This window comes from Streptomyces sp. NPDC036984, from assembly GCF_055607665.1.
Window position 1 is genome coordinate 283,240 of the sequence record NZ_JBVJRL010000006.1, and the last position, 85,397, is coordinate 368,636.

The following is an 85,397-nucleotide window of genomic DNA, read 5'->3' on the forward strand; positions in this document are numbered from 1 at the left end:
CCTGGCCACGACCCCGCGCGGCACGCATGTCGCGCAGACCGCGCTGGCCCGGCTCCGGCACGAGCTGGGCATTCCCACACTGACGGCGGCGCACCGCCTGGACCGGCTCACCGCCGGCCTGGTGCTGTTCACCGTGCGTCCCGAGGAGCGCGGCGCCTACCAGACGCTGTTCCGGGACCGGCAGGTGCACAAGGAGTACGAGGCGATCGCGCCGTACGACCCCGCGCTCACCCTGCCCCGCATGGTACGGAGCAGGATCGTGAAGGAACGCGGAGTGCTCGCCGCCCGGGAGGTGGCGGGCGAGCCGAACGCCGAGACCCACGTGGAGCTTGCCGAGCACCGGGCCGGGCTCGGCCGCTACCGGCTCGTCCCGGCGACCGGGCAGACCCATCAGCTGCGGGTGCACCTGACCGCGCTGGGCGTGCCCATCCTCGGTGATCCGCTGTACCCCGAGGTGACCGGCCCGGTGCCGGCCGGTGACTTCCGGCGCCCGCTCCAGCTGCTCGCACGCGGGCTGGAGTTCACCGATCCGGTCACCGGGGCGCGGCACGCGTTCGTCAGCGGGCGCCGGCTGGGGGCCTGGACCTCCTACGGCGACTGGGCCGGGGACCGCGAGGGCCGCCGGCCCGCGGTCACGCGCCCCGCCACCAGCGCACCAGCCGCCGCCACAGTCCCCGCGGCCGGGCCGCCGGCTCCAGGGCCGGAGGGATCGCCTCCGGCGTGAGGAGGGGGCCGAAGTCCGAACGCTGCCGTTCGACGACGGCCGGGGCCCGGTCGCTGCTCAGGGTGCCGACCTGCCAGTTGGAGCGCTGCGGCGGAACGGGCATGGCCCGCGGCGCCAGGTCGACGTCCTGCTGCGGCTTCGGTTCGAAGCGCACCGGCAGGGCCACCAGGTGCCGGGAGGCGATGGACGACCGCCAGCGCAGCTCCTCCTCGGCGCAGTCGAGCTGGATGTCGGACAGCCGGGTCAGCAGCGCGTCGACACCGACGTCGGCGATGGCGCGGCCGATGTCCTGGCCGGGGCACTCGTGCGGGCCGCCGCCGAAGGCGAGGTGCGAGCGGTTGCCCTGCATGCTCGCGGACAGGTCGGGCCGCACCCGCGGGTCGACGTTGCCCGGGGCGGGCGCGAAGAGCAGCCCGTCGCCCTTGCGGATGCGCCGGCCGCCCAGCTCGGTGTCCTGCTTGGCGTAGTACCCGAGGACCGTGCTGAACGGCGGCTCGTCCCACAGGGACTGCTCGATCGCCTCCGGCACGGTCATCTGGCCGCCGTTGAGCTGGGCGCGGAAGCCCGGCTCGGTGAGGACCATGCGCAACGCGTTGGCGAGGAGGTTCGCGGTGGCCTCGTAGGCCGCGAAGAGGACGAGCCGCAGGTGTTCGCGGACCTCGTCGTCGGAGAGCCCGGCCGGGTGGGTGATCAGGTGGCTGGTGAAGTCGTCGTCGGGCCGGGCGCGCCGCCGGGTGGTGAGCCGGCTGAGGGCGTCCATGACGTAGGCGTGGCTCTGGATGGCGGTCTCGGTGCCCTTGAGGGCGTCCCGGGCGGCATGCACCATCCGGTCGTTGTACTCCTCGGGCATGCCGAGGATCTCGCACAGCACGGCCATCGGCAGGTGCTCGGCGAACTGGGAGACCAGGTCGGCCCGGCCCCGCTCGCAGAAGCCGTTGACCAGGAGCTGGGTGTGCCGGCCGATGTGGCGGCGGACGCTGCGGTGGTCGATGGTGGCCATGGCCGCGGTGACCGCCTCGCGCAGCCGCTCGTGCTCGTCGCCCTCGGCGTGCGAGCAGATGGGCTGCCAGGCGATGTGCGGCATGAGGGGGTGGTCGGGCTTGACCGTGCCCTCCCGCAGCGGGGTCCAGATCCGGCTGTCCCGGGTGTACTGCGAGGGGCTGCGCACCAACTGGAGGTTCTCGGCGTGCCCGAGCACCACCCACATCGGTACGTCGTCGTGGAGCAGCACCGGGGCCACGGGGCCGTGCTGCTCGCGCAGGCGCTCGTAAAGGCTGCCGAGATCCTCGGCGTCGGGGCCGTAGAGCCGATGCACTCCCCCGGGGCCGAGGCCGTGCGCCGGGCAGCCCGGCGGCGGGCCGGCGGTGGGGTCTGTGCCGGTCAGGGATGGGGATTCAGACGTCACGGTGTCGCTCCGGAACGGATGGTGGGGGGCGGTCGGCGGCAGGTCAGGTGAGGGCGCCGGAGAGGGCGATGGCGTGCAGGAAGCGCACGAGGGTCATCAGCACCTCCTTGCTGGAGGCCCGGCGGCGCACGTCGCACTCGATGATCGGGATCTCCGGGCCCAGGTCCAGGGCGGTGCGCAGTTCCTCGACCGGGTAACGCGGGGCGTCCGGGAAGGAGTTGACGGCGACGACGAAGGGCACGCCACGCTCCTCCAGCCGGCCCATGACGTCGAAGCTGACTTCCAGGCGCCGGGTGTCGACCAGCACGACCGCGCCGAGGGCGCCTTCGAACAGGCCGTTCCACAGGAACCAGAAGCGCTCCTGGCCGGGGGTGCCGAAGAGGTAGAGCACCAGCTTGTCGGTGATGCTGATGCGGCCGAAGTCCATGGCCACGGTGGTGGCCGTCTTCGACTCGGAGCCGTAGTTGTCGTCCACGCCGATGCCGGCCTGGGTCATGGTCTCCTCGGTGGTCAGCGGCCTGATCTCGCTGACCGAACCGACCATGGTGGTCTTGCCGACACCGAACCCGCCCACGATCACGATCTTCGCCGCGGCCTGGGCCGTGTGCGGCAGATGGTCCTCGGTGCGTGGGCCGGGAATCGTGTCAGAGCTTTTGAAGTCCATGCATCACCGCTTCGAGGAGTGATCGGTCGGGAACCGCCTGGCGGACGATCGGGGCGCGGGCCTGCACCACTCCGGCTGCGATCAGTTCGGTGATCAGTACGGTCATCGCGCTGAACGGCAGCTGGACATAGGCCGAGAGCTCGGCAACGGACAACGGGGCGATGCAGAGCCGGAGCACGGCCGCCTCCTCCGGTGAGGCGGTCGGCGAGGGCGCGGAACGCGCCACGATCAAGGTCACCAGGTCGAGTTCGGCGCGGGCGCCGTCGGCGGTTCCCGCGATGGTGTACAGCCGTTCGGGGTTCTTGGGCTTCTGCTCACCGCCCACCGGTTTCGGGGGCGGCGGGGGCGGGGGCGGAAGGTGCTGCGACCGGCGCCGTCTGCGCGGTGGAGGTGTCATACGGTCTGCCCGTTCCGCCGCGGCGGACTGGTGAGATGGGCGCCGATCCGGACGACGAGGTCACGCATCATCCCGCTCATACGGCCCGGTTCGCAGGTGACGTCGGCGAGTACGGCGAGGTAGGCGTTGGGGCCGGCGTTCATGAGGTAGAAGTAGCCGCCCTCGATCTCGAAGACCACGAGCCTCATGTCGCCGGCACCCGGCAGCTCCTGGATGATGGCCCCGGCCAGGCTCTGCACGCCCGCGCAGGCGGCGGCCACCCGGTCGGCGGCGTCGGGGTCGCCGCCGTAGCGGGCGATGCGCAGTCCGTCGGCGGAGAGGACCACGATCATCTCGATGCCCGGCACGCCGTCGTTCAGCTGCTTGAGCATCCAGTCCAGGTTCGCTCGCTGCTGGATCACTTGAGGTCCCCCTCGTCGTCGGCCTCGATGGCGCCCTCGGCGGGGTCGGCCGAATCTTTGAGCAGATGCAGGTACTTGGTCGGGTGGATCGTGAAGTCGGTCAGTTCCGGCCCGGTGGCGTCCGGGGGCATGCCCTCCCGCAGGCCCTTCCAGAAGGCTTCGATTCCCGCACCGATCGGCCGGTCCATGAGCTTCTTGCGCTCCGGGTCGATCTCGGGCTCGGGTTCCGGCTCCGCCCGGGTCTGGGACCAGATGGTCGGTCTGCCCTCGCGCTCGGCGCGCTCGATGGCGGCCTGTTCGGCGATCCGCTGGCTGAGCGGGGTCTTCACCCGGCTGCGGCGCTGCGGCAGACCGCCCGCGGTCCACTCGGTGACCTCCGGGACGTCGTCCTCCAGGGAGATCCCGGCGGGGATCTTGGGGCTGGTGGGGCGACGCTTCTTGGGCGGGCGCTTCGGGCCCTCCACGGCGCCGAGTTCGGGCTTCGGGATGCCCGTGGCGCCGATGCCGTGCGCGGCGCCGACGCCGGGCTCGGTGGTCGTCATCACGCGCGGCACGACGAGGATCGCGCGGACACCGCCGTAGGCGGAGGAGCGCAGCGAGACCTCCATGTCGAACTGCTTGCACAGCCGGCCGACGACGGCGAGACCGAGGCGCGGGTTCTCGCCGAGATTGTGCGCGTCGTCGAAGTTCTTGGCGTCCTCGATCGCCTGCTCGATACGGGCGCGGGACTCCTCGCTGAGGCTGACGCCCGCGTCCTCGATCTCGATGGCGATGCCGGTCTGCACCTCGGAGGCGGTGACGTGCACCTTGGTCGTCGGCGGCGAGTAGCGGGTGGCGTTGTCGAGGAGCTCGGCGGCGGCGTGGATGATCGGCTCGACCGCGGTGCCCTTGATGTTGATGGTGACGATGGAGGCGAGGTTGATCCGGCGGTACTCCAGGATCCGGGACATCGCGCCGCGCAGCACGCTGTAGAGGGAGACCGGCAGGGGCCACTGACGGCCGGGGCGGCCGCCGCCGAGGACGGAGATGGTGTCGGCGAGGCGGCCGATCAGGGAGGTGCCGTGGTCGAGCCGGAGCAGGTCGTCGAAGACCTCGGGGTTGCGGCCGTGGTCCTCCTCCATCTCCCGGAGTTCCTTGGCCTGCTGGTGGACGATGGCCTGGACGCGGCGGGCGATGCTCACATAGGAGCGCTCGGTGGCGTCGCGCATCGAGATCTCGTGGTCGGCACCGCGCAGCGCCGTACGCACCAGGTCGCGGTAGCCCTCGGGCAGGCGGCGCAGTTCGGGGTCGGCGTCGTAGACGTTGCTCACGACGTCCCGCAGCACCTCGCCGCGGCGCAGCCGGTGGAAGCCGGTGGGCAGAACGTCGTGGATGATGCGGTCCAGCACCGCGTGGTGCGCCGCCATCCGACGCTCCAGTTGCGCGGCGTAACGGGCGTGTTCGGCCTGCGCCTCGCGGAGCAGGCGGCCGCGGCGGGCGGCCTCCCCGGCCGTGCCGAGGACCAGCAGCACGGCCAGCGCTCCGCACACGCCGACGGCGAGCCGCGCCGTGGGCGGTACCAGGGCGACGGCGGCCCCGGCCGCCGCGGCCATCACTATGGCCGGCGGCAACAGCACGCGCGCATAGGGACGTTCACGGCCACGGGGGGGCTTCTGAACACTCACCATGGATGCCTTCTGAGACGAATCGGCTGGGTGTCGGGAGAGCTTTCAGGGGGAAGATTCATGGAACTAACGGAATCTGCTTCATATGTGGGAACAGGCGCACGAATCACCTCAACCGGGTGCGCCGCGGGCGAGCTTAGTCCGACCGGATCATCGCCGTGTCATATTCGGCAACCCCCTGAAATCACCCCTGCGACAGGAGTACGCTCGGCTCCTTTTGCACACTGCGCCTTCAATCGAACACGTTCGGTAACGGCGGACAGGCGTGCGAAAGTCACTCACCGTGAAGAGTGAAAAAGGAACCGGGGCCACACCTCGCCGGCCCCGGCCGCCGTTCCCTACGCCGTGACCGCCTTCAACGGCCGCAGGGCCCGGACCGCCTGGCGAAGACGGTCCGGGCCCTTGCGACATGGCCGGCCACAGCCGGCCTCACGGGGCGCGGGGAAGCCGGATCGACCCGCACCCGCCCACCCGGCGGGTCAGCCCACCGACGAGTAGGCGACCACACCCCGCAGCAACTGGTCCACGGCCTTCCGCGCGGCCTTCGCCACGGTGGAACCCTCCGCGGGAGCCGCCGCGGAGATCTGCCCGAGCACATCGATGACCTGCTTGCACCACCGCACGAAGTCACCGGCGGGCATGTCCGCCTCGCGCAGCACCTCGTCGAGCGCGTTGCCCGACGCCCACATGTACGCGGCCCAGGCGAAGCCGAGATCCGGCTCCCGCTGGCCGACACCCTCGGTCTGGCTGATCCGGAAGTCCTCCTCCAGAGCGTCGAGCCGGCCCCAGATCCGGACCATCTCACCGAGCGCGGCCTTGGCCTTGCCGGAGGGCAGCTTCGGCGCCATCGCGTCGTCGCCGACCCGCGCCTCGTACACCAACGCCGAGACACACGCGGCGAGTTCGGCAGCGGACAGCCCCTCCCAGACCCGCTCACGCAGACACTCGCTGGCCAGCAGGTCCAGCTCGCCGTACAGCCGCGCGAGCCGCTTGCCGTGCTCGGTGACCTCGTCACCGCGCAGATAGTCCAGCTCGGTCAGCAGGGCCACGATCCGGTCGAAGGTCCGCGCGATCGTGTTCGTACGGCCCTCGATGCGCCGCTCCAACTGCGAGGTGTCACGCAGCAGCCGGTGGTAGCGCTCGGCCCACCGGGCGTGGTCCTCGCGGTCGTTGCACCCATGGCAGGGGTGCGCCCGGATGGCGGTCCGCAGCCGGGCGATCTCGCGGTCGTCGGCGGCCTGGGACCGCTTCTTGCGCGCCCGCTCCGGCGGGATGTGCCCGGCCTTGGTGCGCAGCGCGGAGGCGAGGTCCCGGCGGGACTGCGGCGAGCGCGGGTTGAAGCTCTTGGGGATCCGCATCCGGTCCAGCGGCTCGACCGGCACCGGGAAGTCCATCGACGCCAGCCGCTTGACCTGGCGCTCCGCGGTCAGCACCAGCGGGCGCGGGCCGTCGTAGTGGTCGAACCCGCGGTGGCCGTTGGAGCGCCCGGCGGGCAGACCGGGGTCGAGGACCAGGGCCAGCCCCGCGTACTTGCCCGTGGGGACGTGGATGACGTCGCCCGGCTTCAGCCTCTCCAGGGCGACGGCGGCCTCGGCGCGGCGCTCGGCGGCGCCCTGCCGGGCCAGCTCCGTCTCCCGGTCCTTCAGCTCACGGCGCAGCCGCGCGTACTCCTCGAAGTCACCGAGGTGGCAGGTCATCGAGGCCTTGTAGCCGGCCAGCCCCTCCTCGTTGCGCTGCACCTGCCGGGAGATCCCGACGACCGACTTGTCGGCCTGGAACTGCGCGAAGGAGGTCTCCAGCAGCTCACGCGAGCGGTGCCGGCCGAACTGCTCGACCAGGTTCACCGCCATGTTGTACGACGGCTTGAAGCTGGAGCGCAGCGGATACGTGCGCGTGCCCGCGAGACCGGCGAGGTGCTCGGGGCTCATACCGCGCTGCCACAGCACGACCGCGTGGCCCTCGACGTCGATGCCCCGGCGGCCCGCGCGGCCGGTCAGCTGGGTGTACTCGCCGGGTGTGATGTCGGCGTGCTGTTCGCCGTTCCACTTGACGAGCTTCTCCAGCACCACCGAGCGGGCGGGCATGTTGATGCCCAGTGCGAGGGTCTCGGTGGCGAACACGGCCTTGACCAGGCCGCGCAGGAACAGCTCCTCCACGACCTCCTTGAAGGTCGGCAGCATGCCCGCGTGGTGGGCGGCGATGCCGCGCTCCAGGCCCTCCAGCCACTCGTAGTAGCCGAGGACGTGCAGGTCCTCGGGCGCGATGTGGGCGGTGCGCTCCTCGACCAGGGCACGGACCTTTTCCCGCGCCTCCTCGTCGTTGAGCCTGAGGCCCGCGTACAGGCACTGCTGGACGGCGGCCTCGCACGCGGCGCGGCTGAAGATGAAGGTGATCGCGGGCAGCAGGCCCTCGGAGTCCAGCCGCTCGATGACCTCGGGACGGCCCGGGGTCCACACGCGCGAGCGCTGTCTGCGCTCCCGCTCCCGGTCGGCCTCGCGCATCGCCCGGCCGCGCCGGCGGTCCTGGTACGACGGCCGGGTGGCCTCCATGCGGGCCAGCCGGACCAGGTCGGGGTTGACGGCCTTCCTGTGGCCCTCGCCCTCCTCGAACAGGTCGTACATCCGGCGCCCGGCGAGGACGTGCTGGAACAGCGGCACGGGCCGGTGCTCGGAGACGATCACCTCGGTGTCGCCGCGGACGGTGTCCAGCCAGTCACCGAACTCCTCCGCGTTGGACACGGTCGCGGAGAGCGAGACCAGGGTCACCGACTCGGGCAGGTGAATGATCACCTCCTCCCAGACGGCGCCGCGGAAGCGGTCGGAGAGGTAGTGCACCTCGTCCATGACCACATAGCCGAGGCCGAGGAGGGTCTGCGAGCCGGCGTAGAGCATGTTCCGCAGCACCTCGGTGGTCATCACGACCACCGGGGCGTCGGAGTTCACGCTGTTGTCGCCGGTGAGCAGGCCCACCTTCGCTATGCCGTAGCGGCGGCACAGGTCGGCGTACTTCTGGTTCGACAGCGCCTTGATGGGTGTCGTGTAGAAGCACTTCTTGCCCTGCGCGAGGGCGAGGTGGACGGCGAACTCGCCCACGATCGTCTTGCCCGAGCCGGTGGGGGCGGCCACCAGCACACCCTTCCCCGTTTCGAGCGCCTGGCAGGCCTCGATCTGGAAGGGGTCGAGGCCGAAGTCGTACATCTCGCGGAAGGAGGCGAGCGCGGTGGCCTGCTCGGCTGCCCGCCTGCGGGCTGCCGCGTACCGCTCGGCCGGTGAGAGATCCTCTGTCATCGTACTTTCGAGCGTACCGGGCGCCACTGACAACGCGACGATCATTATCCGGATCGTGGGGCCTGCCCGAGGGCGCAACGGCACAGGCGCGACGGCAGAGACAGGGAAGCGGGCCAAGGGCGGCGGAACGACGGATGCCCCCGTCCTCAGGGAGCGGGGGCATCGCGCGGCGGCCGGGTAGCCGGATCAGGTCACGTCGTCGTAGCCGTTGACCCGGTCCGTGCTCACCTGCTCGGGCAGCGCCCGGCTGGCCGGGACCGGCTCCACATCGCCGATGTCATCGGGCGTGAGGTCCAGCTCGGAGGCCTCGTCGTCGGCGGGGCCCGCGGCCTCGCGGCGGTGCCGGCGCTTGTCGTTGAGGAGCGAGAAGCCGGTCGCGGCGAAGTACAGCACCCAGATCGGCCCGGCGAGGGCCAGCATGGACAGCGGGTCGGTGCTCGGCGTGGCCACGGCCGCGAAGACCGTGATGCCCAGGATCATCCCGCGCCACCAGCCCAGCATGCGCCTGCCGGTCAGCACCCCGGTGAGATTCAGCATGATCAGCAGCAGCGGCAGCTCGAAGGAGAGGCCGAAGACGATCACCATGCGGGTGACCAGCTGGAGCAGGTCGTCGAGCGGCAGGAAGTTCCTGATGGACCCGTTCGGGGTGAAGTCGAGCAGCACCTTCGCGGTGGTGGGCAGCACCGCGTACGCGAAGTAAGCACCCGCGAAGAACAGGGGGGCACCCGTGAAGACGAAGGCGTAGGCGTACTTCTTCTCGTGCCGGTGCAGACCCGGCGCGACGAACGCCCACAGCTGGAAGAGCCAGAGCGGAGACGCGATCACCACGCCGGCCATCAGCGAGACCTGGAGGGCCAGCGTGAACGGGGCGAGGAGACCGTTGATCGTGATCTCCGCGCACTGGTGCTTGCCGCTGGCCTTCGCCAGCTCTTCGAACGTCTCCGGGCAACCGATCGAGTCGAGGATGGGCCTCGTCAGGAAGTTGATGATGTCGTTGTAGAAGAAGGCGGCGACGACCGTCACGACGACGATGGCCAGCAACGCCTTCGCGAGCCGGTTGCGGAGCTCACGAAGATGATCCGCAAGGGGCATCCGCCCCTCGGGATCCTTCTCCTTCTTGCGGGCAGGCTTGAGCAACCCACGTCCTCATCTCGTGCGGTGGGCCGGGGCTTTCCGGCCCTGCGTCAGCGCTGGGTGGTGTCCGTCGGCTCGTTGACCGGCCGCGAGCTGGTCACATCACCGGGGGCCGCCTGGATGGTGCGCTGGGCCGGAGGCTGCTCGTTGGAGCCGGGCGCCTGGGCGGAGGCGTTGCTCTCCTCCTTCATCGCCTTGGCCTCGCTCTTGAGGATGCGCGCGGACTTACCCAGCGAGCGAGCCATGTCGGGAAGCTTCTTAGCGCCGAAGAGCAGCAGAATAATGACGAGAATCAGAGTGATCTCGAGCGGGCCAAGCCTTCCGAACATAAGTCTTTACCTTCTCACCGAGGCGGCTGGGTGGGGTGCTGTCCGACCAGTCGGACATGCGTCCGATGGTCGTGCTGGCAGCGATCGTAACGCCGAGGGGTGAACGTGAGGCAATCCCCGTGCGTACTCCCGGTCCACGGTGCGGGCCTCGTTCTCCGCACCGCGACCAGCAGCGTACCTTCCAGGACCGACTCGGTGACAGGGCGAAGTGGCCCAAAACGCATCGGCCCCGGCACTCACAGCGTTTCCTTACCCGGGCTTACACAGAGTCCACGGCCCGGGCCGCGCTCACGGCCGCCCGCTCCAGATCCTCGGCGGCCCTGTTGATACGGCGGGCGGACTCCGCGACCTGCTGCCCGAGGCGCCGCGCCTCCAAGAACACCCGGACGGCGAGCACCCCCAGGACGGCGAGACCCAGGAAACCCACGGCTACCGCGAACATCGGCCAGAACATGACGTCGAGCCTAGACCGTCCGCCGGCACCGACCGCAGCCGGCCGCACCCCGGCACGCGGCCGGCTACCCCGTGAAGTGCGGCCCGAGGGTCCTGACGCCGGCTACACCGTGGAGTGCAGCCGCAGGGTCCTGACCCCGCCTCCGCTGAGCAGTTCGACGATCCGCTCGCCGGCGGGCTTGCGGACCGCGGCGCCGCAGTCGGGGCAGGTGAAGGAGTAGAACGTCGTCCGGCTGGTGGCGCCGATGGCAAGGCGCAGCGCGCTCGCGGCGAGCTCGAAGCGGCCCCGGCAGTCCGGGCAGCCCGCCCGGAACACCACCGGGACCACTCTCCGCATCCCGGCGAAGGCGGTCGCCACCGACATCTCGCCCGCAACCGACTCCGGAGACTCGCTCACAGCCCTCGCTCCTTCTTCTGGTCGTTCGCCAAGCGCGCCGCTGGAAGGGCCACGGTCTGCCGTCCGGCGCCTGCCGCGCCGTCGCGGCCGGTCGCGCCCCCGCGGCAGAGCCGCACAGGGGACACAGCCCCGCGCCCCTTCGGGGCGCCTCACTGCCCGGAGCTTGCCTGCCTCGCCGTGTCGTACGCCGCCAGTGCCTCCGCCGCCGCCCGGCGGGCGCTCTCGGCCAGCTCCGGCGGCGAGACGATCCGGCCGTCGCGGCCGAGCCGCAGCGCCAGCCGGCGCAGGGAGGCCGGATCGGGGGTGCGCAGAGTGATACGCAGCCCGCCGTCGGGAAGCTCATCGGCGCTGTCGTGCGGGTAGTACTCGGCGACCCAGCGGCCGCCGGGGCCGACCTCCACCACGACCTCCGGGTCCTCGGCGGCCGGCTGCACCAGTGCCTCGGAGAGGTCGCGCAGCTCTATCTCGGGCGGAGCCGCGGGCGCGTCCAGGACTTTGATCTCGGCGACCCGGTCGAGCCGGAAGGTGCGCCGGGCCTCGGAGCGGCGGCACCAGGCCTCCACGTAGGTGTGGCCGACGCTGACCAGCCGGATCGGGTCGATCTCGCGCTCGGTGACCTCGTCGCGGGCCGGGGAGTAGTAGCGGATCCACAGCCGGCGGCGCTCGGAGATCGCCCGGTCGACGTCGGCGAAGACACCGCCCTCGGACTCGAAGGTCACCGACAGCCGGGAGCTGGCACCGGCGGCCTCGCCGGCCGCGGCCTCCACCTTGGCGGTGGCCCGCAGCAGCGCCTGGCGGTCGCTCTCCCGCAGGCCGGGCAGGGTGGCGACGGCTCGGGCGGCGACCAGCAGGGCGGTGGCCTCGTCGGCGGCGAGCCGGAGCGGTTCGGCCGCCTCCTCGCCGAGCGCGGCCGGGTTGTGCCACCAGATCCGCTCGCCGTCCGTGTCGATGTCCAGCAGGTCGCCGCCGCGGAAGCTGGTACCGCACATGGGCAGCAGATCGAGGTCGGCGACCAGCTCGTCCTCGGTGATGCCGAAGGCGCGCGCGACATCGGCGATCCGGGCGCCGGGGCGCTCCCTCAGGTAGGTCACCAGGGAGAGCATCCGCCGGGTCTGGTCGATCGCGTTGACGGTCCTGGCCGGTTTGCCTGCCACAGTCCTGCTCCCCCTCAGCCCTTGGCCACGGCACGCAGCCGGTCCACCACGTCGGCCCGCAGCTCGGCCGGTTCCAGGACCACCACGTCCGGCCCGAACTCCACCAGCCAGGCGTCCAGGCCGTGCCCGTACGGAATCTCCAACTCGTCCCAGCCGTCGCCGAGTTCCCGGACCCTGGTGGCCTTCGCCCGAAGGGGGTAACCGGAGCCGGAGCGCAGCCGGATCAGCGCCGTGCCGTCGGCGATCTCGCCGGCCCAGCCGGCGACGGTCTCACGCACGGTGACGACGTCCGGCACGGGCGCGGTGAACCCCGTGCCGCGCGAGCGGACCCTGCCGGTGATCCGGGAGAGCCGGAAGACACGCTCGGCCCCCCGGTCGCGGTCGAAGCCGGCCAGGTACCAGTGGCCGCGCCAGCACTCCAGCGCCCACGGCTCGACATGCCGGGGCTCGGGGCGGGCGGCGGATGCCTTGCGGTAGTCGAAGACGACCGGGCGGCGGTCGCGGCAGGCCAGCATCAGCGGCTCGAAGGCGGCCTCGTGCACCGGGATGCGCGGCTCCAGGGCGCTGTGCGCCTCGTAGGGGTCGACGTCCTCGGGCAGCCCCGCGGCGCGCAGCTTCTGGAGGGCCCCGCTGGCGGCGCCGGCCAGGCGGGCCTGCTGCCAGACTTTGGCGGCCAGACCGAGGGCGGCGGCCTCCTCGGCGTCCAGCGTGATGGGGGGCAGGCGGTTGCTGTCGCGGCGGGCGAGGTAGCCGACCTCGCCGTCGAGGTTCTCGACGGTGGCGATGACCAGGCCCAGCTCGCGCAGGTCGTCCTTGTCCCGTTCGAACATCCGGTTGAAGGAGTCCTCGCTGCCCGCCACGCCCCTCTCCGACCTGGCGGCCTCGCGGTACGCCTCGATGGAATCGCGCAGCTCGCGCTTGCTGAGCGGCCGGCGTGTGCCGAGCAGACACAGCGCGAGGTTCATCAGCCGCTCGGCCTTGGCAATGGCCATCGACGCCCTTCGCCTTCCCTATTGTGCTTCCGACCGATGACCGTACCGCTCCGCGGGGCGGTGACAAAAGCCGAGGGCCCATGCCCGAGCAGGCATGGGCCCCAGGTGATCGGATCCGGTCGGATCCGGCCGGCCGATCAGGCGTTCATCAGACGCCGAGCAGGTCGACCACGAAGATGAGGGTCTCGCCGGGCTTGATCGCCGGAGTCGGGCTCTGGTTGCCGTAGGCGAGGTGGGCGGGGATGGTCAGCTGGCGACGGCCGCCGACCTTCATGCCCTGCACGCCGAGGTCCCAGCCCTTGATGACCCGGCCGCCGCCCAGCGGGAAGCGGAACGGGGTGCCACGGTTCCAGCTGGCGTCGAACTCCTCGCCGGTGCTGAATGCGACGCCGACGTAGTGGACGGTGACGTTCTGGCCCGCCTGCGCGACCGGCCCGTCCCCCTCCCAGATGTCCTTGATCTCGAGGTCCGCCGGGGGCTCGCCGCCCGGGAAGTCGATCTCGGGCTTCTCGATGCTCACGTCAAAAGCTCCTGCTTGTGTACGACACGAAACGCGGACAGTCTTTCATCTCCGCAGCTCTCCCGCCCGCCTCGGGCGTCCCGGGCGCTACATCGCCGCGAGGATGTCCACCGTGAACACGAGAGTGGAGCCCTTCTTGATGACCCCGCCGCTCGGCGGGTTGTCCCCGTAGCCCAGCTCCGGCGGGACCACGATCAGAACCCGGCTGCCGACCTTTTTGCCGGTCAGGCCCTGCGCGAGGCCCTTGACCGCCTGCTGCATCTGCTCCAGCGCGAACTGGCTCAGCCGGCCCGAGCCGTACGTCCGCTGAAAGGTCTTGCCGCCCTCCCAGACCAGGCCCTGGAACTGGCACAGCACCGTCTGGTCGGCCTTCAGCTCGGGCCCGTCGCCCTCCAGGACGTACTCCGACACGAGCTTCTTCGGCGGATCCGTCTTGGGGACGGTCACCTTCGGCACCTGGCCGTCGGTGTTGACGGCCACCTTCGGCAGCGCGGCACCGCTCTGCGGGACCGGCTTGCCCTTGGCGGAGCTCTTGGAGTTGAAGGATTCGATCAGGTCGATGACGAACACCAGGGTGTCGGTGCCCTTGATGCCCGCCTGCGCATTGCCCTCCTTGCCGTAGCCCAGCTCCGGCGGGACGGCGATCTCGACGCGGCTGCCGGTCTTCTTGCCCGCCAGGGCGTACCGCCAGCCGTCGATGATGCTGCCCCGGGCGAGCTGCATGACCAGCGGGCGGTGGCGGTCGTAGGAGTTGTCGAAGACCTTCGCGGTGCTCCAGATCTGGCCCAGATAGTTCGCCTGGATGAAGTCGTTCTCCGCGATCGTGCGGCCGCCACCCGCGATCACCGTCTTGACGGCGAGGTTCTTCGACGGCTCGCCCGAGCCCTTGGCGACGGTCGGCTTCTCACCGAACTTCGTGCCCCCCGTGATCGCCGGCAGCGGCCCGTCCACGATCTTGGGCGGGGGCGCGGAGGACGCCGACGGCGAGGCACCCTTCCTGCTTGCGTCGGACTTGTCGTCACCGCAGCCGGCGAGCGTGACCAGTCCTGCGGGAACGGCGGCGAGGAGAAGTGAGCGTCGGCGCACGGAAGAGCCTCGTAATCGGTCGATCTTGCGGATGGCGTGCGCGCAACTCTACGACGCGAGAAGGGCGCCGTACGGGAAACGTACGACGCCCGTGTGGCGTTCCGGCATTTCGGTACCCGAACGCTTGACTTCCGCGCTTTTCGCTACATTCCGGCGATCAGCTTCTCCACCCGGTCGTCCACCGAACGGAACGGGTCCTTGCACAAGACGGTGCGCTGGGCCTGGTCGTTGAGCTTGAGGTGCACCCAGTCGACCGTGAAGTCCCTGCGCTGCTCCTGCGCCCGGCGGATGAAGTCGCCGCGCAGCCGGGCCCGAGTGGTCTGCGGCGGAACCGACTTGCCCTCGAAGATCTTCAAGTCGTTGCAGACCCGGGTGGCTTGGCCCTTCTTCTCCAGCAGGTAGTACAGCCCACGACGGCGGTGGATGTCGTGGTAGGCGAGGTCTATCTGGGCGACCCGCGGGTGCGACATCGTCATGTTGTGCTTGGCCCGGTACCGCTCGATGAGCTTGTACTTCATGACCCAGTCGATCTCGGTCTCGATGCGGTCGAGTTCCTCGTTCTCGATCGCCTCGAGTGTGCGGCCCCACAGCTCCAGCACCTGGGCGACGATGCCGGTGTTGATGCCCCGGCGCTCGCAGAAGTCCAGGGCCTTGTCGAAGTACTCGCGCTGCACCTCCAGCGCGGAGGCCTCCCGGCCGCTGGCCAGGCGCACCTTGCGCCGGCCGGTGATGTCGTGACTGACCTCGCGGATCGCCCGGATCGGGTTCTCCAGAGTGAGGTCGCGCATCACTGTGCCGGCCTCGATCATGCGCAGCACCAGATCGGTGGCACCGACCTTGAGCAGCATCGTCGTCTCCGACATGTTGGAGTCGCCGACGATGACATGCAGCCTGCGGTAGCGCTCGGCGTCCGCATGGGGTTCGTCGCGGGTGTTGATGATGGGCCGGGAGCGCGTCGTCGCCGAGGAGACGCCCTCCCAGATGTGCTCCGCGCGCTGGCTGACGCAGTAGACGGCACCGCGCGGCGTCTGGAGCACCTTGCCGGCGCCGCACAGCAGCTGCCGGGTGACCAGGAACGGAATGAGGATGTCCGCGAGCCGGGAGAACTCCCCGTGCCGGGCCACGAGGTAGTTCTCGTGGCAGCCGTAGGAGTTGCCCGCCGAGTCGGTGTTGTTCTTGAAGAGGTAGACGTCGCCTGCGATTCCCTCCTCGTGCAGGCGTCGTTCCGCGTCCACCAGGAGTCCTTCGAGAATGCGCTCGCCGGCCTTGTCGTGGGTGACCAGTTCGATCACGTTGTCACATTCGGGGGTCGCGTATTCCGGATGTGAGCCCACGTCGAGGTAGAGCCGGGCGCCGTTTCGCAGAAAGACATTGCTGCTGCGGCCCCATGACACGACACGGCGGAAGAGGTACCGCGCCACCTCGTCAGGAGACAGGCGCCGCTGTCCCCTGAACGTGCACGTGACGCCGTACTCGTTCTCCAGCCCGAAAATGCGGCGGTCCATGAGGGAACATTACGCCCGATCCCCCGAGCTGAAACGGGGTTCGGCAGCACGATTTGGATCATTTTCCGATGAAGCCGCAACGACCCCGCCCCGCGCGGGAGCTGCGAGGACCCGTCCGGTGGCCAGCAGGACCAGCAACGACACGGCTCCGGCCACCCCCGGCAGGGCAAAGCCCCACAGGGTTCCACCGGCCTGGACCACCGGCCCCGCCAGGCCCGTTCCGACCGAGGCACCCACCGTGAACGTCGTCACAAGCCAGGAGAAAGCCTCGGTGACCGTCCCGCTCGGCGCGTGCCGGTCCACGATGATGAACGCGCAGGCGATGCAGGGCGCCAGAAACACGCCGGAGACCACACTGAGCAGCACCATGGCGACCGCGCCCGGCACCAGCATCAGGGGCAGATAACACACCGCCAGAAGGGCCACCAGCACCGTCAGTCGCCGCTCGGGCGCACCGGCCCACCGGCGGGCGCCGTAGACGGTACCGCCGACGAGCGCACCGAGACCGAGCCCGGCCATCAGCCAGCCGTAGACCGCGTCACCCCCGTGACCGTCGGCGTACGAGACCGACGCGACCGTGATGGAGCCCAGCGCGATACCGATGAACAGGAAGGCGGCCAGCAGGGCGAGCAGGCCCGGCGAGCGCAGCGCGCCCAGCCAGTGGGCCTCACGCGGCGCGGAGCGCCACGCGCGCGAGGGCGGCGAGAGCACCACGCAGAGCGCGCCGAGCACGCCCAGGAGGTTCAGCACCAGCAGGGCCGCGCGCTCGTCCCACAGGGACACGCACAGGGTCACCAGCAGCGGCCCGACGGTGAACATGATCTCCTGCGCGACCGCGTCCATGGCATAGGCGATGTGCACCTGTTCCTCGCGGCGCAGCACGGACGGCCACAGGGCGCGCAGGCCGCCCTCCAGGGGCGGGGTGAACAGACCGGCCGCCGCGACGGCCGCGTAGGCGAGCGGCAGCGGGTCGGTGCCGGCGAAGGCGAAGACGGTCATCGACAGGGCCGCCAGGACGGCCGCGGGCAGCTGGATGCGCGGCTGGCCGTACAGATCCACGAGCCGGCCCAGCACCGGCTGACCCACGGCGTTGGCCACGCCGTACACGGCGGCGAGAGCGCCCGCGAGGCTGTAGGTGCCGCCCTGGGCGCGCACGAAGAGCACGAGGGCGATGGCGGCGGTGGCGTTGGGCAGCCGGCCCACCAGCGTGCCCGTGAGCAGCCGGAGCGCATACCTCGCCTTCAGGATCTCCAGGTAACCCGTGGCCATGTCCTGCCCTCCCGGGGGCTCACCGGGGCGCCGCGACGGCCCGAAGTGTTACGTATAACGTCTCCATCCATACGTACCATGTGCGCTGTTCACACGTCCAGACGGACAACCGGCAGAAGAGGAGCAGGCCCACCGTGGCACGCAGCAGCACGCGCCCGACCAGCCGGGACGTCGCCCAGGCGGCCGGGGTCTCCCAAGCCGCCGTCTCCCTCGTCCTGGGCGACAAATGGCGCGGCCGAGTGTCCGAGACCACCGCCGAACGCGTCCGGGAAGCCGCACGCGACCTCGGCTACCGCCCCAACCTCGCCGCCCGCCACCTACGCCTCGGCCGCACCCGCACCGTTCTGCTCGTCGTACCCGCCCTGACCACGGAATTCTTCGCCGGCGTCTACACCGGCGCCGCACGCGTGGCCGCCGAACACGGCTTCGGCGTCGTGCTCTACCCCTCCCCCGAAGGCATCGGCCCCGCCCGCGACCCCTTCGCCTCCGCACAAGCCGCCCTCGACGGCGTCATCGCCTCCTCCATGGCCGCCGACGCCCTCACCGCGATCCGCGGCGACCAACTCCCCCTCGTCATGCTCGACAGCGACCCCGCAGGCAGCCTCGGCGCCGCGACCGTGAACCTGGACATCCCCGACGCCGTCCGCCAGGTCACCGAACACCTGCTGGACCTCGGCCACCGCCGCGTCCTCCACCTCGCCGCGGACGTACCGTCCTGGACCTTCGAAATCCGCGGACGGGAACTGGCGGCACGCATGGCCGCCGTACCGGGCACCGAGATCCACACCGCACGAGCCCCGATCTCCATCGACGGAGCACTGGCCGCCACCGAGACCGCGTTCACCACACCCGGACCCCGGCCCACCGCGGTGATCTGCGACGACGACAAGCTCGCCGCCGGCGCCTACAAGGCGCTGCGCCGACTCGGCCTGCGCATCCCCGACGACGTCTCCGTCACCGGCCTCGACGACCTCGCCCTGGCCACCGCCATCGACCCGGAACTGACAACGGTACGACTGGACGCCGAGCTCTTCGGAGAGCGCGGCATGGGAGCCCTGCTGGCCGTTCTGGAGGGCCGGGAGCCGGAGAGCGGGGACATCCCCGTGGAACTCGTCGTCCGGGGCTCCACGGCGCCACCGGGCACGCCCGGATAGCCCGGTGCCCCGACCGGAGATCCGGCCGGGGCACCGCAGGGCGGCGACGGATCACTCCTCCTCGGAGCTCTCCGCTTCCGTGCTCGCGCCGCCCGCCTCCAGCAAACGGGCCAGCTGGCGGCCGACGATGCGCTTGAACTTCCGCTTCTGCGGGCGCGTACGGTCCAGCACGGCCACCTCCAGGCGCTCTGCGGGGATCGCCCGCTCACTGCCGTTGGTGTCCCGGGACAGGGCCTGCACGGCCAGCTTCAGAGCCTCCGCGAGGCTCATGCCGTCCTGGTGACGCTGGTCCAGGAAGCTGCTGATCTGCTCGGCGTTACCGCCCACCGCCACCGAGCCGTGCTCGTCCACGATCGAACCGTCATGCGGCAGCCGATAGATCTGATCGCCCTCAGGCGTCTCCCCGACCTCGGCGACCACCAGCTCCACCTCGTACGGCTTCTCGGCCGCCGAGGAGAAGATCGTGCCCAGCGTCTGGGCATAGACGTTGGCGAGACCACGAGCGGTCACATCGTCACGGTCGTAGGTGTACCCGCGCAGGTCCGCGTAGCGCACACCACCGATGCGGAGGTTCTCGTACTCGTTGTACTTGCCGGCCGCGGCAAAACCGATCCGGTCGTAGATCTCGCTGAACTTGTGCAGCGCACGGGACGGGTTCTCGCCGACGAAGACGATGCCGTCGGCGTACTGAAGCACGACCAGGCTGCGGCCACGGGCGATGCCCTTCCGGGCGTACTCCGCCCGGTCGGCCATGGCCTGCTGGGGTGAGACATAGAACGGCGTCGACACCGGTTATCCGTCCCTTTCTGTCATGGTCACTGGATCACCTTGCTGAAGAACCGGGCGCGCTCAGAGCAGCGCGGCCTTCGGACCGTCCGGCTCCTCCAGCCGCCTCTGGAGCACCGCGCGGGAGAGCTCCGACGCCTCCTCATCGGTGAGCCGGCGGAAACCGTCCTCGGTGATCACGGTGATGATCGGGTAGATCCGGCGGGCGACATCGGGACCACCGGTCGCCGAGTCGTCGTCAGCCGCGTCGTACAGGGCCTGCACCACCAGCGTGGCGGCCTGCTCCTCGGACAGGTCGTCCCGGAACAGCTTCTTCATCGCACCCCGCGCGAAGATCGAGCCGGAGCCCGTCGCCGCGAAGTTGTGCTCCTCGGAACGGCCGCCCGTGACGTCGTAGGAGAAGATGCGCCCCTTCTCACGGTCCACGTCGTACCCCGCGAAGAGGGGCACCACCGCCAGACCCTGCATGGCCATGCCCAGGTTGGAACGGATCATGGTCGACAGCCGGTTCGCCTTGCCCTCCAGCGACAGCTGAGCACCCTCGACCTTCTCGAAGTGCTCCAGCTCCAGCTGGAAGAGCTTGACCATCTCCACGGCCAGACCGGCGGTACCGGCAATACCCACCGCCGAGTACTCGTCCGCCGGGAACACCTTCTCGATGTCCCGCTGAGCGATCACATTGCCCATGGTCGCCCTGCGGTCACCGGCGAGCACCACGCCCCCGGGGAACGTCACGGCGACGATCGTCGTCCCGTGCGGCGCCTCGATCACGCCCTGCGTGGGCGGCAGCTGCCGGTTGCCGGGCAACAGCTCGGGCTGGTGCTCGGCGAGGAAGTCCATGAACGAAGAGGATCCTGGCGTCAGGAAGGCAGCTGGTAGACGCCCGGTGCTACGAGTGTTGGCTTCCACGCGTTTCCTTCCACGTATGCAGCAGCCCGCCTTATGACCTCGGGCTGATCCTTGAACTGCCCCAGTGCAGCGTTGCAGCTGAAGCACAGTACGCCTCGGACCCTACCCGTCTCATGGCAGTGATCCACATGTGCGGGCACGGCGGTCAGGCACACACAGCAGACGCCCCCTTGGGAGGCGATCAAGTCGTCACGCTCGGCTTCGGTGATTCCGTATTGACGCTTCAGGTGGCCTGCCCGCCCCTTGGCCGCACGGCAGGCCTTACAGCTCGTGGAGAGGCCGTCGGAAGCCGTCGCGTTGCGATGCCACTCACTGTGCGGCTTGATCTCACCGCAGCTCCGGCAAAGCTTGTGCCCGTCGGGCGTCTCCACTCGCGGACGGACGTTTTTGCCCCTGGCCAGCTGCCGGGCCTGGTGGTACGCAGCCCAGCACGTCCGACAATAGGCCTGCAGTCCGTCGCGGGCCGCTCTGTTACCGGCGAAGGCCGCTCGCGGTTTGACCTGCTTGCACCGCGAGCAGCGCTTCGACCCCTCCTCGTCGCTCACTCACACCCCCGAGCCCCCGAACCTTAGATTCGAAGGCGAAAGCCGCCTACTGGCCACCCTTCTGAACGAATGAGCGCACGAAATCCTCGGCATTTTCCTCGAGGACATCGTCGATCTCATCCAGCACGGAGTCCACGTCGTCCGACAGCTTCTCGTGTCGTTCCTTGAGCTCCTCCGAGGCCTGCGCGTCCTGCGCCTGCTCCTCGACCTCCTCGGTGGACCGGGTGGCCTTCTGCTGTCCGCCGCCGGTGTCCTTGGTTGCCATAACCCTCACCCCGCTCAGTTCGCCTGCCGATCGGTGATGATCAGACCCTATAGTCCGGGTCCGACATCGGCCCCGCAGTTTCCTCAACGTGCGGGGGCCACCTCGATGATTCCCGGGCGGTGGGGTTTCCACCCTGGCCGCCCGGGGCGGTACGAGCACCCGCTGGTCGCTCTCAGCTGCCGGACAGGACCCTGACCAGGTCTTCCGCGGTGCGGCAGCGGTCCAGCAGCTCCTTGACGTGATTTCGCGTTCCGCGTAGCGGTTCCAGGGTTGGAACGCGCTGGAGGGAGTCGCGGCCGGGGAGGTCGAAGATGACAGAGTCCCAGGAGGCGGCCGCGACGTCGTCCGCGTACTGCTCCAGGCAGCGGCCGCGGAAGTAGGCGCGTGTGTCCTCCGGCGGCTTCGTGCGGGCCTGCTCGACCTCGGACTCGTCCAGCAGCCGCTTGATGCGTCCGCGGGCCGCCAGGCGGTTGTACAGGCCCTTCTCGGCGCGCACGTCGGCGTACTGGAGGTCGACCAGGTGGAGCCGGGCGGCGTCCCAGTCGAGGCCGTCGCGGCGGCGGTAGCCCTCCATCAGCTCTCGCTTGGCGACCCAGTCCAGTTCGCCGGCCAGACTCATGGGGTCGTTCTCCAGCCGGGTGAGGGTGTCCTCCCAGCGGCTGAGGACGTCCTTGGTCTGGTCGTCGGCGTCGGCGCCGAAGCGTTCCTCGACGTACTTGCGGGCCAGTTCGAAGTACTCCATCTGGAGCTGGACCGCGGTGAGTGTGCGTCCGCTGCGGAGGGTGATCAGGCGCTTGAGGGACGGGTCGTGGGAGACCTGGTGCAGGGTGCGGACGGGCTGGTCGACGGCGAGGTCCACGGCGATGAAGCCGTCCTCGATCATGGACAGGACCAGGGCGGTCGTGCCCAGCTTGAGGTAGGTGGAGATCTCCGAGAGGTTGGCGTCGCCGACGATCACATGCAGCCGGCGGTACTTCTCGGCGTCGGCGTGCGGCTCGTCGCGGGTGTTGATGATCGGGCGCTTCAGCGTGGTCTCCAGGCCGACCTCGACCTCGAAGTAGTCGGCGCGCTGGCTGATCTGGAAGCCGTGCTCGTGCCCGTCCTGGCCGATGCCGACGCGGCCCGCTCCGGCGAAGACCTGCCGGGAGACGAAGAAGGGCGTGAGGTGGCGCACGATGTCCGAGAAGGGGGTCTCCCGCTTCATCAGGTAGTTCTCGTGCGTGCCGTAGGAGGCGCCCTTGTTGTCGGTGTTGTTCTTGTAGAGGTGGATGGGCTGGGCTCCCGGCAGCTGCGCGGCCCGTTCGGCGGCCTCGGCCATGATCCGCTCGCCGGCCTTGTCCCAGAGGACGGCGTCGCGGGGGTTGGTGACCTCGGGGGCGCTGTATTCGGGGTGGGCGTGGTCGACGTACAGGCGCGCGCCGTTGGTGAGGATCACGTTGGCCAGGCCGATGTCCTCGTCGGTGAGCTGGCTGGCGTCGGCGGCCTCTCGGGCGAGGTCGAAGCCTCGCGCGTCCCGCAGCGGGTTCTCCTCCTCGAAGTCCCAGCGGGCCCGGCGGGCCCGGTGCATCGCCGCCGCGTAGGCGTTGACGATCTGGGACGAGGTGAGCATGGCATTGGCGTTGGGGTGGCCGGGGACGGAGATCCCGTACTCCGTCTCGATGCCCATTACTCGCCGTACGGTCATGCGGCCCTCCTTGCCCGGCGGCGCCCTCGGTCGTGGGCGCCGCTCAAGTACCGCTGGCGCTCCGGTGCGTGTGCGGTGCCCGTCCCCGCACTGCGCGACTCGGCGGTAGGAAAGAGCCTAGAACGCCTTTGCGCTGGTGGGGAGATCATTTGCGTCATTGGCTGCTCCGGTCGTGGCCCGGAAAACAGTCGGCTGCGGGTACCCGTCGAGGGCACCCGCAGCCGCCCTGCTGTTACAGGTACTGACCGGTGTTCGCCACCGTGTCGATGGAGCGTCCGGTGTCCGCGCCCTGCTTTCCGGTGATGAGCGTACGGATGTAGACGATCCGCTCGCCCTTCTTTCCGGAGATCCGGGCCCAGTCGTCCGGGTTGGTGGTGTTGGGCAGGTCCTCGTTCTCCTTGAACTCGTCCACGCAGGCTTGGAGCAGGTGGGAGACGCGGAGGCCCTTTTGGCTCTTTTCCAGGAAGTCCTTGATCGCCATCTTCTTGGCGCGGCCCACGATGTTTTCGATCATGGCGCCGGAGTTGAAGTCCTTGAAATAGAGGACTTCCTTGTCACCGTTGGCGTAGGTGACCTCCAGGAAGCGGTTCTCCTCGGATTCGGTGTACATGTGCTCGACCGCCGTCTGGATCATGCTCTGGACGGTGGTGGCCTTGTCGCCGCCGTGTTCGCCGAGGTCGTCGGCGTGCAGCGGGAGGCGCTCGGTGAGGTACTTGCCGAAGATGTCCTTCGCCGCCTCGGCGTCCGGACGCTCGATCTTGATCTTCACGTCGAGTCGGCCGGGGCGCAGGATGGCGGGGTCGATCATGTCCTCGCGGTTGGAGGCGCCGATCACGACCACGTTCTGCAGGCCCTCGACGCCGTCGATCTCGGCGAGCAGCTGCGGGACGATGGTGTTCTCCACGTCCGAGCTGACGCCGGAGCCGCGGGTGCGGAAGAGGGACTCCATCTCGTCGAAGAAGACGATCACGGGGGTGCCCTCGCTGGCCTTCTCACGTGCACGCTGGAAGACCAGGCGGATCTGCCGCTCGGTCTCGCCGACGTACTTGTTGAGCAGCTCGGGGCCCTTGATGTTCAGGAAGAAGCTCTTGCCTGCGGCCTGGCCGGTGACCTCGGCGACCTTCTTGGCCAGCGAGTTCGCGACGGCCTTGGCGATGAGCGTCTTGCCACAGCCGGGGGGGCCGTAGAGCAGGACGCCCTTGGGCGGGCGCAGCTCGTGCTCTTTGAACAGGTCCGGGTAGAGGTACGGCAGCTCGACCGCGTCGCGGATCGCCTCGATCTGGTTGCCGAGTCCGCCGATCTGCTCGTAGCCGATGTCGGGGACCTCTTCGAGGACGAGCTCCTCGACCTCGCTCTTGGGTACGACCTCGTAGACGTAGCCGGAGCGGGGTTCGAGCAGGAGGGCGTCGCCGGCGCGGATGGTGACGTCCAGCAGCGGCTCGGCGAGCCGTACCACCCGTTCTTCGTCGGTGTGCCCGAGGACGAGGGCGCGCTCGCCGTCCTCGAGGATCTCCTTGAGGGTGACGATGTCGCCGACGCGCTCGAACTCCAAGGCCTCGACCACGTTGAGCGCCTCGTTGAGCATGACTTCCTGGCCGCGCCTGAGGTCGTCCAGCTCGACGCTGGGGCTCACGTTCACGCGGAGCTTGCGGCCGCCGGTGAAGATGTCGGCGGTGCCGTCCTCGTTCGCCTGCAGGAAGACACCGAAGCCGGCCGGCGGCTGAGCGAGCCGGTCGACCTCTTCCTTGAGGGCCACGATCTGGTCGCGGGCCTCGCGGAGGGTGTTGGCCAGTCGTTCGTTCTGGGCGGACACGCCGGCCAGGTTGGTCTGAAGCTCGACGATCCGCTCTTCGAGAATCCTCGTGTGCCGCGGAGAGTCGGCGAGCTTGCGGCGCAGGACGGCGATCTCCTGCTCAAGGTAGGCGATCTGCCCGGCCGGGTCGTCGGACCCGCGTCCCGGGCGGATGCCGCGGTTCATGTCGTCGTCGTGGGCTGCCACGGTCCTCACCTCCTCCAAGGGGAGCTGGACGCTTCCAGACCCTACCTGGGTGGGTGTCGATTGAAACCCCTAGATCACAATGACTGTCAAGGTGTGTCGTCGGTCACCCGGTGCGCACTCCCTCGCACGGAGGGGATACCCACTCAACGTGATGGGAAAGCAGGTTGTTCCTTGCATGGCGTGGTCAAAACCCGCCAGGAGTGGCCGGAGTTGTCCGCTGCGTGCCGGCCGGGCCGGTAGGTGGGCAGCACTCAGGGCGCTCGTGCGTTCATCACGCAGAGCGACGGTTCAGGCAGTCGGTGTCACCGCTGTGGTGGCTTGAAGTGGTCGTCCCGGCCGCCGGGGTGCCCCTCTCCCGGTCCGGCGCTGGTACCCGAGCGGGCCGGGGTGGAAACCCGGCGGCGGTCGAACCGGGCGGGGAACGGGGCGGAGGTAGGGTCGAGGGTGTTCAACAGCCGCTGGAGCGGACCCGGCTGGCCTTCGTGGCGTCGGGCCGTCCGGCGAACCGACGGCAGGAGAGATGACCGTGCAGCAGGAGGCCCCGGGCGGCGAGGCGCTGGAGGTCTGGATCGACCAGGACCTGTGTACCGGCGACGGGATCTGCGCTCAGTACGCCCCGGAGGTGTTCGAGCTGGACATCGACGGGCTGGCCTATGTGAAGGGCGCGGACGACGAGCTGCTCCAGGCTCCGGGGGCGACGACGCCGGTGCCGCTGCCGCTGCTGGCGGACGTGGTGGACTCGGCGAAGGAGTGTCCTGGCGAGTGCATCCACGTGCGCCGGGTTTCGGACAGGGTCGAGGTGTACGGGCCGGACGCGGAGTGAGCCCGGTTCAGACGCTGTGGGTTCCGGCCGGTGTGGAGCGCAGGAAGGCGTTGCCGTTCCACTGCCAGGTGGCCGGGGTCTTCACGTCGGGGCAGCAACTGGGCACGGAGTCCGAGGAGTAGCCGAGGAGCGTGGCGGAGACGGCACGGGCGCGGAGGGCGACCTCGGTGACGGTGAGCCGTTCCTTGGGTTCGACGAGGGTGGCGACCACGCGCGGCCGCGCCCCGTCGGCGGAGCGGGTGAGGACGTAGACCCCGTCGGGCGGGGTGCCCATGGGGGCGTCGCAGTGGACCACGGCGACTGTTTCCGGCCTGCCGTCGCCGTCGAGGTCTCCGGTGGCCTTTTTGACGACGACGGCTTTCACCGGTCCGCACTGCAGCGGGAACTGCACGCCGGCCGTGCTCGGCGGCGCGGCGGCGGCGGGCTTGGCCGCCGTGGCGTCGGCGGGCTGGGCGGCCGTGGCCGATGCGGGCTGGACGACGGAGGAGAGGGCCACGACCCCGGCGACGGCCGTGGCGGTGGCGACCCAGTGGATGGGCCGGGTCTGGGTGTGGGCGAGCTCCGGAACGGCGGATTGCTGCACGAGGAGTGTCTCCTGTGAGGGCTGTGCCGGTGGGGGTGGCCTGCATGGTGCCACACGTCACAGTGCGGGGGAACGGCGGGGGCCGGGATTCCCGCAGGCGGCGTGCCCGCGCGGGGGTCGTCGTACGGGGCACGGGGGCTGTGTGAGTCCTGGTGCCGTGTCAACGAAGGGGCGCCGTGACCGAGTTCCCGTCGGATGGGCGGGAACTCGGGCACGGCGCCCTCGTGTTGCACGCGCGCGTGGCCGGTCAGCGGCCGGCGCCGCCGTCGGCGTTCGGTCCGGCGTAGTCCTCGCCGTAGGCGCCCTTGGCGGGGCGGCGGCGGCGCATGGGCGGCTCGACGCCGTCCGCGAGGCGGCGGGCGGTGAGCAGGAAGCCGGTGTGGCCGATCATCCGGTGGTCCGGGCGGACGGCCAGGCCCTCGATGTGCCAGTTGCGGATCATGGTTTCCCAGGCGGTCGGCTCGTTGAAGCAGCCGATCTCCCGGATGGACTCCACGGTCCGGGCGAGCTGGGTGGTGGTGGCCACGTAGCAGCACAGGATGCCGCCGGGGACGAGCGCCTTGGAGACGGCCTCCAGGCATTCCCAGGGGGCGAGCATGTCGAGGATGACGCGGTCGACGTCGGAGTCGGACAGGTTGTCCTGGAGGTCGCCGACGGTGAGCTGCCAGGCGGGGTGCGGGCCGCCGAAGTAGCGTTCCACGTTCTGCTGGGCGATCTCGGCGAAGTCCTCGCGGCGCTCGTAGGAGTGCAGCATGCCCTGGTCGCCGATGGCCCGCAGCAGGAAGCTGCTGAGCGAGCCGGAGCCGACGCCGGCCTCGACGACGCGGGCGCCGGGGAAGATGTCGGCGAAGGCGAGGATCTGCCCCGCGTCCTTCGGGTAGACGACGGCTGCCCCGCGGGGCATGGACAGGACGTAGTCGGGGAGCAGGGGGCGCAGCGCGAGGTAGGCCACGTTGCCGGTGGTCCGGACAACGCTGCCCTCGGGAGCGCCGATCAGTTCGTCGTGCGGGAAGGAACCCTTGTGGGTGTGGAAGTTCTTTCCGGCTTCGAGCGTGAACGTGTAGTGGCGGCCCTTGGGGTCGGTCAGCTGTACCTGGTCCCCGACCTTGAAGGGCCCGCGTCTGCGGGCGGCACCGGTCGGTTCGGACATGTGACCAGCGTACCGGTTCCCTGCGGGGGGCTTGGCCAGCGGAGGGGGTGGGGGCCGATCGTGGGTGCGGAAGCGGCGGGCGGGGTGGTGGAGCGTGTGGTTCCGCGCGCCCTGGCGGGCGGCGCGGTTCCGGGGGTTGTCAGGCCGGCCGGGCCATCGCCCGGACGAAGGCCCGCTCCACGTCCGCCGCGGACAGCACGCCGTAGATCTCGCCGGTCTCCTCGACCACCAGGTACTCGGTGGCCGGGGTGGCGCGCAGGGCGTCCAGGAGGTCTTCCCCGGCCAGTTCGGCGGAGACCCGCATGCCGTCGGTCAGTTCCTGGGCGAGGCCGCTGACGGCCACCCAGGGTCGGCGGTGTTCCGGTACGCCGACGATGGCGGCCTCGCGGACGAGTGAGAGGGGGTTGCCGTCGGCGTCGACCACGACCAGGGCGCGGGCCCCGGCGGCGTTGGCGCGGCGCAGGGCCTCGGAGAGCGGGGTGTCGTTCTCGACCGGTACGGCCCGACGGGTGAGGGTACGGGCGCGCAGTTCGGGGAGGTGTTCGCGGAGCCGGGCCATGCGCAGGCTGTTGCCGGCGCCGGTCCAGATGATCGCGGCGAGGATGGCGGCGAGGAGGGCGTCGGTGACGGTGTCCATGCCGCCGGCGTCCTCACCGCCGCCGCCGAGAGCGCCGGACTGGTTGAGCAGCGGCAGGCCGATCAGGACCGAGACGGCGAGTGCCCGGCCGACCCAGGCGGCGGCGACGGTGCCGGTCATCGGTTTGCCGCTGATCTTCCAGACGACGGCGCGGAGCATGCGGCCGCCGTCGAGGGGCAGGCCGGGCAGCAGGTTGAAGATCGCGACGATGAGGTTGGAGACCATGAGCCCGGCGAGGAGTACGCCGGGGACCGTGCCGGGTTCGACCGGTTTCATGGCGAGGTAGAACAGGCCGGCCAGCGCGAGCGAGAGCAGCGGTCCGACGAAGGCGAGCACGAACTCCCGGCCCGGGGTCTCGGCCTCCTTCTCGATCTCGGAGACACCGCCGAAGAACTGGAGCTGGATACGGCGGACGGGGAGCTTGAAGCGGATCGCGGCGATCGTGTGGGCCAGCTCGTGGACCAGGACGGAGGCGTAGAAGGCGACCGCGAAGAAGAGGGAGACCAGGTAGCGGGCGGCGCCCAGCTCGGGCAGCACGCGGTCGAGCTGGCCGCCGAAGACCCAGGTGATCAGCGCGGCGACGAGGAACCAGCTCGGCGCGACGTACACGGGCACGCCGAAGGGGCGGCCCATGAGGATCCCGCCGCCGGGTTCCTTGGGCCGCGGCTCGGGCGGCGCGCCCTTGGCGATTCCGGAGTGCGCGAGCGTGCGGTGCTCCGGCTCGGGGGCGTGCCCGGGGGTGGTAGCGGGGTCTTGCCGGTCGGGGACGTGCGGAGCGGGGGTGCGGGGTGCGCTGTCGGTGCCGTGCCCGCCGGACGGGTCGGCCTCGGCACCGGACGGGTCGGTCTTGGCGCCGGACGGGTCGGTCTTGGCGCCGGACGGGTCGGTCTTGGCGCCGGACGGGTCGGTCTTGGCGCCGGACGGGTCGGTCTTGGCGGGTGCCTCGTCCTGGGCCGGGTTCTGCGGTGCGGCGGTCTTGTCGGGTGCCGGACGTTCGGGATCGGGCCCGGGGTGGTCGGTGGGTCCGGTCGCCGGGGCCGTTGGGTCCGCGGAGTGCTCGGCCGGCTCGTCGTTGCCGGACCGCGGCTGTCCGCTCCCGCCGCTCACGTCCACGGTGTCCCCTCGTTCGAAGCGTCTTCCGCACCTGCCGGACGGAAGGGTCTCTGGTCGATGGTATGCGGCCGTGGTGGCACGTTCCGCCCCGGCACCCTTTGTGTTTGCCCCGAGGTCGCGCGGTCGACGCGGCCGGCGAGTGGGTCACTGTCAGTGGTGGGCCGTAAGGTCTGTGGACATGGACAGCAGTATCGAGGAGGAGGCGGCCCTGCCGGGCGGCGCCGAGCAGACTCGACCGGCCGCCCCGCCGCAGCCGACGACGCCCCCGCCGGCCGAGGCGTCCCCGCCGGCCCCCTCGACGGCCCCGGACGCAGCCGCCGCGGCCGGGGCGGCCGGGGCGAGCGCAGTCGGGGAAGCGGGTGCCGGTGAGCGGGGGGCGATGGCGCCCACCTCGCTGTCTCCCTCTCGGGCCAATGACTTCATGCAGTGCCCGTTGCTGTACCGATTCCGGGTGATCGACCGGCTGCCGGAGAAGCCGAGCGCGGCGGCGACGCGCGGGACGCTGGTGCACGCCGTGCTGGAGCGGCTGTTCGACGCGCCCGCCGGGGAGCGGACCGCGCCGCGGGCCAAGGCGCTGATCCCGGGGCAGTGGGACCGGCTCAGGGAGAGCAGGCCCGAGGTGACCGAGCTGTTCGCCGATGATCCGGAGGGGGAGCGGCTGGCCGGGTGGCTCGCCGAGGCGGAGCGGCTGGTGGAGCGCTGGTTCACGCTGGAGGACCCGACCCGGCTGGAGCCGGCCGAGCGGGAGCTGTTCGTCGAGGCCGAGCTGGAGTCGGGGCTGCGGCTGCGCGGGATCATCGACCGGGTGGACGTGGCGCCGACCGGCGAGGTGCGGATCGTCGACTACAAGACCGGCAAGGCGCCCCGCCCCGAGTACGCCGAGGGCGCGCTGTTCCAGATGAAGTTCTACGCCCTCGTCGTGTGGCGGCTGAAGGGCGTCATCCCGCGCCGGCTGCAGCTGGTCTATCTCGGCAGCGGTGACGTGCTGACGTACGACCCGGTCCGCGCCGACCTCGAGCGGGTGGAGCGCAGGCTGCACGCGCTGTGGGAGGCCATCAGGCAGGCCACGGAGAGCGGGGACTGGCGGCCGCGGCCGACCAAGCTGTGCGGCTGGTGCGACCACCAGGCGCACTGCCCGGAGTTCGGCGGCACTCCCCCGCCGTATCCGCTGCCGGTCAGGGCGACGGAGTCCGGGACCGGGTGAAGCGGAGATCGGGCGCAGGGCAGAATGGGGCCGGACTAGCGAAGGAGTGTCAGGTGGCCATCCGTGTCCTACTGGTCGACGACCAGCCGCTGTTGCGTACCGGTTTCCGGATGATTCTGGAGGCCGAGCAGGACATCGCGGTCGTCGGCGAGGCCGGTGACGGCCTGCAGGCCCTGGATCAGGTGCGAGCGCTTCAGCCGGATGTCGTGCTGATGGACATCCGGATGCCGCGGATGGACGGTGTGGAGGCCACCCGGCAGATCACCGGGCCCGGGCGGGACGGTCCGGCGAAGGTGCTGGTGCTGACCACGTTCGACCTGGACGAGTACGTGGTGGAGGCGCTGCGCGCCGGGGCGAGCGGCTTTCTGCTCAAGGACGCGCCCGCCAACGAACTGGTGCAGGCGATCCGGGTGGTGGCGGCCGGCGAGGCCTTGCTCGCGCCGAGCATCACGCGGCGGCTGCTGGACAAGTACGCCACTCATCTGCCGTCGGGCGAGGAGCCGGTGCCGGACACCCTGCACACCCTCACCGACCGTGAGGTGGAGGTGCTGAAGCTGGTGGCGCGCGGGCTGTCCAACGCCGAGATCGCGGCGGACCTGTTCGTCAGTGAGACGACGGTGAAGACACATGTGGGGCATGTGCTCACCAAGCTGGGCCTCAGGGACCGGGTGCAGGCCGCCGTGTACGCGTACGAGAGCGGTCTGGTGCGCCCCGGCGCGCAGTAAGACCGCGCGGTACACCGCATGGCAGGCCGCGTGGTGGGCCGCGCGGGAGACGCAGGGCGGCGCGGGCCGTACGACGGCGAAGGGCGCCCCTCACCACACGGGAGGGGCGCCCTTCGGCACGACCGGCGTCAGCCCTTGCTGAGTTCCCAGAACCGGAACACGGTGGAGGCGTCCAGGCAGTACTCCAGGCCGTACACGCCGTCACGGACGACCGCGTACTGCTTGGCCTGCCAGACCGGCAGGACGGGCAGTTCGTCGGCGACGATGTTCTGGAGCTTGCCGAACTCCTTGTCGGTCGCCGAACGGTCGCTCTGCGCTGCGGTGGCGGGGATGAGGGACCCGGTGATGGCGCGGTTGTTGTAGTTGTTGTCCAGCACGTTGCCCTTGCCGAAGAAGGGGGCGGTGAAGTTGTCGGCGTCCGGGTAGTCCGGCACCCAGCCCTTCACGTACACGCCGTACTTGCCCTGGGCGATGTCCTTCTCGTACTGGTCGAAGGCGACGGACTTGACGTCGGCGTCGAACAGGCCGCTGGCGTTGAGCTGGCCGGCGATGGCCTTCAGCTCCTCGTCGGTGGCGGGGCCGTAGCGGGACGGCGTGGACCACAGGGTGAGCTTGACCTTGCCGCTGATGCCGTCGGCGTGCAGGGCGGCGGCGGCCTTGGCCCGGGAGGGGCGGGCGCCGTAGGTGTCGAAGAACGCGGTGTTGTGACCCGCGACGCCCGCCGGGATGATCGAGTACAGCGGGGTGGCGGTGCCCTGGTACACGTCCTTGATCAGGGCGTCGCGGTCGATGAGGTAGGCCATGGCCTTGCGGACGCCGAGCTTGCCGGCCACCGGGTCCTTCACGTTGAAGACCAGGTGCTGGACCTCGGCGCTGCTGCCCTCGATGACGTCGACGCCCTCTTTGTCGGCCTGCTGGTCGAGGCCGGCGATGTCGGCGGCGGTCAGGCCTCGGTAGGCGATGTCGATGTCGCCGTCGAGGAGGGAGTGCTTCAGGGCGGTGCGGTCGCCGTGGAAGAACTTCAGGGTGACGCCCGAGTTCCTGGCCTTGGCGGCGCCCTGGTAGTTGCCGTTGACGGAGAAGACCGCCTGGTCCTTGTCGATGGAGTCCAGCTTGTAGGGGCCGGATCCGACGGCCTGGTGGTCGGTGCGCAGGCCGTCCGCGTCGTACTGGCGGTGGTCCACGATGGAGCCGGCGCCGGAGGCGATCTTGCTGGGGAAGGTGGCGTCGGGCACCTTCAGATGGAAGACGGCCGTCTTCGCGTCCGGTGTCTCGACCTTGTCGAGCATCGGGAACATGATCGCGGGACCGGCGGGGTCGTCGATCCGCAGCATGCGGTCGAAGGAGAACTTCACGTCCTCGGAGGTGAGGTCGTCACCGTTGCTGAACTTCAGGCCGTCCTTCAGCTCGCACTTGTAGACCATGGCCCGGGTGTCGGTGAAGGCACAGTCCTTCGCCAGGTCGGGCTGGGGTTCGGTCGCGCCCTTGGGAAAGCTGAGCAGCGACTGGAAGACGTTGTTGAACAACAGCCAGGAGCCGGGGTCATATCCGGATGCCGGGTCCGTGGCGAGGACGTCGTCGGACATCCCCATCACCACGGAGGAGCCGGTACCCCCGGAATCACCGGTCTCCGAGCCGCAGCCGGTCAACAGGCCGGAGGCCAGCCCCGCCACGATGGGCAGGACTGGCCACTGGTTGCGCATGTTCACTTGAAATGTGCCTTGTCGTCGGGTCGTCAGCCCGGGGCCGCCGTCCCTGGCCCCGGGCCCCGGGGCCGCCGTGCTTGGCCCCGGGTGCAGAGAGCCGTCAGCCGCTCACACCGCGGCCGAGCTCCCACAGCTGAAGCGTCGAGGAGGAGTTGAGGGCGTAGGCCACGCCCGTGATGTCGTCCCGTGCGGCGGCATACTGCTTGCCCTGCCACAGCGGCAGGACCGGGACGTCCTCGGCGACGGTGTCCTGGATCTCGGTAAGGCTCTTGGACGCGCCGAGCCGGTCCGCCTCGCGGCGGGACTGCGGGATCAGCGTGCGCTGGATGGTGCTGTTGGAGTAGGGCGAGCCGAGGAAGTTGTCCTTGTCGAGGAAGGGCGCGAGGAAGTTGTCGGCGTCCGGGAAGTCCGGGAACCAGCCCATGCCGTAGACGTCGTACTGGCCCTTGCGCTCGGCGGGCCGGAAGGTCGCCCAGGGGTGGCCCTCGATGGAGGCGTCGAACAGGCCGCTGTCGTTGAGCTGCTTCCGGAGGACCTCGAACTCCTGCCGGGTGGCCGAGCCGTAGTGGTCGGTCGTGTAGTGCAGGGTCAGCTTCACCGGGGTGGTGATGCCGGCCTTGGACAGCAGTTCCTTGGCCTTGGCGGCGCTGGGGTTGCCGTACTTGTTGAAGAACGAGTTGGAGTGGCCGGTGACGGTGGCCGGGACCAGCGAGTACAGCGGCTCGGCCTGGGTGCCGTAGACCTTGGAGACCAGCTCGCCGCGGTTGATCAGCTGGGCCATGGCCTGGCGTACGGCCTTGGACTTGACGCTGGACGCGGTGGTGTTGAAGGCGAGGTAGCGGATTTCCAGGCCCGGCATGTCGACCAGGTCGACCTTCTCGTCGCTGCTGCCGTCCAGCTTCTGGATCAGCGCGGGCGACATGGTGCGGGTCATCACGTCGATGTCGCCCTTGTCGATCGCGGCGCCCATGGCGTCGGCGTCGGCGAAGGCGCGCAGCTCGACGGTGCTGTTGTTCACCTTCACGGCGCCCTCGTAGGAGGGGTTCTTGCTGAAGGTGGCGCTGACGATGGCGTCGTCCTCGACGTCGGCCTTGAAGGTGTACGGGCCGGAGCCGTCGATCTCGAAGCCGTCGCGGAGCTTGCCCTTCTCGTAGTCCTCGGGGTTGATGATGCCCGCGACCGGGGTGGACAGCTTGTACGGGAAGGTGGCGTCGGCCGTCTTCAGGTGGAAGATGACCTCGCGGTCGCCCTGCGTCTCGATGGTGTCGATGGTGTTGAGCAGGGCGGAGACACCGCTGTCGGCGTCGATGCGCAGCGCGCGCTCGATGGAGTACTTGACGGCCTCGGCGGTCACCGGGTCGCCGCTCGCGAACTTCAGGCCCTCGCGCAGCTTGCAGGCGTAGCGCTCGCTGCCGCTGTCGGTGAAGGAGCAGCTCTCGGCGGCGTCCGGGACAGGGTCTCCCTCGCCCTTGGGCTGCGCCATCAGGGTCTGTACGGACTGGCGCAGGATGTTCCAGGTGCCGACGTCGTAGGCGTAGGCCGGGTCGAGGGGCGCCGGGGCGTCCTTCGTGGCGGTGAACCGGTCCGTGGTGCCGACGACGATGGCGTCGCCGCTCTTGCTCCCGCTGTCGGATCCGCCGCACGCGGCGAGAACCGGGGTGAGCAGGCCGGCCACCGCCGGCAGCACCAAAGTCTTGCGGTTCATGCGGGAGTTTCTCCAGGGCTGTTCGGGTCCGTGTATCCGGCATGCATGGGTGGTGCGGCGGATCACGGGGGTACTCGGCGATGTTCTCGCGACGAGATTAGTCCTCGCCCGCAGCGGGGTTCACAGCCGCGTGAGTTGACCCCCCATCACGCAGTGGAACCGGTCGCGGACGCACCGAAAACCCGACAGCGGCAGGATTAGTGCAGCATCCCACCAATCGGGACACAAGGTTCCACCGAACCGCCCGGAACGGGGCCCACCAGCACACTTGGGCAACGTTGTCGAGCCCCGTCGGCGTGGGGAACGTCACACTCCCAACTGTGCGGCCGGTCAGCAGTATTCGGCCGGGCGGCCTGCCCGGAATTCCACGCCGGTGTACTTCCCCGGAAATATGTCCAGCACGGCCAATGGACTTAAGCACTCCCCCCGGCTCTTCGAGCCGGGGATACCGCGCGTGACCGGCTAGCGCATTTCCGTCATCAGGCCCTGAAGAAATGCCAGGTCGACCTCTTCCAGAGAGGAGACGACGGTGCGCCCCGCGGCCGGGCCGATGGGTGCGACGGAGGGGACGGCGACCACCCGGCAGCCCGCGGCCTCGGCGGCTGCCACGCCGGTCGCGGTGTCCTCGACCACGGCACATCTGGCCGGATCCGCGCCGAGCCCCGCGGCGGCGAGCAGATACGGGTCCGGGAAGGGCTTGGTGCGGGAGACCTCGTCGCCGGCGATGGAGAGGGCGAAGTGGTGCGGGCCCAGCACGGACAGCACACGGTCGATGATGCGCCGGTGGGAGGCGGAGACCAGGGCGGTCGGGATCTCGTACCGGGAGAGCTCGGCGAGCAGCCGGGCGGCGCCCGGCATCAGCGGCAGGGCGCGTCCGATGCGGTCCTCGAACCCCTCGTTGAGCAGGATCGTGAGCTCGGCGAGGGTGATGTCGGCGCCGGTGGCCTCGATCAGGAATCCTGCGCTGCGGGTCATGGGGCCACCCACCACGACATGGCGCCAGGTCTCGTCCAGGGTGTGCCCGAGGGAGGCGAAGACCTCCACCTCGACGTCCCACCAGAAACCCTCGGTGTCCACCAGGGTGCCGTCCATGTCGAGGAGCACCGCTTGCAGGGCGGAGCCTTCGGCCGTACGGGTTCCTAGCGCGGGGACCGTGCTGGTCATCCGGGCGCACCTCCTTGAGGGACGACCAGGCCGGTTCCCCGGTGGGGGAACCGGCCTGTAATGGACCGACCAGTGTACGACTTATCCGATCAGCGTGCTGGGTGAGACACGCGTCACCGTGCGTTGAAGTACTTGGCCTCGGGGTGGTGGATCACGATCGCGTCCGTGGACTGCTCGGGGTGCAGCTGGAACTCCTCGGAGAGGTGGACGCCGATCCGCTCCGGCTTGAGGAGTTCGGCGATCTTGGCGCGGTCCTCCAGGTCGGGGCAGGCGCCGTAGCCGAGGGAGAAGCGGGCGCCGCGGTACTTCAGGGCGAACATGTCCTCGATGCCGGCCGGGTCCTCGCCGGCGAAGCCGAGTTCGGCGCGCACCCGGGCGTGCCAGTACTCGGCGAGCGCCTCGGCCAACTGCACGGACAGGCCGTGCAGTTCGAGGTAGTCGCGGTAGGCGTTGGCCTCGAAGAGCTTGGCGGTCTCCTCGCCGATGCGCGAGCCGACGGTGACGACCTGGAGGCCGACCACGTCCGTCTCGCCCGACTCCTCGGGGCGGAAGAAGTCGGCGAGGCACAGGCGCCGGCCGCGGCGCTGGCGCGGGAAGGTGAAGCGGGTGCGCTCGTTGCCCTGCTCGTCCAGGATGATCAGGTCGTCGTCCTTGGACACGCAGGGGAAGTAGCCGTAGACGACGGCGGCCTCGAGGAGGTTCTCGGTCTGGAGCCGGTCGAGCAGGCCGCGCAGCCGGGGCCGGCCCTCGGTCTCGGCCAGTTCCTCGTACGTCGGTCCCTCGCCGGTGCGGGCCTGCTTCAGCCCCCACTGGCCCTTGAACAGCGCGCCCTCGTCCAGCCAGCTCGCGTACTCCTTGAGCTGGATGCCCTTGACGACCCGGGTGTCCCAGAACGGCGGGGTGGGCACGGGGTTGTCGGTGGCGACGTCGGAGCGGACGTGGCCCTCCTGCGGGCGCTCCTCCACCTCGACGGCGGCGGCCGCGCGGACCCGGCGCTGCCTCAGCTCGGGCAGCTTGGCGCCGGGCACGCCCCGCTTGACGCCGATCAGGGCGTCCATCAGGCGCAGGCCCTCGAAGGCGTCGCGGGCGTAGCGGACTTCGCCCTCGTAGATCTCGTGCAGGTCCTGCTCGACATAGGCCCGGGTGAGGGCGGCGCCGCCGAGGATGACCGGGAAGCGGCCGGCGAGGCCGCGCTGGTTCAGCTCCTCCAGGTTCTCCTTCATGATCACCGTGGACTTGACCAGGAGCCCGGACATGCCGATCACGTCGGCCCGGTGTTCCTCGGCCGCCTCCAGGATCGCGGAGACCGGCTGCTTGATGCCCAGGTTGACGACGTTGTAGCCGTTGTTGGACAGGATGATGTCGACCAGGTTCTTGCCGATGTCGTGCACGTCGCCGCGCACGGTGGCGAGCACGATGGTGCCCTTGCCCTCGGCGTCCGACTTCTCCATGTGCGGCTCGAGGTGGGCGACGGCGGCCTTCATGACCTCGGCGGACTGGAGGACGAACGGCAGCTGCATCTGGCCGGAGCCGAACAGCTCGCCGACGACCTTCATGCCGTCCAGGAGGGTCTCGTTGACGATGTCGAGGGCGGGCCGGTCCTGAAGGGCGGTGTCCAGGTCCTGCTCCAGGCCGTTGCGCTCGCCGTCGATGATGCGGCGCTTGAGCCGCTCCTCCAGCGGCAGCGCGGCCAGCTCCTCGGCCTTGCCGGCCTTCAGGGACTTCGCCGTGGCGCCCTCGAAGAGCTGCATGAGCTTCTGGAGGGGGTCGTAGCCCTCGGCGCGGCGGTCGTAGATCAGGTCGAGAGCGGTCTGGACCTCTTCCTCGCTGAAGCGGGCGATCGGCAGGATCTTGGAGGCGTGCACGATCGCCGAGTCCAGGCCCGCCTTGACGCACTCGTCGAGGAAGACGGAGTTCAAAAGGATGCGGGCGGCCGGGTTGAGGCCGAAGGAGATGTTCGACAGGCCCAGCGTGGTCTGCACGGCCGGGTGCCGCTTCTTCAGCTCGCGGATCGCCTCGATGGTGGCGATGCCGTCCTTGCGGGACTCCTCCTGACCGGTACAGATGGTGAAGGTCAGGGCGTCGATGAGGATGTCCTCCTCTCGGATGCCCCAGTTCCCGGTCAGGTCCGCGATCAGCCGTTCGGCGATCTCGACCTTCTTCTCCGGGGTGCGGGCCTGGCCCTCCTCGTCGATGGTGAGCGCGATCAGCGCGGCGCCGTGCTCGCCCGCCAGCTTGGTGACCTGGACGAAGCGGGAGTCGGGGCCGTCGCCGTCCTCGTAGTTCACGGAGTTGATCACCGCGCGGCCGCCGAGCTTCTCCAGGCCCGCCCGCAGGACGTCGACCTCGGTGGAGTCCAGGACGATCGGCAGGGTGGAGGCGGTGGCGAAGCGGCCGGCGAGTTCCTCCATGTCGGCGACGCCGTCGCGGCCGACGTAGTCCACGCACAGGTCGAGCATGTGCGCGCCCTCGCGGATCTGCTCGCGCGCCATCTCCACGCAGTCGTCCCAGCGGCCGGCCAGCATGGCCTCGCGGAACTTCTTGGAGCCGTTGGCGTTGGTGCGCTCGCCGATGGCGAGGTAGGAGGTGTCCTGCCGGAACGGCACCGACTGGTACAGGGAGGCGGCGCCCGGCTCGGGGCGCGGGTCGCGGGCGGGCGGGGTGAGGCCCTGGACGCGCTCCACGACCTGGCGCAGGTGTTCGGGTGTGGTGCCGCAGCAGCCGCCGACGAGCGAGAGGCCGTACTCGCGGACGAAGGTCTCCTGGGCGTCGGCCAGCTCCGGCGCGCCCAGCGGGTAGTGGGCGCCGTCCCTGCCGAGGACCGGCAGGCCCGCGTTGGGCATGCAGGACAGCGGGATGCGGGCGGTGCGGGCGAGGTAGCGCAGGTGCTCGCTCATCTCGGCCGGGCCGGTGGCGCAGTTCAGGCCGATCATGTCGATGCCGAGGGGTTCCAGCGCGGTGAGGGCCGCGCCGATCTCGGAGCCGAGCAGCATGGTGCCGGTGGTCTCGACGGTGACGGAGACGATCACCGGCAGGTCCAGGCCGAGGGCGTCCAGGCCGCGCCGGGCGCCGAGGACGGCCGCCTTGGTCTGGAGCAGGTCCTGGGTGGTCTCCACCAGCAGGGCGTCGGCGCCGCCGGCGACCAGGCCCTCGGCGTTGCGCTGGTAGGCGTCGCGCAGGGTGGTGTAGGGGGCGTGGCCGAGGGTGGGCAGCTTGGTGCCGGGGCCCATGGAGCCGAGCACCCAGCGGGGCCGGCCGTCCTTGGCGGTGAACGCGTCGGCGGTCTCCCGGGCCACCCGGGCGCCGGCCTCGGACAGCTCGTGTACGCGCTCGGGGATGTCGTACTCGCCGAGCGCGGAGTGGTTGGCCCCGAAGGTGTTGGTCTCGACGCAGTCGACGCCCACGGCGAAGTACGCCTCGTGGACGGAGCGGACGATGTCGGGGCGGGTGACGTTGAGGATCTCGTTGCAGCCCTCGAGCTGCTGGAAGTCCTCGAGAGTGGGCTCCTGCGCCTGGAGCATCGTGCCCATGGCTCCGTCGGCGACCACCACCCGGGTGGCGAGCGCCTCGCGGAGCGCGGACACGCGGGTCCGGCTGTCGGCGGAAGGGGACGTCGGCGACGAGGCCATGTAGGGACTCCCTGTGATGCGACGGCTGTCGGCTATGCGGTTTCCCGGGCAGACGGGATGCCGCACGGCGCCAGAGTAACCGGGAGTGGGCTTGGATGGGCAGCGGCGTCCACGAGACGGACGCGTGTGGCCCTGATGCCACGCGCAGGTCACGTGTGATGTAACAGGTGCCGTCCGACCATTAGCGGGAGGTCGGCATGGACCGGTAGTGTTCGACATTGCCGAACGGTGTGGTTGTCGCGCCGCGGGCAGTCGAAGGGGACGGAGGCAGGACGGCGATGGCACGGAACATCCAGTCGCTCGAACGGGCGGCGGCGATGCTGCGGCTGCTCGCGGGCGGCGAGCGGCGGCTCGGCCTCTCGGACATCGCCTCGTCACTGGGTCTCGCCAAGGGCACCGCCCACGGCATCCTGCGCACCCTCCAGCAGGAGGGGTTCGTGGAGCAGGACGAGGCCTCCGGCCGCTATCAGCTGGGCGCGGAGCTGCTGCGCCTGGGCACGACCTACCTCGACGTGCACGAGTTGCGCGCGCGGGCGCTGGTGTGGACCGACGACCTGGCGCGCTCCAGCGGGGAGAGCGTGTACCTGGGTGTCCTGCACCAGCAGGGCGTGCTGATCGTGCACCACGTCTTCCGGCCGGACGACAGCCGGCAGGTGCTGGAGATCGGGGCCATGCAGCCACTGCACTCCACGGCGCTGGGCAAGGTGCTGTCCGCCTACGACCCGGTGGCGCACAGCGAGGCGCTGGACACCGACCGGAAGGCGTTCACGGATCGCACGGTGTGCGAGGCGGGCGACTTCGAGCATCTCCTGGACATCACGCGCGCGCGTGGGTATGCAGCCGACGTGGAGGAGACCTGGGAGGGCGTGGCGTCGATCGCCGCCCCCATCCACGACCGGCGCCGGATGCCCGTGGGCGCGGTCGGCATCGCCGGTGCCGTGGAGCGGCTGCGCCGGGACGGGGAGCTGCGCCCCGAGCTGATCGCGGCGGTGCGCGACTGCGCCCGAGCGGTCTCCCGGGACCTGGGCGCCGGGCGGTTCTGACAGACCCGGGCTCCAGCGCGGAACGACCGGGACGCCAGGCGGCGTTCCGGCCCTCGGCCTACCCTGAAATGGACAAATTAGGCTAGATCGTACGTCCGTGTACGAAGGTCGATAACCCGCAGCGATCAATAACGATCCTGTTTTCGATAACAGAACTCTTGACGCACGCGTAACGCCGAACAAGACTCCCGTCCATCGGTCGGCATTGTCGAACACCTACCGGCAATACGCGCTAGAGTGTGACAACGCCAAGGGCCGGCATCGCTCTCACCCCCGAGGGCGCCTGAATCCCGGCGGGACCCGGGGTTCGGCCCCTGGACGAAGGACAAAGGAGTCGCGGGTGTCCAGCTCCGACATCTTCATCGGCGAGACCATCGGTACCGCCATACTCATCCTGCTCGGCGGCGGCGTCTGCGCCGCGGTCACACTGAAGGCCTCCAAGGCCCGTAACGCCGGCTGGCTCGCCATCGCCTTCGGGTGGGGCTTCGCCGTCATGACGGCCGTGTACATCTCCGGACCGCTGTCCGGTGCCCACCTCAACCCGGCCGTCACCGTCGCCCTGGCCATCAAGGACAGCGACTGGAGCAACGTTCCGACCTACTTCGCCGGCCAGCTGCTCGGCGCGATGATCGGCGCGGCGCTCGTGTGGGTCACCTACTACGGCCAGTTCCAGGCGCACCTGACCGACAAGGAGATCGTCGGCGGTCCGGGCGCGCAGGCCACCTCGGCCAAGGCGGTCGAAGCCCAGGAGAAGGGCGCCGGCCCGGTCCTCGGCGTCTTCTCCACCGGTCCGGAGATCCGGAACGTGGTGCAGAACCTCACCACGGAGATCATCGGCACCATCGTGCTGATCCTCGCGGTCCTCACCCAGGGCCTGAACGACAAGGGCAACGGTCTCGGCATCCTCGGCGGCCTGATCACGGCGTTCGTGGTCGTGTCGATCGGTCTGTCGCTCGGCGGCCCGACGGGCTACGCGATCAACCCGGCCCGCGACCTGGGCCCGCGCATCGTGCACGCCCTGCTGCCGCTGCCCAACAAGGGCGGTTCCGACTGGAGCTACGCCTGGATCCCGGTGGTCGGTCCGCTGATCGGCGCCGCCATCGCGGCAGGCATATACAACGTCGCTTTCGCTTAGACATCACTTCGAAGCACGCGCCGTACGTACAGCCCCATCACCACGGATCTTTTCAGGAGCACACAGTGACCGACGCCCACACCGCAGGCCCCTTCATCGCGGCGATCGACCAGGGCACGACCTCCTCGCGCTGCATCGTCTTCGACCGGGACGGCCGTATCGTCTCCGTCGACCAGAAGGAGCACGAGCAGATCTTCCCGAAGCCGGGCTGGGTCGAGCACAACGCCAACGAGATCTGGACCAACGTCCAGGAAGTCGTCGCCGGAGCCATCCAGAAGGCGGGCATCACCCGCGACGACATCAAGGCCATCGGCATCACCAACCAGCGCGAGACCACCGTGCTGTGGGACAAGAACACCGGTGAGCCCGTCCACAACGCCATCGTCTGGCAGGACACCCGCACCGACGCCCTCTGCCGGGAGCTGGGCCGCAATGTCGGCCAGGACCGCTTCCGCCGCGAGACCGGCCTGCCGCTGGCCGCCTACTTCGCCGGGCCCAAGGCCCGCTGGCTGCTCGACAACGTCGAGGGCCTCAAGGAGCGGGCCGAGGCGGGCGACATCCTCTTCGGCACCATGGACAGCTGGGTCATCTGGAACCTGACCGGCGGTGTCAACGGCGGCCGCCACGTCACCGACGTCACCAACGCCTCCCGCACCCTTCTCATGAACCTGCACACCATGCAGTGGGACGAGAAGATCGCCGAGTCCATCGGCGTCCCGCTGGCCATGCTGCCCGAGATCCGCCCCTCCGCCGAGGTCTACGGCGAGGTCACCGGCGGCAAGCTGGGCGACCTGCTGGGCGGCATCCCGGTCGCCTCGGCGCTCGGCGACCAGCAGGCGGCCCTGTTCGGCCAGACCTGCTTCTCCGAGGGCGAGACCAAGTCCACCTACGGCACCGGCACCTTCATGGTGATGAACACCGGTGACAAGATCATCAACTCCTACGCCGGTCTGCTGACCACGGTCGGTTACAAGATCGGCGACCAGCCGACGGTCTACGCCCTCGAGGGCTCGATCGCGGTCACGGGCTCCCTGGTGCAGTGGATGCGCGACCAGATGGGCCTGATCTCCACCGCGGCCGAGATCGAGACGCTCGCGCTCTCGGTCGAGGACAACGGCGGCGCCTACTTCGTACCGGCCTTCTCCGGTCTGTTCGCCCCGCACTGGCGCTCCGACGCCCGCGGTGTGATCGCCGGCCTGACCCGGTACGTCACCAAGGCGCACCTCGCCCGCGCGGTCCTGGAGGCGACCGCCTGGCAGACCCGTGAGATCGCCGACGCCATGGTCAAGGACTCCGGTGACGAGCTGGTGGCCCTGAAGGTCGACGGCGGCATGACCTCCAACAACCTGCTGATGCAGACCCTCGCCGACGTTCTGGACGCACCGGTGGTGCGCCCGATGGTCGCCGAGACCACCTGCCTCGGCGCCGCCTACGCCGCCGGCCTGGCCGTCGGCTTCTGGTCCAGCACCGACGAGCTGCGCGCCAACTGGCGCCGGGCCGCCGAGTGGACCCCCCAGATGGACGCGGACACCCGCGACCGTGAGTACAAGAACTGGCTCAAGGCCGTCGAACGGACCATGGGCTGGATCGAGGACGAGAGCTGATCGGCTCAAGACAGTTCAGACAGCTCTGACGAGGAGTAAGTACCCGACATGACCAGTCAGTCCACCCTGAGTTCCGTGCCTGCCCTGGGGACGCACCCGGCCTCCGGCTCCAACCCGAGCCGAGCCGAGACCAGGGAGCAGCTCTCCAAGGCGTCGTACGACCTTCTGGTGATCGGCGGCGGCATCCTGGGCATCTCCACCGCCTGGCACGCCGCGCAGTCCGGGCTCAGGGTGGCGCTGGTCGACGCCGGCGACTTCGCCGGCGCCACTTCCTCCGCCTCCTCCAAGCTGCTCCACGGCGGTCTGCGCTACCTGCAGACCGGCGCGGTCAAGCTGGTGGCGGAGAACCACTTCGAGCGCCGTGCGGTCTCCCGCCAGGTGGCCCCCCACCTGGCGAACCCGCTCACCTTCTACCTCCCCGTGTACAAGGGCGGGCCGCACGGCGCGGCGAAGCTCGGCGCGGGCGTCTTCGCCTACTCCGCGCTCTCCGCGTTCGGTGACGGCGTGGGCCACCTGCTCTCACCCGCCAAGGCGGCGCAGGACGTGCCCGAGCTGCGCACCGAAAACCTCAAGGCCGTGGCCGTGTACGGCGACGACCAGATGAACGACGCGCGCATGGCGCTGATGACGGTCCGCGCGGCCGTCGAGGCCGGCGCGGTCGTCCTCAACCACGCCGAGGTCACCGGGCTGCGCTTCACCAACGGCCGGGTGACGGGTGCCGATCTGAAGGACCGCACGTCCGGCGACGAGTTCGGCGTCAACGCCCGTCTCGTACTGAACGCGACCGGCCCCTGGGTCGACCACCTGCGCAGGATGGAGGACGCGGGCGCGGCGCCGTCCATCCGGCTGTCCAAGGGCGCGCACCTGGTCCTCAAGCGCACCTCCCCCTGGAAGGCCGCGCTCGCGACCCCGATCGACAAGTACCGCATCACCTTCGCCCTCCCCTGGGAGGACATGCTGCTGCTCGGCACCACCGACGAGGAGTTCGAGGGCGACCCGGCGGACGTGTCCGTCAACGAGAAGGACATAGCCCAGATCCTGGACGAGGCCGCGTTCTCCGTCCGGGACCAGCAGCTCCAGCGTGACCTGATCACGTACGCCTTCGCCGGCCTGCGCGTGCTGCCGGGTGGCCCCGGTGACACGGCCAAGGCCAAGCGCGAGACCGTGGTGACCGAGGGCAAGGGCGGCATGCTGTCCGTCGCGGGCGGCAAGTGGACGACGTTCCGCCACATCGGCCGTACGATCATGAAGAAGCTGGAGGCGCTGCCGGGCCACCCGCTCGGCGACGACTTCGAGCCGATCTCCTCGCTGCCGAAGAAGCTGCCGCTGCCCGGCGTCGCCAACCCGCGCGCGGTCGCGCACCGCCTGCTGGTCGACAACCCGGCTCCCGGCCCGCGCATGGCCGCCGACACCGCCAAGCACCTGGCCACGCACTACGGGTCCCTGGCGTTCGACATCGCCCGGCTCGCCAACGAGAACCCGGAGCTGGCCGAGCGCGTCCACCCCGACGCCCCGGAGATCTGGGCGCAGGTCGTCTGGGCCCGGGACCACGAGTGGGCCGAGACCCAGGACGACGTGCTGCGCCGCCGGACCACGCTGACCATCCGCGGCCTGGCCACGGACGAGGTCCGCGCGAAGGTCCAGGACCTGCTGGACAAGAAGTAGGACCGGGCGGCGGCCGGCCACCGCCCTGACCGGGCCGGCCGCCGCCGACGCTCCGGACCCCGCCGCACCGGGTCCGGACCACGGAAAGGGGCGGCTCCACGCCGATGGAGCCGCCCCTTTCTCCTCCCCGGTGCGACAACCGGACCTCGCCGCCGCCCGCCGGGCCGGCGAACGGCGCCCACGGCATCCCGCCGTACGACGAGCCGGCCAACTGCCTGTGACCGCGCATAATGAGGCCGGAGACATCCGATGTCTGGGGCAGGAGGCCGGTCGATGGCAGTCACCGACGAGGCGATCGAGAAGATCAAGGGCATGATCGTCTCCGGTGCGCTGGGCCCGGGCGACCGGCTGCCGAAGGAGAGCGAGCTGGCCGCCGAGCTGGGCCTGTCCCGCAACTCCCTGCGGGAGGCGGTCCGCGCCCTGTCGCTGATCCGGATCCTCGACGTACGGCAGGGTGACGGCACCTACGTCACCAGCCTCGATCCGCAGCTGCTGCTGGAGGCGGTGAGCTTCGTCGTGGACTTCCACCGCGACGACACGGTGCTGGAGTTCCTTGCGGTGCGCCGGATCCTGGAGCCGGCCGCGACCGCGCTGGCCGCCTCGCGCATCGGCGAGGAGCAACTGGAGGCGCTGGGCGCGCAGTTGGACGCCCTGGGCGCGAACCCGTCGGTGGAGCAGCTGGTCGCGGCCGACCTGGAGTTCCACCGGAGCATCGTGCGGAGCGCCGGGAACTCGGTGCTCTGCTCGTTGCTTGACGGGTTGTCAGGGCCCACCACCCGGGCCCGGATCTGGCGCGGCCTCACCCAGGAGGACGCCGTCGGCCGCACGCTGCGCGAGCACCGGGCGATCCTGGCCGCGCTGCGCGACCGGGACGCGGAGGCGGCCCGCTCCTGGGCGACCGTGCACATCGCGAGCGTGGAGCAGTGGCTGCGGTCCGCTCGGTGAGTTCGGCCGTGAGCGCCTCGGGGAGTGAGACCGCCGGGGTGTTCCCCGGTGACGAACGGGGCAGTGATCCGTTCACTCCCCCGTGCAAGGGGGCTGCGGGCGCCCCCGCCGGACGCCGTAAGGTTGGTGGGTCAAGCGAGGGCACGTCGGAAGGAGGCACTGGGTGATCGAGCTGGAGGGGGTTCCCGAGCTGATCGACCCAGTCATGGTGGCCGCGTTCGAGGGCTGGAACGATGCCGGCGACGCCGCCTCCACGGCGGTCGCGCATCTGGAACGCGAGTGGAAGGGCGAGGTGTTCGCGGCGCTGGACGCCGAGGACTACTACGACTTCCAGGTGAACCGCCCCACGGTGTTCATGGACGGCGGTGTGCGAAAGATCACCTGGCCGACGACAAGGTTGTCGGTGGTGCGGGTCGGCGGCGAGAAGCCGCGCGACCTGGTGCTGGTCCGCGGGATCGAGCCGTCCATGCGCTGGCGGTCGTTCTGCAACGAACTGCTCGGTTTCGCGCACGAGCTGGGCGTGGAGCTGGTGGTCATCCTGGGCGCCCTGCTCGGTGACACCCCGCACACGCGTCCGGTGCCGGTCAGCGGGGTCACGTCCGACCCGGACCTGGCCCGCCGGATGGACCTGGAGGAGACCAAGTACGAGGGCCCGACGGGCATCGTCGGCGTCCTGCAGGAGGCGTGCACGCACGCGGGCGTCCCGGCGGTGTCGCTGTGGGCGGCCGTACCGCACTACGTCTCCCAGCCGCCCAACCCCAAGGCCACGCTGGCACTGTTGAACCGTCTGGAGGACCTGCTGGACCTGCGCATCCCGCAGGGCGAGCTGCCCGAGGACGCGCGCGCCTGGCAGGTGGGCGTGGACCAGCTGGCCGCCGAGGACAGCGAGGTCGCCGAGTACGTCCAGACGCTGGAGGAGGCCCGGGACACCGCCGAGTTGCCGGAGGCGTCCGGCGAGGCGATCGCCCGCGAGTTCGAGCGGTACCTGCGGCGCCGGGACGTGGGCCCTCCGGGCGGGAAGCCGCGGCCGCCTGCCTCCGGCGGCGGGGCCAAGGAGGACGACGAGGACGGTTCGGAGGACTGAGCCTGCGGACGTCCGCGGGTGTGCAGAAGGGGCGGTCCCCGTGTGGGAAGCGCCCCTTCTGCGTGTTCCGTCGCGTTGCGGTGTGCCACGACAGGCGTCGGGCGACTGCCGCGGCGTCGCGGCTTGTCACGCCGTTCCCCGCGCCCCTTTCGGGGCGCTCACGCTCAGGGTGTTTACAGGGCCACGCCCAGCAGGGCGTCCACCGCCCTGGTCACCAGGCCCGGAGCTGCCGTGTCCGTGCCGCCCTGCTCTTCCTGTCGGGCCGCCCAGCGGTCCACCGCGGCGAGCGCGGCGGGCGCGTCCAGGTCGTTGGCCAGGGCCTCGCGGATCTCCTCCACCAGTGCGTCGGCGGACGGGCCGTCGGGCCGGGAGACGGCCGCGCGCCAGCGGTCGAGGCGGGCGACGGCGTCCTGGAGGACCTGGTCGGTCCACTCCCAGTCGGCGCGGTAGTGGTGGGACAGCAGGGAGAGGCGGATGGCGGCGGGGTCGACGCCGTCGCGGCGCAGCCGCGAGACGAAGACCAGGTTGCCCTTGGACTTGGACATCTTCTCGCCGTTCAGGGCGACCATGCCGGCGTGCACGTACGCCTTGGCCATCGGGAAGTCGCCGGTGAGCACCTGGGCGTGCGAGGCGCCCATCTCGTGGTGCGGGAAGGCGAGGTCGGAGCCGCCGCCCTGGACGTCGAAGCCCATGCCGAAGTGGTCGAGGGCGATGGCCACGCACTCGATGTGCCAGCCGGGCCGGCCCCGGCCGAGGGAGCCGCCGTCCCAGCTGGGCTCGCCGGGCCGGGCCGCCATCCAGAGCATCGGGTCGAGCGGGTTCTTCTTGCCCGGGCGGTCCGGGTCGCCGCCGCGCTCGGCGGACAGCAGCCGCATGGCGGCGGCGTCCAGGTTCGAGACCTTGCCGAAGTGCGGGTCGGACTCGACGGAGAAGTAGATGTCGCCCTCCAGCTCGTAGGCCGCGCCGAGTTCGCGCAGCCGCTCCACGAGCGGGACGATGCCGGGTATCGCCTCGACGGCGCCTATGTAGTGCTTCGGCGGGAGCATCCGCAGGGCGGTCATGTCCTCGCGGAAGAGGGCCGTCTCCTTCTCGGCGAGGGCGACCCAGTCGACGCCGTCCCGGTCCGCGCGCTGGAGCAGCGGATCGTCGACGTCGGTGACGTTCTGGACGTAGTGGACCTGCCGCTTGGTGTCGAGCCACACGCGCTGAACGAGGTCGAACGCGTTGTAGGTCGCCGCGTGACCCATGTGGGTCGCGTCGTACGGCGTGATGCCGCAGACGTAGATGCGGGCGACGGGACCGGGGTCGAGGGTGACCAGACCACCGGTCGCGGTGTCGTGGATCCTCAGGTCGCGGCCCTGACCAGGCAGGGCGGGGACCTCGGAAGCGGGCCAGGCATGCATGTACATGAGCCTAACCGGCGTCGAGCTGCGTATACGAACGGGACCGGGCCGGATGGCCGGTTCTGCGTTCTTGTACCTCGGCGCCGGATGTGCTTACACGGGTGGCCAGGGGATGGCGGGCCACTCTCCGTTCGGCTCCGGATGCAGGCCCGAGGTGAGCAGCGCGTCGACACGCGCGCGTGTGGCGTCGGCCTCGGCCGCGGTGATCAGTGCGGCCAGCCGCCCGCCCAGCTCCCCGTCCAGGGCGTCCCGCAGCCCCTTGAGGACGTCGACGGCCTCCGCGGTCAGGGGTTCCCCGGCCCAGCCCCACAGCAGTGTGCGCAGCTTGTTCTCGACGTTGAAGGTGACGCCGTGGTCGATGCCGTAGAGCCGGCCGTCGGCGGTGGGCAGCAGGTGGCCGCCCTTGCGGTCGGCGTTGTTGATCACGGCGTCCAGGACGGCGAGCCGGCGCAGCCGCTCGTCGTCGGCGTGCACGAGCAGCGCGGTGCGGCCCTCGCCCATGTCGGCGAAGCCGATGGCCTTCCAGCCCGGCTCGGGCTCCTCGCCGTCGACCAGGGCGAGCAGCTCGGCCTCGGCGTGGACGTCGATCCAGAGCTGGCACATGCCCTCGCCGTACGGTCCGTCGCGCAGCACGGTCGGCGGGACGAGTCCCCAGCCGGTGGCCTCGGAGACCGCGTAGGCGGCCACCTCACGGCCCGCGAGGGTGCCGTCGGGGAAGTCCCACAGGGGGCGCTCGCCGGCCACCGGCTTGTATATGCAGGAGGCTTCCCGGCCGTCGAGGGCGACCGAGCAGAACAGTGCCGCGTTGGACGCCTCGCGGATCCGGCCGCGCACGGTCAGCTCACCCCGCGCGAGCAGCTCGGCGGGGTTCGGATCGGCCGTCACGCTCCGCGGCGGTATCCGTTCTGGCGCGGACATACGTGTCCTTCCGGATCGAGCGGGAGGCTGCACAGCGGGCACGGCGGCCGCCCGGCGTTGACGACGTCGAGGGCACGCTTGGCGAAGGCCCGGGCCTGCGCGCCGGTCAGCCGGACCCGCAGCATGGGGGGTCCGTTCTCCTCGTCCTGGAGCAGTCGCTCCTCGGCCTCGGCGAGGTCCTCCTCGGTGTCGGCGTCCAGCTCCACCAGCGCCTGCGCCTCGACGATCATGCACTGTTCCTCGCCGTCCCAGGCCAGTGCCATGGTGCCGACGCGGAACTCCTCCTCGATGGGGGTGTCCAGCGGGGCGGTGTCGGAGATCTCGGTGGGCGCCATGGCGGGGACGGCGGCGCTGCCGCCACTACGGCGTACGACCTCGTCCAGCAGCTCGTCCATGCGCTCGGCGAGCGCGGCGACCTGGGTCTTCTCCAGGACCACGCTGGTCACTCGGGAGCCGGCGGTGGCCTGGAGGAAGAACGTACGGCGCCCGGGCAGTCCGACCGTGCCGGCCACGAAGCGGTCCGGCTGGTCGTAGAGGAACACCTGACGGGACACGTCCTGTCTCCATTGATTCGAGGGTTTCAGCGGTGCGGGCCATGCGGATGGGCGACTGTGGTGGATCGCTTCACCCTACTGCGGCCGACGATCACGGTGCGCCCGCACCTCCCCCGACCGGTGCGTCGCCCTCGCCGGGTTCCTCACGCGGGGCGAGCGAAGCGAAATCCCCGGTGTCGCCGAGGCGGACCAGGAACGGCCTCAGGCGGGTGTAGCGGATCGCGGTGATGGAACACGGCTCCACGGAGATCCGCTGGAAGAGGTCGAGATGCAGACCGAGGGCGTCGGCGACGAGCGACTTGATGATGTCGCCGTGGGAGCACATGAGGTAGACGGCGTCGGAGCCGTGATCGCGCTCCACGCGCGCGTTCCACTCGCGGACGGCCTCGGCGGCGCGGGTCTGCATGGCCCGCATGGACTCGCCGCCGGGGAAGGCGGCGGCGGACGGGTGGGCCTGCACCACCTCCATGAGAGGCTCGTCCTTCAGCTCGGCGAGCTTGCGGCCGGACCAGTCGCCGTAGTGGCACTCCCCGATCCGCTCGTCGGTGTGGGCGCGCAGCCCGGGGCGGGACTCCAGCAGCGGCCGTACGGTCTCCTGGCAGCGCTCCAGCGGGCTGGTGACCACCTCGGAGATCGGCAGGCCGGCGAGCCTTCCGGGCAGTGCGGCGGCCTGCGCGGCGCCGCGCTCGTCCAGGGTGACGCCGGGGGTCCATCCGGCGAGCACGCCGGAGGTGTTGGCGGTGGAACGTCCGTGCCTTACGAGGATCAGCGTGGGCATGCGGACAGGGTAGGCGCATCGGGAAGTGCGCTGAGGGACGGACGAAGGGAGAGTGCGCTCCGTGATCGTCGACTGCGCCGTCTACCGGCACGGGCACCGTACCGAGGGGCCGGAGGACCTGTCCGACGCGCTCGCCGAGGCGAGGGCGGTGGGCGGCTTCGTGTGGATCGGGCTGCACGAGCCGTCCGAGCGGGAGTTCGGCCTGGTCACGCACGAGTTCGGGCTGCACCCGCTGGCCGTGGAGGACGCGCTCAAGGCGCATCAGCGGCCCAAGCTGGAGGTGTACGACGACTCGCTGTTCATGGTGCTGAAACCGGTCGTGTACGAGCCCGAGAGCGATGCCGTCTCGGCCGGCGAGGTGATGGTCTTCATCGGGGACGGTTTCGTGGTGACCGTCCGCCACGGCGAGGGCTCGCCGCTGGCCGCCGTGCGGCGCCGCCTGGAGGACGAGCCGGAGATGCTCGACAAGGGCCCCACCGCCGTGCTGTACGCGATCGCCGACGCCACCGTCGACCACTATCTGGAGGTGGCGACGGAGCTCCAGACCGATCTGGACGAGCTGGAGGCGGAGGTGTTCCAGCCGGAGATCGGCGGTTCCCGCAACACCGCGTCGCGGATCTACACCTTCAAGCGGCAGATCCTGGAGTTCCGGCGGGCCACCGGGCCGCTGGCGCTGCCACTGAACCGGCTCGCCGGCAGCGGCGCGCTCGGCCCGGAGGTGCCCTTCGTGCACGACAAGGCGCGGCCGTTCTTCCGGGACGTGGGCGACCACCTGATGCGCGTGAACGAGTCCGTGGAGGCTCTGGACCGGTTGGTGTCGGACATCCTCTCGGCCCACCTGGCGCAGATGAGCGTGCGGCAGAACGACGACATGCGGAAGATCTCCGCCTGGGCGGCGATGGCGGCGGTCCCCACGATGATCGCGGGGGTCTACGGCATGAACTTCGACCACATGCCCGAGCTGCACTGGGTGTGGTCCTACCCGGCGGTGATCCTGTTGATGGTCGCGCTGGTGGCGCTGCTGTACGGGCTGTTCAAGCGGCGCGGCTGGCTGTGAGGACGGCTCAGGCGTACTCGGGGGCGGGCGCCGCGGGGTCGCCGAGGGGGTTGCGGCGGGCGGGCATGGTGAGGGTGACCATGCGGTGCCAGCCGGCGAGGCGTTCGTAGGCGTACGCGGCGTGGATGCCGGCCGTGAGCAGCGCGGACTTGGCCTTCGGCCAGCCGAGGATACGGCTCATGCGGGCCATGACGGCGAGGCTGACGTCCCGGTGGACGGCGATCTCGGCGAGCGCGCACTCACGCAGGGTGCGCTGGATCAGCCGGCCGTGGCCGGCGGCGGCGAAGCGCAGCAGTTCCTCGTGGGTGTAGGCGAGGTGGTTGTCCTCGTCGTCCGAGATCATGCGGATGGCCTTGCCGACCTCGGGGTGCTCGGCGAAGTGCGTGCGGAGCATCGTCATCTGCTCGGCGGCGCGCTGTTCGGTGACCCGGCTGTGCGCGAGGTAGACGATGATGTCCCGCACGGTGAGCGGTTCGTCCCGGCGGAGCTTGTCGTGGGCGAGGCCGATGCCGCGCCGTTCCAGGAGCATCGTGTAGTCGGTCTCGGGCGGGACGGGGACGGGGGTGAGGCCGCGCTTGCTCAGCAGGGCGTGGAAGAGGCGCCCGTGCTTGTCCTCGTCGGCGCCGTGCCGGGTGATCTTCGGGGCGAGGGCGCGCTCGCTTCGCGGTACCAGTGCGGCGATCCGGCCGTTCTCCCAGCCGCCCTGGGACTCCCCGCTGGCGGCTATGGAGCAGAAGAGCCGGAAGGAGTCGTCGGTGTCGAGGATCTCCTGGAACAGACGCTTGGCCGAAAGCATCGCAGACACCTCTCCCCGCTCCGCACGTTTCCGTAAAGAACGAGTCAAATACGGACAGAGGGGAGCCGCAACAGGGGTGCGGTCCGGCTCGGCCGAACGAAGGACGTCGGGCGTCGTGAAAGAAGGGCCGCGGGGGTCGTAACCGCGCGGCGCCGGGCGCGTTGTTCCCCGTGACGGCCGTGGCGGGGAAGACCCCCGAGCCCCCACCACGGCCGCTGACTTCCCTTACGCGAGCCCGGCGCGCTCCAGGGCCTCGCTGCCGGCCCGCAGGGAGGCGATCCGCTCCTCCAGCGTGAAGCCGGCCGGGGCCAGGCTGAGGGTGGTGACCCCGGCGGCGGCGTAGGCCTTCATCCGGTCGGCGATGCGGTCGACCGAGCCCAGCAGCGTGGTCTTGTCGATGAGGTCGTGCGGGATCGCGGCCGCGGCGCCCTGCTTGTCCCCGGACAGGTACTTCTGCTGGATGTCGGCGGCCTCCTTCTCGTATCCCATGCGCTGCGCGAGCTTGTTGTAGAAGTTCTGCTTGGCGCTGCCCATGCCGCCGACGTAGAGCGCGGTGTACGGCCGGAAGGTGTCCGCGAGCCGGGGCACGTCCTTGTCGTCACCGACCGCGAGCGGCACGGTCGGGCACACGTCGAAGCCGTCGAGCGTCAGGCCCGCCTTCTCCCGGCCGGCGCGCAGGTACGAGATCGTGGTCTCCTCCAGGTGCTCGGCGGAGGGGAAGATCAGCAGCGCGCCGTCGGCGATCTCGCCGGTCTGCTCCAGGTTCTTCGGGCCGATCGCGGCGATGTAGAGCGGGATGTGCTCGCGCTGCGGATGCACGGTCAGCTTGATCGGCTTGCCGGGTCCACCGGGCAGCGGCAGCGTCCAGTGCTCACCCTCGTACGTCAGCCGCTCCCGGCTCATCGCCCTGCGGACGATCTCCACGTACTCGCGGGTGCGGGCCAGCGGCTTGTCGAACCTGACGCCGTACCAGCCCTCGGAGACCTGCGGGCCGGAGACGCCGAGGCCGAGCCGGAACCGGCCGCCGGACAGCGAGTCGAGCGTGGCCGCGGTCATCGCGGTCATCGCGGGCTGCCGGGCCGGGATCTGGAAGATGGCCGAACCGACGTCGATGCGCTCGGTCTGCGCGGCGACCCAGCTGAGCACCGTGGCCGCGTCGGAGCCGTACGCCTCGGCGGCCCAGCACACCGCGTAGCCCAGCCGGTCGGCCTCCTGCGCCACGGCCAGGTTGTCGCCGTCCATTCCGGCACCCCAGTAGCCGAGGTTGAGTCCGAGCTTCATGGCCGATTCCCCTTACCCATGAGTAACGTCCCTGTGGCGCAGACCTTAGCGCGGAGGCGCGCGCCGGGGGCAGGGCGTGGCCCGGGATGGGGGGCGGATCACGCGTGCCGCGCAGGGCCGGTCGAGTTGTCCACAGGCAACCCACCGCACCGGTTCTGGCCAGTAATCTCGCGGGCATGGAGCAGAGGCATCTCGGCCGTACCGGCCTGCGTGTGTCCCGCATCGGACTCGGCACCCTCACCTGGGGCCGGGACACCGACGAGCACGACGCCGCGGACATGCTGAAGGCGTTCTGGGAGGCCGGCGGCACCCTCGTCGACACGGCGGACGTGTACGGCGACGGCCAGGCGGAGTATCTGCTCGGGCGGCTCATGGACGGCCTGGTGGCGCGCCGGGACCTGGTCATCTCGACCAAGGCGGGCAGCGTCCCGGACCCCGACCGCCGCTTCGACGGCTCCCGCGGCCATCTGCTCGCCGCGCTCGACGCCTCCCTGGCCCGCCTGGGCACGGAGTACGTCGACGTGTGGCACGTCCACGCCTTCGACCCCGGCACCCCGCTGGAGGAGACGCTCCAGGCCCTCGACCTCGCGGTGAGCAGCGGCCGCGCCCGGTACGCCGGGGTGTCCAACTTCTGCGGCTGGCAGCTGGCCAAGGCGGCCACCTGGCAGCTCGCGGCGCCGGGCACCCGCACCCGGCTGGCCAGCACGCAGATGGAGTACTCGCTGCTCCAGCGGGGCGTGGAGCGCGAGGTGCTGCCTGCCGCGCTCGATCTCGGCGTGGGTCTGCTGCCCTCTTCCCCGCTCGGCCGGGGCGTACTGACCGGCAAGTACCGGCACGCCACTCCCCCGGACTCGCGCGGCGCCTCCGAGCACCTCGCGCCGTTCGTCGAGCCGTACCTGGACGACACGGCGACCCGGATCGTGGACGCGGTGACGACGGCCGCCGACGGGCTCGCGGTCACCCCGCTCCAGGTGGCCCTCGCCTGGGTCCGGGACCGGCCCGGAGTGGCCGCCCCGATCGTCGGCGCGCGCAACGCGCAGCAGCTCACGGCGGCGTTGTCAGTGGAGGCCCTTAGTCTTCCTGACGAGATCTGCCGGGCGCTGGACGATGTGTCGGCGCCCGTGCACCGCTACCCCGATCACGACTGGAGCACGCTGTGAGCACGCAGCCGGAGACCACGGAGGACGCCGGGCCGGGGGCGCCGGACACCCGTGAGACCCCGGACCAAGGCACCGACGGGGGCGTCGCGGCCGAGGGCCTGGAGAAGACGGAAGGCCCGGAGAAGACCGAGGGCATGGAGGAGGGCCCGGAGGCCGCCGAGGGCCCGGAGGCCGCCGAGGGCCCGGAGAAGGCCTGCGGCACCGAGCAGGCCGACGACGTCGAGCACCCCGGCGGGGCGGAGGCCGGGGACGCCGGGGACGCCGGGGACGCCGGGGACGCCGGGGAGGGTACGGACGGCGCTGAGGGTGCAGTCGACGAGGACGGTGCAGCCGGCGCGGACGGTGCAGCCGGCGCGGACGGTGCAGCCGGCGCGGAGGGCACCGGCGACGCGGACGGTGGCACGGCCGGGCCGGCCGAGATGTCCGAGGTGGAGGCCGAGCTGGCCGCACAGCGGCTCGAGCGGGAGCGGATCGAGCGGCGCAAGGCCGAGAAGAGCGGCCCGATCGCCAGCGGCGCCAAGCTCAGCGGCAAGGCGGCCGACCTGCTCGCGGCGGTCCGGGCCGTGGAGAGCGGCGAGAAGCCGGTGGCCGCGGTGTTCGCCGAGCCCGCACCGGCACCGCGCCGCCCCGCCCCGGAGCCGGTGCGCAGGCCCGAGCCCGCCCCGGCCGCGCCCAGCGCCCCCGCACCGCAGGCCGTCGACGCCGTGCGCCGCGTGCTGGCCGAGGGCGGCGCGCCCGACACCCTGGCCCCCCAGGTCACCGCGGTCCTCGGCGAGAACGCCGGCACCGCGCTCCGCGAGGACCCCTGGCAGCTGCTGCGGGTCGGCGGCGTACGGCCGGAGCAGGCCGACGGCTTCGCGCGGGCGCTGCTCGGCGCCGGCTGCGGACCGGACGACGAGCGGCGGGGCCGCGCGGTGACCGGCTGGCTGCTGGAGCAGGCCGCCGTCGCCGGGCACACCGCGCTGGAACTGTCCGCGCTCACCGCGGCGCTGGGCCGGCAGGGCGTGCCGGACCCGGACGCGGCGGTGCAGGACACGCTCGCCGAGGGTGCGGCGCTGGTCTTCCAGGACGCCCTGGAGGAGCCCGGCGCCGCCGCGCCCCAGGACACCGACGAGGAGCAGGAACGGCCGGTCCGGGTCCTCGTCGGCCTGGAGCGGTACGCGCTGGCCGAGGAGAGCCTCGCCGACGGCCTGGCCCGGCTGGTCAACTCCCCGGCCGAGGAGGACGCGCAGCGCTGGGAGGCGGTCGCGGCCGGAATGTCCGGCGGTGCGGCCGAGCTGGCCCGCGCGGTCGCCGGGCACGGCCTGGTGCTGCACACCGGCGCGGAGGCGGCCCGCGCCGAACCGGCCGCGCTGCTCGGTGCCGCCCGCACCGCCGGCCTGCGGGCCTTCGCCGCCTGCCACACGCCGGACGGGAGCCGGCGCCTGGCCGCGCTGCCGGGCGGGGAGCCCGGGGAGCGGGGCGTGGGCACGGTCGCCGGTCTGCTGTCCGGTGCCGAGGGCCCGGGCCGGGACGCGGACGGCGCCCTGGAACTCGACCTGCTGATCGTGCTGGACGCCCCCCAGCTCGACGTGGAGAGCGCCGCGATGCTGGTGGAGTCGCTGCCGGACGGCGCCCGGCTGGTGCTCAGCGGAGACCCGGCAGTGCTGGGGCCGGCCGGCCCCGGCCGGGTCTTCGCCGACCTGCTCGCGGCCCGGGTCTGCCCGGTGACCGCCTCCCGCGTCGCGGACCCGGGCCCGATCGGCGAGCTGGTCTCCGGCGTCGGAGTCGGCGAGCTGAACCAGGTTGCGGCTCCCGGCAAGGAGATCGTGATCGTGCCGGTGCGGGACGCGGGCGAGGCCGTGCACCGGACGGTGCAGCTGGTCGCGGACTCGGTGCCGCGGGCGATCGGCGTCCCGCCCGACCAGACCGTGGTGATCACCCCGGGCCACGGCGGCGCCGCGGGCACCCGCGCCCTCAACTCCGCGCTGAAGGAGCGCCTGAACCCCGGCCCCGGCCGGTTCGGCGGCTTCGACCCCGGCGACCGGGTCGCCTACTCCCCCGCGCCGGGCCGCACGGTGCCGGGCGTGGTGGTGAAGGCCGACGCCGAGGGACTGCACCTGACGTGCGCGGGCACCCCCGTCGTCGTACCGCGGGAGCGGGTGGAGAGCTGCGTCCGGCACGGCTGGGCGCTGACCGCGCACCAGGCGGTGGGCGCCCGCTGGCCGGCGGCGGTCGTGGTCCTGCCCGGCGACGCCGCGCAGGCCCTCAGCCGCCCCTGGGTGTACACGGCGTTCGGCCGGGCGGAACGGCACCTGTCCGTGGTGCACGGTGTGGAGCAGGCCCTGCCGAGGGCGGTCGCGGAGGTCCCGGCCAAGCCCCGCACGACCCGCTTGCAGACGTTGCTGCGCACGCAGGAAGCCTGACTCTTTCCGCCGCGTCTGCGGTGGGCCGTCTTCCCTTTCCGCCGCAACGGAGATCAGCCACGCCGGCGGATTCCGGCGGTGCCGTACCGGCCTCAGGCCCTACGGCACCGCCGCCCCGCTCCCGTCTCCGCTCACTTCTCGGCGTCGAGCGGCTCCAAGTCCTCGTCGTCGTCCTCGACGAACTCGAGATCCTCCTCGTCCCCGTCCTCAGCGTCGGAGACGTCGTCGTCGAACAGCGCGCTCACGTCGAACCGGCACACCACCCCCTGCGGATCGACGTGCTCGAACGGCGCCTCCAGCCACTCCCCGGCCTCGGGCGGCTCCTCCGCCGCGGTGACCCACAGCGTGGAATCGCCCTCCTCCAGGCCGAACTCCTTGTGCCGGGAGGCGATCTCGTCCGGTTCGAACTCGCCGAAGAGGATGCCCAGTGCTCCGGGGACGGTCCCGGCGGCATCGTCGTCGTCCGCGCCGTCGTCGTACTCCGCCGCCTCGACGCGATGGGCCTGCGCCAGCAGTCGCTGGGGTTCGGCCACGGTGTAGTCGCGGCGGATCAGCACGCTGATCGCGTTCGGTTCCTCGGGACCCGCGTACGGCGGCAGCGTCTCCTCCGCAGCGGGGATCTCGAAGGGCGTGACCTCGTCGAAACGGTCGTAGAGCAGCTCGTCGTACGCCTCGGCGGCAGCGGCCAGCTGGTTGAACGCCTCGGAGACGGCCGGGTCGTCCTCCCCGGACCGGCGTTCGACCGCGGCCAGATGACGGTCGAGCGCGGTCTTGACGGCCTCGGCGGCGGCGCGTACCTCGGCAGCGGTGGGCTGCGCAGCATCAGACATAGTGCAGACGCTATCCGTACCGGGCACCAGCCCGCACAATAGATGCGATGCCGGAATACGAATTTGTCGACGTGTACGTACCTCGCGGGGTCTCCCGCAAGGAGGCGACGCGTCTGCTGACGGACCATGCCGAGTACGGACACTGGGAGTTGGACCGACTGAGCCTGCTGCGCGACGGCAGCCGCAAGGTGCGGTTGCGCCGGCGGATCATCCGCCAAGTGCGAGCCACGTGGTGACGCAGGACGACCAACGGAGCGGGCCCCGCCGGCATGGCAGGGCCCGCCCCGTTTTCCGGGCGGTACGGCGGTCGTACCCGCCGGTGTCAGGCCGCGGCCCGCGCCTTGCGGTAGAGCGCCGCGCCGGCGAGCAGCGCGCCCGCGGCGGCCGGCAGGGCGATGCCGAGCGGCATCTCACTTCCCGTGTGCGCGAGCTGGGCGGAGCGGTCCGCCTGCGCCCTGACCCGGGACGCGCCGTGGTCCCCCGCGTGACCCGTGTGACCGGGGTGGCCGGGGTTGCCAGGGTGGCCAGGCGTCCCCGGATGCCCCGGGTGGCCGGGCTGCCCCGGGTGTCCGGGGTGGCCCGGGTGTCCGGGGTGGCCGGGCTTTCCGGGCGGGTTGCCGGGCTCGCCGCCCGGCGGCCGGCTGTCGTGCCCGCCGCCGTTGGCACAGTCGTTGCCTGTGGTGGCGTTGCCGGCCCCGACGACATCGACGCTGTTGCCGCAGACGTTCACCGGGACGTCGACCGGCACCTGCACGGTGTTGCCGGAGCCGACGCCCGGCGAGCCGCCGGTGCTGCCGCCCGCGTGCGAGCCGCCGGAGCCGCTGTGGCCGCCCCCCGAAGTTCCGTCGTGATTGGCGCATTTGTTGCCCACCGACGGGTTGAGGAGCCCGACGACGTTCACGGTGTTGCCGCAGACGTTCACCGGCGCGTGCACCGGCACCTGCACGGTGTTGCCGGAGCCGACGCCCGGCGAGCCGCCGGTGCTGCCGCCCGCGTGCGAGCCGCCGGAGCCGCTGTGGCCGCCCCCCGAAGTTCCGTCGTGATTGGCGCATTTGTTGCCCACCGACGGGTTGAGGAGCCCGACGACGTTCACGGTGTTGCCGCAGACGTTCACCGGCGCGTGCACCGGCACCTGCACGGTGTTGCCGGACAGTACGCCGGGTGAGCCGGCGGCGGTGCCGGCCGCGCCCGCGTCGGCGTGTGCGTAGCCGCTCGCGGCGGCGATCACGCCGGTCGCGGCGGCCATGGTCATCAGGCCCTTGCGGGTGCCCTGTCGCATGCTGATTTCCCCCTGCCTTCCATGCTTCGTTTCTCGAAAGGCCGGTCGGCCCGGGAACACATGGCGCTCGCTCCGAGGCCGGCCGGCTCACACAAGACGCCCCCTCAGGGAGCCGGTGTCACTAGTTGAAGCAGGCGTTGCCGAAGGCGGGGTTCAGGAGCCCGATCACGTCGACCGTGTTGCCACAGGCGTTCACCGGAACATGCACGGGCACCTGGACGACGTTGCCGGAAGCGACACCCGGGGAGTTCACGGCGGCACCCTGGGCGCCGGCGTCGGCAACGGCGAGGCCCGCGCCCGCGAGAAGCAGTCCACCGGTGGCAGCCGCAGCAGCGACGATCTTCTTGATCATTTTTCCTCCTAGTTGGCAATGCGGCCCCCAGGTGCGGGATCGCATCACCTGTAACGAGGAGGGAGTAATGGAGCTACGAGCTTATGGTCGGATTCACCCTTCTCAGTCGATCTCGTACGACCGACCGATTACCTGAGGACAGGGTCTTATGACGCGTCGATGAATCGGTCAAGCACCCGCACACCGAACTGCAGCCCGTCCACCGGCACCCGCTCGTCCACGCCGTGGAACATGCCGGCGAAGTCCAGCTCCGGCGGCAGCTTCAGCGGGGCGAAGCCGAAGCCGCGGATGCCGAGGTCGTCGAAGGACTTGGCGTCGGTGCCGCCGGAGAGCATGTACGGGATCGCCTTGGCGGTCGGGTCCTCGGCGAGCAGCGCGGCCTGCATGGCCTCCACCAGGGCGCCGTCGAAGCTGGTCTCCAGCGCCTTGTCGGAGTGGACGTCCTCGCGGCGGACCCTCGGGCCGAGGAGCCGGTCGAGGTCGGCGAGGAACTCCTCCTCGTGGCCGGGCAGGAACCGTCCGTCGAGGTGCGCGGTGGCCTCGCCCGGGATGACGTTGACCTTGTAGCCGGCGTTCAGCTGGGTGGGGTTGGCGGTGTTGCTCAGGGTCGCGCCGATCAGCTTGGCGATGCCGCCGAGCTTGGCGAGGGTGGACTCCATGTCCTCCGGGTCCAGCTCGGTGCCGAGCGCGTCGCCCAGTTCGTCGAGGAAGGCCCGGGTGGTCTTGGTGACCCGCACCGGGAACGTGTGCCGGCCCACCCGGGCGACGGCCTCGGACAGCTCGGTGATGGCGTTGTCGCGGTGGATCATCGAGCCGTGCCCGGCGGTCCCGGCCACGGTCAGCTTCATCCAGTGCATGCCCTTCTCGGCCGTCTGGATCAGGTAGAGCCGCCGCTGCTCGTTCACCGTGAAGGAGAAGCCGCCGACCTCGCTGATCGCCTCGGTGACGCCCTCGAACAGCTCGGGGTGGTTGTCGACCAGGTAGCGGGCGCCGTACGTGCCGCCCGCCTCCTCGTCGGCGAGGAAGGCGACCACGATGTCGCGCGGGGGGCGGCGCCCGCTGCGCAGCCGGTCGCGGACGACCGCGAGGGTCATCGCGTCCATGTCCTTCATGTCGACGGCCCCGCGCCCCCACACGCACCCGTCGGTGACCTCGCCGGAGAACGGGTGGTGGGTCCAGTCGACGGCGTTGGCCGGTACGACGTCCAGGTGGCCGTGGATCAGCAGGGCGGGCCGGGACGGGTCCTCGCCCTCGATACGGGCCACCGTGGAGGCGCGGCCCGGGTGCGACTCGTAGATCTTCGGCTCCAGCCCGACCTCGGCGAGCTTCTCGGCGACCCACTCGGCGGCCTTGCGCTCGCCGGGGCCGGAGTGGTCGCCGTAGTTGCTGGTGTCGAACCGGATCAGCTCGCGGCAGAGGTCCACGACCTCGTCCTCGCCGGTGACGCTGCCGGCCGTGCCCGTCTCGCTCACGCTGCTTCCTCCCGCTGTCACTGCTGGTGGTCCTCCTCATCCTCCCTCCGGTCCGGCCCGGGGCCCAAGGCCGCTCCCGGCCCGTCACACGCCGTTCACGCGGGACCCGGTCCCGGGACGGGGGGTGATCAGCCACCTCCGAAAGCCTGGTAATGTTTCCTTCGTCGCCGCGAGGGAAACCCCGCCGAAAGGGAAACCCCGCACGACAGACACCTTGTCCGGGTGGCGGAATGGCAGACGCGCTAGCTTGAGGTGCTAGTGCCCTTTATCGGGCGTGGGGGTTCAAGTCCCCCCTCGGACACCAGCAAGGCCCCTGCTCCGGCGGGGGCCTTTCGCATGCCCCCGCACGGCTTCCTAGACTTGAGGGGTGGCCCGGCCCAACGACGAGGTCGAGGCGCTTCTGTCGGGAGTATGCCGACCTCATCGCGATCACCGGAGGTGACGCCTTCAAGGCGCGCGCCTACGAGAAGGCGGCGCGGGCGATCGGCGGGTATCCGGCCGACATCTCCGCGCTGGACGCCGACGGGCTGCGGGAGATCCCGAATGTGGGCCGGTCGATCGCCGACAAGGTGGCCGAGTATCTGCGTACGGGGAAGATGGCGGTGGTCGAGGAGCGCCGCGCGAAGATCCCCGCGGGGGTGCGCGAGCTGATCACCATTCCGACCCTTGGCCCGAAGAAGGCGCTGCGGCTCTACGAGGACCTGCACATCTCGTCGGTGAGCGAGCTGGCCGCGGCCATCGAGGCGGACGCGCTGGCCGATCTGAAGGGCTTCGGTGAGAAGACGCAGGACAACATCCGGCACGGCATCGAGCTGCTCCAGCGGGCGGGCGCCCGGGTGCCGTTGTCGCTGGCGCTGGACACCGCCGAGCAGATCGTCGCCGAGCTGTCCGGCGTGCCGGGGTGCAGGCGCTGTGCGTACGCCGGTTCGCTGCGCCGGATGCGGGAGACCGTCGGGGACCTGGACGTGCTGGTCGCGGCGAAGCGCTCGGAGCCGTTCATGGACGCGCTGTGCGCGCTGCCGGTCACCGCCGAGGTGATCGCGCGGGGCACGAAGAAGACGTCGGTGCGCACCGCCAAGGGGCTCCAGGTCGACCTGCGGGTGGTGCCGCCGGAGTCGTGGGGCGCGGCGATGCAGTACTTCACCGGCTCCAAGGCGCACAACATCCGGACCCGGACCATCGCCGTGCACCAGGGGCTGAAGCTCTCCGAGTACGGCGTGTTCGACACCGGGAGCGGGGAGTCGGTCGCGTCCCGCACCGAGGAGGAGGTGTACGCGCGGCTCGGTCTGCCGTGGATACCGCCGGCGCTGCGCGAGGACCGCGGGGAGATCGAGGCGGCGCTGCACGGGGAGCTGCCCGAGGTGGTGACGGGGCGGGACATCCGCGGCGATCTGCACACGCACACCGATCTCACGGACGGTCTGGCCCCGCTGGAGACGATGGTGGAGGCCGCCGCCGAGCGCGGGTACGCGTACTACGCGGTCACCGACCACGCGCCCGACCTGTACATGCAGCGCATGACGGACGAGAAGATCCTCGCCCAGCGGGAGCGGCTGCGGGAGCTGGACGGCACCCGGCGGCGGATGCGGCTGCTGCACGGCACGGAGCTGAACATCGCTCCGGACGGCGACGTGGACTGGCCGGCGGAGTTCCTTGCCGGTTTCGATCTGTGCGTGGCGTCGCTGCACTCGCACTTCGACCTGGGCCGCACGGCGATGACACGGCGGCTGGTGCGGGCCTGCGAGCATCCGTACGTCAACATCATCGGGCACCCGACCACCCGGCTGATCGGCAAGCGGCCGGGCGTGGACGCCGACTGGGACGCGGTGTTCGCCGCGTGCGCGCGCACCGGCACCGCGCTGGAGGTCAACGCCCAGCCGGACCGGCTGGACCTGCGCGACGAGGACATCCTGCGGGCCAGGGAGCACGGGGTGCGGTTCGCCGTGAACAGCGACGCGCACTCCGTGCCGCACCTGGGCCAGCTGCGCTACGGCGTCGGAACCGCGCAGCGCGGCTGGCTCACCCGGGACGATGTGATCAACACCTGGCCGCTGACCCGGCTGCGCCGGTTCCTGCGCAAGAGCGGCCGAGGGTGAGACCGCGCGCTCACCGGGCCGCGCCGGTGCGCAGCGGCCGTACCGTCAAGGTGCCGTCGTCCCGCTGCTCGACTCGGGTGCCGAAGTCCCGGGTGTGCCCGTCCAGGACGGTGCGCAGCCAGTCGGTGTCCGCGGCCGACGCGCGCTCCAGGCGCATCCGGCGCGACCGGAGGGGCACCATGCGCAGGCCGGTCAGCCGGCCGGTGCCGCGCTCCAGCGAGGCCAGGTACAGCAACCGCAGGTCGTCCCGGTAGCGCTCGTAGCCGCCGATGCCCTCGTAGTCGTCGACGAGGTCGCCGCAGCCGTACAGCACGAGTCGGTCCCGGTAGACCTCGGGCGGGCGCGGGTGGTGCGAGGAGTGGCCGTGGACGACGTCGGCGCCCGCGTCGACGAGGGCGTGGGCGAAGCGGACCTCGTCGCGGGGGACGGTGTAGCCCCAGTTGGGGCCCCAGTGGACGGAGGCGACGACGAGGTCTCCCGGCCGCTCCACCTGCCGCAGGCGGTCGGCGAAGTCCTGCGCGGCGGCCGCGGTCGGTGCGGGGACGAAGGCCACGCCGGGCTGTTCGGCGGTGGCGGCCCAGCTGTGCGGGATGCCGCTGGACGGCATGCCGAAGGCGAAGACCAGGACGCGGCCGCCCCGCGGCAGCGGGACGGTGGCCGGGCGCCAGGCGGTGACCGCGTCGCGGCCCGCTCCGGCGGTGCGCAGCGCGGCCGCCGCGAGGCGGTCCAGCGTCTCCGTGAGGCCGAGCGGGCCGAAGTCGAGCACGTGGTTGTTGGCCAGGGCGCAGACGTCGGGGCGGGCCGCGGCGAGGCAGGGCAGGTTGGCGGGGTGCATGCGGTAGTGGACGCCCTTGCCCGGGGCGAAGTCGCCGTCCCCGGTGACGGCGGTCTCCAGGTTGATCACCCGAACGTCCGGCGCGGCGCGGTCCAGGAGGGGCAGCGCCTCGCCCCAGGGCCAGGCGGGGGGCACGGGCCGGGGTATCGGCCCGTTCGCGGCCTCCGCCAGGGCGACGTAGTCCCGGGCGTCGTGCACGTAGTCCTCCCGCAGGGCGGGGTCGCCGGGGTGCGGGAGGATCTGGTCGACGCCCCGGCCGAGCATGACGTCACCCGCGAGGAACAGGGTGACGGTGTCCTCGCGCATGGCCGGCGCCTAGACGTGCGCGGGTGCCATGTGGTCCGTGAACCAGTCGCGGGCCACTTCGGTCACCCGCTCCATGGTGCCGGGTTCCTCGAAGAGGTGGGTGGCACCGGGGACGATCTCCAGCCGGCTCTCGCACCGCAGACGGGCCTGTGCCTCCCGGTTGAGCTCCAGGACCTGCGAGTCGGCGCCGCCCACGACGAGCAGGGTGGGAGCGGTCACCGCGGGCAGCCGGGGTCCGGCGAGGTCGGGCCGGCCGCCGCGGGAGACGACCGCGGCGGGCTGTGCCGAGGGTTCGGCGGCGGCCCACAGGGCGGCGGCCGCGCCGGTGCTGGCGCCGAAGTAGCCGATGGCGAGCCCCTCGACGTCCGGTTCCTCGCGCAGCCAGCGGGTGGCGTCCAGCAGCCGGCCGGCCAGCAGGCCGATGTCGAACACGTTCTCCCGGTCGCGCTCCTCCTCGTCGGTGAGCAGGTCGAACAGCAGGGTGCCGAGGCCGGCCCGGTGCAGCCCCTCGGCCACGAACCGGTTGCGCGGGCTGTGCCGGCTGCTGCCGCTGCCGTGGGCGAAGGCCACGACGCCGGTGGCTCCGTCGGGCAGGGTGAGCCGTCCGCCCAGCCGCACGGCACCGGCCGGCACCGTCACCTCCCGGTCCGTGGCCACGGCGCCCGCGGTGTGCCGGTAGTGGCTCGCGGCCCGGTGCAGACAGGCGGTGACCTCCTCGTCGCCGACCTGGGTGAAGTCGGCGTAGAACTGGCCGACCGCGGCGAAGTCCCAGGGGGTGTCCAGGCAGACCAGTTCGTCGGCGTCCCCGCCCAGTCGCCGGGCGAAGTCCTGCGGGGCCACCGGGACCGCGAGCACGATGCGGGCGGCGCCCCGGGCCCGGGCGATCCGGCAGGCGGCCCGCGCGGTGGAGCCGGTGGCCACGCCGTCGTCCACCACCAGGGCGGTCCGGCCGGCGACGGAGACGGGGGGTGCCTGGCCGCGGTAGCGGGCGGCCCGGTGCTGGAGCACCCGGCGTTCGTCCTCCTCGACCCGGGCGAGGTCGGCCTCGGTGCTGCCGGTTCCCCGCAGCACCTCCTGGTTGATCACGCGTACGCCGTCCTCGCCGATCGCCCCCATGCCCAGTTCCGGCTGGTACGGCACGCCGAGTTTGCGCACCAGGCAGACGTCGAGGGGGGCGTCGAGTGCCTCGGCGACCTCCGCGGCGACGGGCACTCCGCCGCGCGGCAGACCGAGCACCACGACGTCCTGGCCGCGCAGGTATTCCAGGCGGGCGCCGAGCCGGCGTCCCGCTTCGGTGCGGTCTCTGAAGAGCACGGTGCCGCCTCGTCATTCCCTGGGCAGCCAGAGCGGCACGGGGCCGTCGGTGTCGGCCGCTCCGGTCGCCTTCATGTCGCCGTCGGCGGCGCGCAGCAGCATGCGGCCCATGGCGATGAGCGCGCGTCCGGCGGCGAGTTCGTCGCCGATCTCCGGCATCGCCGGGTCATAGGGGTTCCGGCGGGCCTCCGCGTGGCTCTCCAGGACGTTGTCGCCGGTGTCCAGGACGATCCGGGCCGTGGTGTCCGGATCGTGCTCGGACAGGTACACGTTCAGCCGCCACTCCTTCACGGCCGGCGGCCGGCTGCTCACGGGTCGGGTCATCGTCCGTCTCGCCTCCCAGTGCCGGGGCCCGGCTCGGTGCACCGGTCCGGCACTTCCACTGTGCACCCCGCCGCAGGCGGACGCCTCCCCTGGTGCGGGCAGAATGTGGGCCATGACCTCGCGTACCTGCCCCTGTGGACTCCCCCAGCCCTACGACGCCTGTTGCGGCCGTTTCCACGCGGGCGCCGCGGGCGCGCCGACCCCGGAGCTGCTGATGCGCTCGCGGTACAGCGCGTTCGTCAAGGGGGACGCGGGGTATCTGCTGCGCACCTGGCATCCGCGGACCCGGCCCGAGCGGCTGGACCTCGACCCCCGGATGAAGTGGACGGGCCTGGAGATCCTGGACACCACCGACGGGTCGGCCTTCCACACCACGGGCACCGTGACCTTCCGCGCCTCCTACCGGGGCGGTTCGCTGCACGAGCGCAGCCGGTTCGAGCGGGTGGCCGGGGCATGGGTGTACGTGGACGGGGAGTTCCTGGACTGACGGGCCGGCCGGCGCCGGAGAGCCGGCCCCGGCCGAACTCCGGCTCGGTGTCCGGGCCGAGTGCATTCCCCGGCCGGCGAGGGGGGCACAGCACACCGGGGCACTGGAGTATCAGGGCGCCAGGACGTCCAGCTCGCGCAGGGCGCCCACCGTGATCTCCCTGGTCAGTTCCTCCGCGCGGGCCGCGTCGCCCGCACGGACCGCCTCGGCCACCCGCACGTGCAGGGTGACGGCCGCGGGGTCGGGGTCCTCGAACATGACCTCGTGATGGGTGCGGCCGGCCAGCACCTCGGCGACGACGTCGCCGAGGCGGGCGAACATCTCGTTGCCCGAGGCGGTGAGGATGACCCGGTGGAAGGCGACGTCGTGGACCAGGTACTCCTCCAGCCTGTGGCCGCGTGAGTTGGCCACCATGCCGAGCGCGCACTCGGTGAGTTCCGCGCACTGCTCGGCCGTGGCGTGCTGGGCGGTGAGGCCCGCCGCGACGGGTTCGACCGCGGAGCGCAGCACGGTGAGCGAGCGCAGCTGGTGCGGGCGGTCGGCGCCGGCCAGGCGCCAGCGGATGACCTGCGGGTCGTAGACGTTCCACTCGGCCTTGGGGCGGACCGTGACGCCCACGCGGCGGCGGGACTCGACCAGGTGCATGGACTCGAGCACGCGGACCGCCTCGCGCATCACGGAGCGTGAGACCGCGAAGTGCTGTGCCAGCTCGTCGGTCCGCAGCACGCTGCCCGGCGGGTACTCGCCCGCTGTGATCGCGGGGCCGAGGGTGTCCAGTACATGGCCGTGCAGCCCCCGGCCCGGTGTGGTCATGCACTCAGCGTACGACCTGGATCACAGAGCCAAAAAGTCAGACTTATATGTCACACGCTCTTGAATTAGTCGTACCTAATGGGTTTCAGTGTGGCGACGCCGCAGTGGCGTCGGATGTCGAGGAAGACAGCGAGGCAGTGATGCGAACCCCCCAGGTCGTCGTCGTGATGGGCGTCGCGGGGACGGGCAAGACCACGATCGGTCCCCTGCTCGCCGCGCGGCTGGGCGTCCCGTACGCCGAGGGCGACGACTTCCACCCGCAGGCCAACATCGACAAGATGTCGGCCGGGACCCCGCTCGACGACGCCGACCGGTGGCCGTGGCTGGACGCCATCGGGCACTGGGCGCACGGCCGGGCCGGACGGGGCGGGGTGGTCAGCAGTTCGGCGCTGAAGCGGTCGTACCGCGACCGGCTCCGGACCGTGGCCCCCGGGATCGTGTTCCTGCACCTCACGGGCGACCGGCAGCTGATCGAGGAGCGGATGTCGCAGCGGCAGGGTCACTTCATGCCGACCGCTCTGCTGGACTCCCAGTTCGCCGCGCTCCAGCCGCTGGAGCCGGACGAGGCGGGCGTCGCCGTGGACGTCAGCGGCAGCCCGGAGGAGATCACCGAGCGCGCCGTGCAGGCGCTGGACGCTCTTCCCGCCGCATCCGCGTAGCCCCCGAAAAAGTCCCCGTAACCGCAAGGGAACCCCCGTGACCAGACTCAGCGTCGAGATGCTGGCAGCGGACGCACCTCCGCCGATCACCTCCGCCGGACACGCCCAGCTGGGCATCGCCGTCCTGGTGGGCATCGCCGTCATCGTCCTGCTCATCACCAAGTTCAAGCTCCATGCCTTCCTGGCGCTGACCATCGGGTCACTGGCGCTAGGGGCGGTCGCCGGCGCACCGCTCGACAAGGCCATCACCAGCTTCACCACCGGGCTCGGCTCCACCGTGGCCGGCGTCGGCGTCCTGATCGCGCTCGGGGCGATCCTGGGCAAGCTGCTCGCCGACTCCGGCGGCGCCGACCAGATCGTCGACACGATCCTCGCCAAGGCCGGTGGCCGGGCGATGCCGTGGGCGATGGTGCTGATCGCCTCCGTGATCGGCCTGCCGCTGTTCTTCGAGGTCGGCATCGTGCTGCTGATCCCGGTCGTGCTGATGGTCGCCAAGCGCGGCAACTACTCCCTGATGCGCATCGGCATCCCGGCGCTCGCCGGCCTGTCCGTGATGCACGGCCTGATCCCCCCGCACCCCGGCCCGCTCGTCGCGATCGACGCGGTGGGGGCCAATCTGGGCGTGACCCTGGCGCTCGGCATCCTGGTCGCCATCCCGACGGTGATCATCGCCGGTCCGCTGTTCTCCAAGGTGGCGGCCCGCTGGGTGGACGTCCCGGCACCCGACCGGATGCTGCCGCAGCGCGCCTCACAGGCGCTGGAGCGCCGTCCGGGCTTCGCCGCGACGCTCGCCACGGTGCTGCTGCCGGTGGTGCTGATGCTGGCCAAGGCACTGGTGGACATCGTCGTCGACGACCCCGCGAACACCACCCAGCGCGTCTTCGACGTCATCGGTTCTCCGCTGGTCGCGCTGCTCGCCGCCGTGCTCGTCGGCTTCTTCACGCTGGGCCGGCCCGCCGGGTTCGGCAAGGAACGGCTCCAGCAGACGGTCGAGAAGGGCCTCATACCCATCGCCGGCATCCTGCTGATCGTCGGCGCGGGCGGCGGCTTCAAGCAGACGCTGATCGACTCCGGTGTGGGCCAGATGATCCTGGACGTCTCCAAGGACTGGTCGATCCCCGCGCTGCTGCTGGCCTGGCTGATCGCGGTGGCGATCCGGCTGGCGACCGGCTCGGCGACGGTGGCGACGGTCTCGGCGGCCGGCCTGGTCGCGCCGCTCGCGGCCGACATGTCGACCACGCACGCGGCCCTCCTCGTCCTCGCCATCGGCGCGGGCTCGCTCTTCTTCAGCCATGTCAACGACGCCGGTTTCTGGCTGGTGAAGGAGTACTTCGGGCTGAGTGTCGGGCAGACCGTCAAGACCTGGTCGGTGATGGAGACGATCATCTCGGTGGTCGCGGGCGGCCTGGTCCTGCTCCTCTCACTGATCATCTAGGGGTACGAGCTCTTCGACATCAGCGGCCGTACGGCCCTGGTCACCGGGTCCAGCCCGAGCCTCGGCCTCGCCCTGGACGGGGCTTCCCTTTTTCCTCTCGGAGGCGTAGCTTCCGGTTACCCCGCGTCGGCGCCCTTCGAGGCGCCGTCGGCCCGCCGGTCCCGGGACGGCGGGCCGCGCGGGGGCCAACTGCCGTCAGGGGCGCCACAAGGGGTGCTCCCGCTTCGCCCAGTCCTCGCTCGCCAGACCCGTCCGCAGCCCCTTACGGGCCTCCGGGTCCCCCAGGGCCATGCCGATGTGGCCTGCCAGGACCACGCCGATCGTCAGGGACAGCCAGTCGTGGACGAAGGTCGCCGAGGTGCGCCACAAAAGCGGGGTGACGTGGGTGAACCACATCATCAGACCCGTGCCGAGCATGACCAGGGTCGCACCGGCGATCCAGGCGGCGTAGATCTTCTGGCCGGCGTTGAACTTGCCGGCGGGGCGGGCGTCAGGGCGTTTGTCGCGGCGCAGGGCGGCGCGCAGCCAGACCCGGTCGTGCGGGCCGAAGCGGTTGAGGAAGCGCAGGTCGGCGCGGAAGGCGCGGGAGGCCAGGCCGAGCAGGACCGGCAGCGGCAGGACGAGGCCGGCGTACTCGTGGACGCGGACGACCAGCGCACGGCGGCCGACCAGGACCGCCAGCTGCGGGATGTAGAGGACGGCCGCGGTCAGCACGCACACGCCCATCAGCCCGGCCGTCGCGCGGTGCACCCGGCGTTCGGCCCGGGTGAAGCGCTGGACGCGGGCGCTCGGCGGGGCCGGGGTCTCAGCTCGTAGGCTCATCGGTCCGTCCGTTCGAGCGGCCGACCCAGGCGTCCACGTCGTAGCCGAGCTTCTCCCAGTAGCCGGGCTTCACCCGGTCCGTGACCGTGATGCCGGTGAGCCACTTGGCCGACTTGTAGAAGTACATGGGGGCGACATAGAGGCGGGCCGGGCCGCCGTGGTCGTGGCCGATGTTCTTGTCCTGCATGCGCAGGGCGACCAGGACGTCCGGGCGGCGGGCCTGGTCGAGGGTGAGGCTCTCGGTGTAGGTGCCGTCGAAGCAGGTGAAGCGGAGGGCCCTGGCGGAGGGGCGGACGCCGGCCGCGTCGAGCAGCCGGGAGAGGCGTACGCCCTCGAAGGGGGTGCCGGGCACCCGCCAGCCGGTGACGCACTGCACATCCCTGACCAGCCGGGTCTGCGGCAGGGCGCGCAGTTCGGCGAGGGTGTAGGCACGCGGGTGGTCGACCAGGCCGTCGATGGTGAGGCGGTAGTCCGCCGCCGTCCGGTGTGGGACGGAGGCGGCGACGGAGTAGTAACGGAAGCCGCCGCCGCCTGGCAGCAGGCCGGTCAGACCCGTCGGGTCGTCGCCCGCCACGCTGCCGAGGAAACCTTCGAGGCCCCGCTGGAGCGCGGGCGCCGCGGCCACGCCGAGGGCGCCCAGGCCGAGGGTGCCGAGGAAGACGCGGCGGCCGATCGGCCGGCCGTCCTGCTCGTGTTCCTGTGCCTCGGATCGTTCAGGGTTCACGCGTTCATTCGAGCACTCGGGGCCGCTCGGGGCCAGGGAATCGGGTCGCCGGTCAGGGTTCCGTAATGACTTCTTCCATGAGTACGTCGCGCGGAGCCGGGTCGCTCACTGCCCGAGGGCGCGGGTGCGGGCCGCGTGGAAGGCCGCCAGGGGGTCGCGGTGCACGTACGACCAGGGCGCCGGTGTGGCGTGCGCGCCGATGCGCCGGAACAGGGCGGCGGCCTCGGCCGGGCGGCCGGCACAGGACAGGGCGAACGTGAGGTGGTTGAGGTCGATGTGGCGGCGCGGGTGCTCGTCGTGCTCCCACTCCAGCCACCAGTCGAAGGAGGCGCGCAGAATGCGCCGGGCCCGGGGGCCGGACCAGTGCCCGGAGGCGGCCGGGTCGGCCGGGGTCAGGCCGGTGGCGGCGAGGACCCGGTAGCGCTCGGCGTACGCGACGACCGGCAGGACCGCCAGCGGGGAGTCGGCGGGGGCCTCGGCCGCGGCCAGCTCGGCGAGGTCGTACACCTCGTGGGCCTCGGTCCGGCCGCCCCCGGGCCGTTCGGCGAGGCGCGCGATCAGCAGGTGGTGGGCGTGGTGGTGCTCGGGGTGGCGGCGGCACAGCTCGGCGAAGACGCCGAGCAGCTCGCGCTCCGGGCCGAGGGCGCGGGCGAGCAGCATCCGGCCCAGCCAGGGAGTGGGGTCGGAGGGGGCGAGCGCGGCGGCCGTGTCGCAGACCTCGCGGGCCCGGTCGGGTTCCTCCTCGCCGCGCAGGGCGCGGTGGACCAGGGCCAGGGCCGACAGCGCGGCCGCGTCCGCGGAGCCGGGCTCGGCGGCCAGCCAGTCGCTCGCCCAGGCGGCGGCGTAGGGGTCCTGGGCGAGCACGGTGAGGCGGTGGCCGCGGCGGTCCCAGTCGTCGCCGGTGTGCACGAGCAGGGCGCGGGCGGACTGCCGGCGGCCTTGGGCCAGCGCGGCCCGGGCGGTGCGCAGTTCCGCGTCGTCGAGGGCGGCGTCGAAGGCACCGAAGTCGTCCTGGGCGGTCGCGCCGGACGGGTCCGTGAGGGCCCGGCGAGCGCCGAGCAGAGGCGGGGAAGGGGGCACCGCAAGGCTTCCTGTTTCTCGGGCTGCCATCGACCGATCACGCACAGCAAACCCTCAGCCAACGGTGGCGTCAAGCGGAACGGTGGTGTTACCGGCTTCAACTTCCGGTCCCCGCAAGGAACTTGGACCCTCAGGCGCAGGTGGGCCGGGCCACGGCCGCGTGGCTTCCGGGGATTTCCTGTGGCGTATGCCATGGCTTTCCGGGCCGTACGCCCCGGGCTTCTGTGGCGTAGGCCATGGCGCCGTGCGTTCCGGTTGCGGAGCATGGCCAGTCAACCGCCCGGTTCCGGGCACTTCCGGGGCCCGTCGCCCCGGGAGCACTGAGTCGGCCACCACCCGCCCGTGGTCCGGCCGGATGATCGAGGTACACCGCGTGTCCGTTCTGGTTCTCCTGCTCGCCGTGAGCGCGGCCTGCTGTCTGGGCTTCGGATTCGTACTCCAGCAGAACGCGGCGCAGCAGGCGCCGCTCGGCGACTTCCTCTCCTTCCGGCTGCTGCTCGACCTGGTGCGGGTGCCGCGCTGGCTGGGCGGGCTCGGGCTGATGGCGGCCGGCATGGTGCTGGGCGCGGTTGCCCTCGGCAACGGCGAGATCTCCCTGGTCGAGCCGCTGCTCGCGACCAACCTGCTGTTCGCGCTCGCCCTCTCCCGGCACCAGACAAGACAGCCGCTCGGCCGCCAGGGCTGGGCCGGTCTGCTGCTGCTCGCGGGCGGGGTGAGCGCCTTCATCATGGCGGGCGAGCCGCGCGGCGGCGCGGCCGCCGCCGATCCGCTGCGGCACTGGCTGATCATCGGCGCCGTGGTCGGCGCGGCCCTGGTCCTCACGACGTACGCCAAGCGCTCCCGGCTGAGTCGGGGCCCGGTGCTGCTGGCCCTGGCGGCCGGGCTGCTGTACGGCGTCCAGGACGCGCTGACCCGGGTCAGCGGCACCCTCTTCGCCGACGGCGGCTTCGCCGAACTGTTCACCGGCTGGCAGCCGTACGGCGTGCTGGCGTGCGGGGTCACCGGGCTCGTCCTGGTGCAGAGCGCCTTCGAGACGGCCCCGCTGCGCATGTCGCTGCCCGCGCTCACCGCGGCCGAGCCGCTCGCCGGGATTCTGTGCGGGATCGGCTTCCTCGGTGACCGGCTGCGCACCGACACCGGGGCGCTGGCCTGGGAGGCGGCCGGGCTCGCGGCCGTCGTCGCCGGCATCGTGCTGCTCGGGCTGCACCCGGCGATGCCGTGCGGCACGGCGGAGGCGGCGCCCACGGCCCGCGCTCTCCAGCGGCGCTGAGTCCGGCCTGCTCGGATACGGCGCCGGGACCGCCCCGCTCGGATACGGAGCTGACCTCGCCCTGCTCGGACACGGCGCCGAGCCCGCCCTGCTTGGATACGGGCATGAACCCTGCTGACGAGATCCTCGACATCGTCGACGAGCACGACCGGGTCGTCGCCCAATACCCGCGGGGCGAGGCATACGCCCGCGGACTGCGCCACCGCTGTGTCTTCATCCAGGCCCGGGACGCGGCCGGCCGGCTCTTCGTACACCGGCGTACGGCGACCAAGCTGGTGTTCCCCTCCCTGTACGACATGTTCGTCGGCGGGGTCGTCGGGGCGGGCGAGTCCTACGACACGGCCGCGTTGCGGGAGGCCGAGGAGGAGCTGGGCGTGACCGGACTGCCCCGGCCGGAGTACCTCTTCAAGTTCCTGTACGACGACGGCGCCGGGAACAGCTGGTGGTCGGCGGTGTACGAGGTGCGCTGCGAGCTGCCCGTGCGGCCGCAGGCCGAGGAGGTCCAGTGGCACGCCTTCCTGCCCGAGGAGGAGGTCGAGCGGCGGCTCGGCGAGTGGGAGTGGGTGCCGGACGGGCTGGCGGCGTACGAGCGGCTGCGGGCGTTCCGGGCGGGCCGCTGACCGCCCGGTAGGGTCGGCCGCGTGAGCGAATTCGTACGGAACATCCGGCTGTGGTTCGCACCGGAGCGGGTGCGGGACGAGGGCGGCACGCCCGACTACCGGTTCTCGCTGGCCAACGAGCGCACGTTTCTCGCCTGGCTGCGCACCGCGCTCGCGCTGATCGGCGGCGGATTCGCGGTGGACCAGTTCCTGCCGGACCTGCGCTGGGCATGGCGGGTCGGCCTCGCGCTCGCGCTGCTCGCCGCCGGTGTGCTCTGCTCCCTGCGCGCGGTGAACCACTGGGTGCGCTGCGAGCGGGCGATGCGGCGCGGCGAGGACCTGCCCACGTCCCGGTTCCCGGTGCTGCTCAGCCTGGTCGTGGCGGTGGTGGCCGTCGCGATGGTCGTGTTGGTGCTGGTCGGGTGGGAGGGGTGACCTCCGGTGCGGGCCGGGAGGAGCGGGGCGAGGAGGAGCCGGGCGGGGAGGACCAGGAGGACCGAGGCCGGGAGGACCGGGAGGACCGAGGCCCGGAGGACCGGGAGGACCGGGGCCCGGAGGACCGGGAGGACCGGGGCCCGGAGGACCGGGAGGACCGGGGCCCGGAGGACCAGCGCCCGGAGGGCCGGGGCCCGCAGGACCGGCGCCGGGAGGAGCGGGACCCCGGATTGCAGCCCGAGCGCACCCGGCTGGCCTGGCGGCGTACGACGCTGTCCGCCGCCGTGGTCGCCGTCCTCGCCATGAAGACGGCGCTGCACGGCGGCGCTTCGGCCCCCGGGATCCTCGCGTGCGCGCTGTGCTGCGCGCTGTGGCTGGGCTTCCTGTGGGTGGCCCACCACCGCATCCGCGCCCTGACCACAACAGCCCGCCCGCCCGCGCTCGCCCCCCGGCAGGCGACGGCGGCGGTGCTGTACGCGGTGGCGCTGGCGGCGTGCGCGACCGTGCTGGTGATGTAGGCGGCGTTCTCGTCCGCCGCTCGGGTCGATATCGGCGGTCTCGTCCGCGGCTCGGGACCAACCGCGTTCTCGTCCGCCGCTCGTGGGCCGGCGGCTGATGGGCTAGCCGGCGTTCTCGTCCGCCTCCCAGTCCACGGTGACCACGATCTTGCCGCGCGTGTGGCCCTCCTGGCTCAGCCGGTGGGCGTCCGCCGTCCGCTCCAGTGGGAACGTCTCCTGGACGTGCACGGACACGACGCCCTGATCGGCCAGCTCGGCCAGGTGCCGCAGGTCCTCGGCGTCCGGGCGGACGAAGGCGTACCGGCCGCCGTAGCCCAGCACCTCCGGGTCGGCGATCGACGCCATCCGGCCCTCCGGGGCGAGCAGGTTGGCCGAGACCTTCAGGGTGTCGCCGCCGACGGTGTCGAAGACCGCGTCCACCCCCTCGGGGGCGAGCCCGCGGACCCGTTCCGCCAGACCCTCGCCGTAGCTCACCGGCTCGCCGCCCAGGCCGCGGACGTAGTCGTGGTTGGCCTCACCGGCGGTGCCGATGACCCGGGCGCCGAGGTGGGCGGCGATCTGGACGGCGAGCGAGCCGACGCCGCCGGCCGCCGCGTGCACCAGGACGGTCTCGCCCCGCTTGACCTCCAGCGCCTTGACCAGCACCTGGTAGGCCGTGAGCCCGGCCAGCGGGAGTCCGGCGGCCGCCTCGAAGGACAGGGTGCGCGGCTTGCGGGTCAGGGTGCGCACGGGCGCTGCCACGTACTGGGCGCAGGTGCCCCGGGAGAGGAAGTCCTCGCGGACGTAGCCGATGACCTCGTCGCCGACGCCGAACTCCGTGACCGCGATACCCGGCTGGACGACCACTCCGCTGACGTCCCAGCCGGGGACCACCGGGAAGACGGCGTCCAGGACCGGGTCCAGATAGCCCTCGCGGCACTTCCAGTCGACGGGGTTGACGGCCGCCGCGCGGACCTTGACCAAGACCTGGTCGGGGCCGACCTTGGGGTCGCGCAGCTCGCCGTACTCCAGCACCTCGGGTCCGCCGTAGCGGCGGTAGCTGATGCCCTTCATGCCCTCGACCCTCCGGGGTACTCGTGCGCCACGCAACCGGGGTGCCCCGGTATGCGGCTTTCGCGTGGCAGCCTGTCCGTCGACACCATCCCGTACCCCTCGAAGGTGAGCACCATGACCGCCCTTCACCAGGAACACACCGAACACGGGACACACCGCCACGGCCCGGACTGTGGGCACAACGCCGTGCCGCACGGCGACCACCTGGACTACGTCCACGACGGCCACCTGCACCGGGAGCACGCGGGGCACTGGGACGAGTGCGAGCCGGCCGGCCACGCCGTCCACGAGGGCCATGAGCACGTCCACCACGACGAGTGCGGGCACGCCCAGGTGCCCCACGGCGACCACGTCGACTATCTGCACGACGGCCACCGGCACGCCGAGCACGGGAGCCACTGGGACGACCACTGACCTGTCGGGAGGCAGGGGCCGACGGCTCCCCGGGCAGCGCGCCGGGGAGCCGTCGGCCTATCGTGGCTCCGGTCACGTTCGGCCCGATCTTCGACGTACCCACTGGACGACATACCGACCGGTCGGCATCATGAGTCGCGTCGTATTCACCCGTTGGTAGGAGTGATGAATGAGCGCCGACCACCCGCCCGGACTCGACCTGGACCGGCTGCGCGCCCTGCTCGAGCGCGAGCGCCCCGGTCTGGTGCACGGCCCCCTGACCGGCCGGCTGATCGAGGGCGGGCGGTCGAACCTCACCTACACGCTCTCCGACGGCACCTCCCAGTGGGTCGTGCGGCGGCCGCCGCTCGGTCATGTGCTGGCCACGGCGCACGACATGAAGCGCGAACACCGGGTGATCAGCGCGCTGCACCCGACGGCCGTGCCCGTCCCCCGCCCGGTGCTGCTGTGCGAGGACGACGAGGTGCTCGGGGCGCCGCTCTACGTCATGGAGTTCGTCGAGGGCACCCCGTACCGCACCGCGGACCAGCTCGCCCCGCTGGGCCCGGAGCGCACCCGCAACGCGGTGCTCTCCCTGGTGGACACGCTGGTCGAGTTGCACGCGGTGGACCCCGCCGAGGTGGGCCTCGCCGACTTCGGCCGCCCGGAGGGCTTCCTGGACCGGCAGCTGCGCCGCTGGGGCAAGCAGCTGGACGCCTCCCGCAACCGCGAACTGCCCGGCATCGAGGAGCTGCACGCGGCCCTCGGCCGCGCCCTGCCCGCCTCCCCCGCGCCCGCCGTCGTGCACGGCGACTACCGGCTGGACAACGTCCTCATCGGCGACGACGACCGGATCAAGGCGGTCCTGGACTGGGAGATGTCGACCCTCGGCGACCCGCTCACCGACCTCGGCCTGCTGGTGATGTACAGCCGGCCGCTCGGCATGCCCGACTCCCCCGTCTCCACCACCGCCGAGGCCCCGGGGCACCCGTCCCCGCAGGAGCTGATCGAGCGGTACGCGGCGCGCTCCGGCCGGGACGTCTCGGCCGTCTCCTGGTACACGGCGTTCGCCTGGTTCAAGCTCGCCGTGATCCTCGAGGGCATCCACTACCGGTACACGCTCGGCCAGACGGTCGGCCGCGGCTTCGACCGCATCGGCGACCTCGTTCCCGTGTTCATCCACCACGGACTGACCACTCTTCAGGAAGGCTGACCGGCATGGACTTCGCGTTCGACGCGCGCACCGAGGAGCTGCGCGCCAAGCTCCTCGCCTTCATGGACGAGTACGTCTACCCGGCCGAGGCGGTCGCCGAGGAACAGCGGGCCCGGCTGGCCTCCCCGTGGGACACGCCCGCGGTGGTCGAGGAGCTGAAGGCGGAGGCGCGCCGGCAGGGCCTGTGGAACCTCTTCCTGCCCGACGCCGAGTACGGCGCCGGCCTGACCAACCTCCAGTACGCGCCGCTCGCCGAGATCACCGGCCGCTCCCCGCAACTCGCGCCCACCGCGACCAACTGCGCCGCGCCGGACACCGGGAACATGGAGGTGCTGGCGCAGTTCGCCACCGAGGAGCAGAAGAAGCAGTGGCTGGAGCCGCTGCTTGCCGGCGAGATCCGTTCGGCGTTCGCGATGACCGAGCCGGAGGTGGCGTCCTCCGACGCCACCAACATCACCACGCACATCGAGCGGGACGGCGACGAGTACGTCATCACCGGCCGCAAGTGGTACATCTCCGGGGCGATGAACCCGGACTGCACGATCTTCATCGTGATGGGCAAGACGGACCCGGACGGCTCCGACATCCGCCGCCAGCAGTCCATGGTCCTGGTTCCGCGCGACACCCCGGGCGTCACCGTCAAGCGCGCCATGCAGGTGTTCGGCTACGAGGACCACTCCCACGGCGGCCACGCCGAGGTGGTCTTCGACCACGCGCGCGTGCCGGTGTCGAACCTGATCGGCGAGGAGGGCGGCGGCTTCGCCATCGCCCAGGCCCGGCTCGGCCCCGGCCGGATCCACCACTGCATGCGGCTGATCGGCATGGCCGAGCGGGCGATCGAGCTGATGTGCCGGCGGGCCGTCTCCCGTACCGCGTTCGGCAAGGCGCTGGCCCAGCAGGGTGTGGTCCAGAACTGGATCGCCGACGCCCGGGTCACTGTCGAGCAGCTGCGGCTGCTGGTGCTGAAGACGGCCTGGCTGATGGACACCGTCGGCAACAAGGGCGCCCACACGGAGATCCAGGCCATCAAGATCGCGACTCCGCGCGCGGTGGTGGGCATCCTGGACCGCGCGATCCAGTTGCACGGCGCGGGCGGGGTGAGCCAGGACTTCCCGCTGGCCGAGCTGTACGCGAGCGCCCGCACCCTGATGCTGGCCGACGGTCCGGACGAGGTGCACCAGCGGTCGCTGGCCCGTCGGGAGCTGAAGAAGTACCTCTGAAGCACTCCGCCGGTGCGGGGGCCGGTGCGGCGGGCTGCCGCACCGGCCGCCGCCGTCCCGGGGCCCGTGCGGCGGGCTGCCGCACCGGCCGCCGCCCTGCCGGGCGCCGCGGTGCCGGCCGACGCCGACGCCGACGCCGACGCCCGATGATTCCGTGGGTCTTCATGCCCCATTGAGCGCGTGCCCGGTGTGTGGTGTCGTACCTCTACCGGGAGCGGCCACGAGGCGGCCGGTGGTGTGTCGAGGGGGAAGCGTGACCGACCTGCGGGAGGACGCCGAGTGGAGCACGGCCGCCGAGCCCGGGGTGACCCTGGAGCGATTGCTGTCGGTGGTGGGCTCCGGGGCCCTGGAACTGGACACCGCGCCCGGCGGCCTGGCCGTGGTCGTCGGCGGCGTCACCGTGCTCGACGTGCTGGTCCCCGAGATCCGGCCGCGAGAGCTGGTGCTCGCGGTCGGGGTCGCGGCCGGGTCGGCCCAGGCGGTGGACGTGCTGCGCCGGGCCGGTGCCGCCCGGGCCGCCGGGGTGGTCTTCGGCCCGGACCGCCCCGAGGGGACCAGCGGTGCCCTGCGGGCGGCCGCCCACGAGGCCGGTACGGCGGTGCTCTTCCGCACCTGGTACCGGTGGGAGGAACTGGTGGCGGTGCTGCGGGCCGGGCTCGTCGCGGCGGGCGTCCCGCCGTTACCGGCGGCCCGGGGACTGGTCCTGGGCGACCTCGACGGGCTGGCCGACGCGGTGGCCGCCCTGGTCGGCGGCTCGGTGACCATCGAGGACACCGAGTCCCGGGTGCTGGCGTACTCCTCGACGGAGGAGAACGTGGACGAGATGCGCCGGCTGACCATCCTCGGACGGCGTGTGCCCGCCTGGCGGGTGGCCGCCATGCGGGACGCCGGATTCTTCCGCGCCTTGTGGACAGCCGATGACGTGCTGCACCGGCGCGCCCAGGGGGACGACCCCGAGCGCCTGGTGTGTGCCGTCCGTGCGGGCGGCGAGGTGCTGGGGTCCGTCTGGGTGGCCGCGGTCGCGGGCCGGCCCCTGTCCCCGAACGCGGCGGAGGCCCTGCGCGCGGCCTCCCGGGCGGCCGCACCCCATCTGCTGCACCACCGCACGCGCGGTGCGGACAGCCGGCTGGTGGAGGACGCGGCGCGCGCCCTGCTGGAGGAGCGCGGCCCCGCCGAGGTACTGGCCGAACGGGCCTCGCTGCCGGCGCTGGAGCCCTGCGCCGTCCTGGCGGTGGCCGCCGGGACCGGCACCCCCGGGCAGCGGCCGGGCGACCCGTCCCGGATGTACGCCCTGCTCGCCCTGCACTGCGCGGCCTTCGGCCACCCGGTGGTGGTCGTGCCGGCGGGTGGCCGGGCCCTGGTGCTGGTGAGTGCGCTGGACCGGGACCCGGGCCGGGCGCGTGAGCAGGTGACGAAGCTCGGCACGTCGCTGACGGCCCGCTTGTCGGCGGCGACCGGCGCGCCGGTGCGGGCGGGGCTGGGCGAGGTGGTCCCTGCGCTGGCGCGGGCGGCTCGGTCGCGCCGGTCCGCCGAGCAGGCGCTGAAGGCCCTGGCGCGGACCGGGGGTACGCGCACCGTCGCCTGGGTCGAGGACGTGGCCGACACGATCGGTGTCCTCCAGATGCTCGATGCCCTGCGGAACGTCGAGCTTCCGCCGGGGACCTCGGTGGCGCGGCTGGCCGCGTTCGACGCCGAGCACGCCGGCAGCCGCCTGGTGGAGTCGCTGCGGGCCTATCTGGACCACTTCGGCGACGTGTCGGCCGCCGCGCGCAGTCTCTCGCTGCACCCCAACACCCTGCGGTACCGGCTGGGCCGGATCACCGCGGTCTCGGAGCTGGATCTCGACAGTCCGGACGCCCGGCTGCTGGCGCAGCTTCAGCTGCGCCTCGGTCTCGGGGACGCGGACCGGGGGCCCGGACCCACATCGTGAGGCCCGGCGCTTGCGCCGGTGATCGGTGCGCCCGCACCAACGCGGGGCCCGTTCTTCGTCGCCGCGCACGAAGGACGGCCCACCGGAGTCCCGTCACGCGGCCCGGGCCCTGTCGCGGGGGGTGTGCCTGTGCGGATCCGACGATGACGGCCCGCGGGCGCGGCGAGCAGCCTGGGACCACGCCCGGGACCGGCCCCGGGCGGTCGTCCCGACACCGGAAGGTTCACCATGACCACTGTGTCCCGCGCCGCCGCGCGCCGCGAACGCGTCCTCCAGGAAGCCGTGCGGCAGGGCCTGCTGGATCCGGAACAGTCCCTGCTCGCCGCCTTCGTCGACCTCGACGGCGTCGCGGCCACGGTCCAGGCCCTGCGCGAGGCGTTTCCAGGCGCGCCCGAACTGCGCGAGGTCACCCACACGTTCGCCGCGAAGGCCAACTGCCTGGTGCCCGTTCTGCGGGAACTGGAGCACCACCGGATGGGCTGCGAGGTCGCCACCGCGGGCGAGCTGGCCCGGGCGCTGGCGGCCGGGTTCCCGGCCGACCGGATCGTCTTCGACTCTCCGGCCAAGACGCGGGGCGAGCTGGAGCGGGCGCTGGAGCTGGGCGTGGCCGTCAACGCGGACAGTTTCCAGGAGCTGGAGCGGATCGCCGGGCTGCTGGCCGGCCGCGCCTGCGCGTCACGGATCGGCGTACGGCTCAACTGCCAGGTCGGAGGCGGGGCCATCGCCGCGATGAGCACCGCCACGAGCACCTCGAAGTTCGGTGTCCCGCTGACGGATCCCGGCAACCGGGAGCGGCTGCTGCGGGCGTTCGACGCGTATCCGTGGCTGACCTGGGTGCACACCCACACCGGGTCGCAGGGCTGTCCGCTGGACCTCATGGCCCGCGGGGTGGCACAGGCGGTGGAGTTCGCCGACCAGGTGTCGGCGGTGTTCGGCGAGGGCCGGGTCGAGGGCATCGACATCGGCGGTGGACTTCCCGTCAACTTCGCCGACGACGAGGTCACGCCGACGTTCGCCGACTACGTCGGGCAGTTGCGGGCCCACGCCCCGCGGCTCTTCGAGGGCAGGTACCGGGTCGTCACCGAGTTCGGCCGCTCGATCCTCGCCAAGAACGGCTTCCTGGCCGCTTACGTCGAGTACACCAAGAGCGCCGGGGGCAGGCCGATCGCCGTGACCCACGCCGGCGTCCAGATCGCCACCCGGACGGTGTTCAGCCCCGACGCCTGGCCGCTGCGGATCGAGGCGTACGACCGGGACGGCGGGGCCAAGCGGGGCAGGCCCGTTCGGCAGGACGTCGCCGGTCCCGCCTGCTTCGCCGGTGACCTGCTGGCACGCGACCGCGCGCTGCCACCGCTCCGGCCGGGTGACCTCGTCGTGGTGCCGGACACCGGCGCGTACTACTTCTCCACGCCGTTCAACTACAACAGCCTGCCGCAACCCGCCGTGCACGGGGTGCGGACGGGCCCGGACGGCCGGGTGGACTTCACGCCCATCCGGCCCGCCCAGGACCCCTGGCGGCTGACGGAGCAGGACGGTGTGCCCGTGGCGCTCCCGGAGCCGGCGGGTGTCGCGGCCGGCCGGGTTCGGTGAGGAGTGGCCCGGTGTCCCAGGACAGTCCCGAGCGGCCCGGCCGGGACGGGCCGCTCCTGACGCAGCGCGCCGCCATCGTGTTCCTGCTGGCCGCGCTGGCCGGCATCGGGGCCGCCGTCCTGGCGGCGCTGGCCGGCAGCGCGTGGCCGGTCGCGGTGAGCGCGGGCGGCACCACCGCTGCCACGGCGGTCCTGTTCTTCAGGGAGATCATCGACTAGGCCGATGCTCCACCGAGCCCGCGTCGGGGCGACAGGGCCTGCCTAGTACTGCAACGGTGTTCGTTCTGAGTGCTGGGCAGTTTTCAGGGGCTGTGTCCGCGTCGTTTGCAGTGGCTGGTGCGGGCTTGGTGCTGGCGTCTGCGGCGCCATGTCGACCAGTGCAGGATGTGGTCGGCCGAGGTGGGTCGGCGGTTGGTGAGGCGGGTGATCAGGCCTCGGATTTCGGCGAGGCTGAGGTGGATGAGCTGGGAGGATCCGTTTCTGCTTTGTCGGCGTCGAGTTGGTGGGCCCGCAGGACGGTCAGGCAGGCGTGGGCGGCCATGGCCAGGGTCATGTGGCGGTGCCAGCCGGGGTAGCGGCGGACTTGGTAGTCGTCCAGGCCGCATTCCTGTTTCGCGCTCTGGAAGCATTCCTCTACCGCCCACCTGCTGCCGGCGATGCGGATCAGCTCGTCCAGCGTGGTGCCGGCCGGTCAGTAGGCGATGTAGTAGGAGATCTGCGGCAGCCTGTCGTTGAATCGGGCGCTGATGGCCGCCGGCCTGGTCGACCGCTTGCAGGGGACGCTCTTCCCTGTCATCACCGGTCAGACCGGGCTGAACTCGATCTTCCAGGGTGCGGCCGACTTCGACCTGAGCTGGTCGAGCACCGGACGCTCGACGGTCACATCCAAGAGCTCATCTATCGGCGCACCCTCCATTGACCTGCACGGATTCGAAGACGATCTTCGGCTGGGCTGGCCGGCCGGGGCTGCTCCCGGGCGGGCGGATGCGGTCAGGTCATCGGCGGGTGCCGCGGCGTGGCGCGGAGTCGGTCAGTTACTCCCGTGGAGTAAGCCGGATCGCTTTGCCTGGATCCCGTGCGTAGCGTGCAAAGCACCGCTTGCTGCTCTGAGGAGGGCCATGCCGTGGAGACGCGTGTCGATGAGATCGCCGACGGCATCTATCGGATTTCGACGTTTTTCCCAGAAGTGGCCGAGCCCGCAGGGTTCACCTTCAACCAGTTCCTGATCAAGGCGGAGGAGCCGCTGCTCTTCCACACCGGCATGAAGCACCTGTTCCCTACTGTCTCCCAGGCCGTCAGACGGGTGGTGCCCATCGAACGGCTGCGGTGGATCGCCTTCGGGCATGTCGAGGCCGATGAATGCGGGGCCATGAACGAATTCCTGGCCGCGGCACCGCACTCCGAAGTGGCACACGGCCTGCTCGGCTGCCAGGTCTCCCTCAACGACCTCGCCGACCGTCCACCGCGTCCGATGGCACACGGCGAAGTGCTCGATCTGGGCGGCAAACAGATCCGCCGCCGGGTCCGCCACCTCAACACACCGCATGTGCCGCACGGCTGGGATTCCCGGGTCCTCTACGAGGAGACCACCGGCACGCTGCTGTGCGGCGATCTGTTTACACACGTCGGAAGCGGGCCGGCAGTCACGGAGGAGGACCTGGTCGAGCGCGCCCTCGACGCGGAGGCCGCGTTCCGCCAAACGTCCTGCCTCACCGCCGCCGTGACGACGCTGCGATCCCTCGCCGACCTCCAGCCACGCACCCTGGCAGTCATGCACGGCTCCTCGTTCCACGGCGACGGCGCCGCTGCACTGCTCGCGCTTGCCGACGGCTACGAACAGAGGTTCGGTCCAGAGCCTCAGTTCGCTACCCAGCCCAGTGTGCTCGCTGGCGAGGATGCACCTGGATATGCCCCGCGGGCGTGATGCCGGTGCGCCCGCTGATCACGCAACCGGGATGATCCGCGGCCACCAAGACCGGTGAGGGTCTTTGTGCGATCCGTGCCCGCGCTCTGCTGATCCGTCAGGTGGCTACGAGGGCGTAGTCGCTCGTGTACACCTGCCATTGGGCTTCCTCGGCGCTGTAGAGGATCTTCGTATGAGTGGAGGAGGCGTCGAGGACGACCTTGATGCCGACAGTGCTGCTGATGTGGTTGGTGGCAAGGTAGTCGCCGGAGCCGTCGCCGACCAGGGTGATCGCCGGGTCGGCTCCGGACGGGTTGACGTCGGCAGCCGGTACCGACAAGGAGAACTGGTTGCCGGTCACGGCATTGTCGTCGCCGTTGATGTGGACAAGACCGTAGAGGTCGTCGAAGCAGGTGCTGGTCCCGTCGCCGTGGACCCTGCGGAAGCCGTTGGCGGAGACCAGGTTCTCGGAACTGCCGTTCGTGCTCACCTTGAAGGCGGCCGCAGCCAGGCCGAGTTCTCCCGACGAGTGCCCTGGCGTATCGGGGTGATCACCCACGACACCCGGTGCAGTCGGACACGACCGGCGCGGCCACGTCGTTCCGCATCCAACACCCAGTTCCGGGGCGACGTGCCGGCGACGATGGAGGTCACGTACTGCGACGGTCGGCAACGCCGGCCCGGTCAGCTGGACCCCTACCAGCAGTTCAACACCGCCTTAGTACTCCAGCAGTACTTCTCCATTTTGGCTGGTCAGGGGTCTGGGAGTGGGGAGTGTAGTGGTGTGCTGGTGGAGGTGGGACGGTCTTTGCCAGTGTGTCGCCCCAACGGGTGGCCACGCCGCATGTAGTGACAGCGGCGGGCTTGTGCTTGGTGGCGGCGGTGCCAGTGTGACCACGTCATGATGTGACGGGGGTCGGCGAGACGGTGGCGGGGTCCAGTTGCCAGTAGACGGCGAATCTCGGCTGGTGTGAGGTCCACGAGGTCGGGTGTGTCCCGTTCGACGCCCCTTTTTGCCGTTCGTGGCCGGCCATCACTGCCAGGAAAGCGTGCGCGAGCATGGCGAGAGTGATGTGCCGGTACCAGCCGACATAAGGGCGGACTTCGTAGTGGTCCAGGCCGCATTCATTCTTCGCGCTCTGGAAGCACTCCTCGATCTTCCAGCGGCATCCAGCGACGCGGACCAGGTCGGCGATGGTTGCCTCCAGCGGGGTGTGGGCGAGGTAGTAGGCGATGTCGTCGGGCTTGGTGATGCTGCGCCGGGCCAGCACCCAGCGCCGACTGGTAGGCATGTCGCCGTCTGACTGGCACGCAGAGGGCAGGTGAGCGGCAGCCCAGTCGTAGTAGCGCTCGCCTTTCGCGCCGTGTCCGGCGGACAGTCGCTGCCAGGCTTCGGGCGGTGCTTGGCTGAAGAGGTGATCGATGCGCGGGCCGTCGGCCGGCTGGGATTTGGGCA

Annotated in this window: 78 protein-coding genes, 1 tRNA gene and 3 pseudogenes (1 of these 82 running past the window's edge); 32 read left to right on the forward strand and 50 right to left on the reverse strand. The window is 71.3% G+C overall.

Going from position 1 to position 85,397, the window contains the following annotated elements:
* Positions 1–724 carry the 3' portion of an RluA family pseudouridine synthase gene (locus tag ACZ7DL_RS14815; protein ID WP_470774447.1) on the forward strand. Its footprint begins 335 nt before the window's first position, so only the last 724 of its 1,059 coding nucleotides appear in the window; its start codon lies off the left edge, out of view; the stop codon is at positions 722–724.
* Here the strand turns inward: ACZ7DL_RS14815 and ACZ7DL_RS14820 are convergent.
* From ACZ7DL_RS14820 to ACZ7DL_RS14895, 16 genes are all read right to left on the reverse strand, one after another.
* Positions 633–2,129, reverse strand: a complete 1,497-nt coding sequence (locus ACZ7DL_RS14820; protein ID WP_470774448.1) for a cytochrome P450 — start codon at positions 2,127–2,129, stop codon at positions 633–635. The genes ACZ7DL_RS14815 and ACZ7DL_RS14820 overlap by 92 nt on opposite strands.
* 43 nt (positions 2,130–2,172) lie before the next feature.
* The gene (locus tag ACZ7DL_RS14825) at positions 2,173–2,793 is read right to left on the reverse strand and encodes a GTP-binding protein (RefSeq protein WP_470774450.1); all 621 of its coding nucleotides are present in this window, start codon (positions 2,791–2,793) and stop codon (positions 2,173–2,175) included.
* The gene (locus ACZ7DL_RS14830) at positions 2,774–3,190 is read right to left on the reverse strand and encodes a DUF742 domain-containing protein (RefSeq protein ID WP_470774452.1); all 417 of its coding nucleotides are present in this window, start codon (positions 3,188–3,190) and stop codon (positions 2,774–2,776) included. Before ACZ7DL_RS14830 ends, ACZ7DL_RS14825 begins: the two co-directional genes overlap by 20 nt.
* On the reverse strand, positions 3,187–3,591 hold the full coding sequence (locus ACZ7DL_RS14835) for a roadblock/LC7 domain-containing protein (protein ID WP_470774453.1): 405 nt from the start codon (positions 3,589–3,591) through the stop codon (positions 3,187–3,189). The genes ACZ7DL_RS14830 and ACZ7DL_RS14835 overlap by 4 nt, the downstream gene beginning before the upstream one ends.
* Positions 3,588–5,258, reverse strand: coding sequence for an ATP-binding protein (locus tag ACZ7DL_RS14840; RefSeq protein WP_470774455.1), 1,671 nt, complete (start codon positions 5,256–5,258; stop codon positions 3,588–3,590). Before ACZ7DL_RS14840 ends, ACZ7DL_RS14835 begins: the two co-directional genes overlap by 4 nt.
* 476 nt (positions 5,259–5,734) lie before the next feature.
* Positions 5,735–8,587, reverse strand: coding sequence for a DEAD/DEAH box helicase (locus tag ACZ7DL_RS14845; protein WP_470774456.1), 2,853 nt, complete (start codon positions 8,585–8,587; stop codon positions 5,735–5,737).
* Between the two features lie 141 nt (positions 8,588–8,728).
* Positions 8,729–9,679 carry a twin-arginine translocase subunit TatC gene (gene tatC, locus ACZ7DL_RS14850; protein ID WP_470774458.1) on the reverse strand — a complete coding sequence of 317 codons (951 nt, stop codon included), beginning with the start codon at positions 9,677–9,679 and terminating at the stop codon, positions 8,729–8,731.
* Between the two features lie 47 nt (positions 9,680–9,726).
* Positions 9,727–10,005 (reverse strand): Sec-independent protein translocase subunit TatA, encoded by a 279-nt coding sequence (tatA, locus tag ACZ7DL_RS14855; protein ID WP_470774460.1) that lies wholly within the window; start codon positions 10,003–10,005, stop codon positions 9,727–9,729.
* Between the two features lie 259 nt (positions 10,006–10,264).
* A complete protein-coding gene (locus tag ACZ7DL_RS14860; RefSeq protein WP_470774462.1) occupies positions 10,265–10,459 on the reverse strand; it encodes a hypothetical protein in 195 nt (64 codons plus the stop codon).
* A gap of 102 nt (positions 10,460–10,561) precedes the next feature.
* Entirely contained in the window at positions 10,562–10,822 is a 261-nt protein-coding gene (locus tag ACZ7DL_RS14865; protein WP_470774581.1) for a hypothetical protein, read from the reverse strand.
* 182 nt (positions 10,823–11,004) lie between these two features.
* A complete protein-coding gene (locus tag ACZ7DL_RS14870) occupies positions 11,005–12,009 on the reverse strand; it encodes a helix-turn-helix transcriptional regulator (RefSeq protein ID WP_470774463.1) in 1,005 nt (334 codons plus the stop codon).
* Between the two features lie 14 nt (positions 12,010–12,023).
* Positions 12,024–13,001, reverse strand: coding sequence for a helix-turn-helix transcriptional regulator (locus ACZ7DL_RS14875; RefSeq protein WP_470774464.1), 978 nt, complete (start codon positions 12,999–13,001; stop codon positions 12,024–12,026).
* A gap of 148 nt (positions 13,002–13,149) precedes the next feature.
* Positions 13,150–13,521, reverse strand: coding sequence for an FKBP-type peptidyl-prolyl cis-trans isomerase (locus ACZ7DL_RS14880; RefSeq protein WP_470774465.1), 372 nt, complete (start codon positions 13,519–13,521; stop codon positions 13,150–13,152).
* 87 nt (positions 13,522–13,608) lie between these two features.
* Positions 13,609–14,607: an FKBP-type peptidyl-prolyl cis-trans isomerase gene (locus ACZ7DL_RS14885; RefSeq protein WP_470774466.1), complete on the reverse strand. Its 999-nt coding sequence runs from the start codon at positions 14,605–14,607 to the stop codon at positions 13,609–13,611.
* A gap of 143 nt (positions 14,608–14,750) precedes the next feature.
* A complete protein-coding gene (gene pafA, locus ACZ7DL_RS14890; protein ID WP_470774468.1) occupies positions 14,751–16,112 on the reverse strand; it encodes a Pup--protein ligase in 1,362 nt (453 codons plus the stop codon).
* Positions 16,113–16,121: 9 nt separating this feature from the next.
* Positions 16,122–17,381 (reverse strand): MFS transporter, encoded by a 1,260-nt coding sequence (locus tag ACZ7DL_RS14895; RefSeq protein ID WP_470774469.1) that lies wholly within the window; start codon positions 17,379–17,381, stop codon positions 16,122–16,124.
* 134 nt (positions 17,382–17,515) lie between these two features.
* On the opposite strand from ACZ7DL_RS14895, the gene ACZ7DL_RS14900 reads away from it, so the two are divergent.
* Positions 17,516–18,535 (forward strand): LacI family DNA-binding transcriptional regulator, encoded by a 1,020-nt coding sequence (locus ACZ7DL_RS14900; RefSeq protein ID WP_470774470.1) that lies wholly within the window; start codon positions 17,516–17,518, stop codon positions 18,533–18,535.
* 51 nt (positions 18,536–18,586) lie between these two features.
* Here ACZ7DL_RS14900 and prcA read toward each other — a convergent pair whose 3' ends face one another.
* From prcA to arc, 6 genes are all read right to left on the reverse strand, one after another.
* The gene (prcA, locus tag ACZ7DL_RS14905) at positions 18,587–19,324 is read right to left on the reverse strand and encodes a proteasome subunit alpha (RefSeq protein WP_470774471.1); all 738 of its coding nucleotides are present in this window, start codon (positions 19,322–19,324) and stop codon (positions 18,587–18,589) included.
* A 60-nt stretch (positions 19,325–19,384) separates the two neighbouring features.
* Positions 19,385–20,230 carry a proteasome subunit beta gene (prcB, locus tag ACZ7DL_RS14910; RefSeq protein ID WP_470774473.1) on the reverse strand — a complete coding sequence of 282 codons (846 nt, stop codon included), beginning with the start codon at positions 20,228–20,230 and terminating at the stop codon, positions 19,385–19,387.
* Positions 20,182–20,775, reverse strand: coding sequence for an endonuclease VII domain-containing protein (locus ACZ7DL_RS14915; RefSeq protein ID WP_470774475.1), 594 nt, complete (start codon positions 20,773–20,775; stop codon positions 20,182–20,184). Before ACZ7DL_RS14915 ends, prcB begins: the two co-directional genes overlap by 49 nt.
* Before the next feature lie 46 nt (positions 20,776–20,821).
* The gene (locus ACZ7DL_RS14920; protein ID WP_470774477.1) at positions 20,822–21,040 is read right to left on the reverse strand and encodes a ubiquitin-like protein Pup; all 219 of its coding nucleotides are present in this window, start codon (positions 21,038–21,040) and stop codon (positions 20,822–20,824) included.
* 172 nt (positions 21,041–21,212) lie between these two features.
* Positions 21,213–22,724: a depupylase/deamidase Dop gene (gene dop, locus ACZ7DL_RS14925; RefSeq protein ID WP_470774479.1), complete on the reverse strand. Its 1,512-nt coding sequence runs from the start codon at positions 22,722–22,724 to the stop codon at positions 21,213–21,215.
* Positions 22,725–22,956: 232 nt separating this feature from the next.
* Positions 22,957–24,723: a proteasome ATPase gene (gene arc / locus ACZ7DL_RS14930; RefSeq protein ID WP_470774481.1), complete on the reverse strand. Its 1,767-nt coding sequence runs from the start codon at positions 24,721–24,723 to the stop codon at positions 22,957–22,959.
* Positions 24,724–25,243: 520 nt separating this feature from the next.
* Here arc and ACZ7DL_RS14935 point away from each other — a divergent pair.
* Complete coding sequence (locus tag ACZ7DL_RS14935) at positions 25,244–25,546, forward strand: ferredoxin (RefSeq protein WP_470774483.1); 303 nt, start codon at positions 25,244–25,246, stop codon at positions 25,544–25,546.
* Positions 25,547–25,553: 7 nt separating this feature from the next.
* Here the strand turns inward: ACZ7DL_RS14935 and ACZ7DL_RS14940 are convergent, their stop codons facing one another.
* The 3 genes from ACZ7DL_RS14940 to ACZ7DL_RS14950 form a co-directional block, all read right to left on the reverse strand.
* A complete protein-coding gene (locus tag ACZ7DL_RS14940; RefSeq protein ID WP_470774485.1) occupies positions 25,554–26,129 on the reverse strand; it encodes a hypothetical protein in 576 nt (191 codons plus the stop codon).
* A gap of 247 nt (positions 26,130–26,376) precedes the next feature.
* Positions 26,377–27,279 (reverse strand): tRNA (adenine-N1)-methyltransferase, encoded by a 903-nt coding sequence (locus ACZ7DL_RS14945; RefSeq protein ID WP_470774487.1) that lies wholly within the window; start codon positions 27,277–27,279, stop codon positions 26,377–26,379.
* A 139-nt stretch (positions 27,280–27,418) separates the two neighbouring features.
* The gene (locus tag ACZ7DL_RS14950) at positions 27,419–29,029 is read right to left on the reverse strand and encodes a site-2 protease family protein (protein WP_470774489.1); all 1,611 of its coding nucleotides are present in this window, start codon (positions 29,027–29,029) and stop codon (positions 27,419–27,421) included.
* Positions 29,030–29,207: 178 nt separating this feature from the next.
* Between ACZ7DL_RS14950 and ACZ7DL_RS14955 the strand changes: the two genes are divergently transcribed.
* Both ACZ7DL_RS14955 and ACZ7DL_RS14960 read left to right on the forward strand, forming a co-directional pair.
* Entirely contained in the window at positions 29,208–30,233 is a 1,026-nt protein-coding gene (locus ACZ7DL_RS14955; RefSeq protein WP_470774491.1) for a RecB family exonuclease, read from the forward strand.
* A gap of 53 nt (positions 30,234–30,286) precedes the next feature.
* Positions 30,287–30,958, forward strand: coding sequence for a response regulator (locus ACZ7DL_RS14960; protein WP_470774493.1), 672 nt, complete (start codon positions 30,287–30,289; stop codon positions 30,956–30,958).
* A 128-nt stretch (positions 30,959–31,086) separates the two neighbouring features.
* Here ACZ7DL_RS14960 and ACZ7DL_RS14965 read toward each other — a convergent pair whose 3' ends face one another.
* The 4 genes from ACZ7DL_RS14965 to metH all read right to left on the reverse strand — a co-directional run bounded on the left by ACZ7DL_RS14965 (position 31,087) and on the right by metH (position 39,162).
* Positions 31,087–32,667 carry an ABC transporter substrate-binding protein gene (locus tag ACZ7DL_RS14965; protein ID WP_470774495.1) on the reverse strand — a complete coding sequence of 527 codons (1,581 nt, stop codon included), beginning with the start codon at positions 32,665–32,667 and terminating at the stop codon, positions 31,087–31,089.
* Positions 32,668–32,764: 97 nt separating this feature from the next.
* Positions 32,765–34,369: an ABC transporter substrate-binding protein gene (locus tag ACZ7DL_RS14970; RefSeq protein WP_470774497.1), complete on the reverse strand. Its 1,605-nt coding sequence runs from the start codon at positions 34,367–34,369 to the stop codon at positions 32,765–32,767.
* A gap of 462 nt (positions 34,370–34,831) precedes the next feature.
* Positions 34,832–35,533: an HAD family hydrolase gene (locus ACZ7DL_RS14975; protein ID WP_470774499.1), complete on the reverse strand. Its 702-nt coding sequence runs from the start codon at positions 35,531–35,533 to the stop codon at positions 34,832–34,834.
* 113 nt (positions 35,534–35,646) lie between these two features.
* Complete coding sequence (gene metH / locus ACZ7DL_RS14980) at positions 35,647–39,162, reverse strand: methionine synthase (protein WP_470774501.1); 3,516 nt, start codon at positions 39,160–39,162, stop codon at positions 35,647–35,649.
* Positions 39,163–39,440: 278 nt separating this feature from the next.
* Between metH and ACZ7DL_RS14985 the strand changes: the two genes are divergently transcribed.
* From ACZ7DL_RS14985 to ACZ7DL_RS15010, 6 genes are all read left to right on the forward strand, one after another.
* Positions 39,441–40,205, forward strand: coding sequence for an IclR family transcriptional regulator (locus ACZ7DL_RS14985; RefSeq protein ID WP_470774502.1), 765 nt, complete (start codon positions 39,441–39,443; stop codon positions 40,203–40,205).
* 340 nt (positions 40,206–40,545) lie between these two features.
* A complete protein-coding gene (locus tag ACZ7DL_RS14990; protein ID WP_470774504.1) occupies positions 40,546–41,340 on the forward strand; it encodes an MIP/aquaporin family protein in 795 nt (264 codons plus the stop codon).
* A gap of 65 nt (positions 41,341–41,405) precedes the next feature.
* Positions 41,406–42,944: a glycerol kinase GlpK gene (gene glpK / locus ACZ7DL_RS14995; protein ID WP_470774506.1), complete on the forward strand. Its 1,539-nt coding sequence runs from the start codon at positions 41,406–41,408 to the stop codon at positions 42,942–42,944.
* A gap of 48 nt (positions 42,945–42,992) precedes the next feature.
* On the forward strand, positions 42,993–44,609 hold the full coding sequence (locus ACZ7DL_RS15000; protein WP_470774508.1) for a glycerol-3-phosphate dehydrogenase/oxidase: 1,617 nt from the start codon (positions 42,993–42,995) through the stop codon (positions 44,607–44,609).
* Between the two features lie 273 nt (positions 44,610–44,882).
* Complete coding sequence (locus ACZ7DL_RS15005) at positions 44,883–45,554, forward strand: FadR/GntR family transcriptional regulator (RefSeq protein ID WP_470774509.1); 672 nt, start codon at positions 44,883–44,885, stop codon at positions 45,552–45,554.
* A 163-nt stretch (positions 45,555–45,717) separates the two neighbouring features.
* On the forward strand, positions 45,718–46,638 hold the full coding sequence (locus ACZ7DL_RS15010; protein WP_470774510.1) for a PAC2 family protein: 921 nt from the start codon (positions 45,718–45,720) through the stop codon (positions 46,636–46,638).
* Between the two features lie 173 nt (positions 46,639–46,811).
* Here ACZ7DL_RS15010 and mshC read toward each other — a convergent pair whose 3' ends face one another.
* From mshC to ACZ7DL_RS15030, 4 genes are all read right to left on the reverse strand, one after another.
* Complete coding sequence (gene mshC / locus ACZ7DL_RS15015) at positions 46,812–48,041, reverse strand: cysteine--1-D-myo-inosityl 2-amino-2-deoxy-alpha-D-glucopyranoside ligase (protein WP_470774511.1); 1,230 nt, start codon at positions 48,039–48,041, stop codon at positions 46,812–46,814.
* A 93-nt stretch (positions 48,042–48,134) separates the two neighbouring features.
* Entirely contained in the window at positions 48,135–48,959 is an 825-nt protein-coding gene (locus tag ACZ7DL_RS15020; protein ID WP_470774513.1) for an SCO1664 family protein, read from the reverse strand.
* Positions 48,923–49,513, reverse strand: a complete 591-nt coding sequence (locus ACZ7DL_RS15025) for a DUF3090 domain-containing protein (RefSeq protein WP_470774515.1) — start codon at positions 49,511–49,513, stop codon at positions 48,923–48,925. The genes ACZ7DL_RS15020 and ACZ7DL_RS15025 overlap by 37 nt, the downstream gene beginning before the upstream one ends.
* A 91-nt stretch (positions 49,514–49,604) precedes the next feature.
* Positions 49,605–50,291, reverse strand: coding sequence for a histidine phosphatase family protein (locus tag ACZ7DL_RS15030; RefSeq protein ID WP_470774516.1), 687 nt, complete (start codon positions 50,289–50,291; stop codon positions 49,605–49,607).
* A 61-nt stretch (positions 50,292–50,352) separates the two neighbouring features.
* Between ACZ7DL_RS15030 and corA the strand changes: the two genes are divergently transcribed.
* On the forward strand, positions 50,353–51,348 hold the full coding sequence (corA, locus tag ACZ7DL_RS15035; RefSeq protein WP_470774518.1) for a magnesium/cobalt transporter CorA: 996 nt from the start codon (positions 50,353–50,355) through the stop codon (positions 51,346–51,348).
* A 7-nt stretch (positions 51,349–51,355) separates the two neighbouring features.
* Here the strand turns inward: corA and ACZ7DL_RS15040 are convergent, their stop codons facing one another.
* Positions 51,356–52,144, reverse strand: a complete 789-nt coding sequence (locus ACZ7DL_RS15040) for a ferritin-like domain-containing protein (protein WP_470774519.1) — start codon at positions 52,142–52,144, stop codon at positions 51,356–51,358.
* 225 nt (positions 52,145–52,369) lie between these two features.
* Positions 52,370–53,425, reverse strand: a complete 1,056-nt coding sequence (locus ACZ7DL_RS15045; protein ID WP_470774521.1) for an LLM class F420-dependent oxidoreductase — start codon at positions 53,423–53,425, stop codon at positions 52,370–52,372.
* 176 nt (positions 53,426–53,601) lie between these two features.
* On the opposite strand from ACZ7DL_RS15045, the gene ACZ7DL_RS15050 reads away from it, so the two are divergent.
* Positions 53,602–54,585 (forward strand): aldo/keto reductase, encoded by a 984-nt coding sequence (locus ACZ7DL_RS15050; RefSeq protein ID WP_470774523.1) that lies wholly within the window; start codon positions 53,602–53,604, stop codon positions 54,583–54,585.
* Positions 54,582–56,990, forward strand: coding sequence for a helix-hairpin-helix domain-containing protein (locus ACZ7DL_RS15055; protein WP_470774525.1), 2,409 nt, complete (start codon positions 54,582–54,584; stop codon positions 56,988–56,990). The genes ACZ7DL_RS15050 and ACZ7DL_RS15055 overlap by 4 nt, the downstream gene beginning before the upstream one ends.
* A 131-nt stretch (positions 56,991–57,121) precedes the next feature.
* Here ACZ7DL_RS15055 and ACZ7DL_RS15060 read toward each other — a convergent pair whose 3' ends face one another.
* Complete coding sequence (locus tag ACZ7DL_RS15060) at positions 57,122–57,820, reverse strand: hypothetical protein (protein WP_470774527.1); 699 nt, start codon at positions 57,818–57,820, stop codon at positions 57,122–57,124.
* A 47-nt stretch (positions 57,821–57,867) separates the two neighbouring features.
* On the opposite strand from ACZ7DL_RS15060, the gene ACZ7DL_RS15065 reads away from it, so the two are divergent.
* Complete coding sequence (locus ACZ7DL_RS15065) at positions 57,868–58,056, forward strand: DUF5703 family protein (protein WP_043407302.1); 189 nt, start codon at positions 57,868–57,870, stop codon at positions 58,054–58,056.
* 86 nt (positions 58,057–58,142) lie between these two features.
* Here the strand turns inward: ACZ7DL_RS15065 and ACZ7DL_RS15070 are convergent, their stop codons facing one another.
* The 3 genes from ACZ7DL_RS15070 to ACZ7DL_RS15080 all read right to left on the reverse strand — a co-directional run bounded on the left by ACZ7DL_RS15070 (position 58,143) and on the right by ACZ7DL_RS15080 (position 60,923).
* Positions 58,143–59,099 carry a chaplin gene (locus tag ACZ7DL_RS15070; RefSeq protein ID WP_470774529.1) on the reverse strand — a complete coding sequence of 319 codons (957 nt, stop codon included), beginning with the start codon at positions 59,097–59,099 and terminating at the stop codon, positions 58,143–58,145.
* Between the two features lie 121 nt (positions 59,100–59,220).
* Positions 59,221–59,451 (reverse strand): chaplin, encoded by a 231-nt coding sequence (locus ACZ7DL_RS15075; RefSeq protein WP_470774530.1) that lies wholly within the window; start codon positions 59,449–59,451, stop codon positions 59,221–59,223.
* Positions 59,452–59,597: 146 nt separating this feature from the next.
* Positions 59,598–60,923, reverse strand: coding sequence for a M20/M25/M40 family metallo-hydrolase (locus ACZ7DL_RS15080; RefSeq protein WP_470774532.1), 1,326 nt, complete (start codon positions 60,921–60,923; stop codon positions 59,598–59,600).
* 216 nt (positions 60,924–61,139) lie between these two features.
* Between ACZ7DL_RS15080 and ACZ7DL_RS15085 the strand changes: the two genes are divergently transcribed.
* Positions 61,140–61,227, forward strand: a tRNA-Leu gene (locus ACZ7DL_RS15085).
* A gap of 63 nt (positions 61,228–61,290) precedes the next feature.
* Positions 61,291–63,019 (forward strand): annotated as a pseudogene (gene polX / locus ACZ7DL_RS15090) (DNA polymerase/3'-5' exonuclease PolX).
* A gap of 10 nt (positions 63,020–63,029) precedes the next feature.
* Here polX and ACZ7DL_RS15095 read toward each other — a convergent pair.
* From ACZ7DL_RS15095 to ACZ7DL_RS15105, 3 genes are read right to left on the reverse strand one after another with little or no spacing between them, the layout of a single operon-like run.
* Entirely contained in the window at positions 63,030–64,160 is a 1,131-nt protein-coding gene (locus tag ACZ7DL_RS15095) for a CapA family protein (protein WP_470774534.1), read from the reverse strand.
* A 9-nt stretch (positions 64,161–64,169) separates the two neighbouring features.
* Positions 64,170–65,474: a phosphoribosyltransferase family protein gene (locus tag ACZ7DL_RS15100; RefSeq protein ID WP_470774536.1), complete on the reverse strand. Its 1,305-nt coding sequence runs from the start codon at positions 65,472–65,474 to the stop codon at positions 64,170–64,172.
* A 12-nt stretch (positions 65,475–65,486) separates the two neighbouring features.
* Entirely contained in the window at positions 65,487–65,798 is a 312-nt protein-coding gene (locus tag ACZ7DL_RS15105) for a dsRBD fold-containing protein (protein WP_470774538.1), read from the reverse strand.
* A gap of 112 nt (positions 65,799–65,910) precedes the next feature.
* Here ACZ7DL_RS15105 and ACZ7DL_RS15110 point away from each other — a divergent pair, with 112 nt between their 5' ends.
* A complete protein-coding gene (locus tag ACZ7DL_RS15110) occupies positions 65,911–66,285 on the forward strand; it encodes a YchJ family protein (RefSeq protein WP_470774540.1) in 375 nt (124 codons plus the stop codon).
* Positions 66,286–66,396: 111 nt separating this feature from the next.
* Here ACZ7DL_RS15110 and ACZ7DL_RS15115 read toward each other — a convergent pair whose 3' ends face one another.
* Positions 66,397–67,098: a FadR/GntR family transcriptional regulator gene (locus ACZ7DL_RS15115; protein ID WP_470774542.1), complete on the reverse strand. Its 702-nt coding sequence runs from the start codon at positions 67,096–67,098 to the stop codon at positions 66,397–66,399.
* Between the two features lie 140 nt (positions 67,099–67,238).
* On the opposite strand from ACZ7DL_RS15115, the gene ACZ7DL_RS15120 reads away from it, so the two are divergent.
* A complete protein-coding gene (locus tag ACZ7DL_RS15120; RefSeq protein ID WP_470774543.1) occupies positions 67,239–67,757 on the forward strand; it encodes a gluconokinase in 519 nt (172 codons plus the stop codon).
* Positions 67,758–67,794: 37 nt separating this feature from the next.
* The gene (locus ACZ7DL_RS15125) at positions 67,795–69,192 is read left to right on the forward strand and encodes a GntP family permease (RefSeq protein ID WP_470774545.1); all 1,398 of its coding nucleotides are present in this window, start codon (positions 67,795–67,797) and stop codon (positions 69,190–69,192) included.
* 195 nt (positions 69,193–69,387) lie between these two features.
* Here ACZ7DL_RS15125 and ACZ7DL_RS15130 read toward each other — a convergent pair whose 3' ends face one another.
* From ACZ7DL_RS15130 to ACZ7DL_RS15140, 3 genes are all read right to left on the reverse strand, one after another.
* On the reverse strand, positions 69,388–70,014 hold the full coding sequence (locus tag ACZ7DL_RS15130) for a cytochrome b/b6 domain-containing protein (RefSeq protein WP_470774547.1): 627 nt from the start codon (positions 70,012–70,014) through the stop codon (positions 69,388–69,390).
* Complete coding sequence (locus ACZ7DL_RS15135; RefSeq protein WP_470774549.1) at positions 69,998–70,738, reverse strand: molybdopterin-dependent oxidoreductase; 741 nt, start codon at positions 70,736–70,738, stop codon at positions 69,998–70,000. The genes ACZ7DL_RS15130 and ACZ7DL_RS15135 overlap by 17 nt, the downstream gene beginning before the upstream one ends.
* 105 nt (positions 70,739–70,843) lie before the next feature.
* The gene (locus ACZ7DL_RS15140; RefSeq protein WP_470774550.1) at positions 70,844–71,818 is read right to left on the reverse strand and encodes a hypothetical protein; all 975 of its coding nucleotides are present in this window, start codon (positions 71,816–71,818) and stop codon (positions 70,844–70,846) included.
* A gap of 373 nt (positions 71,819–72,191) precedes the next feature.
* On the opposite strand from ACZ7DL_RS15140, the gene ACZ7DL_RS15145 reads away from it, so the two are divergent.
* From ACZ7DL_RS15145 to ACZ7DL_RS15160, 4 genes are all read left to right on the forward strand, one after another.
* A complete protein-coding gene (locus ACZ7DL_RS15145) occupies positions 72,192–73,088 on the forward strand; it encodes a DMT family transporter (RefSeq protein WP_470774552.1) in 897 nt (298 codons plus the stop codon).
* A 104-nt stretch (positions 73,089–73,192) separates the two neighbouring features.
* Positions 73,193–73,708 (forward strand): NUDIX hydrolase, encoded by a 516-nt coding sequence (locus ACZ7DL_RS15150; RefSeq protein WP_470774554.1) that lies wholly within the window; start codon positions 73,193–73,195, stop codon positions 73,706–73,708.
* Between the two features lie 21 nt (positions 73,709–73,729).
* A complete protein-coding gene (locus ACZ7DL_RS15155) occupies positions 73,730–74,122 on the forward strand; it encodes a YidH family protein (RefSeq protein WP_470774555.1) in 393 nt (130 codons plus the stop codon).
* Positions 74,123–74,352: 230 nt separating this feature from the next.
* On the forward strand, positions 74,353–74,640 hold the full coding sequence (locus ACZ7DL_RS15160) for a DUF202 domain-containing protein (RefSeq protein ID WP_470774584.1): 288 nt from the start codon (positions 74,353–74,355) through the stop codon (positions 74,638–74,640).
* Positions 74,641–74,742: 102 nt separating this feature from the next.
* On the opposite strand, the gene ACZ7DL_RS15165 is transcribed toward ACZ7DL_RS15160, so the two are convergent.
* Positions 74,743–75,693, reverse strand: a complete 951-nt coding sequence (locus ACZ7DL_RS15165; protein WP_470774556.1) for an NADP-dependent oxidoreductase — start codon at positions 75,691–75,693, stop codon at positions 74,743–74,745.
* A gap of 114 nt (positions 75,694–75,807) precedes the next feature.
* On the opposite strand from ACZ7DL_RS15165, the gene ACZ7DL_RS15170 reads away from it, so the two are divergent.
* From ACZ7DL_RS15170 to ACZ7DL_RS15195, 6 genes are all read left to right on the forward strand, one after another.
* The gene (locus tag ACZ7DL_RS15170) at positions 75,808–76,107 is read left to right on the forward strand and encodes a hypothetical protein (RefSeq protein WP_470774557.1); all 300 of its coding nucleotides are present in this window, start codon (positions 75,808–75,810) and stop codon (positions 76,105–76,107) included.
* 169 nt (positions 76,108–76,276) lie between these two features.
* Positions 76,277–77,299, forward strand: a complete 1,023-nt coding sequence (locus tag ACZ7DL_RS15175; RefSeq protein ID WP_470774558.1) for a phosphotransferase family protein — start codon at positions 76,277–76,279, stop codon at positions 77,297–77,299.
* Positions 77,300–77,304: 5 nt separating this feature from the next.
* Positions 77,305–78,519: an acyl-CoA dehydrogenase gene (locus ACZ7DL_RS15180; protein WP_470774559.1), complete on the forward strand. Its 1,215-nt coding sequence runs from the start codon at positions 77,305–77,307 to the stop codon at positions 78,517–78,519.
* Positions 78,520–78,772: 253 nt separating this feature from the next.
* Positions 78,773–80,449: a PucR family transcriptional regulator gene (locus ACZ7DL_RS15185; protein WP_470774561.1), complete on the forward strand. Its 1,677-nt coding sequence runs from the start codon at positions 78,773–78,775 to the stop codon at positions 80,447–80,449.
* Positions 80,450–80,677: 228 nt separating this feature from the next.
* Positions 80,678–82,039, forward strand: coding sequence for a type III PLP-dependent enzyme domain-containing protein (locus ACZ7DL_RS15190; protein ID WP_470774563.1), 1,362 nt, complete (start codon positions 80,678–80,680; stop codon positions 82,037–82,039).
* A gap of 11 nt (positions 82,040–82,050) precedes the next feature.
* The gene (locus tag ACZ7DL_RS15195; protein ID WP_470774564.1) at positions 82,051–82,257 is read left to right on the forward strand and encodes a hypothetical protein; all 207 of its coding nucleotides are present in this window, start codon (positions 82,051–82,053) and stop codon (positions 82,255–82,257) included.
* A gap of 208 nt (positions 82,258–82,465) precedes the next feature.
* On the opposite strand, the pseudogene ACZ7DL_RS15200 reads toward ACZ7DL_RS15195, so the two are convergent.
* Positions 82,466–82,759: pseudogene (locus ACZ7DL_RS15200) on the reverse strand (IS701 family transposase); the annotation flags it as partial.
* Here ACZ7DL_RS15200 and ACZ7DL_RS15205 point away from each other — a divergent pair.
* A pseudogene (locus ACZ7DL_RS15205) lies at positions 82,758–82,957 on the forward strand (dihydrofolate reductase family protein); the annotation flags it as partial. The pseudogenes ACZ7DL_RS15200 and ACZ7DL_RS15205 overlap by 2 nt on opposite strands.
* Before the next feature lie 204 nt (positions 82,958–83,161).
* On the forward strand, positions 83,162–83,962 hold the full coding sequence (locus ACZ7DL_RS15210) for an oxygen-binding di-iron domain-containing protein (protein WP_470774565.1): 801 nt from the start codon (positions 83,162–83,164) through the stop codon (positions 83,960–83,962).
* Positions 83,963–84,059: 97 nt separating this feature from the next.
* Here ACZ7DL_RS15210 and ACZ7DL_RS15215 read toward each other — a convergent pair whose 3' ends face one another.
* On the reverse strand, positions 84,060–84,431 hold the full coding sequence (locus ACZ7DL_RS15215) for a hypothetical protein (protein WP_470774566.1): 372 nt from the start codon (positions 84,429–84,431) through the stop codon (positions 84,060–84,062).
* Positions 84,432–84,840: 409 nt separating this feature from the next.
* The coding region (locus ACZ7DL_RS15220; protein ID WP_470774568.1) for an IS701 family transposase at positions 84,841–85,397 on the reverse strand (557 nt) is incomplete at its 5' end.

Coding starts and splice junctions, on each gene's coding strand:
- ACZ7DL_RS14825 (WP_470774450.1), bottom strand. CDS start 2,793: ATGGACTTCAAAAGCTCTGACACGATTCCCGGCCCACGCACCGAGGAC.
- ACZ7DL_RS14830 (WP_470774452.1), bottom strand. CDS start 3,190: ATGACACCTCCACCGCGCAGACGGCGCCGGTCGCAGCACCTTCCGCCC.
- ACZ7DL_RS14840 (WP_470774455.1), bottom strand. CDS start 5,258: ATGGTGAGTGTTCAGAAGCCCCCCCGTGGCCGTGAACGTCCCTATGCG.
- ACZ7DL_RS14845 (WP_470774456.1), bottom strand. CDS start 8,587: ATGATCGTCGCGTTGTCAGTGGCGCCCGGTACGCTCGAAAGTACGATG.
- tatA (WP_470774460.1), bottom strand. CDS start 10,005: ATGTTCGGAAGGCTTGGCCCGCTCGAGATCACTCTGATTCTCGTCATT.
- ACZ7DL_RS14860 (WP_470774462.1), bottom strand. CDS start 10,459: ATGTTCTGGCCGATGTTCGCGGTAGCCGTGGGTTTCCTGGGTCTCGCC.
- ACZ7DL_RS14865 (WP_470774581.1), bottom strand. CDS start 10,822: ATGTCGGTGGCGACCGCCTTCGCCGGGATGCGGAGAGTGGTCCCGGTG.
- ACZ7DL_RS14875 (WP_470774464.1), bottom strand. CDS start 13,001: ATGGCCATTGCCAAGGCCGAGCGGCTGATGAACCTCGCGCTGTGTCTG.
- pafA (WP_470774468.1), bottom strand. CDS start 16,112: ATGGACCGCCGCATTTTCGGGCTGGAGAACGAGTACGGCGTCACGTGC.
- ACZ7DL_RS14895 (WP_470774469.1), bottom strand. CDS start 17,381: ATGGCCACGGGTTACCTGGAGATCCTGAAGGCGAGGTATGCGCTCCGG.
- ACZ7DL_RS14920 (WP_470774477.1), bottom strand. CDS start 21,040: ATGGCAACCAAGGACACCGGCGGCGGACAGCAGAAGGCCACCCGGTCC.
- dop (WP_470774479.1), bottom strand. CDS start 22,724: ATGACCGTACGGCGAGTAATGGGCATCGAGACGGAGTACGGGATCTCC.
- ACZ7DL_RS14935 (WP_470774483.1), top strand. CDS start 25,244: ATGACCGTGCAGCAGGAGGCCCCGGGCGGCGAGGCGCTGGAGGTCTGG.
- ACZ7DL_RS14945 (WP_470774487.1), bottom strand. CDS start 27,279: ATGTCCGAACCGACCGGTGCCGCCCGCAGACGCGGGCCCTTCAAGGTC.
- ACZ7DL_RS14955 (WP_470774491.1), top strand. CDS start 29,208: ATGGACAGCAGTATCGAGGAGGAGGCGGCCCTGCCGGGCGGCGCCGAG.
- ACZ7DL_RS14970 (WP_470774497.1), bottom strand. CDS start 34,369: ATGAACCGCAAGACTTTGGTGCTGCCGGCGGTGGCCGGCCTGCTCACC.
- ACZ7DL_RS14975 (WP_470774499.1), bottom strand. CDS start 35,533: ATGACCAGCACGGTCCCCGCGCTAGGAACCCGTACGGCCGAAGGCTCC.
- metH (WP_470774501.1), bottom strand. CDS start 39,162: ATGGCCTCGTCGCCGACGTCCCCTTCCGCCGACAGCCGGACCCGCGTG.
- ACZ7DL_RS14985 (WP_470774502.1), top strand. CDS start 39,441: ATGGCACGGAACATCCAGTCGCTCGAACGGGCGGCGGCGATGCTGCGG.
- ACZ7DL_RS15000 (WP_470774508.1), top strand. CDS start 42,993: ATGACCAGTCAGTCCACCCTGAGTTCCGTGCCTGCCCTGGGGACGCAC.
- ACZ7DL_RS15005 (WP_470774509.1), top strand. CDS start 44,883: ATGGCAGTCACCGACGAGGCGATCGAGAAGATCAAGGGCATGATCGTC.
- mshC (WP_470774511.1), bottom strand. CDS start 48,041: ATGCATGCCTGGCCCGCTTCCGAGGTCCCCGCCCTGCCTGGTCAGGGC.
- ACZ7DL_RS15020 (WP_470774513.1), bottom strand. CDS start 48,959: ATGTCCGCGCCAGAACGGATACCGCCGCGGAGCGTGACGGCCGATCCG.
- ACZ7DL_RS15030 (WP_470774516.1), bottom strand. CDS start 50,291: ATGCCCACGCTGATCCTCGTAAGGCACGGACGTTCCACCGCCAACACC.
- ACZ7DL_RS15040 (WP_470774519.1), bottom strand. CDS start 52,144: ATGCTTTCGGCCAAGCGTCTGTTCCAGGAGATCCTCGACACCGACGAC.
- ACZ7DL_RS15045 (WP_470774521.1), bottom strand. CDS start 53,425: ATGAAGCTCGGACTCAACCTCGGCTACTGGGGTGCCGGAATGGACGGC.
- ACZ7DL_RS15050 (WP_470774523.1), top strand. CDS start 53,602: ATGGAGCAGAGGCATCTCGGCCGTACCGGCCTGCGTGTGTCCCGCATC.
- ACZ7DL_RS15060 (WP_470774527.1), bottom strand. CDS start 57,820: ATGTCTGATGCTGCGCAGCCCACCGCTGCCGAGGTACGCGCCGCCGCC.
- ACZ7DL_RS15065 (WP_043407302.1), top strand. CDS start 57,868: ATGCCGGAATACGAATTTGTCGACGTGTACGTACCTCGCGGGGTCTCC.
- ACZ7DL_RS15070 (WP_470774529.1), bottom strand. CDS start 59,099: ATGCGACAGGGCACCCGCAAGGGCCTGATGACCATGGCCGCCGCGACC.
- ACZ7DL_RS15075 (WP_470774530.1), bottom strand. CDS start 59,451: ATGATCAAGAAGATCGTCGCTGCTGCGGCTGCCACCGGTGGACTGCTT.
- ACZ7DL_RS15095 (WP_470774534.1), bottom strand. CDS start 64,160: ATGCGCGAGGACACCGTCACCCTGTTCCTCGCGGGTGACGTCATGCTC.
- ACZ7DL_RS15105 (WP_470774538.1), bottom strand. CDS start 65,798: ATGACCCGACCCGTGAGCAGCCGGCCGCCGGCCGTGAAGGAGTGGCGG.
- ACZ7DL_RS15110 (WP_470774540.1), top strand. CDS start 65,911: ATGACCTCGCGTACCTGCCCCTGTGGACTCCCCCAGCCCTACGACGCC.
- ACZ7DL_RS15115 (WP_470774542.1), bottom strand. CDS start 67,098: ATGACCACACCGGGCCGGGGGCTGCACGGCCATGTACTGGACACCCTC.
- ACZ7DL_RS15120 (WP_470774543.1), top strand. CDS start 67,239: ATGCGAACCCCCCAGGTCGTCGTCGTGATGGGCGTCGCGGGGACGGGC.
- ACZ7DL_RS15130 (WP_470774547.1), bottom strand. CDS start 70,014: ATGAGCCTACGAGCTGAGACCCCGGCCCCGCCGAGCGCCCGCGTCCAG.
- ACZ7DL_RS15150 (WP_470774554.1), top strand. CDS start 73,193: ATGAACCCTGCTGACGAGATCCTCGACATCGTCGACGAGCACGACCGG.
- ACZ7DL_RS15165 (WP_470774556.1), bottom strand. CDS start 75,693: ATGAAGGGCATCAGCTACCGCCGCTACGGCGGACCCGAGGTGCTGGAG.
- ACZ7DL_RS15170 (WP_470774557.1), top strand. CDS start 75,808: ATGACCGCCCTTCACCAGGAACACACCGAACACGGGACACACCGCCAC.
- ACZ7DL_RS15175 (WP_470774558.1), top strand. CDS start 76,277: ATGAGCGCCGACCACCCGCCCGGACTCGACCTGGACCGGCTGCGCGCC.
- ACZ7DL_RS15180 (WP_470774559.1), top strand. CDS start 77,305: ATGGACTTCGCGTTCGACGCGCGCACCGAGGAGCTGCGCGCCAAGCTC.
- ACZ7DL_RS15190 (WP_470774563.1), top strand. CDS start 80,678: ATGACCACTGTGTCCCGCGCCGCCGCGCGCCGCGAACGCGTCCTCCAG.